Source organism: Tepidamorphus sp. 3E244, from assembly GCF_046159835.1.
Taxonomy (GTDB): Bacteria; Pseudomonadota; Alphaproteobacteria; order Rhizobiales; family Tepidamorphaceae; genus JACKJK01.
In genome coordinates, this window is record NZ_JBJXCY010000001.1 from 1,594,855 (window position 1) to 1,709,154 (window position 114,300).

The 114,300-nt window shown below is 64.2% G+C and carries 101 protein-coding genes (2 of these 101 cut by a window edge); 47 read left to right on the top strand and 54 right to left on the bottom strand.

Annotated elements, in window-relative coordinates; genetic code table 11:
- The 4 genes in view from ACKTEK_RS07580 to ACKTEK_RS07595 are tightly spaced (at most 36 nt apart) and all read right to left on the bottom strand, a layout consistent with a single transcriptional unit that may run on beyond the window.
- Positions 1–1,340: the 5' portion of a tetratricopeptide repeat protein gene (locus ACKTEK_RS07580; protein ID WP_409164619.1), read on the bottom strand. Its footprint begins 76 nt before the window's first position; only the first 1,340 of its 1,416 coding nucleotides appear in the window; the start codon lies at positions 1,338–1,340; its stop codon lies beyond the left edge, outside the window.
- A 36-nt stretch (positions 1,341–1,376) separates the two neighbouring features.
- Entirely contained in the window at positions 1,377–3,743 is a 2,367-nt protein-coding gene (locus ACKTEK_RS07585) for a xanthine dehydrogenase family protein molybdopterin-binding subunit (RefSeq protein WP_409164620.1), read from the bottom strand.
- Entirely contained in the window at positions 3,740–4,237 is a 498-nt protein-coding gene (locus tag ACKTEK_RS07590; protein ID WP_409164621.1) for a (2Fe-2S)-binding protein, read from the bottom strand. Before ACKTEK_RS07590 ends, ACKTEK_RS07585 begins: the two co-directional genes overlap by 4 nt.
- Entirely contained in the window at positions 4,237–5,118 is an 882-nt protein-coding gene (locus ACKTEK_RS07595; protein ID WP_409164622.1) for an FAD binding domain-containing protein, read from the bottom strand. The genes ACKTEK_RS07590 and ACKTEK_RS07595 overlap by 1 nt, the downstream gene beginning before the upstream one ends.
- Positions 5,119–5,353: 235 nt before the next feature.
- Here ACKTEK_RS07595 and ACKTEK_RS07600 point away from each other — a divergent pair, with 235 nt between their 5' ends.
- Genes ACKTEK_RS07600 through ACKTEK_RS07615 form a run of 4 tightly spaced genes read left to right on the top strand, consistent with a single transcriptional unit; the run spans position 5,354 to position 9,681 of the window.
- Positions 5,354–6,109 carry an N-acyl homoserine lactonase family protein gene (locus tag ACKTEK_RS07600; RefSeq protein WP_409164910.1) on the top strand — a complete coding sequence of 252 codons (756 nt, stop codon included), beginning with the start codon at positions 5,354–5,356 and terminating at the stop codon, positions 6,107–6,109.
- Between the two features lie 53 nt (positions 6,110–6,162).
- Positions 6,163–6,918, top strand: coding sequence for an SDR family NAD(P)-dependent oxidoreductase (locus ACKTEK_RS07605; protein ID WP_409164623.1), 756 nt, complete (start codon positions 6,163–6,165; stop codon positions 6,916–6,918).
- 34 nt (positions 6,919–6,952) lie between these two features.
- Entirely contained in the window at positions 6,953–8,509 is a 1,557-nt protein-coding gene (locus tag ACKTEK_RS07610) for a class I adenylate-forming enzyme family protein (protein WP_409164624.1), read from the top strand.
- 38 nt (positions 8,510–8,547) lie between these two features.
- Positions 8,548–9,681: an acyl-CoA dehydrogenase family protein gene (locus ACKTEK_RS07615; RefSeq protein ID WP_409164625.1), complete on the top strand. Its 1,134-nt coding sequence runs from the start codon at positions 8,548–8,550 to the stop codon at positions 9,679–9,681.
- Positions 9,682–9,697: 16 nt separating this feature from the next.
- Here the strand turns inward: ACKTEK_RS07615 and ACKTEK_RS07620 are convergent, their stop codons facing one another.
- The 3 genes from ACKTEK_RS07620 to ACKTEK_RS07630 are packed head-to-tail and all read right to left on the bottom strand — an operon-like array spanning position 9,698 to position 12,096.
- Positions 9,698–10,894 (bottom strand): amidohydrolase family protein, encoded by a 1,197-nt coding sequence (locus ACKTEK_RS07620; RefSeq protein WP_409164626.1) that lies wholly within the window; start codon positions 10,892–10,894, stop codon positions 9,698–9,700.
- An 8-nt stretch (positions 10,895–10,902) separates the two neighbouring features.
- Positions 10,903–11,475 carry an amino acid synthesis family protein gene (locus ACKTEK_RS07625; protein ID WP_409164627.1) on the bottom strand — a complete coding sequence of 191 codons (573 nt, stop codon included), beginning with the start codon at positions 11,473–11,475 and terminating at the stop codon, positions 10,903–10,905.
- Positions 11,476–11,505: 30 nt separating this feature from the next.
- Positions 11,506–12,096 carry a MarR family winged helix-turn-helix transcriptional regulator gene (locus tag ACKTEK_RS07630; protein WP_409164628.1) on the bottom strand — a complete coding sequence of 197 codons (591 nt, stop codon included), beginning with the start codon at positions 12,094–12,096 and terminating at the stop codon, positions 11,506–11,508.
- A gap of 152 nt (positions 12,097–12,248) precedes the next feature.
- Here ACKTEK_RS07630 and ACKTEK_RS07635 point away from each other — a divergent pair, with 152 nt between their 5' ends.
- Positions 12,249–13,721: a 4-hydroxyphenylacetate 3-hydroxylase family protein gene (locus ACKTEK_RS07635; protein ID WP_409164629.1), complete on the top strand. Its 1,473-nt coding sequence runs from the start codon at positions 12,249–12,251 to the stop codon at positions 13,719–13,721.
- 13 nt (positions 13,722–13,734) lie between these two features.
- Here the strand turns inward: ACKTEK_RS07635 and ACKTEK_RS07640 are convergent, their stop codons facing one another.
- From ACKTEK_RS07640 to choW, 7 genes are all read right to left on the bottom strand, one after another.
- Positions 13,735–15,801 carry a glycosyltransferase gene (locus ACKTEK_RS07640; RefSeq protein WP_409164630.1) on the bottom strand — a complete coding sequence of 689 codons (2,067 nt, stop codon included), beginning with the start codon at positions 15,799–15,801 and terminating at the stop codon, positions 13,735–13,737.
- Complete coding sequence (locus ACKTEK_RS07645; protein WP_409164631.1) at positions 15,788–16,093, bottom strand: lipid-A-disaccharide synthase N-terminal domain-containing protein; 306 nt, start codon at positions 16,091–16,093, stop codon at positions 15,788–15,790. Before ACKTEK_RS07645 ends, ACKTEK_RS07640 begins: the two co-directional genes overlap by 14 nt.
- A complete protein-coding gene (locus ACKTEK_RS07650) occupies positions 16,093–16,824 on the bottom strand; it encodes a glycosyltransferase family 2 protein (RefSeq protein WP_409164632.1) in 732 nt (243 codons plus the stop codon). The genes ACKTEK_RS07645 and ACKTEK_RS07650 overlap by 1 nt, the downstream gene beginning before the upstream one ends.
- A 91-nt stretch (positions 16,825–16,915) precedes the next feature.
- Positions 16,916–17,755 carry a phosphatase PAP2 family protein gene (locus ACKTEK_RS07655; protein WP_409164633.1) on the bottom strand — a complete coding sequence of 280 codons (840 nt, stop codon included), beginning with the start codon at positions 17,753–17,755 and terminating at the stop codon, positions 16,916–16,918.
- Positions 17,752–19,410 (bottom strand): ArnT family glycosyltransferase, encoded by a 1,659-nt coding sequence (locus ACKTEK_RS07660; protein ID WP_409164634.1) that lies wholly within the window; start codon positions 19,408–19,410, stop codon positions 17,752–17,754. The genes ACKTEK_RS07655 and ACKTEK_RS07660 overlap by 4 nt, the downstream gene beginning before the upstream one ends.
- Positions 19,411–19,490: 80 nt before the next feature.
- On the bottom strand, positions 19,491–20,528 hold the full coding sequence (choV, locus tag ACKTEK_RS07665; RefSeq protein WP_409164635.1) for a choline ABC transporter ATP-binding protein: 1,038 nt from the start codon (positions 20,526–20,528) through the stop codon (positions 19,491–19,493).
- Positions 20,529–20,530: 2 nt separating this feature from the next.
- Positions 20,531–21,367: a choline ABC transporter permease subunit gene (gene choW / locus ACKTEK_RS07670; RefSeq protein ID WP_409164636.1), complete on the bottom strand. Its 837-nt coding sequence runs from the start codon at positions 21,365–21,367 to the stop codon at positions 20,531–20,533.
- Between the two features lie 62 nt (positions 21,368–21,429).
- Here choW and ACKTEK_RS07675 point away from each other — a divergent pair, with 62 nt between their 5' ends.
- Complete coding sequence (locus ACKTEK_RS07675) at positions 21,430–22,062, top strand: glutathione S-transferase family protein (protein WP_409164637.1); 633 nt, start codon at positions 21,430–21,432, stop codon at positions 22,060–22,062.
- 43 nt (positions 22,063–22,105) lie between these two features.
- On the opposite strand, the gene ACKTEK_RS07680 is transcribed toward ACKTEK_RS07675, so the two are convergent.
- Complete coding sequence (locus tag ACKTEK_RS07680; RefSeq protein WP_409164638.1) at positions 22,106–23,041, bottom strand: choline ABC transporter substrate-binding protein; 936 nt, start codon at positions 23,039–23,041, stop codon at positions 22,106–22,108.
- A gap of 188 nt (positions 23,042–23,229) precedes the next feature.
- Between ACKTEK_RS07680 and betI the strand changes: the two genes are divergently transcribed.
- Genes betI through betB form a run of 3 tightly spaced genes read left to right on the top strand, consistent with a single transcriptional unit; the run spans position 23,230 to position 26,965 of the window.
- Positions 23,230–23,814, top strand: a complete 585-nt coding sequence (gene betI, locus ACKTEK_RS07685; RefSeq protein ID WP_409164639.1) for a transcriptional regulator BetI — start codon at positions 23,230–23,232, stop codon at positions 23,812–23,814.
- Positions 23,814–25,484 (top strand): choline dehydrogenase, encoded by a 1,671-nt coding sequence (gene betA, locus ACKTEK_RS07690; protein ID WP_409164640.1) that lies wholly within the window; start codon positions 23,814–23,816, stop codon positions 25,482–25,484. Before betI ends, betA begins: the two co-directional genes overlap by 1 nt.
- 5 nt (positions 25,485–25,489) lie before the next feature.
- Positions 25,490–26,965 (top strand): betaine-aldehyde dehydrogenase, encoded by a 1,476-nt coding sequence (betB, locus tag ACKTEK_RS07695; protein ID WP_409164641.1) that lies wholly within the window; start codon positions 25,490–25,492, stop codon positions 26,963–26,965.
- Between the two features lie 31 nt (positions 26,966–26,996).
- Here betB and ACKTEK_RS07700 read toward each other — a convergent pair whose 3' ends face one another.
- Positions 26,997–28,265: an MFS transporter gene (locus ACKTEK_RS07700; protein ID WP_409164642.1), complete on the bottom strand. Its 1,269-nt coding sequence runs from the start codon at positions 28,263–28,265 to the stop codon at positions 26,997–26,999.
- Positions 28,266–28,572: 307 nt separating this feature from the next.
- On the opposite strand from ACKTEK_RS07700, the gene ACKTEK_RS07705 reads away from it, so the two are divergent.
- Both ACKTEK_RS07705 and ACKTEK_RS07710 read left to right on the top strand, forming a co-directional pair.
- On the top strand, positions 28,573–28,935 hold the full coding sequence (locus tag ACKTEK_RS07705) for a TIR domain-containing protein (protein ID WP_409164643.1): 363 nt from the start codon (positions 28,573–28,575) through the stop codon (positions 28,933–28,935).
- 9 nt (positions 28,936–28,944) lie between these two features.
- Positions 28,945–29,919: a caspase domain-containing protein gene (locus tag ACKTEK_RS07710; protein WP_409164644.1), complete on the top strand. Its 975-nt coding sequence runs from the start codon at positions 28,945–28,947 to the stop codon at positions 29,917–29,919.
- A 356-nt stretch (positions 29,920–30,275) separates the two neighbouring features.
- Here the strand turns inward: ACKTEK_RS07710 and ACKTEK_RS07715 are convergent, their stop codons facing one another.
- The 3 genes from ACKTEK_RS07715 to ACKTEK_RS07725 form a co-directional block, all read right to left on the bottom strand.
- Positions 30,276–31,250, bottom strand: coding sequence for a quinone oxidoreductase family protein (locus tag ACKTEK_RS07715; RefSeq protein WP_409164645.1), 975 nt, complete (start codon positions 31,248–31,250; stop codon positions 30,276–30,278).
- 60 nt (positions 31,251–31,310) lie between these two features.
- Positions 31,311–32,036: a TerC family protein gene (locus ACKTEK_RS07720; RefSeq protein ID WP_409164646.1), complete on the bottom strand. Its 726-nt coding sequence runs from the start codon at positions 32,034–32,036 to the stop codon at positions 31,311–31,313.
- A 79-nt stretch (positions 32,037–32,115) separates the two neighbouring features.
- Positions 32,116–33,135, bottom strand: a complete 1,020-nt coding sequence (locus ACKTEK_RS07725) for a 1-aminocyclopropane-1-carboxylate deaminase (protein ID WP_409164647.1) — start codon at positions 33,133–33,135, stop codon at positions 32,116–32,118.
- A gap of 164 nt (positions 33,136–33,299) precedes the next feature.
- Here ACKTEK_RS07725 and ACKTEK_RS07730 point away from each other — a divergent pair, with 164 nt between their 5' ends.
- Both ACKTEK_RS07730 and ACKTEK_RS07735 read left to right on the top strand, forming a co-directional pair.
- Positions 33,300–33,764, top strand: coding sequence for an Lrp/AsnC family transcriptional regulator (locus ACKTEK_RS07730; RefSeq protein WP_409164648.1), 465 nt, complete (start codon positions 33,300–33,302; stop codon positions 33,762–33,764).
- An 85-nt stretch (positions 33,765–33,849) separates the two neighbouring features.
- Entirely contained in the window at positions 33,850–35,064 is a 1,215-nt protein-coding gene (locus ACKTEK_RS07735) for a UbiH/UbiF family hydroxylase (RefSeq protein ID WP_409164649.1), read from the top strand.
- Here ACKTEK_RS07735 and ACKTEK_RS07740 read toward each other — a convergent pair.
- The 3 genes from ACKTEK_RS07740 to ACKTEK_RS07750 are packed head-to-tail and all read right to left on the bottom strand — an operon-like array spanning position 35,061 to position 37,740.
- The gene (locus ACKTEK_RS07740; RefSeq protein ID WP_409164650.1) at positions 35,061–35,576 is read right to left on the bottom strand and encodes a GNAT family N-acetyltransferase; all 516 of its coding nucleotides are present in this window, start codon (positions 35,574–35,576) and stop codon (positions 35,061–35,063) included. The genes ACKTEK_RS07735 and ACKTEK_RS07740 overlap by 4 nt on opposite strands.
- Positions 35,573–36,718, bottom strand: coding sequence for a CaiB/BaiF CoA transferase family protein (locus tag ACKTEK_RS07745; protein WP_409164651.1), 1,146 nt, complete (start codon positions 36,716–36,718; stop codon positions 35,573–35,575). Before ACKTEK_RS07745 ends, ACKTEK_RS07740 begins: the two co-directional genes overlap by 4 nt.
- Positions 36,719–36,777: 59 nt before the next feature.
- Complete coding sequence (locus ACKTEK_RS07750) at positions 36,778–37,740, bottom strand: AEC family transporter (protein WP_409164652.1); 963 nt, start codon at positions 37,738–37,740, stop codon at positions 36,778–36,780.
- Between the two features lie 185 nt (positions 37,741–37,925).
- Here ACKTEK_RS07750 and ACKTEK_RS07755 point away from each other — a divergent pair, with 185 nt between their 5' ends.
- The gene (locus tag ACKTEK_RS07755) at positions 37,926–38,975 is read left to right on the top strand and encodes an HpcH/HpaI aldolase/citrate lyase family protein (RefSeq protein WP_409164653.1); all 1,050 of its coding nucleotides are present in this window, start codon (positions 37,926–37,928) and stop codon (positions 38,973–38,975) included.
- 124 nt (positions 38,976–39,099) lie between these two features.
- Positions 39,100–39,429: a heat shock protein HspQ gene (gene hspQ, locus ACKTEK_RS07760; RefSeq protein ID WP_409164911.1), complete on the top strand. Its 330-nt coding sequence runs from the start codon at positions 39,100–39,102 to the stop codon at positions 39,427–39,429.
- 95 nt (positions 39,430–39,524) lie between these two features.
- On the opposite strand, the gene ACKTEK_RS07765 is transcribed toward hspQ, so the two are convergent.
- Complete coding sequence (locus ACKTEK_RS07765) at positions 39,525–40,214, bottom strand: invasion associated locus B family protein (protein WP_409164654.1); 690 nt, start codon at positions 40,212–40,214, stop codon at positions 39,525–39,527.
- A gap of 264 nt (positions 40,215–40,478) precedes the next feature.
- Here ACKTEK_RS07765 and ACKTEK_RS07770 point away from each other — a divergent pair, with 264 nt between their 5' ends.
- The 5 genes from ACKTEK_RS07770 (at position 40,479) to ACKTEK_RS07790 (ending at position 47,591) form a co-directional block, all read left to right on the top strand.
- Positions 40,479–42,314 carry an extracellular solute-binding protein gene (locus ACKTEK_RS07770; RefSeq protein WP_409164655.1) on the top strand — a complete coding sequence of 612 codons (1,836 nt, stop codon included), beginning with the start codon at positions 40,479–40,481 and terminating at the stop codon, positions 42,312–42,314.
- A 24-nt stretch (positions 42,315–42,338) separates the two neighbouring features.
- Complete coding sequence (locus ACKTEK_RS07775) at positions 42,339–43,943, top strand: AMP-binding protein (protein ID WP_409164656.1); 1,605 nt, start codon at positions 42,339–42,341, stop codon at positions 43,941–43,943.
- The gene (locus tag ACKTEK_RS07780; protein ID WP_409164657.1) at positions 43,867–45,501 is read left to right on the top strand and encodes a class I adenylate-forming enzyme family protein; all 1,635 of its coding nucleotides are present in this window, start codon (positions 43,867–43,869) and stop codon (positions 45,499–45,501) included. Before ACKTEK_RS07775 ends, ACKTEK_RS07780 begins: the two co-directional genes overlap by 77 nt.
- A gap of 84 nt (positions 45,502–45,585) precedes the next feature.
- Positions 45,586–46,878, top strand: coding sequence for a diguanylate cyclase domain-containing protein (locus tag ACKTEK_RS07785; protein WP_409164658.1), 1,293 nt, complete (start codon positions 45,586–45,588; stop codon positions 46,876–46,878).
- A 62-nt stretch (positions 46,879–46,940) separates the two neighbouring features.
- Entirely contained in the window at positions 46,941–47,591 is a 651-nt protein-coding gene (locus ACKTEK_RS07790; protein WP_409164659.1) for a DsbA family oxidoreductase, read from the top strand.
- Between the two features lie 22 nt (positions 47,592–47,613).
- On the opposite strand, the gene ACKTEK_RS07795 is transcribed toward ACKTEK_RS07790, so the two are convergent.
- The 3 genes from ACKTEK_RS07795 to ACKTEK_RS07805 all read right to left on the bottom strand — a co-directional run bounded on the left by ACKTEK_RS07795 (position 47,614) and on the right by ACKTEK_RS07805 (position 52,464).
- Positions 47,614–48,402, bottom strand: coding sequence for a hypothetical protein (locus ACKTEK_RS07795; RefSeq protein ID WP_409164660.1), 789 nt, complete (start codon positions 48,400–48,402; stop codon positions 47,614–47,616).
- A gap of 226 nt (positions 48,403–48,628) precedes the next feature.
- Entirely contained in the window at positions 48,629–52,165 is a 3,537-nt protein-coding gene (mfd, locus tag ACKTEK_RS07800; protein WP_409164661.1) for a transcription-repair coupling factor, read from the bottom strand.
- On the bottom strand, positions 52,162–52,464 hold the full coding sequence (locus ACKTEK_RS07805; protein ID WP_409164662.1) for a succinate dehydrogenase assembly factor 2: 303 nt from the start codon (positions 52,462–52,464) through the stop codon (positions 52,162–52,164). The genes mfd and ACKTEK_RS07805 overlap by 4 nt, the downstream gene beginning before the upstream one ends.
- Before the next feature lie 134 nt (positions 52,465–52,598).
- On the opposite strand from ACKTEK_RS07805, the gene recG reads away from it, so the two are divergent.
- Positions 52,599–54,701, top strand: coding sequence for an ATP-dependent DNA helicase RecG (gene recG, locus ACKTEK_RS07810; RefSeq protein WP_409164663.1), 2,103 nt, complete (start codon positions 52,599–52,601; stop codon positions 54,699–54,701).
- Here recG and ACKTEK_RS07815 read toward each other — a convergent pair whose 3' ends face one another.
- Positions 54,702–55,496: a DUF502 domain-containing protein gene (locus tag ACKTEK_RS07815; protein WP_409164664.1), complete on the bottom strand. Its 795-nt coding sequence runs from the start codon at positions 55,494–55,496 to the stop codon at positions 54,702–54,704.
- Between the two features lie 139 nt (positions 55,497–55,635).
- Between ACKTEK_RS07815 and ACKTEK_RS07820 the strand changes: the two genes are divergently transcribed.
- Complete coding sequence (locus ACKTEK_RS07820; protein ID WP_409164665.1) at positions 55,636–56,046, top strand: YbaN family protein; 411 nt, start codon at positions 55,636–55,638, stop codon at positions 56,044–56,046.
- 17 nt (positions 56,047–56,063) lie between these two features.
- On the opposite strand, the gene msrB is transcribed toward ACKTEK_RS07820, so the two are convergent.
- The 3 genes from msrB to glmU all read right to left on the bottom strand — a co-directional run bounded on the left by msrB (position 56,064) and on the right by glmU (position 60,004).
- The gene (msrB, locus tag ACKTEK_RS07825) at positions 56,064–56,564 is read right to left on the bottom strand and encodes a peptide-methionine (R)-S-oxide reductase MsrB (RefSeq protein WP_409164666.1); all 501 of its coding nucleotides are present in this window, start codon (positions 56,562–56,564) and stop codon (positions 56,064–56,066) included.
- Positions 56,565–56,721: 157 nt separating this feature from the next.
- Positions 56,722–58,551 (bottom strand): glutamine--fructose-6-phosphate transaminase (isomerizing), encoded by a 1,830-nt coding sequence (gene glmS / locus ACKTEK_RS07830; RefSeq protein WP_409164667.1) that lies wholly within the window; start codon positions 58,549–58,551, stop codon positions 56,722–56,724.
- 115 nt (positions 58,552–58,666) lie between these two features.
- Positions 58,667–60,004, bottom strand: a complete 1,338-nt coding sequence (gene glmU / locus ACKTEK_RS07835; protein ID WP_409164668.1) for a bifunctional UDP-N-acetylglucosamine diphosphorylase/glucosamine-1-phosphate N-acetyltransferase GlmU — start codon at positions 60,002–60,004, stop codon at positions 58,667–58,669.
- 172 nt (positions 60,005–60,176) lie between these two features.
- Between glmU and ACKTEK_RS07840 the strand changes: the two genes are divergently transcribed.
- From ACKTEK_RS07840 to ACKTEK_RS07860, 5 genes are all read left to right on the top strand, one after another.
- Positions 60,177–60,983, top strand: coding sequence for a hypothetical protein (locus ACKTEK_RS07840; protein WP_409164669.1), 807 nt, complete (start codon positions 60,177–60,179; stop codon positions 60,981–60,983).
- Positions 60,984–61,065: 82 nt separating this feature from the next.
- Positions 61,066–62,040 (top strand): DMT family transporter, encoded by a 975-nt coding sequence (locus tag ACKTEK_RS07845; RefSeq protein WP_409164670.1) that lies wholly within the window; start codon positions 61,066–61,068, stop codon positions 62,038–62,040.
- 163 nt (positions 62,041–62,203) lie between these two features.
- Positions 62,204–63,463 carry a tetratricopeptide repeat protein gene (locus ACKTEK_RS07850; protein ID WP_409164671.1) on the top strand — a complete coding sequence of 420 codons (1,260 nt, stop codon included), beginning with the start codon at positions 62,204–62,206 and terminating at the stop codon, positions 63,461–63,463.
- Positions 63,464–63,481: 18 nt separating this feature from the next.
- Complete coding sequence (locus ACKTEK_RS07855) at positions 63,482–64,315, top strand: FecR domain-containing protein (protein WP_409164672.1); 834 nt, start codon at positions 63,482–63,484, stop codon at positions 64,313–64,315.
- A gap of 9 nt (positions 64,316–64,324) precedes the next feature.
- Positions 64,325–66,250, top strand: coding sequence for a CHASE2 domain-containing protein (locus ACKTEK_RS07860; RefSeq protein WP_409164673.1), 1,926 nt, complete (start codon positions 64,325–64,327; stop codon positions 66,248–66,250).
- Here ACKTEK_RS07860 and ACKTEK_RS07865 read toward each other — a convergent pair.
- Positions 66,247–66,594, bottom strand: a complete 348-nt coding sequence (locus ACKTEK_RS07865) for a hypothetical protein (protein WP_409164674.1) — start codon at positions 66,592–66,594, stop codon at positions 66,247–66,249. The two genes, ACKTEK_RS07860 and ACKTEK_RS07865, sit on opposite strands and share 4 nt — an antisense overlap.
- Positions 66,595–66,618: 24 nt before the next feature.
- On the opposite strand from ACKTEK_RS07865, the gene ACKTEK_RS07870 reads away from it, so the two are divergent.
- A complete protein-coding gene (locus ACKTEK_RS07870; protein WP_409164675.1) occupies positions 66,619–67,146 on the top strand; it encodes a hypothetical protein in 528 nt (175 codons plus the stop codon).
- Positions 67,147–67,191: 45 nt separating this feature from the next.
- Here the strand turns inward: ACKTEK_RS07870 and ACKTEK_RS07875 are convergent, their stop codons facing one another.
- Positions 67,192–70,410, bottom strand: coding sequence for a beta strand repeat-containing protein (locus ACKTEK_RS07875; protein ID WP_409164676.1), 3,219 nt, complete (start codon positions 70,408–70,410; stop codon positions 67,192–67,194).
- A gap of 497 nt (positions 70,411–70,907) precedes the next feature.
- On the opposite strand from ACKTEK_RS07875, the gene ACKTEK_RS07880 reads away from it, so the two are divergent.
- Complete coding sequence (locus tag ACKTEK_RS07880; RefSeq protein ID WP_409164677.1) at positions 70,908–71,252, top strand: hypothetical protein; 345 nt, start codon at positions 70,908–70,910, stop codon at positions 71,250–71,252.
- A 181-nt stretch (positions 71,253–71,433) separates the two neighbouring features.
- Here ACKTEK_RS07880 and ACKTEK_RS07885 read toward each other — a convergent pair whose 3' ends face one another.
- The 3 genes from ACKTEK_RS07885 to ACKTEK_RS07895 form a co-directional block, all read right to left on the bottom strand.
- Positions 71,434–72,339 (bottom strand): HpcH/HpaI aldolase/citrate lyase family protein, encoded by a 906-nt coding sequence (locus ACKTEK_RS07885; RefSeq protein ID WP_409164678.1) that lies wholly within the window; start codon positions 72,337–72,339, stop codon positions 71,434–71,436.
- Complete coding sequence (locus tag ACKTEK_RS07890; protein ID WP_409164679.1) at positions 72,336–73,133, bottom strand: Asp/Glu racemase; 798 nt, start codon at positions 73,131–73,133, stop codon at positions 72,336–72,338. The genes ACKTEK_RS07885 and ACKTEK_RS07890 overlap by 4 nt, the downstream gene beginning before the upstream one ends.
- A 118-nt stretch (positions 73,134–73,251) precedes the next feature.
- Positions 73,252–74,301, bottom strand: a complete 1,050-nt coding sequence (locus ACKTEK_RS07895; protein ID WP_409164680.1) for a glycosyltransferase — start codon at positions 74,299–74,301, stop codon at positions 73,252–73,254.
- A 121-nt stretch (positions 74,302–74,422) separates the two neighbouring features.
- Between ACKTEK_RS07895 and ACKTEK_RS07900 the strand changes: the two genes are divergently transcribed.
- The 6 genes from ACKTEK_RS07900 to ACKTEK_RS07925 all read left to right on the top strand — a co-directional run bounded on the left by ACKTEK_RS07900 (position 74,423) and on the right by ACKTEK_RS07925 (position 80,622).
- The gene (locus ACKTEK_RS07900) at positions 74,423–75,619 is read left to right on the top strand and encodes an acyl-CoA dehydrogenase family protein (protein ID WP_409164681.1); all 1,197 of its coding nucleotides are present in this window, start codon (positions 74,423–74,425) and stop codon (positions 75,617–75,619) included.
- Positions 75,616–76,260 carry a DapH/DapD/GlmU-related protein gene (locus tag ACKTEK_RS07905; protein WP_409164682.1) on the top strand — a complete coding sequence of 215 codons (645 nt, stop codon included), beginning with the start codon at positions 75,616–75,618 and terminating at the stop codon, positions 76,258–76,260. The genes ACKTEK_RS07900 and ACKTEK_RS07905 overlap by 4 nt, the downstream gene beginning before the upstream one ends.
- Positions 76,257–77,204 (top strand): hypothetical protein, encoded by a 948-nt coding sequence (locus tag ACKTEK_RS07910; RefSeq protein WP_409164683.1) that lies wholly within the window; start codon positions 76,257–76,259, stop codon positions 77,202–77,204. Before ACKTEK_RS07905 ends, ACKTEK_RS07910 begins: the two co-directional genes overlap by 4 nt.
- Positions 77,205–77,260: 56 nt before the next feature.
- Complete coding sequence (locus ACKTEK_RS07915) at positions 77,261–78,703, top strand: aldehyde dehydrogenase family protein (RefSeq protein ID WP_409164684.1); 1,443 nt, start codon at positions 77,261–77,263, stop codon at positions 78,701–78,703.
- A 125-nt stretch (positions 78,704–78,828) separates the two neighbouring features.
- A complete protein-coding gene (gene mbfA / locus ACKTEK_RS07920) occupies positions 78,829–79,812 on the top strand; it encodes an iron exporter MbfA (RefSeq protein WP_409164685.1) in 984 nt (327 codons plus the stop codon).
- A gap of 18 nt (positions 79,813–79,830) precedes the next feature.
- A complete protein-coding gene (locus ACKTEK_RS07925) occupies positions 79,831–80,622 on the top strand; it encodes a formate/nitrite transporter family protein (protein WP_409164686.1) in 792 nt (263 codons plus the stop codon).
- On the opposite strand, the gene ACKTEK_RS07930 is transcribed toward ACKTEK_RS07925, so the two are convergent.
- The 3 genes from ACKTEK_RS07930 to ACKTEK_RS07940 form a co-directional block, all read right to left on the bottom strand.
- Positions 80,619–83,300 carry a GNAT family N-acetyltransferase gene (locus ACKTEK_RS07930; RefSeq protein ID WP_409164687.1) on the bottom strand — a complete coding sequence of 894 codons (2,682 nt, stop codon included), beginning with the start codon at positions 83,298–83,300 and terminating at the stop codon, positions 80,619–80,621. The two genes, ACKTEK_RS07925 and ACKTEK_RS07930, sit on opposite strands and share 4 nt — an antisense overlap.
- A gap of 141 nt (positions 83,301–83,441) precedes the next feature.
- A complete protein-coding gene (locus ACKTEK_RS07935) occupies positions 83,442–84,800 on the bottom strand; it encodes an amidase (RefSeq protein ID WP_409164688.1) in 1,359 nt (452 codons plus the stop codon).
- Between the two features lie 16 nt (positions 84,801–84,816).
- Positions 84,817–86,139: a nucleotide sugar dehydrogenase gene (locus ACKTEK_RS07940; protein WP_409164689.1), complete on the bottom strand. Its 1,323-nt coding sequence runs from the start codon at positions 86,137–86,139 to the stop codon at positions 84,817–84,819.
- 163 nt (positions 86,140–86,302) lie between these two features.
- On the opposite strand from ACKTEK_RS07940, the gene ACKTEK_RS07945 reads away from it, so the two are divergent.
- Entirely contained in the window at positions 86,303–87,715 is a 1,413-nt protein-coding gene (locus ACKTEK_RS07945) for a mannose-1-phosphate guanylyltransferase/mannose-6-phosphate isomerase (protein ID WP_409164690.1), read from the top strand.
- On the opposite strand, the gene ACKTEK_RS07950 is transcribed toward ACKTEK_RS07945, so the two are convergent.
- A complete protein-coding gene (locus ACKTEK_RS07950; RefSeq protein ID WP_409164691.1) occupies positions 87,700–88,968 on the bottom strand; it encodes an O-antigen ligase family protein in 1,269 nt (422 codons plus the stop codon). The genes ACKTEK_RS07945 and ACKTEK_RS07950 overlap by 16 nt on opposite strands.
- Before the next feature lie 47 nt (positions 88,969–89,015).
- Positions 89,016–89,687, bottom strand: a complete 672-nt coding sequence (locus tag ACKTEK_RS07955) for a GDSL-type esterase/lipase family protein (RefSeq protein WP_409164692.1) — start codon at positions 89,685–89,687, stop codon at positions 89,016–89,018.
- A 179-nt stretch (positions 89,688–89,866) separates the two neighbouring features.
- Between ACKTEK_RS07955 and ACKTEK_RS07960 the strand changes: the two genes are divergently transcribed.
- From ACKTEK_RS07960 to ACKTEK_RS07970, 3 genes are all read left to right on the top strand, one after another.
- Positions 89,867–91,027 (top strand): glycosyltransferase family 4 protein, encoded by a 1,161-nt coding sequence (locus tag ACKTEK_RS07960; RefSeq protein WP_409164693.1) that lies wholly within the window; start codon positions 89,867–89,869, stop codon positions 91,025–91,027.
- Between the two features lie 127 nt (positions 91,028–91,154).
- Complete coding sequence (locus ACKTEK_RS07965; RefSeq protein ID WP_409164694.1) at positions 91,155–92,876, top strand: type I secretion system permease/ATPase; 1,722 nt, start codon at positions 91,155–91,157, stop codon at positions 92,874–92,876.
- Positions 92,877–92,892: 16 nt separating this feature from the next.
- Positions 92,893–94,236, top strand: a complete 1,344-nt coding sequence (locus ACKTEK_RS07970) for an HlyD family type I secretion periplasmic adaptor subunit (RefSeq protein WP_409164695.1) — start codon at positions 92,893–92,895, stop codon at positions 94,234–94,236.
- A 15-nt stretch (positions 94,237–94,251) separates the two neighbouring features.
- On the opposite strand, the gene ACKTEK_RS07975 is transcribed toward ACKTEK_RS07970, so the two are convergent.
- The gene (locus ACKTEK_RS07975) at positions 94,252–94,725 is read right to left on the bottom strand and encodes an MgtC/SapB family protein (RefSeq protein ID WP_409164696.1); all 474 of its coding nucleotides are present in this window, start codon (positions 94,723–94,725) and stop codon (positions 94,252–94,254) included.
- A 135-nt stretch (positions 94,726–94,860) separates the two neighbouring features.
- On the opposite strand from ACKTEK_RS07975, the gene rpe reads away from it, so the two are divergent.
- Both rpe and ACKTEK_RS07985 read left to right on the top strand, forming a co-directional pair.
- Positions 94,861–95,556 (top strand): ribulose-phosphate 3-epimerase, encoded by a 696-nt coding sequence (rpe, locus tag ACKTEK_RS07980; protein WP_409164697.1) that lies wholly within the window; start codon positions 94,861–94,863, stop codon positions 95,554–95,556.
- A gap of 105 nt (positions 95,557–95,661) precedes the next feature.
- The gene (locus ACKTEK_RS07985; RefSeq protein WP_409164698.1) at positions 95,662–95,838 is read left to right on the top strand and encodes a hypothetical protein; all 177 of its coding nucleotides are present in this window, start codon (positions 95,662–95,664) and stop codon (positions 95,836–95,838) included.
- Between the two features lie 69 nt (positions 95,839–95,907).
- Here ACKTEK_RS07985 and atzF read toward each other — a convergent pair whose 3' ends face one another.
- The 5 genes from atzF to ACKTEK_RS08010 are packed head-to-tail and all read right to left on the bottom strand — an operon-like array spanning position 95,908 to position 102,952.
- Entirely contained in the window at positions 95,908–97,734 is a 1,827-nt protein-coding gene (gene atzF / locus ACKTEK_RS07990) for an allophanate hydrolase (protein ID WP_409164699.1), read from the bottom strand.
- A 23-nt stretch (positions 97,735–97,757) separates the two neighbouring features.
- Positions 97,758–99,389 (bottom strand): dipeptide ABC transporter ATP-binding protein, encoded by a 1,632-nt coding sequence (locus ACKTEK_RS07995; RefSeq protein WP_409164700.1) that lies wholly within the window; start codon positions 99,387–99,389, stop codon positions 97,758–97,760.
- 11 nt (positions 99,390–99,400) lie between these two features.
- Positions 99,401–100,318 carry an ABC transporter permease gene (locus ACKTEK_RS08000; RefSeq protein ID WP_409164701.1) on the bottom strand — a complete coding sequence of 306 codons (918 nt, stop codon included), beginning with the start codon at positions 100,316–100,318 and terminating at the stop codon, positions 99,401–99,403.
- Positions 100,315–101,340: an ABC transporter permease gene (locus ACKTEK_RS08005; RefSeq protein ID WP_409164702.1), complete on the bottom strand. Its 1,026-nt coding sequence runs from the start codon at positions 101,338–101,340 to the stop codon at positions 100,315–100,317. Before ACKTEK_RS08005 ends, ACKTEK_RS08000 begins: the two co-directional genes overlap by 4 nt.
- A 4-nt stretch (positions 101,341–101,344) precedes the next feature.
- A complete protein-coding gene (locus ACKTEK_RS08010; protein WP_409164703.1) occupies positions 101,345–102,952 on the bottom strand; it encodes an ABC transporter substrate-binding protein in 1,608 nt (535 codons plus the stop codon).
- A gap of 126 nt (positions 102,953–103,078) precedes the next feature.
- On the opposite strand from ACKTEK_RS08010, the gene ACKTEK_RS08015 reads away from it, so the two are divergent.
- Both ACKTEK_RS08015 and ACKTEK_RS08020 read left to right on the top strand, forming a co-directional pair.
- Positions 103,079–103,975, top strand: a complete 897-nt coding sequence (locus tag ACKTEK_RS08015) for a LysR family transcriptional regulator (protein WP_409164704.1) — start codon at positions 103,079–103,081, stop codon at positions 103,973–103,975.
- Between the two features lie 108 nt (positions 103,976–104,083).
- Complete coding sequence (locus ACKTEK_RS08020; RefSeq protein WP_409164705.1) at positions 104,084–104,632, top strand: superoxide dismutase family protein; 549 nt, start codon at positions 104,084–104,086, stop codon at positions 104,630–104,632.
- A gap of 64 nt (positions 104,633–104,696) precedes the next feature.
- Here ACKTEK_RS08020 and ACKTEK_RS08025 read toward each other — a convergent pair whose 3' ends face one another.
- Complete coding sequence (locus tag ACKTEK_RS08025) at positions 104,697–105,515, bottom strand: tyrosine-type recombinase/integrase (RefSeq protein ID WP_409164706.1); 819 nt, start codon at positions 105,513–105,515, stop codon at positions 104,697–104,699.
- 199 nt (positions 105,516–105,714) lie between these two features.
- Entirely contained in the window at positions 105,715–106,959 is a 1,245-nt protein-coding gene (locus ACKTEK_RS08030) for a porin (protein WP_409164707.1), read from the bottom strand.
- A gap of 59 nt (positions 106,960–107,018) precedes the next feature.
- Between ACKTEK_RS08030 and ACKTEK_RS08035 the strand changes: the two genes are divergently transcribed.
- From ACKTEK_RS08035 to ACKTEK_RS08045, 3 genes are all read left to right on the top strand, one after another.
- Positions 107,019–107,879, top strand: a complete 861-nt coding sequence (locus ACKTEK_RS08035; RefSeq protein WP_409164708.1) for a tyrosine-type recombinase/integrase — start codon at positions 107,019–107,021, stop codon at positions 107,877–107,879.
- Positions 107,880–108,002: 123 nt separating this feature from the next.
- Complete coding sequence (locus ACKTEK_RS08040) at positions 108,003–108,467, top strand: Rrf2 family transcriptional regulator (protein WP_409164709.1); 465 nt, start codon at positions 108,003–108,005, stop codon at positions 108,465–108,467.
- The gene (locus ACKTEK_RS08045; protein WP_409164710.1) at positions 108,457–108,708 is read left to right on the top strand and encodes a YdeI/OmpD-associated family protein; all 252 of its coding nucleotides are present in this window, start codon (positions 108,457–108,459) and stop codon (positions 108,706–108,708) included. Before ACKTEK_RS08040 ends, ACKTEK_RS08045 begins: the two co-directional genes overlap by 11 nt.
- 61 nt (positions 108,709–108,769) lie before the next feature.
- Here ACKTEK_RS08045 and ACKTEK_RS08050 read toward each other — a convergent pair whose 3' ends face one another.
- The 3 genes from ACKTEK_RS08050 to ACKTEK_RS08060 all read right to left on the bottom strand — a co-directional run bounded on the left by ACKTEK_RS08050 (position 108,770) and on the right by ACKTEK_RS08060 (position 110,727).
- Entirely contained in the window at positions 108,770–109,201 is a 432-nt protein-coding gene (locus ACKTEK_RS08050; protein WP_409164711.1) for an organic hydroperoxide resistance protein, read from the bottom strand.
- 180 nt (positions 109,202–109,381) lie between these two features.
- Positions 109,382–109,648, bottom strand: coding sequence for an SEL1-like repeat protein (locus ACKTEK_RS08055; protein ID WP_409164712.1), 267 nt, complete (start codon positions 109,646–109,648; stop codon positions 109,382–109,384).
- 383 nt (positions 109,649–110,031) lie between these two features.
- Positions 110,032–110,727: a glutathione S-transferase N-terminal domain-containing protein gene (locus tag ACKTEK_RS08060; protein WP_409164713.1), complete on the bottom strand. Its 696-nt coding sequence runs from the start codon at positions 110,725–110,727 to the stop codon at positions 110,032–110,034.
- Between the two features lie 191 nt (positions 110,728–110,918).
- On the opposite strand from ACKTEK_RS08060, the gene ACKTEK_RS08065 reads away from it, so the two are divergent.
- Entirely contained in the window at positions 110,919–112,100 is a 1,182-nt protein-coding gene (locus ACKTEK_RS08065) for a glycosyltransferase family 9 protein (protein ID WP_409164714.1), read from the top strand.
- On the opposite strand, the gene ACKTEK_RS08070 is transcribed toward ACKTEK_RS08065, so the two are convergent.
- The 3 genes from ACKTEK_RS08070 to ACKTEK_RS08080 form a co-directional block, all read right to left on the bottom strand.
- Positions 112,091–112,552 carry a GNAT family N-acetyltransferase gene (locus ACKTEK_RS08070; RefSeq protein WP_409164715.1) on the bottom strand — a complete coding sequence of 154 codons (462 nt, stop codon included), beginning with the start codon at positions 112,550–112,552 and terminating at the stop codon, positions 112,091–112,093. The two genes, ACKTEK_RS08065 and ACKTEK_RS08070, sit on opposite strands and share 10 nt — an antisense overlap.
- On the bottom strand, positions 112,549–114,033 hold the full coding sequence (gene gatB / locus ACKTEK_RS08075) for an Asp-tRNA(Asn)/Glu-tRNA(Gln) amidotransferase subunit GatB (RefSeq protein ID WP_409164716.1): 1,485 nt from the start codon (positions 114,031–114,033) through the stop codon (positions 112,549–112,551). Before gatB ends, ACKTEK_RS08070 begins: the two co-directional genes overlap by 4 nt.
- 99 nt (positions 114,034–114,132) lie before the next feature.
- Positions 114,133–114,300: the 3' portion of a hypothetical protein gene (locus tag ACKTEK_RS08080; RefSeq protein ID WP_409164717.1), read on the bottom strand. It continues 72 nt past the right edge of the window; 168 of the gene's 240 nt are visible here — the last part of the coding sequence; its start codon lies off the right edge, out of view — the gene reads right to left on this strand; its stop codon occupies positions 114,133–114,135.

The window sequence follows — 114,300 nt, forward strand, 5'->3', positions numbered from 1 at the left end:
GCGCGGTCGGTTTCACCGAGGTCGGCCAGCACGCTTGCGTAGTCCGACCAGTTGCGACGGGCGCCGGGGAAACGGGCGACCCGCTCCGACAGCAGGCTGCGGGCCATGCCGAGGCGCTTGGCACGCACAGCGGAGTCGATCAGGATCTGGGTGAACAGGTCGCGCTGGGCGAGGCTGCCGCCAATGGGCGCCATCTCGTTGCGCAGCGGCCAAAGAATGTCGCAGGCCTTGCCGTACTCACCCGCCTCGTAGGCAATCATCGCCTCGCAGAGCGGGATGAGGATCTTTTCGGTCGTATCGGCGGTCCAGCCTTCGCCGCTGCGCGCGAACGTGAACAGCGAGTCGATCTGCTCGCGCGCCACGTCGAACTTGCCCCTGGCGGCCAGCGACAAGCAGAAATGCGCATCGCGGAACGGCAGGATGTGGTCGTTGATGCGCGTCTCGGAATGGGCGGCCAGGGCATCCCAGCGATCACCCACATTGACGCCCGCTATCTCCAGCCGCTTCAGCAACGCAGCCTGGTTGGAGACATCGACATACTTGTCGGAGTTCACCGAGGCCATTTCCTCGTCGAGGATGCGCAGCGCGTCGTCGTATTTCTCCTGCGCCAGCGCGAACAGCCCGTTGTGCCACCACACGTGAGCCTTGAAGAAATTCTTGTCGGCCCAATGCTCGGCCGGGTAGTCCAGCCATTTCGAGCCTTCCGCGTAGCGCCCCTGCATCTCCAGCACGTGGGCGACGGAATGGATGGCCCAAAGATCGCCGGGGTTGCGCTCGGTCGCCTCGCGGCCCCAGCGCTCGGCGTTCTCGTAGTCGCCGCATTCCTCCAGCGCGTAGGCGTACATGCCCTGCACGTTGGAATAACCGGGCGTCGTCTCGTCCCACTCGCCCAGCACGCCTTCCACCACGGAGCGCAGTACGTGGCTGCGCCCGGTGTAGAAGGCCATCGTGTGGTGCAGCTTGAGGGCCATCAGGTCGCGCGGCCATTCGGCAAGGATCGCCTCCCACGCCAGACAGGCCGATATCAGGTCGCCGTTGACCCAGGCCTGCAAGGCATCGGCATGCAGCTGCTCGCGCCGGGTCATGCTGTCACGCGCCGCGGCGAGTTGGTCGAGGGTTGCCTGGATCTTCGGGAAGACCGCGCGGTTTTCCAGCATCATCAGCAGGTAGCCGCGATAGCACTGGGCCAGCGCGAAGTTGGAATCCGCTTCCAGCGCGGCCTTGACGCGCGCGCCGGCCGTCTGGCCGTAATCGAGGTAGTCCGCCACGCCCAAATCGAGGTTGCGCACGGCCTCCTCGCTCTCGGTACCGACCTCAAGTCCACGAATGTCGCGTTGCATGGTCCCGCTCCTTTTCGCCTTGCGGCGTGTTGGTGCTCAGCCCCTGTCGAAGTCGTGCCCGAGCCCGCGCATCACGCGCTCGGGCGTCGCCGGGAAGGAATGGATATCTCCGCCACGCTGGGACAGTGCATCCGCCACGGCGCAGGCGATGCCGCTGAGAGCACCGATGATCGAACCCTCGCCGCAGCCCTTGAACCCGCCGAGCGCAGCCGACGGGGTATTCGCGTGGTGCAATTCGATCTTCGGTATTTCCAGCGCGGAGGGCACAAGGTAGTCGGCAAGCGTCACGGTCTGCGGCTGGCCCTGCTCGTCATAGATGAGCTCCTCCAGCAGCGCCTCGCCAACCCCCTGCGCGATCCCGCCGATGATCTGGCCTTCGACGACAGCCGGGTTGATCATCCGGCCAACGTCTTCCGCCGCAACGTATTTGACGATCTCGATATGTCCCGTTTCCGGGTCGACATCGACAACCACCACGTGCGCGCCTGCGGCAAAGCTGCCGAATTTCGGGTCGTAGAAGGCGGTGACCTCGAAACCCTGGTTCAGCTCGGACGGAATGTTCTTGGCGGAGAAGAAACTGCGCTCCGACATCTCCTTCAGCGAGATGGACTTTTCGCCATCCACGGTCTGGATCATCGAGTTGACGATGCCGAGGTCTTCTTCCGGCTCGTCCAGCATGAACGCGCCGAGCGCCAGCAGGCGCTTGCGAAGCTGGCTCGCGGCCTGAATGACCGCCCCCGACCCGAAGACCGCCGTGCGTGATGCGAACGTGCCGAAGCCGTAGGGCGCCATGCCAGTGTCGTGGGTCTGGCAGGCAATGTCTTCCAGCCGGATGCCGAGTTCGTCGGCTGCGACCTGACGCATGGCAGTGGCGATGCGCTGGCCCTGCGAGGGAAGCGCTGCAGCAATCGTCAGCCCGCCGGAGGTCTCCAGCCGCAGCGTCACGGCATCCCGACCCGGCTGCAACAGCGTGCCGGGGCCGACAGCGGTGCTGGTGCCAAGGCCCGTCAGTTCCGCAAAGCAGGCGACGCCGATGCCGCGCAGCTTTCCGTTCGCGCTCGCCTTCGCCTGGTCGGCGCGCAACTGTTCGTAACCGGATTTCTGCAAGGCCAACTGAAGGCATGGCAGGTAGCCGACATGGTCATGCACGAGGTTGTTGGAGTTGCGATACGGCATGTCCGTATCGGCGATCATGTTGCGGCGCCGGATCTCCGCGTAGTCGAGGTCCAGCTTGCGGGCCGCCTCGTCCAGCAGCAGTTCGAGCGAGGCGGACGCCGACGGGCGGCCGACGGCACGGTACGGACCAACCGGCGTCTTGTTGGTGGCGATACCACGCGTGTTGTACTGCAGCGCCGGCACCTTGTAGGGGCCAGGCATCAGGCCGCCGGTCTGCAACGGCTCCATGCCGGCGGACCATAGATAGGTGGAATAGGCGCCGACATCGACCCAGATTTCCGAGCGCAGCGCGAGAATATGGCCGTCCTTGTCGAAGGCGGCCTCGACCTCGATTTCCTGCTCGCGGGCGTGCGTCGAGGCGACCATGTTCTCCAGCCGGTCCTCGACCCACTTGATGGGGCGGCGCAGTTTGCGCGCGATGAACGCGCAGACGAATTCTTCCGGGTAGATCGAAGCTTTCTGGCCGAACCCACCGCCGGTCGACGGCGCGATGACGCGAATGTCGGTTTCCGGCATTTCCAGGTGCTTGGCGAGGAAGTGGCGCACCACGTAGGGCAACTGATGGCTCATCCACACGGAGAGCTGGAACCCGCCCTCGCGCCATGCGGCCACGCAGCCGCGGCCTTCCAGGCAGAGCGCCTGCTTGCGCGCAACCTTGAACTTGCGCTTCACGGCGAGATGGGCGGCTTCGAAGGCTTCATCGACTTCGCCGCGCTTGAATTCGCGCTTGATGAGATGGTTGTTGGCACATGTCTCGTGCACCAGTACAGCACCGTCCTTCTCGCCCTCGCGGGCGTTGACGATCGCTGGCAGCGGCTCGTAGTCCACCTCGATCTTCTCGATGGCGTCCTCGGCGGTTGCCCGGTCCTCGGCGACGACGACGCAGATCGCCTCGCCGACATAGCGAACCTTGTCCAGCGCCAGCCAGTTCTGAACGGACTCGCCGCCGGAAAACCGGTTCGGCATGGAGCGGAACGGCTCGACCTTTCCCTCCAGGTCGGCGCCGGTCAGGATCGTGATGACGCCGGGATGCTCCTTCGCCGCGCTGATGTCGATACCGCGCAAGTTGGCATGTGCGTGCTGGCTGCGCAGGAAAGCGACGTGATACATGCCGGGCAACGAGATATCGTTCAGGAAGCGCGCTTCGCCGTCCAGCAGCGGGCGGGCCTCGTCGGGCAGAACCGAGGTTCCGACCGACTTCTCGTTGGAAAGACGCAAGCCGCTCATGCTTCCACCTGCCCTTCGGCGCGCGCGGCGGCGGCTGCGGCCTTCACCGCTTCGACAATCGCCTGGTAGCCGCTGCAACGGCAGATGTTGCCGGACATGTGTTCGCGGATCTCGGCCTCGGTCGGGTCCGGGTTGTCGCGCAGCAGTTCAATGGCAGAGGACAGCATCCCCGGCGTGCAATAGCCGCACTGCAGGGCGAAGTTCTCGAAGAACGCCGTCTGGATCGTGCTCCATTCGCCGTCTTCCTTGCGCAGGCCCTCGATGGTTGTGATGTCGCAGCCATCGGCCTGCACGGCCAGCATCAGGCACGAGCGCACGCTCGCCCCGTCGATCGTCACGGTGCAGGCACCGCACACCCCGTGTTCGCAGCCAAGGTGCGTGCCCGTCAGGTGAAGGCTTTCGCGCAAGAAGTCCGCGAGCGAGACGCGCACGGACACCGTCTTCTTGTGATTGCGGCCGTTGACCTTCAATTCGATTTCGCGTTCGCGAGACATCACTGCCCTCCCCCGGCGCGTTCATGTGCTTTGGCGAGTGCGCGGCGCGCAACGACGCCGGCCAGGTGCCGGCGATAACCGGTTGAGGAGTGCACGTCCTCGGACGCCTCCACGTTGGCGCTGACGGTCTCGGCGACTTCGGCGAACAGGTCCGCCGTGCCGTTGGTCAGGTCCTTGCCGGTCAGCAACTCCTCGGCCTCGACGGCGCGCACCGGCCCGTCGCCCATGCCGACGATGGTCACGCGCGCGCGCGCGCAGACCCCGTTGTTCACGGTCAGCATGGCGGCGGCACCGGCGATGGCGAAGTCACCGAGACGGCGGGCGAATTCCACGAAGGCCGTCGACGTGCCTTCCGGCGGACGCTTGTAGCGCAGGCCGACGACCATCTCGCCGGATTCAAGATCCGTCGTCAGCATGCCGAGCGAGAACTCGTCTGCCGGAACTTCGCGCTCACCGTCCTTGCTGGCGATCAGCACCGTGCCGTCGTAGGTGGCGAGAATGCTCGGGTGCTCGGCGGCCGGATCATTGTGGGCGACCGAGCCGCACACCGTCCCGCGATTGCGGATGGCTGGATGGGCGACCTGCGTGGTCGCCTCGTGCAGCAGCGGCCAGCGCTGGCGGATGACGTCGCTCGACAGCAGGTCGGCATGGCGTACGAGCGCGCCGACCTTCAGCGTGTCGCCGTCTTCCTCGATGGCGTTCAGGCCGGGCAGCCGGTTGATGTCGACGAGAACCGCCGGATCGGCGATCCGCATGTTCAGCATCGGCATCAGGCTCTGCCCGCCCGCAAGGACGCGGCCGTCAAAGTCGGCGTCTTTCAGGATCGTCAGCGCTTCGTCGAGCGACGTGGGCGCGTGATAATCAAACCACGGTGCTTTCAAGGCTCGAGGTTTCCTCCGGGTCGGCGAGGCAGATGGCTTTGCCTCATATGTTAGTATTTACCTATTGATAGCGGCTGCAAATGTGGCGGTCAACACGGCACAAAGCCTTTGCTGCAGCGCACTATAGTGCATCGCGATCAACACGCTGGAGATGTTGACGATCCCCCCTTCACGACCATAACATAGTCAAGCTCTTACCTATCTACGAGCGGGAAGGACAGGCGACAGCGTGCAGATGCATTTCCTCGACGGCGGCCGGCTGCGCATGCGCAGAAAAATCTTCGTGCCGGGCGCGGAGAAGGACGAATCGATCGAGTTGCCTGTCATCTCGACACTGTTCCGGCATGGGCGCGGCAACGTGCTGTTCGACACGGGTTGCCACCCGAGCGTCAACACGGACGCGGAAGCGCGCTGGGGCGGAATGGCCAAGTTCATGACGCCCATCGCGCCGCCGAAGCAGGACGTGATCCACGCGCTGGACGAGGTCGGCCTCAAGCCCGAGGACATCGATATCGTCATCAACTCGCACCTGCACCCCGATCATTGCGGCTGCAACGAGTTCTTCACGCGCGCGCAGTTCTTCTGCCATGCCGACGAGGTCGTCGCCGCCAATGCCGATGGCGCGCAGAAGATGGGCTACATGAAGGCGGAATGGGAGCATCCCATGCGCCTCGACACCATCCACGACAGCCTCGACGTGATGGGCGATGGCCGCCTCGTGACGGTGAACTTGCCTGGCCACACACCCGGCCAAATCGGGCTTCACGCCGAGCTGGAGCGCGACGGCACCTTCTTCATCGTGTCGGACGCGGTCGCCCTGGAACGCAACCTCGACAACGACGAAGCCCCCTTGAACGCGTGGAACGCCGACCGGCTGCTCGGCACCTACGAGACGATCCGCGCGAGGCGCGACAAGGGCGCGACGATCATCTGCGGACATGACGATGAACAGTGGCAGCGCCTGCAAACCGGACAGCACGCCTACGCGTGACCCGGCAGGCAGCTGAGGCCAGACCAACGACAACAAGAGGCGAGACAGACGACATGGAAACGGGACTTCAAGGCAAGGTGGCGCTGGTCACGGGTGGCGGGCGCGATGTGGGGGCTGAAGTCTGCCGCATGCTGGCGCGGGACGGCGCGAAGATCGCCGTCAACTACCACTCCTCCAGCGCGGAGGCCGAAGCCCTGGTCGACGAGATCAAGAAGGTCGGTGGCGAAGCAATCGCGATCAAGGCCGACATTTCCGACTACGACGCGGTCGACGCGATGGTCGCCAAGGTCGTCGATACGTTTGGCAGCATCGATATCCTCGTGAACAACGCCGGCTACGTGAAGTACCAGCGCTTCGTGGAATCGACGCCTGCGGACTGGAAGAAGCAGATCGACGTCTGCCTGTACGGCGCGCTGAACTGTTCCCATGCCGCGGCAAAGCGCATGGTCGATCAGAAGAACGGCCGCATCATCAACGTGGTCGGTGACAGCTCGCGTATCGGCGAGGCCAACATCTCGCTGGCCGCGACCGCGCGCGGCGGCACCATTGCGCTCGGCAAATCCATGGCCAGAGAGCTTGGGCGCTTCGACATCACCGTCAACACCGTGTCGCTCGGGCTTGTGCGCTCCGGCCACCAGGACCCGGAATTCCTGACCAAGAACATGGACCGGATCCTCAAGGCCTACCCGATGAAGCGCATCGGCGAGGCCGGCGACGTCGCTCCCATGATCACCTTCCTCGCGTCTGAGGGCGCGTCGTGGGTGACGGGCCAGGTCATCAGCGTCAACGGCGGCTTCAGCATGGTCTGATGCCGCACGAACGGCGCAGGGAGGAATTGAAAACATGATCAGGACAGAACTGATCGCCCCGATCTCGGAACTGCTGGAACGGCAGGCCAAGCGCTTTCCCGACAAGGTCGCGTTTTCGGATGCGCGCCGCGAGATCACCTACGGCGAACTGAACGAGGCAACGCGCAACCTCGCGACCCAGCTGCGCGCCAATGGCCTGAAGGATGGCGGCTCTGTCGCAATCTGGCTGCCCAACTGCGTGGAATGGGCGATCATCTGCCTCGCGGCGGTGCGCGCACGCGGCAAGGCGGTGCCCGTCAGCTATGACGCCAAGCTGGGCGAGGTCTCCTACCGGCTGAAGGATTCCGAAAGCGTCGTCATCGTCACGCGGGACGAACGCGTCGGCGAGTTCGCGCAACTCGATGCCAACGGCCCCGTCGTTCCCAAGACCCGCGTTTTGCTGGGCGATGCGGGCGACAACGGTCTCGACTTCAACGCGCTGTGCGACAAGCCGACAGACGGCATCGAACTGGAGCCCGACGATATCGATGTCTGCTCCTACATCGTCTACACCTCCGGCACGACCGGCCAGCCGAAAGGCGTGATGCTGTCGTCACGTGCCATGCTGTGGGCGACGGCTGGGTGCTGGGCACCGATCCTCGGCTATGGCGAAAACGACCGCGTCCTCTCCCCGCTGCCGATGTTCCACGTCTTCTCGCTGTCCATCGCGGTGCTGAGCCCGGTCGCGACCGGTGCCTCCGTGCACGTCATGGACCGTTTCTCGGTCCACACCTGCATCGACCTGCTGAAGACCGGCAAGTTCAACTTCGTGCCCGCCGTGCCGACGATGTTCCACTACATCCTGCTGGAAGGCGGCAAGTACGGGAAGGACCTGTTCAAGAGCATCCGGCTGTGCACATCCGCGGGCGCCATCATGCCGGCTTCGCTGAACAAGCAGTTCGAGGAGACCTTCGGGGTCGAACTGATCGACGGCTACGGCATCACCGAAATGTCGACCATGGTGACGATGAACTGGCCGGAGACGACGCGCACCTACGGCTCGTGCGGACTTCCGGTCACCGGCCTTGCGGTCCGCATCATCAACCCGTCGACGGGAATAGATGTCGACTTCGGCGAGGAAGGCGAACTCATCTGTCGCGGGCCGACGCTGATGATGGGCTACAACAACAAGCCCGAGGAGAGCGGCAAGGTGCTGCGGCGCGGCTGGTATCACACCGGCGACCTTGCGCGCTCCGACAAGCACGGCTTCCTGACCATCACCGGACGGCTGAAGGAAATCATCATCCGAGGCGGGCAGAACATTGCGCCTGCCGAGGTCGAGGAAACCATCGTCGAGATGGACGAGGTCGAGGATTGTGCCGTTGTCGGCGTGCCGCACGAAACGCTCGGCGAAGTGCCCGACGCGTTCATCGTCGCAGCACCCGGAAAGAGCGTCGATGCCGATGCCGTGAAGGCCTACTGCGCGAACAAGCTCTCCAGCTACAAGGTGCCGGCGACCGTACACGTCATCGAGCAGATCCCGCGCACCGGGTCGGGCAAGATCATGCGCTTCAAGCTGCGCGAACAGGTGGAGAAGGCGCAGGGCAAGTAGCGCTTCGCCCTCCCCGCCCCAATCACAGGACGCGCGACATGATCTTCGATGAAAACGCGAAGATGATCCGCGAGGTGGCGCGAAAGTTCGCGCAAGCGGAACTGGCGCCGGGTGCAGCCGAACGCGACAGCACCATGCGGTTTCCGCTGAAGGAGTTGAAGCAGCTCGGCGAACTGGGTCTGCTCGGCATCGTCGTGCCCGAGAAACTGGGCGGCGTCGGCGCGACCTACACGGCCCTGACTGCGGCAGTCGAGGAAGTGTCTCGGGCCGATGCGTCCATCGGCGTCGTCATGTCGACCCACCATTCGCTGGCCTGCATGCCGATCGTCAATCACGGCACGCCCGAGCAGCAGGCCAGGTATCTGCCAAAGCTGCTGTCCGGCGAGATCATCGGCGCTATCGCGATCACCGAGACGCAGGCAGGCTCCAACGCGGCCGACATCCGCACCCGCGCCGAGCGCAAGGGCGACAATTACGTTCTCACCGGCCGAAAGCAGCTGATCACCGGCGGCGCGTTTGCCGGTCTTGCCGTGCTGCTGGCGACCACGAACCCCGATGCGGGTCCGCGCGGCATCACCTGCTTCCTCGTTCCGACCGATGCGCCGGGCTTCTCCGTCGGAAAGGTGGAGGAGAAACTCGGCATCAACTCATCCGGCACGGCGGAACTGGTGCTCGACGGCGTCGAACTGGGAGCGGATCATGTGCTGGGCAAGCCGGGCGAAGGCTACAAGATCATCCTTGCGGCGCTTGCCCGCAGCCGTCTCGGCATCGCCGCGCAGGCGGTCGGCATCGCGCAGGCCGCGCTCGATCACGCAACGGCTTACGCGAAGGAGCGCACGTCCTTCGGCAAGCCGATCATCGAGCATCAAGCCGTGGGGTTTCGTCTTGCCTCAATGGCAACCGAGATCGAAGCCGCAAGGCAATTGACCTTCCACGCAGCCGCCCTTCTGGACGCGGGCAAACCCTTCCAGAAGGAATCCTCGATGGCAAAACTCTTTGCCGGGGAGATGGCCGAACGGGTCTGCAGCCAGGGGATCCAGGTGCTCGGCGGATACGGGTACCTGAAGGACTATCCGCTGGAGCGGCTCTACCGCGATGCGCGCATCTGCCAGATCTACGAGGGCACCGGAGATATCCAGCGCATGGTCATCGCCCGGATGCTGGCGGCCTGACCGCGCCTACTGATTGCTAGTGCGCGGCGCCGGAGAAGTCGTTCATCACGCGGCTCTGCGCCACGCGGATGGACTTGATCGCCGCAGGGGTGTTGCGGCTGCGGCCGACAAAACGCGGCACGCCCGCTGTCACCACAGCGCCGACGGCTGGAATGTCGCCATTTGCGATGGCGCTGATGGCATCGGATTTCGACCCGCCCGCGCAGGCATCGAGAAGGATCACGTCCGCTGCCTTGCCCTTCGCGAGAAGGCCGGTATCGAGGCCGTAGACCTTGGCATTGTTGCCGGTTGCCGTCGCGATGGCGATCTCCGGCTCCATGCCGCCGAGCGCGCACAAATGTGTGATGGTGTAGAGCATCCCGAGCGGCATGATGCCGCTGCCGGTCGGCGTGTCGGTCGCCGTCAACAAGCGGTCGAGACGTCCGGCCTTCTTCAGCAGATCCGCCACCAGCAGCGTCGTGCGCAGGTTGCCCGCCGTGCAGATTTGCAGTGCGATCTCGCTTTCATCGACGAGGCGCGGGAAATCTTCGTCCGGTATCGCGACCGGTCCGCCGTTCACGTGGAATGAGACGTGCGGGTCCGCCTCAAGCACGTGTTTTGCCCAGATGCCCGATGAGCCGGGAATGGAGGAACCGCCGGTGTGCATGGTCGTGACCATGCCGTGGCGCCGTGCCATCTGGACATAGGGCGCGTATTCAATTGGATTGTCGAACGCACCGAACCCGGCCTTGGCGAGCCAGACGCCCTTGGCCGCGAGTTCTGCGAAGTCATCGTCCGTCAGCCCGGGTTCGAGGATGACCGAACCGGCATGAACGCGCATGCCACCGGGGCGGTATTCGGCGAAGCAGCGTTGCGCCGCGACCGCAAGAGCCTTCACGCCCTCGACGTCCTTCGGGCGGCCCGGCACATGGACCTCGGATGCTGTGATCGAGGTTGTGACCCCGCCATGCAGGTAGCTTTCGAGAAAGCCGACCGTGCGCTGGCGCGGCGTGTAGTCGCCAAAGGTGATGTGGACGTGGGAATCGATCAGGCCGGGCGCCGCTGTCGCGCCGCCGGCATCGATCACCACATCGCAGGCCTCAATCTCGCCTGCCGACGCCGTGCCAACCGAAACGATCACGCCTTCGTCCATGACGATGCTGTCGCCGGAAGTGGCGGGCGCTTCAAGATCGCCGCTGACTATGTGCCCGATATTGACGATGCCTGTGCGCATGACAGCCCTCAGCCAAGCTTCGACATGGCGTCGCCATGGGTCATGCCGCCGACGCGCGCATTGATGCGGCCACGGCTGGCGACGCAGAAGATGATGGCGATTTCATCCGGCAGCGGCGCGCCGGGCAGCATCATCGACATGCCGTCATAGTGCGAGCGGACGTAAACGTCGTGCTTGTGGTTCATCGGGATGTCGATGGGCGTTCCGGGCGCTGCGACCTTCGTCATGGACGAAATCCAGGCGTTGCCGCCGCCGATGGCGTCGCGGAACGGGTTGGCGAAGGCCGTGGTCAGCAGGGCGTTGGCGTGTTCCTGCTCGCCGTTCAGGCCGACAATGCCGCCCTTCCCGTAGCTCTGGACTTCTTCGTCGCCAATTGCGCCGGGAATGCGCTGCGCCATGCGCTCGCCAAGCGGCACGCTGGCCGCGATCATTTCCGACAGGTCCGCGACATACTTGCCCGGATAGGGGTTCTCGACGACGGTCACGATTGCCGCCTTGCGCAGGCGCGGCGATGCGGGCTGGCCGCAATCCTCCAGCATGTCGTCAATCAGTGTGAATTCGCGGCGAATCTTCAAGTCCATTTGCGTCCCCCTCCTCTGCCGTGTCGTGGTTCAGTTGCCCGACCGGCTGAGATATTTCTGCAAGGCAACGGCCTGCCCGCTGCTATCGACGAGCTTGCGCACCAGCCCCAGCAGCGTCTCGAACTCGTCCCGGTCGAGGCTGCCGAATTCAACGTCGTTCACCTGTGTCTGAACCGGCGCGAGCTTTTCCAGCAGTGCGTGGCCATCGTCGGTGATCTCCAGCGTGACACGGCGGGCATCCGCCTTGTCCGATGTCTTGCGAACCAGCCCCGCACCATTCAGCCGGTTCGTCACCGTGGTGATGAAGGCGCCCGACAGGTGCAGGTGATCGGCGACCGTCTTCACGTTGACGTCGCCGTAATGCCCGAGATGCGCAATGGAGATCAGCACCGTGTACTCGATGCCACGCAGGCCGATGTAGTGGCCGTGGCCCGCGCGAATCTCGTCATGCCGTGCGAACAGCGCGAACAGTTCATGGACCAGTTCGCGGAAGCGCTGGTCGCTGTCACCGTCGAGCAGTTGCGGGCGCGAGACGGTGAGCGGCAACCGGCGTGCGGACGCTGAAGCCGTTTTGGGCTTCTTGGGCCGGGTCTTTGCCTTGCCGGTTTCGACGTCGCTCATGCCACATCCTCGTATCTGACTTGTCCATCATTGGTACCAATCAATAGCCTCCTTGAAAAGCTTCTTCTGTTAGGTAAATATGCTTGGCAATAATCTTGGTTGGCCCAAGCGGCGCGGTGCAGCGCCGGAACGAAGGCACGGAGGACGCATCCATGAGCGAGACACGCACCGGCGCAGAGCACATCAAGTCGCTGCAGGACGGGCGCACGGTCTATCTCGACGGCAAGCAGATCGAAGACGTCACTACGCATCCCGCGTTCCGCAACGCGGTGCATTCGGCGGCTTCGTTCTATGATTTCCAGAGCCAGCCGGAGAATATCGAGCTGATGACGTTCGCGCCGAATGGCGGGAACCGGCGCGTCAGCCGCGCCTGGCAGCGTTCGCGCAACTACGAGGAACTCGTCCAGCGCCGCAAGGCACTGCAGCAGCTTGCGCGGCTGTCCTACGGGTTCATGGGCCGCTCGCCGGACCATGTCGCCTCTGCCGTGACCGGGCAGATCATGGGGATCGACGTCTTCGAGGCCTACGACGAAAAGCGCGCGAAGGCCTACATGGACTACTACCACTACGCCAGCCGCGAGGACCTGTTCCTCACCTACGTCATCATCAATCCGCAGGCGAACCGCTCCAAGGACTGGGGCGAGCAGGACGCCGAACTCGTCGCAAAGATCGTCGACGAGGATTCAACCGGTATCACCATTCGCGGCGCAAAGATGCTCGGCACCAGCTCGATCATGGCCAACGAGGTGTTCGTCGCAAACCTCCAGCCGCTCAAGCCCGGCGAGGAAGATCTGGCCTTCTCCTGCGCCGTGCCGATGAACGCCAAGGGCCTGCAGGTGCTGTCGCGCAAGTCCTACGAGGCGTCCGCCGTCTCGACCTTCGACAACCCGCTGTCGTCACGCTACGACGAGAACGACGCACTGATGTATTTCGAGGACGTGAAGGTGCCGTGGGACCGCGTCTTCGTGCACCGCAACGTGGACATGTGCCGCAAGCAGTTCCACGACACGCCGGGCCACATTTTCCAGAATTACCAGGCGCAGATCCGGCTCTCGATCAAGCTCAAGTTCCTGATCGGCATGGCCCGCAAGCTGGCCGACACGATCGGCACCACGGCCATCCCCTCAGTCATGGAGCAGCTTGGCCACCTCGCCGCCCAGGCCAACATGATCGACGCGATGCTGGCGGGCATGGAAGCCAGCGGCACCATGCGCGGCGACTACTACCTGCCGAACAAGTCGCACATCTATTCAGCCCAGGTGCTGAGCCAGGAACTGTACCCGAAAATCGTCGAGAAGATCCGCGAACTGGCCGGCGGCTCGCTCATCATGCTGCCGTCCTCGGTCGACGATTTTGCCAATGCCGACCTCGCCCGCATCATCCGCACCACGCAGAGTTCGCCGGTGGCGTCACCCGATGACCGCACCAAGTTCATGAAGGCGTGTTGGGATGCCATCGGTTCGGAATTCGGCTCGCGCCACACCCAGTACGAGATGTTCTATGCCGGCGCGCAGTTCGTGACCCGTGGCCACAGCTTCCGCACCTATGACTGGGACAGCGCGACCGCCATGGTCGATGACCTGATGTCGGGCTACGACATGAACGGACCCGTCGCCGCGAATTGAGCGATCTGCGACCCTAGAGGCCAAGCCCCCGGCGCACCGCGTGAGCGAGCGCCTCGGGGCCAAAGGCCCGCGTGGCAGTCTCGTGCGCATTGTCGGTAAGCGTGCGGAAGCGCGCTTCATCGCCCCACAGGGCTGCGACGGCCTGCGCGAAATCCGCGTCGCTGTCGGCCTTGATGTAGTCGTGGCCGGGTTCCAGTCCGAGGCCCTCGACCGCCAGCGCCGTCGCGATGACGGGCACCCGCCACGCCATGGCTTCCAGCACTTTCAGGCGCGTCCCGCCGCCAAGCGTCAGCGGGATGAGCGTCACGTCGCTCGCAGCCAGCAGGTCGGCGGCATTTGGCGGATCACCGATCACGTCGACGCCGTCCATTTCGCCGAGCGCACGCACGTGGCGATGCGGGTTACGGCCCGCAACCGTCAGGCGCGCATTCGGCAGCAGGTCACGGATCAACGGGAACGTGCGATGCGCGAGCCTGTCCGCCGCCTGCATGTTCGGCTGGTAGTTGAGATGGCCGAAATAGAGCAGGTTCGGCCCCTCGCCGTGCCTTGGTCCGACGTCGCGGGCCGGCGGAATCTCATCGGCACGTGGTATGCCGTTCGGCACCACGTCGATAGGCCGCGCCACCCGGTGCGCCTCGTAGATTCGCACGGCGTCTTCCGGCGAGCAGACCCAGACACGGTCCGCCAGCTGGATCGTGGCGCGCTCGTCTGCCTCCACCTGTCGAAGTTCGCGACCGATCATTCGGCGCAGGGACCGACGCCGCGCGTTGCTCAGCTTTCGGCGCAATACGGATTCGACATCCGGGAAATCCGCGACCAGCAGCGGCACGTGGGGCCGCAGCACACGGGCGAAATCCAGCAGGTGGACCCCGGTTGTCACCAGCACATCCGGTTTGAGATGTTCCACGAGCTTCACGGCATCGTCGGGCGCTCCGAGGCGACCACCGCCTGTCAGCGAGATCACCTCGACGCCTTCAGGCGGTTCGGCAACACCAGCCAGCGGCTCGACGCTTGCCAGCATCACCGGCCCGAGCCGAGCCAGCGCCTGCGCCTTCTGGCTGTGCCGCAGGTCAGCACCGGATACCGGCGGCCAGGCCGGGTCCTGCGAGAGGATGAGCGTGCGAACCGGTTCGCCGGGTGCGGCAGCGGAAGGAACGGATGCCGATGATTTGGCGAGCGACGCGCGAAGCTGGTAGCGGCGCGTGCGTAGGTCTCGTGCATAGAACGGATCGGCGACCGCGAGACGCAGCATGTCGCGGGCTTCCGCAAAGCGCCCCTGTTGCACAAATGATCGCCCCATGCCGCGCGCGATCCATGCCTTGCGCCGCGAGATGATCGCCTTGGAGACGCCAAGCCGCAGCAGCGGCGCGTACCCCCGCGCAAAGGCGAGATACGACTCGCGTGCCGGTGGAAGCGTCTGGCGCAACACGGCGCGGGCCTGGTTGCGCTCATAGACCAGCACCGGCTGATCGATGCCAACCGGATCGCAATGCCCGATGGCTTCCGCCCAGAAGCACGTGTCCTCGTCGATCATCATCCTGTCGCGAAACCGGACCTTCGAGAGCAGGTCGCGGTGCACCAGCGCGCTGCCCATGGCGATCGGGACGGTCCCGTCAACCAGGTAGCGGTCGCGGTTTGCGGCACGGTCCGGCGTGAAGCCGGACGGGAACCGGCGCTTCTCGTCCCGGTCGACGCCGTGCTCGAGATAGGCCCCGAAGGCGAACCCTGCTTGCGGATTCCCGGCCAATGCAGCGTGCAGAGCACGCAGGCCCTCGGCGACGACGAGATCATCGGCATCAAGGAAAAAGACGTGCGCAAACCGCGCCATGTCCGCCCCGACATTACGTGCCTTGCCCTGCCCCGAAGGCGCGATGCGCTGGAGGACAACGGGAAGTCCGAGCCGTTGCGCGACGTCGACAGCGATTTCGCCGGTGCCGTCGCACGAGGCATCGTCCACCACGATGATTTCGCCGATGATATCGGCTGCTGGCTGAAGCGAACGGAGGGTGCGGGCGATGGTCGCGCGGGCGTCGCGCGCGGGGATGACGACGCTGATCAGCGGCGGATCATTCGGCGCCAAGCGGGCCGTCCTTCGCAAGTCTGCGCTCGCGCAGGATGAAATAGATGTTGCGAGAGTAGATCAGCAGTCCTGCTGCCTGGCCCGTGATGAAGACCGGGTCCTGCTTGTAGATCGCGTAGGCCAGAAGCGTGGCGCCACCGGCGACGGAAAAGATCCAGAACGCATGCGGGATGATGCTCTTGCGCGCCTTCTCGCTGGCGATCCATTGCACCAGGAAGCGTCCGGAAAAGAGCGCCTGACCGACGAAGCCGATGGCAAGCCAGATCTTGTCTGCGCCGATTGCTGCGAACATCACGATTTGTCCTTCAGGTTCAACGGGTGCGAGGCACGCCTGCGGATCAGCCACCAGACGCCGAACAGATCAAGCAGGCCGGCGCGCAACCTGTCCAGCACGCCGTAGTTCGATGCGCCGTGGCGGCGCGGCCGGTCGCGCACATCGTGGTGCGCCACCTTCCAGCCATCGCCGGCAAACAGCGCCGGCAGGTAACGGTGCAGCCCCTTGAAATAGGGCAGCTCGGCGAAGGCCGCGCGGCGGAATACCTTCAGCCCGCAGCCGGTATCGCGCGTTCCGTCCTGCAGGATCGCGCCGCGCACCTTGTTGGCGATGCGCGACTGGAACTGCTTGAAGGGCGTGTCCTTGCGGCCCGTGCGCTGGCCCGCGACGATGCCGATGGACGGATCGTCAAGCTTCGCCATCATCTGCGGAATGAAGGCCGGGTCGTTCTGGCCATCACCGTCGAGCGTCGCGATTAGCGTGCCGCGCGCGGCCCTGACGCCGCTCCACAGCCCTGCGCTTTGCCCGCACGAGCGATGATGGCGCAACGAGCGCACCCGCGCGTCGCTGTCAGCAAGCTCGGCCAGCACCTGTGCCGTTGCATCGTCGGAGCCATCGTCCACCACGATGACCTCGAAGGCCTGGCCTTCGAGCGCAGCGACGATTTCAGCGACGAGGTCCGGCAGATTACCGGCTTCGTTCTTTGCGGGTATGACGACCGAAAGCTCGGGGATGACCTGTTGGTTCATGGAGACGGGACCGGACATGATCTTGCGGCACGGAACGCCGCCGCGAAGGCGGCATAGCCCTCGCAGCGATCCAAGTCAAAACCGAAGCGGATCAAGCGGTTCCCGGACGGCGCAGCACACGGTAGCCGCGCGGGCGCAATTTTCCGTCCACAATGTTGAAGACGTGGCGGCGGCGCGCGCACCACAACGCCACCCAGTATGCCCCGGCCATGCCGAGGATCGCTCCGAGCATCACGTCGGTGAAGTAGTGTCGGTCGCCTGCCATGCGCCCCACCGCGACAATCGCGGCATAGGGAAACATCACGAACCGCGTCTTCGGGAACAGCAAGCCGAACGCGGTGGCCAGCGCGAAGGCGTTGCAGGCATCTCCCGACGGCAGGCTGGCGTAGGAGAAACCGCCCAGAGGCTGGAAATCCCAGTAGCCGGTCTGGGGGGACATGAACGGGCGCGCGCGACCGATGATCTGCTTCAAGGCTGCTGCCATGCCGCCCGGCGCGGCGATGGCGAAGAACAGGAATCCGAAGGTCGAGGCCAACTGCGCGATCTGGACGCGACGCCGTTCAACGACCGTGACAAGCGACGTCAGCATCAACAACAGTGCGACGCTGCCGGTGACGTAGAGCGGCATGTTTGCCTTGCCGATCCACGCCCACTCAAGCAGGCGGACCTTCGATTGCGCATCTATGCCGGAGAACAGCCCGAAGAAGAGCGGATCGAGGAAGACGAAGCTCAGTCCACTCGCGACAACGAGGACAACAAATGCACCGCCAAGCCCAAGCCCGCCAAACTTCGGCACAGCCGTGCCGACCACCTCCGGCGGGACGCGGTGGCGGAAGAAGCGCCAGAACCATCGCACGAACGCGTTCCACACGCGGCCGGCGACACCGTCGCGGTCTGCACCCGCATGCAGGACGTCTGTCCGCTCGCTCACTGAGGGACGCTCCGAAACAGTACGATTCTCACGATACGGCCGTTCCCGATATTGAAGCCGTCCACGACGCCGAGTTCCTCGACCTTCACGTCCGCGGCGATGGCCGCGGTGCGAAAAGCCGGGACATACCTGCCTTCGATTGCCGCCGCATGACAACCCGGCGCAGCAATATGCCGCACGGCTTCATCGGGGCTCGCCCAGCGGGTTTCGGTTCCCGCGAGAAAGACAAGGCTGGCCTCCTCGTAGCCAGTCGCCACGAGCCGGATAGGCTCACACGGCATGGCAAAGGATGCCATCTCGACAATGCGTTCAGAGACCTTCGGCATCTGCATGCGGGCCAACGCGCCTTCATAGATCGACACGTAGAAGAACGGTGCGGCCAAGGCCGTCAGGATCACCACGTCGCGGATGCGTTCGCCCCATGCCGCGCGGACAGCGAATACCCCGATAACGAGTGAGACGAGCGATGCAGCGATGGCCAGCAGCGGCAAGGTGCCTTCAGCGAAGATGTACAGGCCGATGGCAACGGCCGGCCCGTAGATCAGCGCGGCTGCGCCCAGCGCCGCCAGCAGGCGCGTCCACCAGCGCCCGGTGAGGAGCCCGCCCGACATGATGGCGGCGGCTGCCAGCAGCGCCATCGCCGGATAAATCGGCAGCACGTAGTGCGGCAGCTTCGTCGCCACGAGTTCAAAGACGGTCCAGGACGGAACGATCCAGCACAGCAGGAAGGTGACCGGCGGCGTCGCGTTGTTTTTCCAGATCCACCCAAGCGCCAGCAGGAACGGCGCAGCCATGGGCCAGGACGTGACGAGGAAGGCGGCGACATAGGTTCCGGGCGGTGCGCCGTGGGATTCCTGCCCTGTCGCGACTTTGCCGAGCAGGTCCTGCCCCAGCGCCATTCGCAGGAACTGTCCGTCCGACACGATGTTGATGGCGATCAGCCACGGCGCGACAACCGCGACGAGGACTGCAATGCCAGAAACCGGACGGATGGGCTTCAGCCAGTCGAGGGACCGGCGCGTCAGCGAGCGGGCGAGCGCGGCCAGCCCAACGACCATCAGCCAGATTGGCCCCTTGACCATGATGCCCAGCGCGGCTGCGCCCCAGAAGATGACGGGTAGCCGGGTTGGAACGCCGCCGCCACGCCACTGGTCGAGACGCGCCAGTACGCCCATGGACGCAATGATCGTCGCGGTCAGCACCGCGTCGGTCTTGGCAAGCCGCGCCTCGACGCCAAGCAGGAGGATCATTGCCATGAGCATCGCTCCGAGGACGCTGGTGCGCGCGTCGAACAGGCCCAGCCCGGCCCAGTACGTCAGCAGCACGATCGCTACAGCGCCCAGCAACGAGGGTACCCGATATGCCCAGATCGGGGCATCCGCGCCCTGCCCGCTTGCAAAAACCGCTGCCGCCTGCATCCAGTGGATGCCCGCCGGCTTCTTGTAGCGCGGCTCATCCTGCAGGCGGATGTCGATGAAGTCGCCGGTTTCCACCATCTGTTTGGTGGCTTGGGCAAACCGCGCTTCGTCGCGGTCCATTGGCTGCAAGGTGAAGAAGCCCGGCAGCGAGCAGGCGAGCGTCAGCCCCACGAGAAACAGCACGGCGCGCACCGGCGTACGCGTCGCCGCGTCATAAGCCTGAACGATGAACTGCACCCTGGCCAACCCCTGCCGGTCACCGCGCGCCCCCGCGCCCGGTCGATTCCGCCCTTCTATGACAGGTTTGCTTCCCCGCGTCAGGCCAGCGCCTGCACCAACGCGGCCCGGTCGATTTCACCCAGCACGGCACCGTTCTCGGTCACCGCGATGGCGCCCTCGCTCTGCCCCGCCAGCGCAAACGCCTCGCGCAGCGTTGCATCGGCCCCGATCGACGGCCCGGCATCTGCCGACCGTCCGTTCGCTGCTGGGCGCATGACATCGCGCGCGCGAAGCACGCTCAGCGGGTTCATGTGGGCGACGAAGTCCGCGACGTAGTCATCCGCCGGTTTGAGGATGATCTCCTGTGGCGTGCCGATCTGCACGATGCGCCCGCCTTCCATGATCGCGATGCGCGAGCCGAGCTTCACGGCCTCATCAAGGTCGTGGCTGACGAAGACGATGGTGCGGTTGAGGCTGCGCTGAAGGTCGAGCAACTCGTCCTGCAGGCGGTTGCGGATCAGCGGATCGAGGGCCGAGAACGGCTCATCCATGAGCAGGATCGGCGCGTCGGTCGCAAAGGCGCGGGCCAGCCCGACGCGCTGCTGCATGCCGCCGGAAAGTTCATGCACCTTGCGCTCGCCCCAGGCTTGCAGGTTCACCAACTCTAGCTGCGTTTGCGCCTGTTCACGGCGCTTGGCTTCGGGAACGCCCGCCAGTTCCAGCCCGAAGGCGACATTTTCCAGAACTGTGCGCCAAGGCAGCAGGCCGAATTGCTGGAACACCATGGACACGCATTCGCGACGCAGCTTGCGCAGATCGGCCGCGTTGCAGGCCGCCGGATCGCACGACCAGTCCCCGTCACGGACGATGACGTTGCCGCGCACGACCGGGTTCAACCCGTTGACGGCGCGCAGCAGGGTGGATTTGCCGGAACCGGACAGCCCCATCAGCACGACGATTTCGCCCTCGCCCACATCGAGCGAACAATCGTGGACGCCGAGCACCTGCCCCGTCGCTTCCTGGATGTCCTCGCGGGTCTTGCCCTCATCCATCAGCGGCAGCGCCGCTTGCGGCTTGTTGCCGAAGACGATGGAGACATTGTCGAAGCTGACGACGGGTTTGGAGATATCGCTCATGGTCATGCCCCGTCCTTCGCGCGGAAGAGCCGGTCGAGCAGGATCGCGAGGATGACGATCACGAAGCCCGCCTCGAACCCCAGCGCAGTGTTGACCGAGTTCAGCGCGCGCACGACCGGCACGCCGAGACCGTCGGCCCCGACAAGTGCGGCGATCACCACCATGGAGAGCGACAGCATGATCGTCTGCGTCAACCCGGCCATGATCTGTGGCAGCGCGTAGGGCAGTTCGACCTTCCAAAGAAGCTGGCTGCCCGTCGCGCCAAACGCTTCGCCCGCTTCGATCAGCGATTTCGGCGTCGAGGAGATACCAAGATGCGTCAGACGGATCGGCGCAGGGACGACGAAGATCGTCGTCGCGATCAGACCCGGCACCATGCCGATGCCGAAGAAGACGATGGCCGGGATCAGGTATACGAAGGTCGGCAATGTCTGCATCAGGTCCAGGATCGGCCGCAGCACCGCGTAGAGTTTTGGCCGGTGTGCTGCCGCGATGCCGACGGGCACACCGACTGCCATGCACACGACACAGGCTGAGAGTACAAGCGTCAGCGTCTCGGTCGTCTCTTCCCAGTAGCCCTGGTTGATGATGAAGAGAAAGCAGGCGACGGTGAGCGCAACCGCCGAGAGCGAGCGGCGCAGCAACCATGCGAGACCGGCGAAGGCACCGACGATGACCAACGGGTGCGGGGTCTGGAGAACCCACAGGAACGCGTCGATCATCAGTTCCAGCGCGTTGGCGAGACCATCGAAGAACCACGCGGCATTGTCGATCAGCCACTCGACCACGTCGCGCGACCATCGCCCGATCGGAATCTTGTTGTCCGTCAGCCAGTCCATCCGGTACCCCCTGCCCAGCTTCGCGCCATATCCCACCCCAGGCCCCTCACCCGGAGATTTCCATGAGCGATCTCGTTTTCTACACCAATCCCATGTCGCGCGGTCGCATCGTCCGCTGGATGCTCGAGGAACTCGGCGAGTCCTACGAGACCAGAATCGTCACCTACGGCGCGGAGATGAAGGGCACCGGCTATCTCGCCATCAACCCGATGGGCAAGGTGCCGGCGGTGGTCCACAAGGACGCCGTCATCACCGAATGCGCCGCCATCTGCGCCTATCTTGCCGACGCGTTTCCCGATGCAAAGCTTGCGCCTGCCCCCGGAAGCCTTGAGCGCGCGCCCTATTACCGCTGGCTGTTCTTCGCCGCAGGCCCAATCGAACAGGCCGTGACCATGAACGCACTGGAATTCGAGGTCCCGCCGGAGAAACAAGGCACTGTCGGCTTCGGCAGCATGGACACGCTGCTCCAGACGTTGGAAGACCGGCTGAAACAGAGCGACTACATCGCCGGCGATGAATTCACTGCAGCCGACGTCTATGTCGGCGCGCAGATCGGCTGGGGGATGCAGTTCGGCACCATCGAGAAGCGCCCGGCCTTCGAGACCTATTTCGGCCGTCTGGCGAGCCGCGATGCTGCGAAACGCGCCGCCGAGATCGACGACAAGCTGACCGCCGAGATGCAGGCCGCATCCTGACGCGAAAAGACCGCTGCGGAGTTGCCGCAGCGGTCCTTGTTCATCACAGCCCGAGTTCTTCCTTCACCGCGGCCATCGCGTCGCCACCGTCCTTGGTGGTCACGCCGTCCAGCCACTTGGCCAGGATGTCCGGGTTTTCCTTGAGCCAGGCTTCGGCAGCCTTGTTCGGGTCCTCGTTGTCGTTGAGGATCGCGCCCATGATCTCGTTCTCCATTTCCAGCGTGAAGACGAGATTGTTGAGGAACTTGCCGACATTCTCGCATTCGTCGACGTAGCCTGCGCGGGTGTTGGTGTAGACCGTCGCGCCGCCGAAGTTGGGGCCGAAATATTCGTCGCCACCAGAGAGATAGGTCAGGTCGAAATTGGCGTTCATCGGGTGCGGTGCCCAGCCGAGGAAGACGATCGGCTCTTCCTTCTTCGCTGCGCGCGCGACCTGCGCAAGCATGCCCTGCTCCGAGGATTCCGCGACCTCGAAGCCTTCCAGGTCGAAGGCGTTCTTGGAAATCATGTCGAGGATCAGGCGGTTGCCGTCATTGCCCGGCTCGATGCCGTAGATCTTGCCTTCCAGCTCGTCCTTGAACTTGGCGATGTCGGCGAAATCCTTCAGGCCCTTCTCGGCGGCATAGGACGGCACGGCAAGCGTGTACTTCGCGCCTTCCAGGTTCACGCCGACGCTGTCGACGGTGCCCTTGTCGAGATAGGGGCGGATATCGGCTTCCATGGTCGGCATCCAGTTGCCGAGGAAAACGTCAATGTCCTTCTTCTCCATGGATGCGTAGGTGACCGGCACGGAGAGGACCTTTACGTCCGTCTCGTAGCCGAGCGCATCGAGCACCGTGGTCGTGGCGGCGGTCGTCGCGGTGATGTCCGTCCAGCCGACATCGGAGAAGCGCACCGTGTCGCAGGACTGGGCCGAAGCCTGCCCCGCGGCGAGCACGAGCGCGGCGGCGGCCAGCGCGGATTTGAACTGGAATTTCATGACTGTCTCCCTTCAAGACCGCAGGATGCGGTCGCAATTCGAAATGCAGAAGTTCCCTTGGAAAGCACGGAACTGACGCCCGTTGCGCGAGAGACAAGCACCAATGGCAAACCGGTGCAACATTTATATTGATTGATCAGTCAATCAAAAATAGGTTGCGCCGACATGCGAACCCGGAGTGCGTCGCGATGCCCAAGCTCGGCATGGAGCCAATTCGCCGCCAGGCGCTGATCGACGCGGCCATCGCCACCATCGGCGAGCGCGGATCGCTGGACGTGACCGTGAGCCAGATCGCGCGCCGCGCCGGCGTCTCGTCCGCTCTGGCGCACCACTATTTCGGCAACAAGGAAGCGCTCATCATCGCGACAATGCGGCACCTGCTGCAGGAATTGTCGCGCGGCGTCCGGCAGGAACTGGCGCGCGCAAGCGACCCGCGCGAACGCATATCGGCCATCGTGCGCGCCAATTTTGCAGCCGAGCAGTTCGCGCCCTCGACCGTCGCCGCGTGGCTCGTCTTCTACGTGCTGGCGCAGGAATCGCCCGAGGCGCGGCGGCTGTGGCGGGTCTACTCGCGCCGCCTTGCCAGCAACCTGCGCCACGCCCTGCGCGCGCTGACGAACGACGCGCACGCCGCCCACATCGCGGCAGGCACCGCGGCACTGGTCGACGGTCTCTATATCCGCAGCGCGCTTGGCCAGTCCGGCGGTGATGCCAGCGACGAGATCCGCATCGTCGAGGATTATGTCGACCTGCAACTGAAGAAGGCGCACTGATGAGCACCCGTTCCGCCGATTTCGTCATCATCGGCGCCGGCAGCGCCGGTTGTGCCATGGCCGCGCGCCTGAGCGAGGACGGCAGGCACACCGTGCTGGTGCTCGAACACGGCGGCACGGATGCCGGCCCCTTCATCCAGATGCCGGCCGCCCTCTCCTACCCGATGAACATGTCGCGTTACGACTGGGGCTATGTCAGCGAACCGGAACCCGGTCTTGCCGGACGCCGCCTCGTGACGCCGCGAGGCAAGGTCGTCGGCGGCTCGTCCTCCATCAACGGCATGGTCTTCGTGCGCGGCCACGCAAAGGACTTCGACCACTGGCGCGAACAGGGCGCGGACGGCTGGGGCTTTGCCGACGTGCTTCCCTACTTCAAGCGCATGGAAACCTGGAACGAGCGCGGCCACGGCGGTGACCCGGACTGGCGCGGCAAGGACGGTCCGCTGCATGTCACGCGCGGGCGCATGTGGAGCCCGTTGTTCAAGGCGTTCATCGAAGCCGGCAAGCAGGCTGGCTACCCCGTCTCGGGAGACTACAACGGCGAGCAGCAGGAAGGCTTCGCGCCGATGGAAATGACGGTGAAGGACGGCGTGCGCTGGTCCGCCTTCAGCGCCTACCTTAAGCCTGCCCTGAAGCGCCCGAACTGCGAGCTGCTGCGCTGCCTCGCGCGCCGCATCGTCATCGAGAACGGCAAGGCCGTCGGCGTCGAAATCTCGCGCGGCGGCAGCATCGAGACGGTCCGCGCCAACCGTGAGGTCATCATCGCAGCCTCGTCCATCAACTCGCCCGCGATCCTCAAGCGATCCGGCATCGGCCCGGCGGCGGAACTGAAATCCCACGGCATCGACGTGATGGCCGACAGGCCCGGCGTCGGCGAAAACCTGCAAGACCACCTGGAACTCTATCTCCAGAAGGAGTGCCTGCAGCCGATCACGCTCTACAAGCATCTGAACTGGATTTCCAAGCTCGCCATCGGTGCGCAATGGCTGTTCCTGAAACAGGGCCACGGCACCACCAACCATTTCGAGGCGGCGGGCTTCATCCGCTCTGCAGCGGGCGTCGAATATCCGGATATCCAGTACCACTTCCTGCCCGTCGCCATCCGCTACGACGGCAAATCACCGGCCAAGGCGCACGGCTTCCAGGTTCATGTCGGGCCGATGCGCTCCAAGTCGCGCGGCAACGTCACCTTGCGCTCCGCCGACCCAGAGGACGCGCCCGTCATCCGCTTCAACTACATGAGCCACGAGGACGACTGGCGCGACTTCCGCACCTGCATCCGCCTGACGCGCGAAATCTTCGAGCAGGATGCGTTGGAGCCATATGCGGGCCGCGAGATCACGCCGGGCGCCGACGTCACCAGCGACGAGGCGCTGGACGCCCACATCGCCGAGCACGCCGAAAGCGCCTACCACCCTTGCGGCACCTGCCGGATGGGCCGCGCCGACGACATAAACGCGGTCGTCGACCCGCAGTGCCGCGTCATCGGCGTTGAGAACCTTCGGCTGGCGGACAGCTCGATCTTCCCACGCATCACCAACGGCAACCTGAACGGCCCCTCCATCATGGTGGGCGAGAAGGCCGCCGACCACATTCTCGGCAAGGAGCCGCTGCCAGCGGACAATGCCGAACCCTGGATCAACCCCAACTGGCGCACCAGCCAGAGGTGAGTTTCATGCGCGCACAGCCCAAAGCCTCGCACTTCATCGGCGGGGAGTATGTTGACGACACCGCCGGTGCGGCTTTCGAGAGCATCTATTCCGCCACCGGAGAGGTGATCGCGAAGCTGCATTCGGCGACCCCCGCCATCATCGAGCGCGCGGTCGAAGCCGCCCGCGCGGCGCAAATCCAGTGGGCGCAGCTTTCCGGCGCGGAGCGCGGGCGCGTGCTGCGGCGCGCCGCCGACATCATGCGGCAGAAAAACCGTGAGCTGTCTGAACTCGAAACCCTCGACACCGGCAAGCCGCTACAGGAAACGCTGGTGGCCGACGCCGCATCGGGCGCGGACTGCCTGGAATATTTCGGCTGCATGGCGGCCGATATCGGCGGCAGCCAGATGGACCTCGGCGCGTCCGCCAACGGATCGTTCTTCTACACCCGCCGCGAGCCGCTCGGCGTTTGTGCCGGCATCGGCGCTTGGAACTACCCCGTGCAGATCGCCTCCTGGAAGGCAGCGCCCGCGCTCGCCTGCGGCAACGCGATGATCTTCAAGCCCTCGGAGACGACGCCGCTCACCGCGCTGAAGCTTGCCGAAATCCTCATGGAAGCCGGCGCGCCCGCCGGCCTGTTCAACGTGGTGCAGGGCATGGGCGATGTTGGCGCGGCGCTGTCGTCCCACGCCGGCATCGCCAAGGTCTCCGTCACAGGCTCGGTGCCGACCGGGGTCAAGGTCATGTCGGGCGCGGCCGAAACGCTGAAAAAAGTCACGCTGGAGCTTGGCGGCAAGTCGCCGCTCATCGTCTTCTCCGATGCCGACATCACCAACGCCGTCTCGGCGGCCATGCTCGGCAACTTCTATTCCACCGGCCAGATCTGCTCCAACGGCACCCGCGTCTTCGTGCACCGCGACGTGCTGGACGCCTTCCTGGTGGAAGTGTCGCGCCGCGCGGCCAAGATCACCCTCGGCGACCCGCTGGACGAGGCAACCCAGATGGGACCACTCGTCTCGGGCACGCAATACGACAAGGTCCTCGCCTACATGGAACAGGGCAAGGCGGAGGGCGCGCGGCTCGTCACCGGCGGCGAGGCCGCCCATGTCCGCGCCCTGCCCCACGGGTACTTCGTGCAGCCGACGGTCTTCGCCGACGTCACCGACGAGATGACAATCGCGCGCGAGGAAATCTTCGGACCCGTGATGTGCGTGCTGACCTTCGACGACGAGGCCGAGGTGCTGGAACGCGCCAATGCCACGCAGTTCGGGCTGGCCGCCGGCGTCTTCACCCGCGACATCGCCCGCGCCCACCGCGTCATCGCGGGGCTGAAGGCCGGAACCTGCTGGATCAACACCTACAACCTCACCCCGGTCGAAATGCCCTTCGGCGGCTCCAAGCGCTCCGGAATCGGGCGGGAAAATTCCCGCGCCGCGCTGGAGCACTACAGCGAGCTGAAGTCGGTCTACGTGGAGATGGGGGACGTGGACAGCCCGTATTGAGGCTGCCGCTTCGAATAGTATCCAGCCAGCCCTACTCGTCGCCCGCCCCGGCATCCGTTTCGGATTCGGTCTGTTCCGCGGCCCACACGCCCGCGGCCTCCACCGTGTATGGCGAGGCTGTCGGCAGCACGCCGAGATAGGACTCGGTGTCGGCGGCGGCGGGTGCCGGGCGCTGCGTCATGCGATACAGCGCGTAAAGCCCCAGCGCCGCGAAAGTCACCCCGAGCACGATCCAGAACGCGAACGGGCCGACGCTTTCCATCGCCCAGCCGACGAGCAGCGGGCCCATGATCGCACCCATCCCGAAGGTGAAGACCAGCCCGCCGGAGGCGGCCGGCATTTCATCCGTCGACAGGAAGTCGTTGGTATAGGCCAGCAGCAGCGCGTAGAGCGGCGCGGTCACCCCGCCGGCGATGAAGGCCGCCGCCATCAGCGGCCACAAGCCGTCGCCGGCCACCCAGCCAAGCGCACAGGCCACCAGCCCGATCGTGGACGCGCCGAAGATCAGCCTGCGGCGGTCCATCCGGTCGGACAGCCAGCCGATGGGGAATTGCAGCACCAGCGCACCGGCAAACAGCATGGCGACGAACAGCGCGATCTGCGCCGGAGGCAGGCCGATCTGCGCGCCGAACACCGCACCCATGCCGAGCTGGATCGCATAGGTGCCGCCCAGCACGAAGACGCCGACGGTGCCGAGCGGCGAGTTCTCGAACAGCTTTCGGATGGACATGGGCGGCGCGACCTCGATGGCCGGCGCCGGGCTGACGGACAGCAGGATCGGCGCAAACGACACCGACACGAGGATCGACGCCCCGATGAACAGCGCGGAGTTTGCCGCGTCACCGAGCGTCAGCAGGCCCTGCGCGCCGATCAGCCCCAGCGTCTGCGCGATCATGTAGGCCGACAGCACCTTGCCGCGCGTCTCGTTGGTGGCGGAGTTGTTGAGCCAGCTTTCCGACGCGACGTAGATGCCGGACATGCAGAAGCCCACCAGCAGGCGGAATATCGTCCAGGCCCAGGGTTCGGTCACCAGCGGAAACGCGATCAGCCCCGCCGACATGAAGCTGCCGAGCGCCGCGAAGACGCGCACATGACCGACGCGCCGGATCATCACCGGGGCCAGCCGCGCACCGGACAGGAAGCCCGCGAAATATCCCGACGCAACCACGGCGAGCGAAGCAGCGGAAAACCCCTCGAGATCGCCGCGCAGGCCGATCAGCGTGGAGTGCATGCCGTTGCCCAGCATGATGAGCACGATACCGAGAAGCAGCGCCCAGACGCTGTACAGGACCTGAAACATGGTGGTTTTTAGCACGCTCTTGCGGCTGAGTTTAGCTGAGGAGTGCTGAAATAGCTCTGATGCTCCGCAAGATCAAAATCCTAAACGACCAACGAGTGAACCCGCCGGTTCATAGCATAAAGACTGGCCAAATTCGCGACGCTTCCAAACGCAGCCCCAAGACGAGTCCCAAGGCTTTGCAATCTGGTTCTCAATCCGAATGCGTTCAAATTGTGCAAAAGTCGATCTTGATACTCAACAATTCAATGTACTCTTGCTATTCGTCGTACCAATATCGAGAATCACACGAGGCACAACGAGGGCGGGAATGAAAACTATTTTTGTCGCATTCTCAATCGAGGATGAAAAAATCCGAGACATGATTAAAGGCCAATCCCTCAATACGCAGAGCGATTTTGAATACATAGATATGTCCGTGAAAGAGGCATACAGCGAAGAGTGGAAAAAGAAAGTTCGCGCCCGGATATTGCGATCTGATGGCGTACTCGCGATTGTCAGCAAACATTCACTGCAATCCTCAGGCCAGAAATGGGAAATTCAATGCGCTAAGTCCGAAAAGAAACCCGTTCGCGGCATTTGGGCATATAAAGATGATCGGACCGATTTGGCCGGCGTGAATACAATGGTTTGGACGTGGAATAATATAAGCCAATGGATTGACTCGCTTTAGGGCCTAAATATGCGAAAATCTTTAGTTGTTGGAATTAACTATTATCAACACAGCACAGACCTGCATGGATGTGTTGATGATGCTCAATCGATCAGTGAACGACTAGAGCGAAACGGCGATAGATCGCGCAATTTCGACGTTAAGAAGATTACGTCAACATCTTCTTCCTGTCCCATCACTAGAGACGATTTGCGTTCCTCAGTTGAGGAATTGTTCTCCGGAGATGGCGAGGTCGCAATGTTTTATTTTGCTGGGCATGGCCATATTGAAGCTACCGGCGGTTATCTCTGCGCTAGTGACAGCAGGAATGGTAATGATGGTGTTGCACTGTCAGATATAATGACGTTCGCCAATCAATCCGGCTTTAGGAATAAAATCATTGTTCTTGATAGTTGCCATTCTGGAATTGCCGCAACTCGACCGTCGCCTAGCGCAATGTCAGAACTTCAAGACGGTGTAACGATCCTGACCGCGTCCACTGCAGAGCAATACGCGAATGAACAAAATGGCTCGGGCGTATTTACGACGCTTTTTGTTGACGCTCTCGACGGGGGGGCCGCCAATCTAGTTGGTGATGTAACTCCGGGCAGTGTTTATGCTCACATCGATCAGTCTCTTTGGTCATGGGCTCAGCGCCCAGTGTTCAAAACCAACGTTCAGTCGTTCATTTCGCTTAGAAAAGTCACCCCACCAATTTCGCTCTCGGACCTGCAACGAATTGCCGAATTATTTCCGACGCCAGGCTTCGTATTTCAGCTTGATCCCGAATTCGAGCCGGAACGACCTACCGCAACCGAAGACCTCCCGGCACCCGTAAAACATAAGACCGAAGTCTTCGCTGTCTTGCAGAAATACAATCGATTGAATTTAGTTGTACCAGTGGACGCACCCCATATGTATCATGCAGCCATTAACAGCAAAGCAGCTCGCCTAACGTCACTCGGCGAACATTATCGCCGCCTCGTCTCCGACAAGCTAATCTGATGAACCTTGACGCCAAATTAGACGGTCTAATCGAGTCATTAGCTAGCATTGAGCATCAGAGATGGGCCAAGTGGCAGAGTTACTTACATAGTCAGGCTGAGAAGCAGTCGGACGGATCGCTGCTCATTCCAGCCGATCTAGTCCGGCACTGGGAGCGACAAATCAATACACCATATGCGCATTTGACCGAAAAAGAAAAAGAAAGTGATAGAGAGCAAGTGAGGATGTACCTCCCTGTAATAATTGGCGCGCTACGTGAATAGTTTTTGATACGTTCATCATATTCATTTTGTTGGTATGTAAGTAGCTTTCAGCACCGAACCCATTTTTCTTTCGCTCCCCTATTCGTCTCTTCTTCAAATCACAAACACACTCGCGCCGGTCGTCTTGCGGCCTTCGAGGTCAGTGTGGGCCTGGGCGGCGTCGGCGAGCTTGTAGGTCTGGTTGACCTCAATCTTCACCTGCCCCGATGAGACGGCGGCGAAGAGGCCGTCAGCGGCTTCCGTCATCAGGTCGCGGGACGCCGTGTGGGTGGCGAGCGTCGGGCGCGTGACGAAGAGCGAGCCCTTCTGTGACAGCAGCAGAAGGTTGAGCGGATCGACCGGGCCGGACGCATTGCCGAAGGTGACCATCATCCCGAACGGCTGGAGACAGTCGAGCGAGCCGGTGAAGGTATCCTTGCCGACACCGTCATAGACCACGGCGCACTTCTTGCCGTCGGTGATCTCGGCGACACGCTCGACGAAATCCTCGGTGCGGTAGTTGATGACGTGATGCGCCCCGTGGGCCTTCGCCAGCTCGCATTTCTCGTCCGAACCCGCCGTGCCGATGACGGTTGCACCCAGCGCATTGGCCCACTGGCACACGATGAGGCCGACGCCGCCGGCCGCGGCATGCATCAGGATCGTGTCGCCCTTCTGCACCTTGTAGGTGCGGTGCAGGAGGTAATAGGCGGTCAGGCCCTTGAGCATCATGGAGGCGGCCTGCTCGTCGGTGACGCCCTCGGGGATCTTCACTAGCTTCGCGGCAGGGACGTTGCGCATTTCGGCATAGGCGCCGAGCACCATGGCATAGGCGACCCGGTCGCCCTCCTTCAGGCCGGAGACGCCGGGGCCGACCTTCTCCACAACGCCCGCGCCTTCCATGCCCGGCGTGAAGGGCAGCTGCGGCGCCGGGTAGAGGCCGGAGCGGAAATAGACGTCGATATAGTTGAGGCCGATCGCCGTGTGGCGGATGCGCACCTCGCCCTCGCCCGGTTCGCCCACGCTGACCTGCTCGAACTTCATGACTTCGGGGCCGCCGGCCTCGTGGATCTGGATGGCGTTGGGCATGGGTGTCTCTCCGTGTTGGGCTTGTCTGTTTGCGTGGTCTTGTCCGGCTGATGCCGGTTTTCAGGCCTTGGCGCGCCGCCGCCTGCGTGCGGCGAGGTTCACGCCCTCCACAATGGCGGAAAACGCCATCGCGAAATAGATGTAACCGCGCGGGATGTGGAAACCCAGCCCGTCGGCCACCAGCGCGACGCCGATGAGCAGCAGGAAGGCGAGCGCCAGCATCTTCGTCGTCGGGTGTTCCTCGATGAAGTGCGCGATGGGTTCCGACGCGACGTACATCACCGCAATCGCCACGATGACGGCGGCGACCATGACCTCGATATCGTCGGCCATGCCGACGGCGGTGAGGATGGAATCCACCGAAAACACCGCGTCGATGACGATGATCTGCAAAATGATGAGCGTGAAGGCGGCGTTGGCCGCGCCGCTTGGCCTCTTCTCTTCCTCGGTGCCCTCAATCTCCGTGTGCATCTCCAGCGTGCCCTTGCCGATGAGGAACAGGCCGCCGGCGATGAGGATGACGTCGCGCCAGGTGATGGAGAAGTCGAAGACGGTGAAGAGCGGCGCCGTCAGCCCGATGATCCAGGTGATCGCGAAGAGCAGCGCGATGCGCATGATGAGCGCCAGCGCCAGGCCGATCTGGCGGGCGCGCCGCCCGGTTTCCTTCTCCAGCGGCGCGGTGAGCAGCGACAGGAAGACGATGTTGTCGATGCCGAGGATGATCTCCATCGCCGTCAGCGTGAGGAAGGCGGCCCAGATGGCGGGATCGGTCAGCAGTTCGAGCATGGGTTCCCTGTCTCACGCGCGTTCGCTGCGCCCACCGCCCGGACGGGGACAAATGTGGGCGCAGCGGCGCGGCGCGGTATCAGCCCTCCCGGTAGTAGTAGCTGTAGCCGTTGAGGGCCGGTGCGCCGCCGAGGTGAGCATATAGAATGCGCGAACCCTTGGGAAAGAAGCCCTTGCCCGCGAGGTCGATCATGCCCTGCATCGATTTCCCCTCGTAGACCGGGTCTGTCATCATCGCCTCGGTGCGCGCGGCAAGGCGGATCGCCGCGTTGGTTTCCTCCGACGGCACACCGTATGCCGGATAGGCGTAGTCCGGGTTGATGACGATCTCCTCGTCGCGGATCTTGCGCCCAAGGGCAACAAGCTCCGCAGTATTGTCGACGATCTCGCGCACCTGCGCGCGGGTCTGTTCCAGCGTGCCGGACGCGTCGATGCCGATGACGCGCTCGGCGCGGTCCTGCGCGGCGAAGCCGACGATCATGCCGCCCTGGGTGGAGCCGGTGACGACGCAGACGACGATGTAGTCGAACTGGAAGCCGAGTTCCGCCTCCTGCGCGGCGACTTCTTCCGCAAAGCCCACGTAGCCGAGGCCGCCATACTTGTGGACCGATGCGCCGGCGGGGATCGCGTAGGGCTTGCCGCCCGCATCCTTCACCGACTGGATGGCGTCCTCCCAGCTCTTGCGGATGCCGATGTCGAAGCCGTCTTCCACCAGCCGGCTGTCGGCCCCCATCAGCCGCGTCATCAGGATGTTGCCGACGCGGTCGTAGACAGCGTCGTAATGCGGCACCCACTTTTCCTGGATCACGACGCAGTCCATGCCGATCTTGGCTGCGGTCGCAGCCACCATGCGGGTGTGGTTGGACTGCACGCCGCCGATGGAGACAAGCGTGTCGGCGCCCGACGCAATCGCGTCCGGCACGATGTATTCGAGCTTGCGCAGCTTGTTGCCGCCCATGGCGAGACCGGAATTGCAGTCGTCCCGCTTGGCCCAGATTTCCACATCGCCGCCGATGGCCGCGCTCAGGCGCGGCAGATGCTCGATGGGCGTGGGGCCGAAAGTGAGCGGGTAGCGTTCGAATTTGTCCAGCAGCGACATGGGGCGGGCCTTTCTCGAAGGGAGGAATGTTGGGAGAAAGGCTATACGAGCACCCGCGATATGTGCTTCCGTAATGGGGCGTTCAAATACGACAGAACAATGCGTTTTCCGATTTTTCTGATGCGCTCTTTGCAAACTGCTCACCAAATACGGAACAATCTTCCATGGCATCCGAAATCGACCGCACCGACCTGCGCATCCTTCGCCTGCTGCAAGGCGACGGGCGGCTTTCCAATGCCGAGATCGCCAAGCGCACCAACACCTCGCCCGCAACCTGCCATCGCCGCACGCAGCGGCTGTTCGCGGAAGGCTACGTCACGGGCGTGCGCGCGCATGTCGACCCGCAGAAGGTGGAACGCGGCGCGCTGACAATCGTCGGCGTGGTGCTGGACCGCTCGACGCCGGAAAGCTTCGCCGCCTTCGAGGAGGCGATCTCCGCCCTGCCCTTCGTGCTGGATTGCCACCTGGTGGCGGGCGATTTCGACTACTTCCTGAAAGTTCGCGTGCGCGACATGGCCGATTTCAACAAGCTGCACGGCGAAAAGCTGATCGGCCTGCCCGGCGTACGCCAGACGCGGACCTTCTTCGTGATGAAGGAAGTCGTGGACAACGCCCCGCTCGATTTCTGACCCCGCGCGGCAATCGGCGCGGTTGCCGGATGCCCCGTGCCGCGACATCTTGCGGGCGACACGAACGATGCAGGGATGCGCAGAGTTGGCGAACAGCAACCAGACCTTCGATCTTGGCGTGGCCGGTGGCGGCCCGGCCGGGCTTGCCACGGCGCTTCTGGCCGCGCGCGCCGGGCTGGACGTGGCGCTGGTCGCGCCCAAGGCGCAGGAGGATCACCGCACCTTCGCGCTGATGGCGGGCGCGGTACGCATGCTCCAGCGCATCGGCGTGTGGGAGCGTGTGGCCAGCAGCACCGCACCACTGCGCACGCTGCGCATCATCGATGACACGGGACGGCTGCTGCGCGCGCCGACCGTCGAATTTCACGCCGACGAGATCGACCTCGATGCCTTCGCCTGGAACTTCCCGGCCGGCCCGCTGGTGCGCGCGCTGGAGGAAGCCGTCGCCGACGAGCCGCGCATCACGCGGTTCGAGACGAATGTTTCCGGCGTCACACCGAGCGAAGCCGGCCCGATCCTCGGCCTTGGTGACGGGACCAGCGTTGCCGCGCGCGCCATTGCCGCAGCGGACGGGCGCGGCTCCATCTGCCGCGAGGCCGCCGGTATCGCCGTGGATCGCTGGAGCTACCCGCAGACGGCTTTGGTCACCACCATCGAGCATGACAGGCCGCACGGCTTCGTTTCGACCGAGTTTCACCGGCGCACGGGACCTTACACGCTGGTGCCACTGCCCGGTCAGCGCTCCAGTGTCGTTCTGGTGGAAACCGCCAAGGGTGCCGAAGACCTCATGGCGCTGGATGATGATGCGCTCGGCGCGGAACTGTCGCGGCGCAGCCATCGCCTGCTCGGGCAGGTGCGCATCGCTGGCCCGCGCGCCGCTTTCCCGCTATCCGGCCTTCTGCCGCGCAGCTTCGCGCAAAACGGTATCGCGCTCATCGGCGAGGCCGCGCATGTCGTGCCGCCCATCGGGGCGCAGGGGCTGAACCTCGGCCTGCGCGATGCCGCCATGCTGGCGGAATGCCTGACCGGCGCACCCGACCCGGCAGCAGCCCTGCAAGACTATGACCGCCGCCGGCGAACGGATGTGGTCAGCCGCTCCGCCGCCATCGACCTGCTCAACCGTTCGCTGCTGTCCGATCTCGTCCCCGCGCAGGCGGCGCGCTCGCTCGGCCTTTTTGCCATGTCGCGGATCGAGCCGCTACGCCAGCGCATGATGCGCGAAGGCGTCGCGCCGGCTGACGCCACGCTGCCGGCGATCATGCGCGCCGACGACGACACGCCGTCGGCACGTTTCGCTTAGGCCCAGAGTTCCGGCCTGGCCCAAGGCTCTGGCACGATGAGCTTGCCGTTCAAATCCATCACGCCGGCACCGAATGGCTTCGACTGCCACGCCTCGGACCATTCTTCCGGCAAGGGGTACGGCGGCATCACGCCGCTCTCGCGCGAAAAGCCGAGCCGCCCGTAATAGGCCGGATCCCCGAGAACGAGCGCCTTCCGCGCACCGAGCTTGCCGGCGGCCTCCAGCACGGTGGCGACGAGGCCACGGCCAACGCCGATACGCTGCGCGTCCGGTGCGACGGCAAGCGGCCCGACCAGGAAGACCTTCCCCGCCGCCCCCTCGACACCGCAGAAAGTCCCCGCCACGTGTCCGGCGATGACCCCCTCGCGTTCAGCGACAAGCGACGTGGCGACCTGAAGGCTCGCCAGTTCATCCAGCAGAGGAGTCAGGTCTTCGTCGGGGAACGCAGCGCGATAGAGTCGCGCCAGGTCAGCCCGGTCAGCAGAACCGGCATCGCGAAATGTGACGGTCATCCATCGATCCGCTGCGGCCAGCCATCAAGCGGCCCGCTCAGCATATCGGGCTCAATGGGGGCGGCGCGCGCGATATCGCCCCGACCGCCAAGGGCGGGGCTGATCGGCACCGGCAATGCACCGAGCGTCCGGCCTGCGCCCTCGACAGTGCCCGCAAAGAGACCGCGCCCGGCGAAATGCGGATCGCCAACGGCCTGATCGAGCGTGCGCACGACATTGGCGCAGCAGTCCTGACCATCGAAAACACCAGCCCAATGCCCTGAGGATTTCGCCGTCAGCAATGCCGCAACGGCAGCTTCAGTTGCCTCAGGGTCAACAGCATCCTCGCGCAACGCCTCGGGCAAATCGATCAACTCACAGAACCTGTTCCAGAACTTCTGCTCTAGCGCCCCTACGGCAATCAGCGCCCCGTCGCTTGCAGGATAGAGCCGGTAGCGCGGCGACCCGCCGCTCAAGAGTTCACAACCCGGCGCCGGTGCGGCCCCCGACAACTGGAGTTGTGCGTAGCCCCAGAAGGCCAGCGTGAAGAGTGCATCCGTCATGGCGATGTCGATGCGGCATCCCTCGCCGGTGCGGTCGCGCTGGCGCAGGGCCAGCAGGATATTGATGACGGCGGGGAACGACCCGCCCGCGATATCGGCGATCAGTGCCGGCGGCACGACCGGCGCGTCCGGTGAACCCGGCGAGACCGCCAGCAGGCCGGAGGCTGCCATGTAGTTCAGGTCGTGGCCCGGCTCGTCACGGCGCGGGCCGTCCTGTCCGTAGCCAGTGATGGAGCACACGATCAGCTTCGGGTTGAGATCGGCCAGCCTGTCGCGGCCGAACCCCAGCCGATGGAGCACGCCGGGGCGGAACTGTTCGACCAGCACGTCCGCGTCCCGGATCAGTGTGGCCAGCGCGTCCTTGCCGGTGTCGGACTTTAGGTCGAGCGTCAGGCTGCGCTTGCCGCGATTGAGCAGGCTGTAGGCTGCCGACACGCCACCTTGGATGGGCGGAAACCGCCGCATGTCGTCGCCGCCGGGCGGCTCGATCTTGAGGACATCGGCCCCGGCTTCGGCCAGGAAAAGCGTCGCCAAAGGCCCCGGCAGCAGGGTGGTGAGATCGAGAACACGAATATCGGATAATGGCTTTATTTCAGTCACTTATCCAATTCCTCTAATGTTACATTTCCACATTAGATATTGCCGCCAAACACTTGATATTAAGGGAATAAGTCCGCTGGAAGAATTTCGTGTGTCGTCAGGTACAACGCGGTGGTCAACGTGAAGACCGAGACCACCGTTCCGACCAGCACGGCACTCGATGCGCGCTGCACATAGGTATCGTATTGCTGGGCCAGCACGAAGACGTTGAGCGCCGGCGGAAGCGCGGCCATCAGCACGGCAGCGTAGACCCAGACGGGGTCGAAGTTACCCATGATCGAGAGCATCACCAGCGCGATGGCCGGGTGGATCACCAGCTTGATGAGCGTCAGGAAGGGCAGCTCCCACGGCACCCTCTTGAGCGGACGCAATGCCACCGAGATGCCCATGACGAACAGCGCGCAGGGCGCGGCCGCGTTCGACAGGAAGTTCATCATGTTGTCGACCGGCTCGGGAAAGTCGATCTGGAAGTAGGCGACCACCACCCCGATGAGCGTCGCAACGATGAAGGGGTGCAGGAACACCTTCTTGGCAACCGCCAGCATCAGCGGCCCGATCCTCAACCGCTCGTTGCCCGCAAAGGCCATCAGCAGCGGCACGCAGGTGAAGAGCAGCGCGTTGTCGAAGCAGAAGATCAGCGCCGTCGGCACTGCAGCCGCTGGTCCGAGTGCGGCCAGCGTGATCCCCGGCCCCATGTAGCCGACGTTCGAGTAGGACCCCGCGACCGCCTGGATCGTCGCCTCGTCGATGCGCCCGCGCGTGACGATGAAGCCGACGATGAAGGCAAGCGTGAACGCGGCGTAGGTCGCGAACGTGGTGGAGAACACGAAGGACCAGCGGCTCAACTCCTCGAACGGCGTCTGGCCCACCAGCTTGATGAACAGCGCGGGCAGCGCGAAATAGACGATGAAGATATTGAGCCAGGCCAGCCCCGCTTCCGGGCGTTTGAAGATCCGCGCGGCTATGTAGCCGAGCAGGATCAACCCGAAGAAGGGTGTGGCGAGGGCGATGATATCCTGCACTTGCCAATTCCCCGGCGCATGGATGAAGTGGATGGCGATTTGTCCGCGCAGCCGTATCGGCGCGCCGGAACCTGCCCTAGACTGCCGCGAAATGGCGCCCGAGCCAATGTCCTTCCTTCGTCCGATTGCGTTGCAGCGCGATCTGCGCTGAAACCGCAACACCTCAGTTGACCGGAGTCCCTCCCATGCCCGCTGGCCGCACACCCCGCAATTTCTTTCGCCCGCTCGCAATCGGCGCACCTGCCCCGATGCGCGAGCAGCCCGTGCGGCTGGAACGGATGATCCACTTCGTGCCGCCCCATATCGAGAAGGTGCGCGCCAAGGTGCCGAGCCTGATCGACAGCGTCGACGTGGTCCTCGGCAACCTGGAGGACGCGATTCCCGCCGACCAGAAGAAGGCGGCGCGCGACGGCTTCATCGCCATGGCGAAGGAAAACGATTTCGGCGCGACGGGCCTGTGGACGCGCATCAACTGTCTCAACAGCCCGTGGGCGCTCGATGACATCGTCGAGGTCGTGGGCGCGGTCGGCAACAAGCTGGACGTCATCATGCTGCCGAAGGTCGATGGCGCGTGGGACATTCACTATCTCGACCAGCTTCTGGCGCAGCTCGAAGCACAGCACGGCATTTCAAAGCCCATCGGCATTCACGCGATTCTGGAGACTGCGGAAGGCGTGATGAATGTGGAGGACATCGCAGCTGCCAGCCCGCGCATGCACGGCATGAGCCTTGGCCCTGCGGACCTGGCCGCCTTCCGCGGCATGAAGACAACGCGCGTCGGCGGCGGGCACCCGGACTACCGCGTGCTGGCCGATGCGGACGGTGACAACCCGCGCGCCGGCTACCAGCAGGACCTGTGGCACTACACGGTGGGCAAGATGGTGGATGCATGCCAGAGCTTCGGCATCAAGGCGTTCTACGGCCCCTTCGGCGATTTCTCGGACCCGGAAGCCTGCGAGGCGCAGTTCCTGAACGCCTTCCTGCAAGGCTGCCATGGCGCATGGTCGCTGCACCCCACCCAGATCGACATTGCCAAGAAGGTCTACAGCCCCGACCCGGATGAGGTATCCTTCGCGCGACGGATTCTCGAATCCATGCCGGATGGCACCGGTGCCGTCATGATCGACGGCAAGATGCAGGACGACGCGACCTGGAAGCAGGCGAAGGTCATCGTGGACCTGGCCAGGCTGGTTGCGGAAAAGGACCCGGAACTGGCGAAGGTCTATGGCCTTTGAGGTGGTTGCCGGGGCGCGTTGTGCACCACACTTGATTTAGCAGGGTCAAAGCGCGATTCTTGACAGCGAGATGACGCGCGAGGGCGTGAAGGCGGACAACCGCTTCCACCAAGCAGACGGTACGATGGTCAACCGAGCAGCAAAATTCCAGATCGGCCAAGTGGTTCGCCACCGGATCTATCCCTTCCGGGGGGTGATTTTCGACGTCGACCCGACCTTCAGCAACACCGAGGAATGGTGGCAGTCGATTCCCGAAGACGTGCGCCCGAACAAGGAGCAGCCGTTCTACCACCTGTACGCGGAGAACGACGAGACCGAGTACGTGGCCTACGTTTCCGAACAGAACCTCGTGATGGACGAAAGCGGTGATCCGCTGCGCCACCCGATGGTCAACGAGCAGTTCGAGATGATGGGCGAAGGCCAGTACAGGCCGCTGGAGCAGGTGTTCCACTAGGCCGTCTGGCCGCGCATCTCACTGTCAGAAACGAAAAAAGCCGGCCCGAAGGCCGGCTTTTGCGTGTCTGGGGCTCAGCGAGGAGCGCGCGAAGCTTACTGGTTGGCTTCGGCGTTGCCGCCGTTCTGCTCGCGCTGCTGCTGGAAGCGCTGCTTGTTCGTCTCGGCGCGCTGCTTCAGCATCTCGTTGAACGCCTTGCGCTGTTCCTTGTACTTGGCAACGTCAAGCGCCTCGCCGTCGAAGGCCGCGGTGAAGCCCGACAGCGTCATGGCAACGCCCTGCCCCTTGCCGTCCGGCAGGGTCGCGACGGCAACCACGAGATTGCTGCCCGCCTTCATCTGGGCGATAAACTTGTCGTCGATCTTGGCTTCAGCCTGGCAGGTGCTGGCCGCGCAGGTGATGTACTGGCCTGGTACCGGCTCGTTCTTGTCGACCTGCAGGCGGATGCCCGGCGGCAGCAGGAAGCCCTGCGGCACGACGATGAGCATGCGCTTGTTGCCGTCCGGCTCGATCATGATCGTCACTTCGGCAATCGGCACGTTGTTCTTGTCGCGTGCTTCCTGCGTGATGAGCTGGACCGGCTTGGACTGGTCCTGCGGGTTCGGCACGGAAACTTTGCGCCACCCACCGGCGAAGAGATCGGCATTGCCACCGGCAGCCGGGGGCGGTGCCTCGCCGGAAGACTGGGCGAATGCAGGCGCACCGAATGCCGCCACGCCGGCGACGAGGGCCGCGGACACGGTGAGGCGGAGGCGTGCTGCCATGGAGACGGATTTGGATGTCATCGAGACCTGTCCTTTTTCGTAACTTTGCGCCACGTCAGGCGCCGTTGCCGGTGAGGTGCCAAACTCGGCGCGAAAACTCAACCGCGTTCGACCAAAAAACCGGCGGAAGCGTTAAGGCGAGCGGAGAGAACCGGGCGGCCCTGCACCAAATCGATGGTTGGCTGGATGAAGTTCAAATACGGCGATTCAGTGTCGCCTAGGTCGGTGAAAACACGGAACTTCTGCGGTCCTGACCTCAAGCGCGAATGCCGCTAAGCTGGCGCGATGAAGAATCACCCTCTCAACCTCGTTGGCTTTGCTGCCGGTCCCATCCTCCGCGCGCTGCTGGTGGTGCTCGCTGTCGTGCTCGTGCTGGCCGTCATGCCGCGCCTCAGCCACGCCGAGCCCGCCCACGGTATCGCCATGCATGGCGAGCCGGCCTACGAGGACGGCTTCGCGCATTTCTCCTATGTGAACCCGGACGCCCCCAAGGGCGGCGAATTCAACATGGGGATCATCGGCAGCTTCGACAGCCTGAACCCGCTGATCGTCCGCGGCGTCGCGCCGCGCGGCATCCGCGAGCACACCCTCGAACCGCTTATGATGCGCGCCTTCGACGAGCCGTTCTCGCTCTATGGCCTGCTGGCGGAAAAGGTCGAAACGGACGAGGCGCGCAGCTTCGTGGAATTCACGCTGAACCCGAAGGCGCGGTTCTCCGACGGCGAGCCGGTGAAGCCGAGCGACGTGCTGTTCACGTGGGAGCTGCTGAAGACCAAAGGCCGCCCCAACCACCGCACCTACTATTCCAAGGTCGCCAAGGCCGAACAGGTCGGCGAACACGGCGTGCGGTTCACCTTCGCCGGCGAGCCGGACCGCGAAATGCCACTCATCATGGGGCTGATGCCGATCCTCGCCGAACACGCGACCGACCCGGAAACCTTCGAGCAGACCGGCCTGGAGCCGCTGCTTGGCAGCGGGCCTTACGTGGTCGACGGCGTCGATCCGGGCGGATCGATCACGCTCAAGCGCAATCCGGACTACTGGGCGCGCGATCTCGCCGTGAAGCGGGGCCAGGACAATTTCGACGTCATCCGCTTCGAATATTTCCGCGACAACAACACGATGTTCGAGGCCTTCAAGAAGGGGCTCTACGACGCGCGCCCCGAGGATGACCCGACACGCTGGGCAACCGGCTATGACTTTCCCGCGGTCAGCGACGGGCGCATCGTTCTCGACACCTTCGAAACCGGCGTGCCGAAGGGCATGTCCGCGCTCGTCTTCAACACGCGTCGCCCGCCGTTCGACGACATTCGCGTGCGCCAGGCGATGATCCGGCTGTTCGACTTTGAGTGGATCAACCGCTCGCTCTATCACGACCTCTATTCGCGCACGGAAAGCTACTACCAGGGCTCGGAACTCTCCGCGATCGGCAAGCCTGCAAGCGACCACGAGCGCGAACTTCTGGCACCGTTCGCTGACCAGGTGCGCGACGACGTCATGGACGGCACGTTCAACCTGCCCAAGACCGACGGATCGGGACGCGACCGTGACGGCCTGCGCGCGGCGCTGAAGCTGTTCAGGGAGGCCGGATTCAGCGCCAAGGGCGGCGTGCTGACGCGCGACGGCGAACCGCTGACATTCGAAATCCTCGTCGCCAACAAGGAGCAGGAGCGCCTCGCCCTCACCTATGCGCGCACGCTCAAGCGCGCCGGTGTCGCGGCAAGCGTCCGGCTGGTGGATTCCGCGCAACTGGAGCGCCGTCGCCTGAACTACGACTACGACATGATCCAGAACTTCTGGTTCGCGTCCCTGTCGCCGGGCAACGAGCAGCTCTTCTACTGGGGTAGCGATGCGGCGGCTGTAGAAGGCACCCGCAACTATCCCGGCATTGCCAACCCCGCGGTTGACGCGATGATCGCGGCACTGCTGGAAGCACGCGAGCGAGAGGATTTCGTCGATGCCGTGCGCGCGCTCGACCGCGTGCTGATTTCCGGCTCCTACGTCATCCCGCTGTTCCACCTGCCGAAACAGTGGGTCGCGCGACAGACGAATCTTGGTATTCCCGAAACCACTTCACTCTACGGTTATCTGCTGGAGACGTGGTGGAAACAGACGAACTGATCCGTCGAAACAGGTGAGGCAACCATGATACTCGGCGATCCGAAACGGTGGGACGAACTGGCCGAAGCCGGTATCTACGGAACGGTCACGCTCGACGAGATGTTGCGCCGTGCCGCGCGCGCCCGCGGCGAGGATATCGCCGTCAGCGACCACGCGGGCAATGCCGCGACATGGAGCGAACTCGACCGCAAGGCGGATCGGCTCGCCGACTTCCTGCTCGACCTCGGCCTGAAGCAGGATGATGTCGTCGTCGTGCTGAGCGGAGCAAACCTGCGCAGCATCGTCTCGCTCATGGGCATTTCGCGCGCCGGGATGATCGCCATGCCGCTATCGCCGCTGGTCGGCGCGCTGGAAGCCGGCGCAATCGCCGAGAGCGCCAATGCCCGCGCGATCATCGCCGACGAACAGGTCGGCCCGTGCAAGACCGCCGACACGGCGGCCATTGCCGCGTTTGCCGCCTTCAACGTGCGCTTCCTTCTCGGCTTCGGCGACATGCTGCCGGATGGGGTGATCGGCCTCGACGAGATGCTCGAAGGTAGCATCGATGCAGCTGGCGAAACATCGGGCGCATTGCGCGGCGGGCGCGCCAGCGACCATGTCTTCGTGCTGACCGCCGATGGCGACGACAGCAACCGCTTCCTTGCCCCGCGCAACCACGGCCAGTTGGCGGCAACCGCAATGCCGCTGGCGCTGCAGGGCCGCATTTCTTCTGCAAGCGTGCTGGCAACGCCGATCCTGCCAACCTCCCTCAACGGGCTCTCGCTGCTTGCCTGCTGGCTGATCTCCAGCGCGCGGCTGCATTTCCTTGCGCCGTGGGAACCAGGCGACATGGTGTCCGGTGCCACGGAGGCCGAAGCCACCCACATCGCCCTGCCCGGCCGGCTCATGGCGACCGTTGGCGAAATCCCCGACGACGTGACGCTCATCCGGATGTGGCGCGACACCGTCGATAGCAATGCCGCCGGTGATGCCCACGCGCTCGACACGGCCTCGCTCGGCGAAGCCGGCCTGATGGTGTGGAGCGGCGAGACCCAGCGCAATCACATTCCGCTCGGCGGACTGTGCCTCGACGGCGAAACGCCTCCCGCAATCCTGACCCCGCGCATACAAGGCGTCGTCCACAAGGCGGAGAATGCCGTCGAACCGGGCAGCCTCATGCGGGGTCCCCTGTGCGTGCGCGGCGCGGGCACCCCCGTCATGGGCTTCCCGAAGGACCCGACGGGCCAGGACCGCTTCGTCGACAACGGCTTCATGCTGACGGCGCTGCGCGGCGAACTGGTGGAAGCGGACGGGCCGAAGGTTCGCGTTCTCGGCAGTGCCGGGCGCACGCTCAAGCTCGGCTCCATGGCCTTCGATCCGGAAGCCGTGGATGCGCTCTATTCCCAAATCGAGGGTGTCGAGGACGCCGCCGCGATCCCTGTGAAGCATCCTGTTCTCGGGCACGTCCTGACAATGGCCTATACCGGCGACACGACGCTGTCCCTGAAAGACGTCGTGGCGCAACTGGAAGCCTCCGGCATCAGCGCCCACAAGATCCCCGCCAGCATTGCCCATGTCGAAGCGATCCTGCGCGATGGCGATGGACGGCCCGCGCGCGACAAGCGGGCGCTGGCGCAGATGGCCGGGTGAGCCGCACCGCGTGACCGGCAACGAGACGCTCTCCATAAGTGCGCGCCGGTATGTCGGCGCGCTGCCGCCGCAGCGCTTCAACATGGCGGCATACGCGCTCGCCAGGGGCGCCGACGACAAGCCCGCCATCCGCATTTTCTCAGGTGATTCACCGGACGCCCCGCCAGAGACGCTGACCTATGGCGCATTGCGGGCGCGCGTCCGCACGCTGATCGCCGGGTTGAACACGCTCGACCTGCCGCCATTCAGCGTGGTCGCGATCCGCCAGAAGACAGGCATCGACTACGCCGCCAGCTATCTCGCCGTTGCCGGTGCCGGTCACGTGGCACTTGCCATGTCGCCGATGCTGACCGCGCGGGAGACCGACACCATTTCTGCCACCGCGAACGTGCGCGCCTTCATACGCGATGAAGGCCTGCCACTGCACGATACGCATGAAGTGGTGGCCTCCACGACCGAGTTGGAAGCACGCGGCGCGCAATCGGGACCGGCGGACTTCGCCGACACCGCCGCAGATGATCCCGCCTATCTCGTCTTCACATCGGGCACGGGTGCCGCACCCAAAGGCGTGCTGCATGCTCACCGCGCCGCGTTCGGTCGCCAGCCGATGTATGCGGACTGGTACGGCGCGAACGAGAACGACGTCTTTTTTCACACCGGCGCGATGAACTGGACCTATTCGCTGGGCACCGGGCTGGTGGACCCGCTGGTGCTTGGCGCGACCGCGACCTTCGTCGACAAGGCACCGGACGCGTCCGCGTGGGGCGATCTGCTGGCGCGCAGCGAAGCGACCGTCCTTGCCACAGTGCCCGGTCTCTACCGCCAGATGCTGCGCGCCGGGCTGAAACTTGGGGTCAACTCTGCCCTGCGGCATGGGCTGACAGCGGGCGAAGCCCTGCGCGCCGGCCTCCACGCCGACTGGCAGGCAGCAACAGGCCGGCGGCTGTGCGAAGCTTTCGGCATGAGCGAGATCTCGACATACCTCTCGACCGGACCGCATCTGGACTGGCGCGAAGGCTCGCCCGGCCGCCCGCAAACAGGCCGCGCGGTCGCGGTGCTGCCCGTCGAAGGCGACAGTGACGCGCCTGTCGCGCGCGGTGAAACCGGCGTGCTCTGCGTTCATCGCTCCGACCCGGGCATGATGCTCGGTTACCTCGGCGACAGCGCAGAACTGGCCTCGTGGCGCGGCGACTGGTTCCTGACCGGCGATCTCGCGGTGATGGACGCGAACGGCTACATCTTCCCACAGGGCCGCGCCGATGACGTGATGAACGTGATGGGCTACCGGGTATCCCCGGCGGAGGTTGAAGCGCAACTGCTGGCTATCCCCGGCGTTCTGGAAGTCGCCGTCACGGCACAGGAACCGCGCGAGGGCGTTTCCATCATCGTCGCCTATCTCGTCGCCGCGCCGCAGGTTCGCGAAGCCGGTGCGGAACCGATTCTCAAGGCTGCTTCCGAGCGGCTCGCCCGCTACAAGCAGCCGCGTGAGGTTGTCTTTGTCGAGGCTCTGCCCCGCACGCCCAATGGAAAGGTGCAGCGCTCGCGCCTCGGCGCCTGATCGGCCCCCGCATTCGAAAGACCTGCGACCCACGGACGAATCGTCCATAAGTCTCGTTGGGGCAACGAAAACAGGAAAAGCGCGATGCGGGCTGCGCGGGTTCTCGTGGTGGGTGAGACCATCGCCGGTGCGGAGGAAACCGCAGCGGTTCTGCGCGCACGCGGGTTCGATACGGCTGCATCCAGCAGCGAAACGGCGATTGCCGAATTGCTGGCCTCGCGCCGACCGGACGTGGTGCTGTTCGAGAACCCGGCCGGGGAAAAGCCCGCGAACGACAACTACGAGGCATTTGCCTCGGCCATCCGCGACACCAAGCTCTGGGCCGACCTGCCGTTCATCATACTCGGCGATGAAGCGTGCGAACTGCTGCCCGGAGACGCGGCCTTGCTGGTGGACCGGCTTGGCGACGATGCGCTGCCGGCCGAACTCGATTTCCGCATCAAGTCGGTGGCCCGGCTCGCGGTCATGCGCAGCGAACTCAGCCGCCGCTCGCGCACGCTGGAACGGATGGGCCTGCCTGTGCCGCGCAGCGTCAGCCCGCCTGCCTTCGTGCCGGAACCCAACATCCTCATCATCGGTGCCGGTCGCGGCGCGCTGAAGGTGCAGAACGCCCACGGCGACGGGCCGAAATATTTTGGTGCGCCAACGGTCAACCTCGCGCTCGACGCGCTGGAAAAGAACCAGATCGACGCGGTCGCCATCGACGCCACCAACGACACCGAGCAGGCGGTGGAAGCCCTGTCGGCCCTGCGCCGCATCGCGACGTGGACGACCATCCCGGCCATCGCGATCACCAGCGACAATTCTTCCGGCCTGGAATTGCACGAGGCCGGTGCGAGCGACGTGCTGCCGCTTTCTTGCGAGGACGAGCGAATCGTCACGCGGATGCACCTGCTGGTGCGCGAGCAGCGCTACGCCTCAGCCATTCAGGCCGTCTTCCGCGACACGCGCAACCTGCCTCGCGACCCCGATTGCCCGCTTGCCTCGCGCGAGTTCGCACTGGCTCACCTAATCGATCTCGTTGACGGGTGCGACCGCCACGGCGACGCGCTCTCCATCGTCGCGGTCTCGGTCGCCGGGGCCGGCGCATCGAAGGTAGCCAGCGCCTTCGGCGGTGCGCTCGCCAAGATGGTGCGCGGCGAGGATCTTGCCGCCCGCGTTGGCGAAGGCTTCTTCATCATCATGCTTCCGTCTACTGACCTGATGATGGCGGAACGGGTGCGCGACCGCATTTCGCGGGTGGTGTCGGCAACCGATTTCGGACGCGACGACGATGGCAAACTGGTCATCAGTGACGTCTCCTACTCGGTGCAGAGCTACAAGCCCGGCGACACGTCCGACAGCCTGCTGGCGCGCACGCTCGACCGTCTCGGTTGACGCGGGCAGGCGTTTTCGCGTTCGCTATGGGCTGAAAACCCGGCAAACGCGGAGTAGCGGCCATGGAAAAGCTCACAATCGACGTCGTGTCCGATGTCATGTGCCCGTGGTGCTATATCGGCAAGAAGCGCCTCGATGCGGCGCTGGCGCAGCGCCCGGACGTGCCGGTCGATATCCGCTGGCGGGCGTACAAGCTGGACCCGACGATCCCCGAGGGCGGCGTCGACCGCGACCAGTACCTGTCCAACAAGTTCGGCGACCGGGCCAAGGCAATCTACGCGCAGATCGAGGACGCCGGCCGCGCCGAAGGCATCGACTTCAACTTCGCAGGCATTGAGCGCTCGCCAAACACCACCAATGCACACCGCCTGATCCGCTGGGCCTATGGGCAGGACGCGCAAGGCGAGGTGGTGGAAGGTCTGTTTCGCGCCTACTTCGTCGAGGGCGGCGACGTGGAAAAACCCGAGAGCCTCTCGAAGATCGCAACCGATGCGGGCATGGACGCCGCTCTGGTCAGCGACCTACTGAACTCGGACGCGGACAAGCAGGCGGTGGACGAGGAAGTCGCACAGGCGCACCAGATCGGCATCCAGGGCGTGCCCTGCTTCATCTTCGGGGCACGGCTCGCGGTGATGGGTGCGCAGGCACCGGAAATCCTCGTCGACACCATCGACAAGGCCCTGTCGGGCGAGATGCCCGAACCTTCTGCCTGAAACCCTTCCGCACTGAGGTGCGCTAGACAACTTCCGTTATGTTTGCCGCGAAGGATTCCAGCAGCTTCGTGCGCTCGATATAGAGCGGATCGATGGCCTCCATCGACCGGCTGCCTTCGATCATGTCAGCCAGCATTTCTGTCCATTCCGCGCTGGTCGTGCCGAAGACGTTCTTGTAGCCCGCCTCACCCGGCTCATGGACGCCGACAACCTTGCCGCTGTCATCCAGCTCGATATTGGCCCCGATTGAGAGCGACAGGAACGGTGCGACAGCCATCATCCGTTCGCTGCCGCTCATGTCGGCGGTCGCTGCCTCCCACGCATCCTTCACACCTTGTGGTGAATTGGGCGGCGGGAAAACGAAACCCTTCGCCATGCCGCGCTCGACGATGGCGTCGTTGTTGGTATCCACCTGCTGGCTTTGCGGCAGCAGCAGGTTGAACGCGCCCTCCTCTGACTTCACGCCAGTGACACCGCGCGGCTCCGCCAGGCTGTGGACCCGCTGCAGCACGCCAATGTCTGCCTTGGAGAGCGACCCGACATAGCCGAGCGGATCGTCATAACCGCCATTCTTCGCAGCATCCTGAACGATCTCGGCAAAGCGCTGCCGGTCCTGCTCCGAAACGCCGCGGATGTGCATCAGCCGGGTGTCGTCGCGATTGAAGGCGCTGCCGGTCTCCTGGATCTGCAGCAGTGCGGCACTGACGGCGGCGGAAACGCCCGGTGCCTTGGAATAGGCCGGCGGCGGCGTTGCGCCGGTTGCTGACGGCTGGGCACTGTTGGCCGATGCATCAGCCGTCGGAGTGGTCACACTGGATTGGCGGAGGACCGATCCGGCTTGTTGGTGGCTGGTAATCTGCATGGGCGCGTCGGCTCCGGCTGTTGGCGAATACAAAGCCGGGTTTGCAAGTTGCGCGCCAGACGAACCGAGTGGGAAACGCTGGGTTTTTTTTGTCGCCGACGAGGCGGCAACACGCCACCTCGGCAAGATGTGCAGGGCAAACGGGAAGAATTTTCCGTCCTACCGGCCGAACCGCTCAGCTAGCTTCAGCCAGCTTCGCCAGGTCGCTCAACAGGCGGCGTGTGCCGGTCAGCCGATCGCTGGCGGCTGGCCAGTCGCGCTTGAGCAGGATCGAGTGATCCGGACGCACCTTGGCGCGGCGGCCCTCGTTGGCGACGAACTCCACCAGCCCGCGCGGATTGGCGAAGCGATTGTCGCGGAAGGACACGACGACGCCCATCGGCCCGGCCTCGACCTTCTCCACGCCCGCGCGCAGGCACAGCAGCTTGATGCGCACGACTTCCAGCAGGTCCTCGACCTCGTCGGGCAAGCGCCCGAACCGGTCAGCCAGTTCCCCGCCGAAGGCCTCGACCTCGGCATCGCTGGAGACCTGCGACAGGCGGCGATAGAGCTGCATGCGTACGTCGAGATCGGGCACGAAGTGGTCCGGGAGCAGGACCGGCGCGCCGACAGAAATCTGCGGCGACCACTGGTCCTCCGCAAGGCCCGTGTCGCCCGAGCGCAGCGCGGCAACCGCCTCTTCCAGCATGGCCTGGTACAGCTCGTAGCCGACTTCCCGGATATGACCCGACTGCTCCTCGCCGAGCAGGTTGCCCGCGCCGCGCAGATCGAGGTCATGGCTCGCCAGCATGAAGCCCGCACCGAGGCTGTCGAGCGATTGCAGGACCTTGAGGCGCTTTTCGGCCTGAGGCGTCAGCATCCGGTTGGCTGGCGTGGTGAAATAGGCGTAGGCGCGCACCTTGGAGCGGCCGACGCGGCCGCGAAGCTGGTAGAGCTGCGCCAGCCCGAACATGTCCGCGCGGTAGACGATCAGGGTGTTTGCGGTCGGCACGTCGAGGCCGGATTCCACGATCGCCGTGGACAGCAGCACGTCGTACTTGCCCTCGTAGAAGGCCGACATGAGTTCGTCGAGGTCGCCGGGGGCAAGCTGGCCGTGGGCAACCGCCATCTTCAGTTCCGGCACGCTGTCGCGCAGGAACGCCGCGCAGTCTTCAAGGTCGGCGATACGCGGGCACACGAAGAAGGTCTGACCGCCTCGATAGCGCTCGCGCAGCAGCGCCTCGCGCAGGATGACAGGGTCGAACGGGCTGACATAGGTTCGCACCGCGAGACGGTCGACCGGCGGCGTCGCGATCATCGAGAGTTCGCGCAGGCCCGTCATCGCCAGTTGCAGCGTGCGCGGTATCGGCGTTGCCGACAGCGTCAACACGTGGACGTCAGCGCGAAGCTGCTTCAGCTTTTCCTTGTGGGCGACGCCGAAATGCTGCTCCTCGTCGATGATGAGCAGGCCGAGATTCTTGAACTGGATCGACTTGCCGAGCAGCGCGTGCGTGCCGACCACGATGTCGACCGAGCCGTCCTTGATGCCGGCCTTGGTCGCGGCAAGCTCCTTTGGCCCGGCCAGGCGCGAGGCGTGCGCCACGTTGAGCGCAAAGCCCGACATGCGTTCGCGAAAGGTCTTGTAGTGCTGACGCGACAGCAGCGTCGTCGGCACGACGACAGCAACCTGGAAGCCCGCCGCAGCAGCCACGAAGGCCGCCCGCAGGGCGACTTCCGTCTTGCCGAAACCGACGTCGCCGCAGACCAGGCGGTCCATCGGCCGCCCGCTGGCGAGATCGTCCAGAACCGAGTCGATCGCCTGTAGCTGGTCGTCGGTTTCCGCGTAAGGGAACCGCGCGGCGAATTCGTCGTAGAGACCGTCCGGCTTCTCGATCTTCGGTGCGGTGCGCATGGCGCGGGCGGCTGCGACCTCGATCAACTTCGCCGCCATCTCGCGGATGCGTTCTTTGAGCTTCGACTTGCGCGCCTGCCAGCCGATGCTGCCCAGCCGGTCCAGCGTGACGCTCGCCTCTTCCGCACCGTAGCGACTGAGAAGCTCGATGTTCTCGACCGGCAGGAACAGCTTGTCGTCATTGGCATAGTGCAACTCGACGCAGTCATGCGGCGCGCCGGTGACGGTGATCGTCTTCAACCCGATGAACCGACCGATACCGTGGTCGACGTGAACGACGTAGTCACCCGGCGTCAGGCTAGCCGCCTCGGTGAGTATGTCCGCGCCCGACCGCGACTTCTTGCGGGGCCGCGCGTAGCGGTCGCCCAGCACGTCCTGCTCGCCGATGATGGCGAAATCATCCGTCTCGAACCCTGCTTCCAGCCCAAGTACGGCCAGCCCGGCCTCGCGCGGCTCCAGCGTGGCGATCTCCGCGAAGCTGTTGACCTCGCGCACGTTGTCCCAGCCGTGCCCCTGCAGCATGTCGGCAAGACGCGCCCGCGAGCCATCGCTCCAGCAGGCGAGCGCCAGCTTCTTGCCTTGGCCTGCCAGCTTGCGCAGATGCGTCACCAGCGCATTGAAGACGTTGGCCTGCTCGTCCTGCCGCTCTGGCGCGAAATCGCGACCCTTGGTTGCCCCGGCATCGACCACTTCGCGCGACCCGGTTTCCGGCACCTGGTAGGGATTGAGCGAGACGGCGCGGCGGTCCTCCAGACCGTCCGCCCAGCGCTCCAGAGGCATGTAGAGCGTATCAGGGTCAAGCGGCCTGTAAGACGAGGTTTCGTGGCGGCTGCCCTCTTCGAGCGCGGCCTTGCGGGCGAGGTAATGATCGCGCACCTGCGCGTGGCGCTCGCCATAGGCCTCGCGCGACAGCGCATCGAGGAGGAAGGGCGCCTGCGGGCAATAATCGAAGATCGTCTCCAGCTCGCCGTAGAACAGCAGCAGGTAGTGCTCCATGCCCTGGTGCCGGTGACCGGCGGAAATCGCCTCGTAGACCGGGTCGCTGGAAGACGTCGCACCGAATGCGGACCGGTAGCCCGCGCGGAACGTGCGGATCGTTTCCTCGTCCAGCAGGACTTCGCTCAGCGGCACCAGATCGAGGCCCGGTGCCTGAGAAATGGTGCGCTGGGTCTCGGGATCGAACGCGCGAATCGTTTCCAGTGTGTCGCCGAAGAAATCTAGCCGGACGGGCGACTCTTCACCCGGCGAGAACAGGTCGAGAATGCCGCCGCGCACCGCGTATTCGCCGCTTTCGCGCACGGTGCCGGTGCGCATGAAGCCGTTCGCTTCCAGCCAGGTGACGATGGCCGACAGTTCCACGATCTGGCCAGGCCGCAGCGAAAGCGCTGCACCCTGAACGCGTGCACGCGGCACCATGCGCTGCATGATGGCGCCGACGGTGGTCGCCAGCACGACCGGGCGCTTGCCCGCACGCGGCACGACGAGCCGCGCCATGGTCGCAAGCCGCTGGGAGAGGACGCCGGGCGTCGGCGACACGCGGTCAAACGGCAGGCAATCCCAGCCGGGCAGCGTCAGGATTTCGACATCGGGTGTGAAAAAAGCGGCGGCCTCGGCGTATGCGGACATGCGCGGCACGTCGCGCGCAACGAAGATCGCGTCCACCGCGCTGCCCTGCCCTGCCTCGGCAAACTGGCGCGCGACATCAGCAACGATGAACGCGTCATAGCCTTCCGGCACGCCCGCAACGACCGTCTCGCCGGGGGTGGTGGAAACCTTGAGTGGACCTGTCGCCTGCCGCAGGTTGCGCGCCGTCGCCGTCATCTGGCTAAGGTACCCGGCTCGGTCGCCAGGCTGAATTCACGCAGAGCGGCAAAGACCGGCGTATCGTAGGCCTCCGGCACCGGCTGCGCACCGGTCACCCAGTCGAACAGTTCCACGTCCGGGGCGTCGATCAGCTCCTCGAAGACCGCCAGATCGTCGTCGCTCATGGTCTCGAGCCGGTCATCGGCGAAGCGGCCCACCATCAGGTCCATTTCGCGCGTGCCGCGACGCCACGCCCGGAACAGCGCGCGGCGGCGGCGCGGATCGAGTTTCTCGCTCGAAAGCGTGGTTCCGGTCATGTGTCGTCCGATCTCGTGATGGTTGCCGCCACAGATAGCGCTGCGCCGCGCGATCCGCCACCCATGAGCTTGCCGCGCGACCAATTTTCGCGCCGGGTGCTGTCCTTCGCGGCGAGCCGGGTTACAACCGGCTCATGCGGCCCGACATCCTCAACCCGCTGTTTGCGCCCGCGACCGGCCTTGCCGGTATCGGCGACAAGACCGCGACGCTCCTGACCCGTCTCCTGCCCTTGCCGGAGGGCGTGCAGCCGCGCGTCATCGACCTGCTGCTGACGGCGCCGACCGGCACCGTGGACCGCCGCAACCGACCGACGCTGTCGCAGGCGCTGCCGGGGCAACTCGTGACGCTGGAAGTGGTCGTCGATCAGCACAAGCCGGTGCCGCGCCATTCCCGCGCGCCCTACCGCGTCCACTGCCACGACGAGACCGGCGCGCTGACGCTGGTGTTCTTCCATCCGCGTACCGATTACCTTGATCGTGCGCTGCCCGTCGGCGAAACACGATACGTCAGCGGCACCGTGGAGGCGTGGGGCGACCGGCTGCAGATGGTTCACCCGGACCGGATCGTGGATGCGGAAGGGCTGGCCAAGCTGCCGCCCGTGGAAACGATCTATCCGCTGACCGCGGGCCTGAAGCGCGCGACCGTCGCGCGCGCCGTCGAGGACGCGCTATCCAAACTGCCGCAGCTCGCCGAGTGGCAGCACAAGGGCGTGACGGACCAGATGCGCTGGCCGTCTTTCGCCGATGCGCTGCGCCTGCTGCATCGCCCGGAAGTGCCCGAGGATGCCGCCCCGGAAGGGCTGGCGTGGCGGCGCATCGCTTATGACGAACTGCTCGCGGGCCAGCTCGCACTGATGCTCGTGCGCAAGCGCACGGTGAAGGTTTCCGGCATCTCGCGCCCCGGAACGGGCGAGAAGCAATCCGCCATCCGCTCTGCGCTGCCCTTCGGGCTGACGGGCGCGCAGGGGCGCTCGGTTGCCGAAATCGGTGAAGACCTCGCTTCGCCCGAACGCATGGTTCGGCTGCTGCAGGGCGATGTGGGCAGCGGCAAGACCGTCGTCGCGCTCATGGCGATGGCTCAGGTCGCGGAAGCCGGCCAGCAATCGGCGCTGATGGCTCCGACCGAGATCCTTGCGCGCCAGCACTTTGCGACGCTCAGCGCCTTCGCAGGAGCCGCCGGGCTGACGGTCGCGCTGCTGACAGGCAAGGACAAGCAGGCCGAGCGCCGCGCGGTGCGCGAGAAACTGGAACGCGGCGAGATCAACATCGTGGTCGGCACCCACGCGCTGTTCCAGCAGGAGGTCGGCTTCAAGTCGCTCGGCCTCGTTGTGGTGGATGAACAGCACCGCTTCGGCGTCCATCAGCGGCTGGCCCTTTCGGCCAAGGGCGAGAAGCCGGATTTCCTCGTCATGTCGGCAACGCCGATCCCGCGCACGCTTCTGCTCACGCTCTACGGCGACATGGACGTCTCGCGGCTCGATGAGAAGCCGCCCGGACGCAAGCCTATTGCCACGCGGGCACTGTCCGACGACCGGCTGGAGGACGTCATTTCAGGCGTCGGACGGGCGATAGAAGCCGGCAACCGCGTGTACTGGGTGTGTCCGCTGGTGGAGGAAAGCGAGCAGGTGGATGCATCCGCCGCCGAGGACCGGTTTGCGGCGCTCGCGCTGGTCTTCCCCGGCAAGGTCGCGCTCGTCCACGGCCGGCAGGACCAGGCATCCAAGCAGGCTGCCCTTGCCGGGTTCCAGTCCGGGCAGACGCCGGTTCTCGTCGCAACAACAGTTGTCGAAGTCGGCGTCGACGTGCCGGAAGCAACCGTGATGGTCATCGAGCACGCCGAGCGCTTCGGCCTTGCACAGCTGCACCAGTTGCGCGGGCGCGTGGGACGCAGCGAGCGCGCCTCGTCCTGCCTGCTGGTCTACAAGCCGCCGCTGGGCGAAACCGCGCGGGCGCGGCTGGAAGTCATGCGCGAGACCGAGGACGGATTCCGCATCGCCGAGGAAGACCTCAAGCTGCGCGGCGGCGGCGATGTGCTGGGCACCCGGCAATCGGGCATGCCGGGTTTCCGCCTTGCCCGGCCCGACGTCCATCTCGACATGCTGGAAATGGCGCGCGACGACGCACGCCTCGTCATGGAGACCGATCCCGACTTGAAGGGCGAGCGCGGCGATGCCCTGCGCGCCCTGCTCTACCTGTTCGACAGGGACCACGCGGTGCGGCTGCTGGGGTCGGGATGATCAGACCGGCTCGGTGCGCTTCTTCTGCGCGACCTGCTCCTCGACATAGGCCTTGGCTTCCTGGCTGTCCTTGAAGGGCGGAATGACGAGACCGGCGGAAATCGCCAGTTTTGCGGCCTCTTCCACGGACATGTCGAGAATGACCACGTCCTTCTGCGGCACGAACATCAGGAAACCGCTGGTGGGGTTCGGCACCGTCGGCATGAACAGCGACCACATCGGCTCGCCCTCGCCCACCCGGTGCAGCACCTCGCCGCGCGTGGCCGTCGATATGAAGACGATCACCCATGAACCACGCCGGGGAAACTCGACAAGCCCGACCTTCTCGAAACTGCCCTGCGACTGGCTCAGCACAGTCTCGAATATCTGCTTCAGCGCCTTGTAGAGCGAGCGTACAAGCGGCATCTGATCGAGCATGTTCTCGCCGAAGCGCAGCACCGTGCGCCCGAACAGGTTTGCCGTCAGCGCGCCGAGCAGCGTGATGAAGATGATCGCCAGCACGAGGCCGACGCCGGGTATCGTGAAGGGGAGATAGTTGTCCGGATTGTACTGGCGCGGGATCAGCGGCTTGATCCACGTATCGACCCAGGAGACGAAAGCCCATGTCAGATAGACGGTGATGCTGATCGGCGCAGCGATGACGAGGCCGGTCAGGAAATAGTTGCGCAGGCGCATGCCGAACCCGCCCTTGCGTGGCGGCGGCGCGCTGAGCTGGTCGAGTTGCAACGCCTCGGTGAGGGTTGTCTCGGTATGGGGTGTGTCACTCCCCTTGTCGGGAGGCACTTTGCTGATCATCTGGAATCCTTCGGGAGCAGCGAACGCTTGTGCGAATCTATCATGATTGGGAACACGCAAGCAGCTATTCCGTTTCCTTCTGTATCCAGTTTCGAGCAAATTTTCTGAAAAAGCGGTTGCGCGCGGGAAGGATCCGCCGATGGACGAGTGCGAGAACGGCCGTGTCGCCCCGGCTGCACCCCTGCCCGGACGCATGAAGCGGCTCGCGTACCTGTGCGCGGGCTTCTTCCTCGTCGCGCTGGGGCTGATCGGTGTGGTGCTGCCGCTGATGCCGACGACGATCTTCATGATCCTCGCAGCGGCCTGTTTCGCGCGCTCCTCGCCCCGGTTTGATGCCTACCTGACAAACCACCCGAAATTCGGTCCGCATATCCTGCGCTGGCGCGAACGCGGGGCGATTTCCCGGCGCGGGAAAATCGCTGCCGTGCTCGGCATTTCGCTTGGCTGCGCGCTCTTCTGGTTCAGCGCAACGCCGCTTGTCTCGCGCGTCTCTACGACGATCATCCTTGCAGGGGTCGCCGCGTGGTTATGGTCGCGACCGGAGGACTGATCCTTCAGGTCAGCCGGTCACGCGTCGCGCGGACGGAAATCGAGCGCGACACCGTTCAGGCAGTGGCGCTTGCCAGTGGGCGGCGGCCCGTCATCAAAGATGTGGCCAAAGTGCCCGCCGCAGCGGCGGCAATGGACCTCGGTGCGCTCGACCAGCAGGCTCCGATCGGCCTTCGTCTCGACCGCATCCTGCAGGCTTTCATAGAAGCTCGGCCAACCCGTGCCGCTGTTGAATTTTGCCTGCGAGGAATAGACGTCGAGGCCGCAGCCCGCACAGGTGAAGGTGCCGTCGCGCGTTTCATCGTTCAGCGGGCTGGAAAACGGCCGTTCGGTGGCTTCCTCGCGCAGCACGGCGTACTCGTCCTCGCTCAGCATCGCGCGCCACTCGTCCTCGCTGCGTGAAATCTCGAAACTGGCGTCGCGCACGTCGCCGGACTGGCGCCAGTACAATAGTCCGCCTGCCGCAGCCAGCGCGCCAACGGCTGCGCCGGACAGCAGAAATGCTCGTCTGTTGGTCATGGGTTCGCTCCCGTTGTTTCTCGTGCCGGATCGTTCGGCTTGAAGAAGAAACGGGTTCGGAGGCCGTGAAGTTGCAGACAGGACGCGCGAAAAGCCGCCAGGCACCGCGCTTCAGGTGCCAAATCGCGCGAGTCGGGGCCCAAAAGCGACCCGCGACCTACTCGACGGTGACCGACTTCGCCAGGTTGCGCGGCTGGTCCACGTCCGTCCCCATCACGACAGCCGTGTGATAGGCCAGCAGTTGCACCGGAATGGCATAGATCAGCGGCTGCACGAACGGGTCAACTTTTGGCATGGTGACGACCTCGGCGGCGTAGTCGCCCGCCATGTCGGCCCCTTCGCCATCCGTGATGAGGATGATGCGGCCACCGCGCGCGGCGACCTCCTGCATGTTGGAAACGGTCTTTTCAAACAGCCTGTCGCTCGGTGCGACGACGACCACGGGCGTCTGTTCGTCGATCAGCGCGATCGGGCCGTGCTTGAGTTCACCGGCGGCATAGCCTTCTGCGTGAATATAGGAGATCTCCTTGAGCTTCAGCGCGCCTTCCAGCGCCAGCGGGAAGCTGAGGCCGCGCCCGAGATAGAGCACGTCGCTCGCCTTCGCGAGGTCCTTGGCTATCACCTCGATGGCGTTCTCGGCGTGGAGCGCGACGGATGTCTGGCGCGGCACCTCGATGAGGCAGCGCGACAGGCGATTGATCTCCTCGGTAGACAGTGTGCCGCGAACGCGCGCCGCTTCAAGCGCCAGCGCGGCAAGGACCGCCAGTTGGCAGGTGAAGGCCTTGGTCGACGCGACGCCGATTTCCGGCCCGGCGCTGGTCGGCAGGATCGCCTCGGACTCGCGCGCAATGGTGGATTCGCGCACGTTCACGATGGACAGCGTGTGCTGCTTCTCTGCTGTGCAGTAGCGTAGGCTAGCCAGCGTATCGGCGGTTTCGCCCGACTGGGAGATGAAGATCGCCAGCCCGCCGGCCTTGAGCGGCGTTTCGCGGTAGCGGAACTCGGACGCAACGTCGATATCGACGGGAATGCGCGCGTATTGTTCGAACCAGTACTTCGCAACGAGGCCGGCATAATAGGCCGTGCCGCAGGCCGTGATGGTGATGCGGTCGAGGTTCGCGAAGTCGAACTTCAGGTCCTCGGGCATCTTCGGCTGCTGTCGCGACATATCGAGATAGTTCGCCAGCGTGTGGCCGATCACTTCCGGCTGCTCGTAGATTTCCTTGAGCATGAAGTGGCGGTGGTTGCCCTTGTCGACCATCAGGGCGGAGGCCAGCGACGTCTGCACCGGGCGTTCGATCTCCGCTCCCGTTGCGTCGTGGATCGTGAGCGTGTCCGGCGTCACGACAACCCAGTCACCGTCTTCCAGGTAGGTCACCCGGTTGGTGAAGGGCGACAGCGCGATGGCATCGGACCCGAGGAACATCTCGCCGTCCCCGTGGCCCACCGCGAGCGGGCTGCCGCGGCGCGCGCCGATCAGCAACCGGTCGTGCCCCTCGAAGATGAAAACCAGTGCGAAGGCACCCTTGAGCCGTTCGAGCGCGCTGGCGACAGCGTCCTGTGGGTTCGCGCCCTTCGACATCAGATGCGCGACAAGCTGCGCGATGACTTCGGAATCGGTCTCTGTCTCGAAATGCGCGCCGGCGGCCTTCAATTCGTCCTTCAGCTCGCGGAAATTCTCGATGATGCCGTTGTGGACCACCCCCACCGACGCGGTGACATGCGGGTGCGCGTTGTTCTCGGTCGGCGCGCCGTGGGTCGCCCAGCGGGTGTGACCGATGCCGATGGTGCCCTGGAGCGGCATTTCCGACAGCCGGGTTTCCAGGTTGCGCAGCTTGCCCTCGGCGCGGCGGCGCGCCAGGTGCCCGTCGCTTTCCAGCGTCGCGATGCCGGCTGAATCATAACCGCGATATTCCAGCCGCTTCAGCGCGTCGACGAGTCCCGCCGCCACCGGCTCCTTGCCAATGATTCCGACAATTCCGCACATGCGTTTGATCTGTCCCCGTGGAGAGTGGCCACGTCAGCTATGTGAACTGCGCCGCCCACACCTGCCAACTGACGATTTGTTGCCGAATTTTACGCGAAAACGCGACGAACGTCGCTCAGCTATCGGATTTATCCTTACTGCCGCGCATTGCAACCCAGCCCGGCATCTCCACCTGCCGACCGCGCCCGATGGCGAGCGCACCGGGCGGCACGTCCTTGGTGATGACGCTGCCGGAGCCGACATAGGCCCCGTCGCTGATCGTGACCGGTGCAACCAGCGAGGAATTCGACCCGATGAAGGCGTTCGCGCCGATGCTGGTGCGGTGCTTCGAATGGCCATCGTAGTTGCAGGTGATGGTGCCCGCGCCGACATTGGCGTTCTCACCCACCGTGGCATCGCCCACATAGGACAGGTGATTGACTTTCGCGCCGGCGGCGAGGTCGGCGTTCTTGATCTCAACGAAGTTGCCGATCTTGGTGCACTCGCCAAGGTGCGCGCCGGGGCGCAGCCGCGCGAACGGACCGATGCGCGCGCCAGATGAAACGTGGCAGCCTTCCAGGTGGCAGAACGCCTCGATCCGCACGCCACCATCGATCCGGACACCGGGCCCGAAGACAACGTTGGGACCAAGGATCACGTCCTGCCCCAACACCGTGTCATGGCACAGGGTGACACTTGCGGGGTCCGTCATGGTCACGCCGCCTGCCATGGCGGCATGACGCAACCGCTGCTGCATCAGGCTTTCGGTCGCGGCCAGCTGGATACGGTCGTTGACGCCGCCGACTTCTGCCTCGTCAGCCAGTTCGGAGACGGTCTTGCCGCCGTCGGCACGCGCGATCTCCACGGCCTCGGTCAGGTAGTACTCGCCCTTGGCATTGTCGTTGCCGATCCGCTCCAGCAGCGACAGCATCTTCGGGCCATTGAAGGCCATGACGCCGGAATTGCAGCGCGTGATGACGAGTTCGTCGGCACTGGCATCCTTGTGTTCGCGGATCGCGACGAGGTTATCACCGCGCATGACGAGCCGACCGTAGCCGGTCGGATCTTCCGCCTCGAAACCCAGCACGGCGACGCTCGCCCCGGAATCGACCGCAGCGCACATCTTCTCAAGCGTCTGCGAGGTCATCAGCGGCGTGTCGCCAAAGAGCACGACAACGCGCTTGTGGTCAGGCTTCACCGCATTGCGCGCGGCCAGCACCGCATGCGCCGTGCCGAGGCGCTCCGCCTGCACATGGACTGAGCAGCCCGGCGCGGTGCGTCGCGCGCAATCGGCAACGTCCTCGCGGTCCGGCCCGACGACCACCGCGATATCGGCTTCACCGGCACCGCTGGCAGCAGCGATCACATGGGCGACCATCTCGCGACCGGCTATCCTGTGCAGCACCTTCGACAGGGAAGAACGCATACGTGTCCCCTCGCCCGCAGCTAGAACGATGAAAAGCGTATCGGCCATGTGGAACCCGTCTCCAAGCGGCAAGTGATTCAAGTCGCGCCACACCTAGCGCAAGCTCGCGGGCTTGTCGCGGGTGCGGGGTCACGCAGGCGCTTATCGTTACCGCTTCGTTAACCGCAAGCGGTCATGCTCGCGACGAGTCGAAATCCCAGCCGTTCAGGATGACGGACCCATGAGCGTCGATACCCTAGAAGACCGCCTGCCCCCGCGCCTCGTTTATACCAAGCCGCGCAAGGGCGCGACATGGCGCAAGCGCGCGGTGATGACATGGGCGGCGCTCGCCGGGCTGGCGGCCGCTTTTGCGGTTTCGTCCGCACTGAAGGCCGAACTGGGAGACCAGTCTCTTCTTGCGTGGCTCGACCGCTCCCGCACCCACGTGGCAATCCGCATGGCGCCGGATCAGGATGAAGCGCCCATGGTCACCGGCTCCATCGGCAAGGATGCCGTGCCAATGACGGATGCCGCGGCGCTTGGCGAGCAGATTGCGAGACTGGAAACCGAAGTCCGGCGCAGCGAGATCGAAAAGAAGGCGCTGTTGAAGCGCGTGGCCCAGTTGAGCCGGTCCGGTGATGCGTCGGGCGATATGATCACCGGAAGCCTTCCGTCGCGCAGCGATGCGACCGCGCCCGTGGAGATGCAGGATACGGTCATGCGCGATGCCATGACCAACGCCATGAATGCCGACTTGCGCCACGCGCAGGTGAAGGTCACGACGACCAGCTTTGCCGTGGAAATAGCCTCCGCCCGCAACATCAAGGACCTGCGCACCCTGTGGGATGCCATGAACATGCGCCACGCGCGCTTGCTGGACCCGTACGAGGCCCGCGTGAACGTGCGAGAAACCGATCGCGGACTGACGGTCCACCTGATTGCAGGCCCCATGGCGAATGCAGCCGATGCCGTGAACCTGTGCGCCCGCCTGCGCACCAACGGCACCATGTGCTCCGCCGTGCCGTTTGACGGGCAGGCCCTGAATTGAGGCGATCCGGCCCGCGCCGGCGCGCAGGCCCCATGCGCTGTTGCCGATTGCGCAATCTGATCGCGCAACCTAAGCCGTGCGCATGACCAGCCAGACCGATACCGCAGCGCAATCCGATACCGCCGTTAATCCGTCGCGGGGCCTGGGCTTTCTCGCGCTCACCATCTCGCCGCTGTTCTTTTCCACCAATCTCATCATCGGGCGGGCGGCAACCGGGGCCGTGGAACCGGCGACGCTCGCATTCTGGCGCTGGGCCATCGCGTTCGCGATCCTGCTCCCCTTCGCGCTGCGCGGGCTCCGCGCGAACTGGCCAGCGCTCAAGCAAAGCGCGGCTGAAATCTTCGCCATGGCGTTTCTTGCCATCGTGATCTGCGGCGCGCTGATCTACCTCTCCCTGCGCTACACCACCGCCACCAACGCGACCCTCATCTACACCACCTCCCCCGTTCTCATCGTGCTGCTGGAATGGGCGTTCCGCGGTATCCGCCCAAAGCTGCGCCAGATGGCCGGCATCGCGCTGGCCTTTGCCGGTGTTGCGGTCATCATCTTCAAGGGCGACATGGCGCGGCTTGCCACCTTCGAGTTCAACGGCGGAGACATCGGTGTTGCGCTCTCCGCGCTCGCCTGGGCGCTTTATTCAGTGATCCTGCGGCGCAAGCACTTCCGGGCGCTGCCGACCATCACCCTCTTCTGCGCCATTGCGGGCGCCGGCATCATCCTGATGTTCCCGTTGATGCTGTGGGAAACGGTCACGCTCGGTGCCTTCCCGCGCTCACCGACAGCCTGGTTCAGCATTCTCGGCGTGGCGTTGTTGGCCTCGGTGCTTGCCTTCTCGACCTTCCAGTACGGGGTGAAGACCCTGGGGCCGAGCATTGCAGGCGTCTTCATGTACTTGCTGCCGGTTTTCGGCATTGCGCAAGCAATCGTCTTTCTCGGCGAAACGCTCAAGGGCTTTCACCTTGCGGGCATCGCCGGGGTGGCAGCCGGCGTGTTGCTGGCAACGCTCCCGCAGAAACGGCCTGCGGCCCCGCCTCCGACACCACCTTCCGCACGGTGATGCATTGCGGCGACACCTCGCCGTAAACATCCCCATACGTCAGCGATTACTTGCGGGCCAACAAGGTCCGGGGCATTCTTCGCGCAAATTCGACAGATTGAGGCGACCGACGGGCAAGATTCGAAACATTCTAATCGTCCGGTCGAATGAACTGGAAAAGATGATGCGCGCACTCGCCCTGATTGCCGGTCTTGCGAGCATTGCAGTCCTTGGGGCAGGCAATGCGCAGGCACAGAGCCTGGACACGAGCTACGCCGCCGCCTTCGAGGCGCGGGTGGCCGCACCCAACGACACCACCATTCTTGGCACTTTCATCGACGTTGCCGTGCGCGAAGGTCAGTACGACCAAGCGCTCTCCACCGTCGAGCAGCATCTCATCGCCCATCCGCGCGATGCAAAGGCCCGCCTGATTGCCGGGCGGCTCTACAACCACCTCTCGTCTTATGAACTCGCACGCCGTCAGGTGCAGCACGCGCTCGATATCGGCACGCTGAGCGATGCCGAAACGCGGGAGGCCGAAGATCTCCTGCGCCGCATCGAGAAGGCCATTGCGGGCTGGAGCGGGTCCCTGACGCTGACGGCGGGTGTGCGCAGCGAGTGGATCGAGTTCGACAACGGCGCTGACCGCGATGATGTCGCGCCGTTTGCCCGCGCGGTCGCGATTCTGCGGCAGGACCTGAAGACCGCCACCCGCGATGCGATCATCTATTCGGGCTATGTCGAGGCGAGCCACCGCTACTTCGACGTTGACCTGACCAGCACCAGCGGCGATCAGGACTACCTGCGCGGCCGGGCTGCCGTGACCTGGGACAAGGGCCTGCCGAATTTCGGCATCGAAACCCTGCGCATGCTGCTCAGCGGCTACTACCAGGGCGAAACCTTCGAATCCGACGAGGAAGAAACCGAGACCGGCATTTCGCTGCGTTTTACCGCGCGCCCGACCGTGGACAGCTTCGTCTTCGCCGGCGTCAGCTACGGCTGGGTCGACGGCGATGCCACGGTTCTGACCGAAGAGCGTTTCTCGTGGGAAGCCGGCCTGAGCCATCGCCTGACGGGCAGTTGGTCAGCCGGTCTCGCCATCAAGGGCAGCGAGGACTACCGCGGCAGCACCACCATCGGTGATGCGTGGTTCGCCGAAGCCTCCGTCGGCGGCGTGGTCTACACGATACCGCAGCGGCTGATCTGGACGCACCAGCTTGGTCTCGGCGTCGGCGAGCGCACATCTCCCGATCAGGGAATTTTCGCACCGCCGCAGATCAACACCGACTACTGGCAGATCAGCTCCGAGCACGATTTCCAGATCGGGGAGAAGCAATTCGTCAGCTTCGACCTTACATACACGGAAACCGAGTACGACAATCCGCTGGCGCTCGACCGCGAGACGATCACCGCGATCCTCAGCTACAGCTACATCCTGGAGTGATTGGCGCGGGAGCCTGACATGACGTTCAAGACATTCACCGCCGCACTGCTTTCAGCCTTCGTTTCCGTGGGCCTGACCGTGCCATCGGCGCTCGCCGCCCCGGTCGGTACCACGACGGCCTACCAGACCAACATCGTGCGCAACAACGCCGGCACGCTGGGCGTTGGCGCGCCGGTCTATCTCGGTGACAACCTGAACAGCAACCAGACCGGCCTCGGCATGATCGTGTTCGAGGATGAATCCAGCGCCAAGATCGGGCCGAACTCGAGCCTGACCATCGACGAATTCGTCTATTCGCCCGGCTCCCGGCAGGGCCAGATCGGCATCTCGCTCGACAGCGGGCTGGCCCGCTTCTACGGCGGCAAGATCTCCAAGGGCGGCACGATGCAGGTCACGACCCCGCACATGGTGCTGGGCGCGCGCGGCGGGATCATCGAGATCGTGGTCATCGGCAGCACGACAATCGCCATCCTGCGCGCCGGTCGGATGGTCTGTGAGGTGAACGGCAAGCGCCAGGTGGTGACCAACCCCGGCTATGGCTGCACCGCGGAAAACGGCCAATTGAATGTCGGCTATGGCGGGCTGGACCCGTTCCCGATCCTCGACAGCCTCGACGAAATCGCCGGCACCGGCGTGCCCGGCTCGCCCGGTGGCGGCATTGACGTGTCGACATTTTGCGCGTCCGATATCGGCAACACGGTATCGGCCTGCAAGTCCGTCGATGGCGGACTTCCCGGCTACACGATCGAGTTCCCGGATCAGGGAGGTTCCAACCCGCCCGCAGATTCCGGTAATTACGACGATGATGACGTGGTCATAACGGGCCCCGGTTTTTCAGTCGACGATAAGTAGTTCCGCCGAATGCTCGCCTTTCTGCGGCACAATCTCCGTCACTGGCTGACCGGCCTGATGGTGATGGCGGTGCTGCTGGCAGCGCACGTCGTCTTCGACCCGCAACTTGATAATGCCCGCGCGCGCATCTACGACCAGTTCCAGATCCTCTCGCCGCGCCCGCCCGCCCCCAACCCGACCATCATCGTGCGTATCGACGACCAGAGCCTCGCGGGCTACGGGCGCTGGCCCTGGAGCCGCGACAAGGTCGCGACACTCGTGCGCGCCATCGCGGACCAGGGCGCAGCGGTCATCGGTGTCGACGTCCTGTTCCCCGAGGCCGAAGGCGGCGACGGGGCCGGCGATGACGAACTGGCGCGCGCCCTGCAGGAAACCAACTCCGTTCTCGCAGTCAGCCTTGGCGCTGCCGCTACGCCCCACGAGGCCGAACCGAAAGCTGGCTGGTCGGTGGTCGGCAACGTGCCGGAAACCTTTCCCGGCTTCACCGGACTCACGGCGTCCCTGCCAAAACTGAACGAGGCCGCCAAGGGTCTCGGCGTGATCCGTGCGATCCCCGATGCCGACGGCGTGCTTCGCCATCTGCCCGTCGTGTGGCTCAGGACACCTTATGGCGACACGCAATCCGCGGACACGCGCAGCGTGCAGGTCTGGCCGTCCTTTGCACTGGAACTTGTGCGCCTGTTCGCCCAGCAACCGGGCTTCGTGGTGCGCATGGGGGCGGACGGGTTCGACGCGCTGCGAATTGCAGGCACCACCATCGAGCTTGAGGCTCCCGGCACGGTCATGCTGTGGGAATCCGACGACGTACCGCTATCGGTGTCCGCCGCCGACCTGATGCGCGGCGAAGTGCGCGCCGACCTCACCGGCACCATCGCCATCATCACGCTGGATGCCGTTGGCGTGACGGACTACCGCGTGACCCCGCGCAGCGCCGCGCGCCCCGGCGCGCTGATCCATGCCTCGCTCATCGAGCAGATGCTGGCCGGCCAGTACCTGCAGGAGATGGGGAACGCACGAACAGTCGAGCGCGGCTGGTTCCTCGTCAGTGCACTTGCCGTCATCTTTGGCTCAGCGTTCCTGACCCGCTACATGATCGCCGGTTTCGTCTTCATCTCGGCCCTGATCGCCCTGCCGTTCGCCGCAGCGTGGTTCGGTTACATCCACCAGGGCGAGCTTGTCGATCCGGTGCTGCCCGCCTTCGGCATCTTTCTCGTCTCGGCGGCGGAGGGCTACACCCAGTACCGGCGCTCGGAAGCCCGGCGCAGCACGCTTGCGCGCCAGTTCGGGCAGTTCCTGTCACCTGCCGTCGTCGAGCGGCTGATGCAGTCCAACACCGATGCGCTGCTGGGCGGTGAGAAACGCGAAATCTCCATCCTGATGACGGACATTCGCGGCTTCACGTCGCTTTCGGAAAGCCTCGAGGCCGACAAGCTGATCGCGATCGTGAACCATTTCCTCGGCATCGCGACGGAGGAAATCCTCAACCGCGACGGGACCATCGACAAGTTCATGGGGGACGCGGTGCTGGCGTTCTGGAATGCGCCGCTCGACCAGGAGGACCACCGGGCGCGCGCGCTTTCGGCCGCACAGGCGCTCATCGCGCGTGTTGCCTGGGAGAATGACCAGCTCGTCGCGCGCGGCCTGGAGCCGATCCGCATCGGGGTCGCGGTCGAAACCGGCGTCTGCTCGGTGGGCAATTTCGGCTCGTCCCGGCGCTTCGATTACACCGCAGTCGGCTCACCGGTGAACCGTGCCGCCCGGCTTGAGTCCGTCACCAAGAAACTCGGCATCCCGCTCGTGCTGGGGCCGGAATTTGCAGCCAATCCACCCGTGGACGTGTTTCAGGCCGGGGCCTTCGAACTGCAGGGCATCGACGGGGAAACGCCGGTTTTCACAACCGCCGACTACAGCCAGCGCGAGGTTGACGAAACCTAGGCGGCAAGCGAGGCGAAGACACGGTGAAGATCGGGACGTGCCTGGTCGCTTGCGACCTCAATCCGGACTATCTCGGCTTCTTCCCGCTCGTGCGCAGGGCCTAGCGCGAGGTCTGCGGCATCGAGACCCGGATGGTCCTCATTGCCGACAGCATTCCCGGTTCCTTGCAGACACACGCTGACGCGATCGACCTGTTCCAACCGCTCAACGACGCTCATACGGCCTTTCAGGCGCAGTGCATCCGCCTGCTCTACCCTGCTGTTCTCGGCGGGCAGACAGACGATGCCGTCATTGTCAGCGACATCAACATGCTTCCCTTGAGCGCCGAATATTTCAACGGCCATGCGCGGGACGTGCCGCCAGACAAGTTGCTCATCTACCGCTCCGGCGTTCTGGAAGCCGGCGGCGAGATCCCGATCTGCTACAACGCCGCTGCGCCATCGACTTGGAGCGAATGCAATGGTGGCATCCGTGACGCGGCCGATATTCGAGACTTGCTGTCCGATTGGTGGGGTCAGACGGCAAATTACGATATCAATGGCCCTTGCCACGACTGGCATTTCGACCAGCGCGAATGGTTTCGTCGGCTGTCGCTTTGGGAATCCGGATCAGGTGCCGGGCGCGTCCATCGGCTGACCGACCGCCAGGCCGGCTTTCGCCGTCTCGACCGGACCGACGAGAACGCCTTCCGAAGCCTCGTGCAGCGCAAGGCGGGACTTGTGCGGGCGGGTCATTTTTCCGATTTCCACGCCATGCGCCTGGCAGGCCGCCACGACGCACTTAATGCCGAGGTTCTAGAGCTGGCGCTGGCGCCACCGCGCTTGCCGGACCGGATCGGTACAGCTCTTCGCCAACTCAAGTCCCGCACCCGGCACCTGTGGCCGGGAACGGAATAAGGGCGCGACGGAGTTCTTCCGCCGCGCCCTTGGATGGCCTGGTCGTCAGGAGAGGAGGAAGTCTCCGCCCACCAGGTCCAGCAGGTCGACGTTCTGAAGGGTCAGGGAATCGCCGCCGCCAAGGTCGATCAGTGTGTCCGCACCATCCTGAACCGAACTCAGCACAAGGCTCAGGAAGCTGCCGATCCCGAAATCGCTCAGGTCGATCTGGTCGCCGGAGAGAAGCCCGGCGGTGAAGTCGGTGATGATGTCGTTGCCGCAACCGGCACCGAAGATGAACATGTCATCGCCGCCGCCGCCGGTCATGGTGTCGTCCCCCTCCCCACCATCGAGGATGTTGTCGCCGATGTTGCCTTCCAGGATGTTGTCGAGCGCATTGCCGACACCGTTGATGGCATTGCTGCCGAGCAGCTTCAGGCGCTCGACATTGGCTGACAGGGTGTAGGAGACCGTGCTCTGGATCTCATCCGTCCCTTCCAGCGCGTTCTCGATCACGACGTCCGAGATGTTGTCGACGATATAGGTGTCGTTGCCATCCCCACCGATCATCACGTCCGCACCCTCGGCACCGTCGAGCAGGTTGGAGCCGGTGTTGCCGGTGATCTCGTTGTCAAGTTCGTTGCCGGTGCCGCTGGTATCGGCGCTGCCCATCAGTTCGAGGTTCTCGACGTTGCCCGAGAGTGTAAAGGAGATGGATGCCCGGGCGAGGTCCGTGCCCGCGGACATGGACTCCACGATGCTGTCACCAAGATTGTCGATGTAATACAGATCGTTTCCCAGGCCGCCGATCATCGTGTCGGCGCCTTCCTGGCCATCGAGTACGTCGTCGCCACCTCCCGCGATCAGGGTGTTGACGCCGGTATTGCCCATGAGTGTGTTGTCGAGCTCGTTGCCGGTCCCGTCGATGTTGCCGCCACCCGTCAATGTCAGGTTCTCGACGTTGTCGCCAAGGGTGTAGGTGACGCTGGCAAGCAGGAGGTCGGTGCCTTCGCCCGTGCCCTCGATGATCACGTCGCCTGCGTCATCCACGAAGAACGTGTCGTTGCCGCCGCCGCCAATCAGCGTATCGGCGCCGCTGCCGCCATCCAGGATGTTGTCGCCGATATTTCCCGTGATGGTGTTGTCGAGCGCGTTGCCTGTGGCGTCGATATTGTCGGTGCCGGTCAGCGTCAGAAGTTCGACATGCTCGGGCAGCGTGTAGGTGACCGAAGAACGGATTTCATCGGTGCCTTCATTGAAGTTCTCGACGACCGTGTCGCCGGTATTGTCGACTATGAAGGTGTCGTTGCCGCCGCCGCCCATCATGAGGTCGGCTGCCGCTCCACCGTCGATGGTGTTGTCGCCGGCATTGCCGGTGATCTCGTTGATCGCGGCATTGCCTGTGGCATCGACATTGTCGGTGCCCGTCAGCGTCAGGTTCTCGACATCGCTGCCCAGCGTATAGCTGATCGAGGAGCGAACTTCGTCCGTGCCCTCGCCCGTCTGTTCCAAGATACTGTCGCCGGCGTCATCGACCACGTAGGTGTCGTCGCCGGTGCCACCGATCATCGTGTCGGCACCGCCCTGGCCATCGAGCGTGTCGTTGCCGCCAAGACCAGTCAGCACGTTGCCCGCGCTGTTGCCGGTGATGACGTTGTCGAGCGTGTTGCCGGTCCCGTCGATCGTGTCCGTACCCGTCAGGGTCAGGTTCTCGACATTGGGGGTGAGCGTGTAGGTGATGGACGACCGAACGAGATCGGTGCCTTCGCCAGCGCCTTCACCGACGAAATCGCCCGCATCATCCACGACATACGTGTCGTCCCCCTGCCCGCCGATCATGACGTCTGCGCCCGCGCCGCCGTCCAGCACGTTGTCACCGGAATTGCCAAGCAGCACGTTGGTCAGGCCATTGCCGGTCGCGTTGATGTCGTCGGTGCCCAGCAGCGACAGGTTCTCGACATTGGCCATCAGCGCGTAGCTGACATAGCTGTTCACCTGGTCGATGCCTTCGTCGAAGCCCTCGTTGACGGTGTCGCCGGCATTGTCGAGCACATAGGTGTCATCGCCATCGCCACCGAACATGGTGTCCGCGCCGCTCAGGCCGTCCAGGACGTTGTTGCCGCTGTTGCCGATAAGAATGTTGTTGAGATCATTGCCGACCGCCGAATTGTCGTCGGTTCCGAGCAGGGACAGGTTCTCCAGATGTGAGAATAGCGCGAATGAAACCCAGGAATTGACTTGGTCGATACCGCCGCTCGCGCCGGGATTGTCGGCAACGATGTCACCGGCGTCATCGACGACGAAGACATCGTTTCCATCGCCGCCGACCATCGTGTCAGCACCTGTCAGGCCATCGATGATGTTGTCGCCCGAGTTTCCGAGCAGGATATTGTCGCCCGCATTGCCGATCGCGTTGGTGTTGTCGTTGCCGATCAGGGACAGGTTTTCCAGCCCGCTGAACAGCACGAATGACACGTAGCTGTTCACCTGATCGTTGCCGCCCAGCAGATCGGTGACGTTGTCGCCAGCATTGTCCACGACGAAGATGTCGTCGCCGGAACTGCCGATCATGTTGTCGGCACCTTCCATCCCGTCGATATAGACGCCGTTTCCGGCCCCGTTTACGGGAGAGGCATCAATGATGTCGTCACCGCTTGAACCCACCACTGCCAGACGATTGGCGTCTGAGGCGGACACCACATCGTCGGACAGGGTCAGGTTGGTGGGCGCCTGAAGTACGATGGCATCGATGCCCGAAACCTGGGCGAAGTGCCACGGGCTCAGCGTTCCGCCGCTCTGGAAAACGAGTGTGTCATGTCCAGCGCCCGTGGCGATGACATCCATCCCGTCGAAGTTGGAAATGCTGATATTGACGAAGTCGCTCGCCGCACCGCCCATATAAGTATCGATGCCGCCACCAAGGCCGACGCTGACGACGTCGCTCGCACCCGACGCCGAAGCATCGATGGTGTCATCGCCCGAGCCACCCGTGATGCCGAAGACGCCGGTGCTGCTGTTTGACAGGAGACCGGACGTCAGCGTGATGGCGTTGGTGCCGCCGTCGAACAGCTGGACCGACTCGAATTCAGAAAATCCAAACAGGTCTGCCGCGGTGATCGTGCCGGCAGTCGTGATGTATAGGTTGTCGCTGACGGACATACCCGAACCCGCACCGGTGACGATGTCGGCGCTCGTCAGATTTAGCGCTGTGAAATAGTAGTTGTTGTTCTCGGTCGGCAAGCCGGTGAACTCGTCTGCACCAGCTGTTCCAATGAAATCCGCCACGACTGCCATCCTCTGTTGCAACGGCGGATCGCAGGTCATTTTTCGGTCGCCTGCAGGTCCCGCCCGTATTTCTACTTACGCTTGGTTGCTCGAAATCTAGGGGCACGGCTTCTTCAAAGTGTCGCCAGCCCAAAAGAGAATGTTTTGCTCTATCCATCCGTTTTCTTGTTGGTCGGCGGTCAGGCATATTTGCTGTCGCAGGAGCAATGTATACGTTGAGTTTTATGATTGGACGATCTCTGACCCGGGTTTAACGGAGGATTCATCGTCATGCGTGCGCAACCGCGTTCGCGGCGAGCGTGGCGTGGCGTGGCGTGGCGTGCGACGTCGCGAAATGCCAACGGCACAGGCTTGATCGGGAACAAATTTACGTTCGCGTGGTTGTGATATCTTATCTCATTGTCTCGCCGTGGACGGCTCGCTAGCCTTGGGGCTGTCTGCAAGGGGGGCGGACATCATCGGCAATCGGAGGTGATTGCCACAATCAGGAGCTAGCAATGAAAAAGCTTTTCATCCTCGCTGCCGCCCTCGTCATGGCATTCTCGCTGGACCTGGCACCGGCACAGGCGCGGTCCGGTGACCATCCGCATCTCGATGGCGGATCGCGCTACTACGGCAACAGCCATTACCGTGGCGGCCACCGGTCCTACCGTCACCGCCGCCGCGGTTCGGGCTTGAGCTTTTACTATTATGCGCCGCGTTACTCGTATCCGCGTCGCCGCACGTACCGTTCGCGCCCGGCGCGCAACTCGTGCAGCTACTGGAGCCGCCGTTGCACGGCCAACTGGGGCTATGGCAACAACGACTACCGAGGTTGCATGCGGTATTACGGCTGCCGCTGATCCGGCAGTGATGACCTGAAGCATTCGCGCCTCCCGGCAGACCGCCGGGGGGCGTTTTTCGTGCCGCGCCCCGGGTCTCTCCGGTGATCGGCACCATCCGCAACCAGTTTTCGATCTTTATTCAAATTGTTCCGGAAACCGGAATGGCACGCCACCCATTCGCTAACCAAATCGAATCGGATCAGCGCGCGTAAGCAGCCAGCAGGTCGGCCCGCGCGATCAGCGCCTGGGCGTTGCGGAAGGTCGGCACTTCGAGGATGTGTCCGTCGAGGCGCGCCCGGTCCTGCCCCTTTTCCCGCGCCTGCGTGAACGCGCCTACGATGCGCTGCGCAGCAGCCAATTCGCTCTCACCGGGCGTGAACGCATCGTTGACACGTTCGGCATGTTCCGGCGCGACGAGCGACTTGGCGCGGTAGCCGAGCGCCAGCGCATCGGCACATGAGCGTTCGAGACCGTCTTCATCTGCGAACGTGTAGGGATAGTCGATGGACAGAACGCCGGCCGCCACGCAGGCGGCATGGAAGTATTGCCGCGCGAAGGCAAGTTCGTGACCATCACGCGTGCGCGGCGCGCCGAGATCCGCCGTGAGGTCCTCGCTGGCGAGCAGGCATCCGACGAGGCGTGCGCTCGCGGCCGCAATGTCACGGGTCTGGAAAAGCGCGGATGCGCTTTCGATGTTCGGGACAATTTTCGTCGAACCGGGTTCGATGCCGAGACTCGTCTCATGCGCGCCGATTGCATCAGCAAGCGCAGCAATGTCATCCGGCCCCGCGACCTTGGGCAACATCACGACATCCGGCCGACCTGCCATGCAGCCTTCGAGATCGTCACGCCCGTCCCCGTCGAGCGGGTTGACCCGCACAGCCACCAGCGCACCGACGTCCCGCCAGCGGGCGAAGAGCTCAGGCGCGGCTGCCCACGCGTCGCCGCGCGCGGCGGGGACGGTGAAGTCTTCAAGTTCGAGAATGATCGCGTCCGCGCCACAGATCGCGATATCGCCCCCGGCGGCCTGCGGAAAGCCGGTGAATAGCCAGGATCGGCAGGCTTCAAGCGGCCTGCGCTGCTGGCCCGCGTCGCTTGCCGTCACGCGTCCTGCAGGCCCAGCGTGAAGAGCTTGCCGAACTCCGGCAGGCGGTCATTGATCCCCGCAAGCCGCAGCGTGTGCCAGGCAATCGCGTGGTTCGACGAGGTGACCGGCAGGCCGGTCAGCTGCTCCAGCTGCGCCACGTCGCGCACGAGGCGGACGCTGGTGCACGAAACAAAAACTGCGTCGACGCCCGGCGTCTTGGCGAGTTCCGCCGTGGCATTGGCAACCGAGCGCGGCGAGATGCGCGCGACCACGTTGTCATTGGGCTCCTTGAAAGACCCCATGATCGGGACCTCGAACCCGGCACCTTCGAAATAGCTGCGAATGCCCTCGTTCACGTCGTCGGAATACGGCGTCAGCACCGCGATGCGCTTGGCGCCCAGCGCGTGAAACGCGGCGAATGCTGCGCTGACGGGATTGGTGGGCGCGGCCTCGCTGCGCGCTTCGTTGATGAGCGAACAGACACGGTCGCGACCGATCACCATGGAGGCCGACGTGCAGCCGAAGCCGATCGCGTCGAACGGCATGCCCGGCAGCAGCAGGTCGGTCGTCGGCACGATCCGCGCTTCCATCGCCTTCAGGGTTTCCGGCGTGATGTTCGGCTCGTTCTCGATTCGCGCCTGGTAGAGCGCGACGCCCGGCACCTTTTCAAGGATCAGCCGGAACTCGTGCTCAATGGTGTGGTCGCTTGCCAGAACCACCATGCCGATGCGGGCACGCTCCGCGATGCCTTCATCCGTCTCGTAGTCGAACTTCCGGATTTCCCGCTGCACGGGCAATTCATGGACGTTCATGGCGCTTCCCTTCCGCACGAGTGCGAATGATTTGCACAAAGCTTAAGCCTGTGCGGCTTGCTGTGCAATTGAAGGAAAACATCCCCGCCATGCATGTCCCGCGGTCCTGCGGCGGTGGTCAGCCCCTGGCGCGGGCTTCGACGAGCGCGTGTTCGCGCCGCCAGCGCAAGCTGTTGCCGAGCCTTCTGGCTGGCCAGTCGGCAAGGAATGCCGCGAACTCGTCGCGCTCATCCGCGCTGCCCACCGGGGGCGCGGCCAGTGCGCTTTCATAGAGGGCTTCGTAGCGATCGACGCACAGTTCGATATCGCTCTCGACGCGCACCCTGTCACGCACGACACGCGCAGCCTGCTGATCGTAGGACGCGATTGCCGAATCCACGGCATCGCGCGTGATCGGGCCTGAAAACGCGCCGCGCCCGAAGTTCTGGTCGCGCATCGCGGTGTAGTTGTCCGGCGTCACCACGCCGGCAAAGCCGCGCCCATCAGCCACCACGACCGCCGCGCCGCAGCTCATGGCCTCGATGGCGGACCGGCCGGTCGCGAACACGATGTCGCTTGCCGCAAGCCGCCACTTCGGGTCATCGGTGCGTTTGCCCGGTCCGCGCCCGAACGCCGAAAACGAAAGGCCGCGCTCACGACACACGGACCGCACCAGTGAGACTTCGTTGTGCGTCTTGCTGAAGACGCAGACGCTCCGGGGGCTTTGCGGACGCTCGGTCTTTGAAAGCGGAAAGCGCTTGAGGTCGATGCCGTTGTGAACAAGGTCCACGCGGCCCCCGTCGATCCCATGATCGTCGACAAGAAAATTACGGCGCAGTTCGTCGACCACGACATACTTGCGAATCCGAGAGAAGAGCGGTGGCCTGTCGAACCAATTGCGCGTGTCGCGGCTCGTCCAGACCATCGGAACGCCCGGAAAATGCGCCAGCGCCGCAACGGCTGGAATGTTATGATGACCGTGGATGACGTCTGGCGGCTCGCTGAGGTCTTCAAGCCGGTCGACGACTTCGATTTCCAGCCCGCGCATCTTGCGGGCGATGCGGCCGAGCCGCTTGGCGAAAATGCTCACCTTGGCGTTGCGTTCAACCAGCGACAAGGCGATGTCGCGCGTCGCCGTTTCGGTGCCCGTATGACCGCGCAGCGTCAAGTTTGTAATCAGAACATGCATTCGGACGCCCCGGAGCCCTTCTTCGTATCGAAGTTTGTATGTGGCTATGGCATATCGTCGGCACAATCCCAATCTTGCGGAGCGGGAAACTGCAATTTGTCGTGCAACGGGGGATAAGCACGTGACAATCGACACCGGCCCATTCGCCGGCGAGGCGGCGGATAGGACCGCGCACGCAGACGAACTCGTCGGGCGCGTGCAACACCACCTCAAGACAGAGCAGCATTTCGATCCCGTCGGCTGGCGGGCCAGCGAGCTACTTCGCGGCCTCGCGGGCCTGGACCTGCCCACGCGCGTCGGTGGTGCCGGGGCGTCCGCCGCTGACATGACAGACACCTTCCGCCGGCTGGGACGCATCGACCTTGAATTGCGCGACATCGCAGGCGCCGGCCATGCCCGCCTGCTGACACACGCGCGGACACGGCGTTTCGATCCCCTCCTGAAGGATGTCGCCAGCGGCGCGGCTTTCTGCGCCGTGGCCATCACCGAACCGGGCACCGGATCCGACCTGCATGCGCTGGAAACGGTGGCGCGTGGCGGTGATGACGGATTCGTTCTCAATGGCACCAAGCAGCATGTCTCCCGGATCGAGGAATGCACGCATCTCATCGTGCTCGCCTCCGTCTTCCGTCCACATGCGCGGATCACAGCCTTCCTCGTGCCAAGTGATGCGCCTGGCGTCAGCATCGAGGCCATGTCGCCGATGGGCATGTCGTCGGTCTCGTGGGGGCGGGTGCGCCTCGAAGAAGTTTCCATCCCCCGTGAAAACCGAATCGGCGGCGAAGGCGAAGGCATTTCGCTGTTTCTGAGGCACTTCAGTTATTGGCGCGTGATGATGGCAGCCACCGCCATCGGTTCGGCTCAGGCCGCGGTCGACGCGGCGATGGAGCGGATGAAGACCCGCGAAGCCTTCGGTGGACCGATCGGGCGTTTTTCCCATCTCCAGCTTGCGCTCGCCGAGCATGTCGCGAGCCTGCGGATGGCATGGTTGCTGGTGTTCGATGCCGCTGGTCGCCTGGACGGTCGCGACACCGCCATCACCGAGGCGGCCATGGCGAAAGCCGAAGCCGTCGAGCGCGCCATCCATGCTGTCGAATGGGCAATGACCGTCTTCGGCGCGGCGGGTTACGACCGTGAAACGGGGCTTGAGAAGCGCTACCGCGACCTTGCCGGCATGCGCATGGCTGATGGCACAACCGACGTGTTGCGCGGACAGGTTGCGCGCTCCCTGCTGGGTGACCGGCTCTACGAAGCGGGCCTTGGCCGCGATGGCGACCACGAAGCGCTCAACGATATTCCGAGAAGGCTGTTCTGGTGATCGAGGAAGAACTTTCCCTGTCCCGCGACGAGGCACTCGCCGCGGGCGTGCTGATACTTGCGCCCGGCGCGCGGGTTTCGCCCTCCATTCGCGTCGTCCCGCGCGAGGATGACGGCACCGACCACGGCCCGGTCGAGATCGGCGAAGACACGATCGTGCGCGAAGGCGTCGTGCTGTCCACCGGCACGAGGCTCGGCCGCAACGTCATGGTCGGGCACAACTGCGTCATCCGCCGCTGCTTCACGATCGGCGACAATTCCATGCTCTCGCATCTCGTCAGCGTGCAGCATGACGTCACCGTCGGTTCGCTCTCACGCATATCTTCGCTGACGCACCTTGCAGGCGGGACGCTGATCGAGGATCGCGTCCAGATCGGCGCGAATGTCGCCACGGTTGATTCCAACGCCATGCGCTGGCCGGAAAAGGACAAGCAGAAGACGTTGCTGCGCGGCCCCATCTTCCGGCGCGGCTGCCGCGTCGGCAGCGGCACGACGATCCTGTCCGGCGTGGAGATCGGCCGCAACACGATGATCGGCGCGGGCTCCACCGTGACGCGCGACATGCCCGAAGGCGTGGTCGCCTACGGCAATCCGGCCTACGTGCAGCGCGACCGCCACGACATTCCCGACCACCTGAAGTGACGGGTTCGCTCGCGTTCTTCTTCTGCGTCGAGCCGGGCTGGCTGGAACCGCAGGCACGGTTGCTGGCGCGCTCGATCCGGCGGTCCGCGGGGCGCTACGCGGACACCGAAGTCCACGCGGTGCAGCCGCGCGGAACCGACCCGCTGACCCCGGAAACGACCGACTGCTTCGCGGCCTGTGACGTCACGCACCACGCCGGCAGATGGAACACGCGCCAGGCCAACCTTGGCACCGCGAACAAGGTTCATGCGGCTGCATTGATCGAAACGCGGAGCGAAGCGGAAATCCTCGTCTTCCTCGACACGGACACCGTCGTCCTGGGCGAACCTTCCGAACTGGACCTGCATGACGACGAAGATATCGCTGTGCAACTCACGACCCGGGGTCTGGGCGGCACGACCGGCCCGAGCGACCCGCTGGAGCCCTACTGGGCGGCGTGCGCGCAGGCTTGTGGTGTCGAACTGCCGGCCATGGTGGACACGCTCATCAGCCGAAAGCGGGTGCGGGGCTACTACAATGGCGGGCTGGTCGCCATGCGCCGCAGCGCCGGCATCGGCACGCAATGGCGCGACGTCCTCAACCGCATCGACCCGCTGACGCACGAGCGCCGCCGCTATATGGACCAGGTCTCGCTGTCGCTGGTTGCTGCCGCAAGACCGGAACGGGTGCGGATCCTGCCCCCGACCTACAACTACAACATTCGCGAGCGCGGACAGTTCGGCAGCGAACTCGACACTTTGCCCTTGGACGAGATCGTCATCGCGCACTACCACAAGGCATTCTCTCGCCCGGACTTTCTTCCGCGCGTGCGCCCTGCCCTTGATCCGCAGAGCGACGCCTTCCGCTGGCTCGCTCCGCAACTTCCCTTGCCGCCGGTGATGAAGCGCTGGCGTCACCCTGTCCGCGACCGGCTGGAGAAACTGGCCGGGCTCCGGCGCGGTTGACAGGGATCGCCCGCTGCTGACTTGCTCGCATCTCATCAAGCCACAGCGGAGCGACGATGACCCACACCACCAACATGCGGAACTTCTATATCGACCGTGCTTGGGTTGCCCCCTCCCCGGAAGCTCGCGTTCTCGACGTGATCGATCCATCGACCGAGGAAGCCTTCACGCAGGTCGCAGTCGGCACGAAGGCCGATGCGCAGCGTGCGATATCCGCAGCGCGCGCTGCGTTTCCCGCCTTTTCGCGCACCACCCGGCAAGAGCGCATCGACCTGCTGACCGCGATCCGCGCCGCCTACAAGGCGCGCGTCGAGGACATCGCGCAGGCGATCAGCGCCGAAATGGGCGCACCCATCGCTTTCGCCCGTTCTTCGCAAGCGCTGGCCGGTCTCGGTCACCTGAAAGCTGCCATCGAGGCGCTGAAGACGTACGAATTCGAAATCCAGCGAGGCACCACGCGCATCGTCCATGAGCCCATCGGCGTTGCCGGGCTCATCACGCCGTGGAACTGGCCGATGAACCAGATCACCTGCAAGGTGGCTCCGGCCATCGCCGCTGGCTGCACCATGGTTCTGAAGCCGAGCGAGGTCGCCCCTGTCAGCGGCATCATCATTGCCGAAATCATGCACGAGGCGGGCGTTCCCGCAGGTGTCTTCAACCTCGTCAGCGGCGACGGGACGGGCGTCGGCCAGGAACTGTCTTCGCACCCGGAAATCGACGTGGTGTCCTTCACCGGCTCGACGCGCGCCGGCATCCTCGTGGCCAAGTCCGCCGCCGACACGGTGAAGCGCGTGGCGCAGGAACTGGGCGGCAAGTCGCCCAACATCATCCTGCCCGATGCCGACCTCGAAGCCGCCGTCACCAGTGGCGTGGAGAATTGCTTCGAAAATTCCGGCCAGTCCTGCGACAGCCCGACCCGAATGCTGGTCTCGCGCGACCAGCACGCCGCAGCGCTGGAAATCGCCAGGGCTGCCGCAGAGGCCCACGTGACCGGCGATCCGCGCGACGAGGCAACCGGGCTCGGCCCCGTCGTCAGCGAGGTGCAGTTCGAGAAGATCCAGAACCTCATCCAGGCGGGAATCGACGGGAACGCCACCCTCGTCACCGGCGGCACGGGCCGCCCGGACGGCATGAACCGGGGCTACTTCGTCAAGCCGACCGTTTTCGGCGATGTCCGCAACGACATGCGCATCGCGCGCGAGGAAATCTTCGGGCCGGTCCTGTCGATCCTGCCCTACGATAGCGAGGAACAGGCGATCGAGATCGCCAACGACACGCCCTACGGCCTCGCGGCCTACGTCCAGTCCGGCGACCTTGAGCGCGCTCGCCATGTCGCGCGGCAGTTGCGCGCCGGACAGGTCAGCATCAACGGACCGGACTGGGACCTTTTCGCCCCCTTCGGCGGATACAAGCAGTCCGGCAACGGGCGCGAATATGCCGACTGGGGCATTCATGATTTCGTGGAGACCAAGGCCATCGTCGGCTACGGCGACGCCTGATCCGGCAACCGCTCGATCCGGCGCCATTGATCGGCATCAATGTCCGTGTTTGCCCTGCGTTGGCTGGTCGGACGGGCACCCTTATCTTGATGACACGTCCTCAAACGAACGTGCAGGATGCGACCATGCTCAACCGCCTCTTCAGTTTCGGAAAGCGTGACTTCTCCTCGCTCAGCGAGCAGGAGATTCTCGCGCTCGCGATCTCATCGGAAGAGGACGATGCGCGCATCTACGCGGCCTACGCAGACGGGTTGCGCGATCAGTATCCGGCGTCCGCCAAGGTTTTCGAGGAGATGGCAGAGGAGGAAAACACCCACCGCCGCCGCCTGATCGACCTGCACAAGGCGCGCTTCGGCGACACCATCCCCCTTATCCGCCGCGAGCACGTGCGCGGCTACTACGAGCGCAAGCCGGATTGGCTCGTGCGCCCCCTCGGGCTGGAGAAGGTGCGCGACATGGCCGAGCAGATGGAGCGGCAGGCGCACCGCTTCTATCTCGAAGCAGCCAAGCGCGCCGGCGATGCCGACACCCGCAAGCTGCTGGGTGACCTCGCCGAAGCAGAGCAAAGCCACGAGTCGCTGGCGCGCCGGCTTGGGATGGAGCACACGCCAACAGACGTGAAGGACGAGGAAGAGGCAAGCGAGCGCCGCCAGTTCATCCTCACCTATGTCCAGCCGGGCTTGGCCGGACTGATGGACGGTTCGGTTTCCACGCTGGCCCCGATCTTTGCCGCAGCCTTCGCAACGGGCGACACGTGGCAGACCTTCCTCGTCGGCCTGTCGGCATCCGTTGGCGCGGGCATCTCCATGGGCTTCACCGAAGCCGCCCACGATGACGGCGTGTTGTCCGGGCGCGGGTCACCGGTCAAGCGCGGCCTAGCTTCCGGCATCATGACGGCGGTGGGCGGGCTCGGCCACGCCCTGCCCTACCTCATCCCCGATTTCTGGACGGCGACTTCCATCGCGGTGCTGGTCGTCTTCATCGAGCTTTGGGCCATTGCTTGGATCCAGAACCGCTACATGGACACGCCGTTCTTCCGGGCGACCTTCCAGGTGGTGCTGGGCGGCGCGCTGGTCTTCGCCGCAGGCGTGTTGATCGGCAACGCCTGAGCGCGGGGGCGCAGCACGATGGCAACGAACAACCCGACCGGGCTGGATGCCTACAAGCCCGCCCAGATCGCGGACCTTGTCGAAAGCGCGGGCGTCGCCAAGGCTGCCCTGCCGCTGACGCAGATGTTCACGCTCGCAGTGCTGGCTGGTGCTTTCATCGCGATTGGCGGTGCGGCCTACACGATGGTGATGACCGGGGTGGATGCGGGGTTCGGCCCGGCGCGGTTCCTTGGCGGTGTCGTCTTCTCGCTGGGACTGATACTCGTCGTGGTGGGCGGCGCGGAACTCTTCACCGGCAACGCCCTAATGGTGATGGCCGCAGTCGACAGGCGGATCACGCTGGCCAGCCTCCTGCGAAGCTGGAGCATTGTTTACCTCGGCAATTTTACCGGCAGCGTCGCGCTGGCCGTTGCCTTCGCCTTCACCGGGCTGCTCGACGGCACAATGGGCGAAACGGCCGCCTCAATCGCGCAAGGCAAGGTGTCCCTCGGCGCAGTGGAAGCCTTCATGCGCGGCGCGCTGTGCAACATGCTGGTCTGCCTGGCCGTGTGGCTGACGATCGCCGCGCGCACGGTGGCGGGCAAGATTCTCGCGATCATCTGGCCGATCGCAGGCTTCGTCCTGCTCGGCCTCGAACACTCCATCGCCAACATGTACCTGATCCCGCAGGGCATGTTCGCCGGGGCGGACGCGGACTTGGCCGGAATGTGCTTCAACCTCGCCTTCGTGACGCTTGGAAACATTGTCGGCGGCGCGGGCGGCGTGGCACTGGCCTATCGTCTCGCATACGGCCCGCGCGCAAGCACCTAAAGCGCCCGCTCGACGATCATCACGTCCGGGTCGTCAGGGTCGTGTCGCGTGGCGAAACCAAGGCCTTCCATCAGCTGCATCATGCCGCCGTTCTTGGCGAGCACGGTTCCCTCGATCGCGCGCAGTCCCTGGTCACGCGCGGCATCCATCAGCGCAATCATCAACCGGGTGCCCAATCCCCGGTTTTGCATGTCGTCGGAGACGACGATGGCGAACTCGCAGCTTTCCCGGTCCTGGTTGATCGTGTAGCGCGCGACACCGCGCTGCGCCGGGCCGTCGTCCTCCTCGACCAATGCGATCAGCGCCATCTCGCGGCTGTAGTCGATTTGCGTGAAGCGGGCGAGCATCTCCGGCGTCAGTTCGGTGACCGCGTGCATGAAGCGCATCTGCCGGGCTTCGCTGGAGAGACCGCGCACGAATGCCTGCTCGCTGTCGGCATCCTCCGGGCGGATCGGACGGATGGTGACGGGCGTGCCATCGGACAGGAAGTCCTCGCGCACCAGGTGCCCGGGATAGGGCACGATGGCGACATGGTCGAACCGGCCGGCGCGCGCGTTCGGCCGCGCGATGCGGATGCGCGCATCGACCGCCAGCACACCGTCCGGCCCCGCAAAGAGCGGGTTGATATCCAGTTCCACGATCTGCGGAAACTGGCAGGCGAGATCGGACACGCGCAGCAGCACTTCGACGATGGCTTGCCGGTCCACCGCCGGCCTGTCGCGGAACGCCTGCAGCAGCCGTGCAACCCGCGTCCGGTCGATCTGGCGATTGGCAAGCACCGTGTTGAGCGGCGGCAGGGAGACGCTTGAATCCTTGAGGATTTCCACCATTGTGCCGCCGGCCCCGAACAGGATCGATGGACCGAAGACGGGATCGCGGCTGACGCCGATGACGAGTTCGCGCGCATCGTCGGCGCGGGCCATCGGCTCAACCGTTACCCCCAGAATGTCCGCATCCGGGTTGGCAGCCTTCGCCGCCTCGGTGATGTCGCGGAAGGCTGTCTGCACGTCGGCGGCGTTCATGATGTTGACCCGCACGCCGCCCGCATCGGACTTGTGGACGATCTGCGGCGAGTTGATCTTCATCGCGATAGGAAAGCCGACGGTTTCCGCCGCGATCAGCGCCTTCTGGCGCGTGGTCGCCTCGATCGTCGTGCTGACGGGAACGCCGAAGGCGCGCAGCACGGCCTTGGATTCCATATCGGAAAGCATCTTGCGGCGCTCCGACAGCGCCTGCTCGATGATCATCCGCACGCCCTGAACATCGGGCGCCTTCAGGTCGGACATCGGCCCCGGCGTCTCCAGCGCAAGCTCGCGGTTGCGGTGGTGGCGCGCGAGATAGGAGAAGGCTTCCACGGCGCGCTCCGGCAGCGTGAAGTCGGGGATGCCCGCCTCGCCAAGGAGTTCGCGCGCCTCGGCGACGGAGGCTTCGCCCATCCAGCAGGCCAGCACCGGTTTCTTCGCGCTCGGCCCCACCGCCTCGATCAGCGCACGGGCGGCGTCGCTGGCCGCCGTCATGGCCTGCGGCGTCAGCATGACGAGCACACCGTCGAACGCCTTGTCGGCCATGCAGGCAGTAACCGCTGCCTTGAACACCTCGGGGCGCGCGTCGCCGAGAATGTCCACCGGGTTGCGGCGCGACCAGTAGGGCGGCAGCAACGCATCCAGCGTTTCGACCGTCTGCGACGATGGCGGCGGAAGTTCGATGCGCACGTCCCCGGCGCGGTCGGCGGCGAGAACCCCTGCCCCGCCGCCATTGGTGACGATGCCGAGGCGGTTGCCGTGCGCGCGCTTTCCCGACGACAGGATTTCAGCTGCCGCGAAAAGCTCGCCGAAGGTGTGGACGCGCACCGCGCCGACACGCTCGAGTGCAGCATCGAAGACGGCATCCGAACCGATGAGTGCGCCGGTATGGGTGTGGGCCGCCTCCGAACTCTGATTGTGACGCCCGGCCTTGAGCACGATGACGGGCTTGATGCGGGCTGCAACGCGCAGCGCGCTGATGAAGCCGCGCGAGTCCTGCACGCCCTCGACGTAGAGCAGGATCGCATCCGTTTTCGGGTCGGCGGCAAGGAAGTCCACCACGTCGCCGAAGTCGGTATCGGCCGAGTTTCCAAGTGAAACGATGGCCGAGAATCCGAGGTGATGCGGTCCCGCCCAATCGACGATGGCCGAGCACAGCGCACCGGACTGCGAGACGAGCGCAAGCCGCCCCGCAGGTGCGGCGGATTTCAGGAAGGTTGCGTTCAGTCCGAGATGCGGTCGCACCAACCCGACGCAGTTCGGTCCGATGAAGCGGACGCCGGCCTTGCGCGCGATGGCCTTCAATTCGGCCTCGACGGCGCGCCCCTGCTCGCCGATCTCACCGAAGCCAGCCGACAGCACGATCACACTGCCGATGCCCGCTTCGCCGCACGACTTGATGATGCCCGGAACTGTGGAGGCAGGTGTCGCGATGATGGCGAGGTCGACCGGCTCGGCGATGTCCGAGACGCTTTTCGCGCAAGCCTTGCCGCGCACGCTCTCGTGGTGCGGATTGACCGGAATGACCGGGCCGGCAAAGCCTGCGTTCAGGATATTGGCAAAGACCTGCCCGCCGACCGACCCGGCATCCTCGCTCGCCCCGACGACCGCGACGGACCGTGGATTGAACATCGTCTCGAACCGGCTCGGACCCATGCGTTTCGCCTCCGCTCAGGCGCGCGGCCCCGCGCCTTGCAGGGCCGGTTCGCGCCTCGACAGAGAAGATAATCGCGATGTGTGCAGCGCAACATCAGTGAGACTGCGCAGATTGTGTCGGTTTGGCGACGATTTCAGCTGCTAGGTGCGCAGCGGCGCGAACGCCTGTTCCGCGGCGAATGCGCAGGCGAAAAGCGCCTCGTCATTGCCCGGTACGCCCATCAGCATGAAGCCGACAGGTGCAGACAGATCCGGCGTCACAGGTAGCGAGATGGCGCAACGGTCGAGCCAGTTGCCGACCGACGGGTTGCGCAGCAGAAGCAGGTTGTTGCGCGTATAGCCGTCGTCGCTCGCCACGTCCTCGAACTTCGGCGGGACGATGGGGATGGTTGGCATGACGATGGCGTCGTACCCGGCAAAGACCTGCTCGGCCTGGTCGATCATCTCGCGGCGCGCCAGCAGGATGCGGTCATACTCGCCCTCTTCCTGCGTCTCGGCGCGGCGGATGCGCTTTGACACGCGCTGGTCGAACTCCGCTTCATGTTGTGCCAGCCGACCCTTGTGGAAGCGCAGCGCCTCCGCCGTGACCAAACCGCCACGCGCGTTGATCTCCGGCATCCGGTCGAGCGGATCGAACGTCACGTCTTCCAACGTCGCGCCAGCCTTGGCGAGCGCGTCCAGCGCGGCCTCGTAGGCGGCGGCGACCGTCTGGTCCATGTTTTCCAGCACGTAGTTTTTCAGCACGCCGAGGCGCAGCGACGACACATCGCGCGGCTCCGGCGCGGTCGGCGGACCACCTGCCAGCACGCCGAAGGCGCGCGCGCAGCAATCGACCGAGTTGCCGAGCGGGCCAATGGAATCAAGGCTCGTGGCAAGCTCCACAGTGCCGTCCTGCGGCACGCGGACCGCCGTCGGCTTGTAGCCGACGATGCCACAGCAGGCAGCGGGAATGCGGCACGAGCCGCCGGTATCCGTACCAAGCGTCAGAGGCACGATGCCTTCGGCGACCGAAACCGCACCACCCGAAGATGACCCACCAGCCACACGGCCCACGCCGCGCTGCCACGGCGAGGCCGGATCGCCGTAATGGGCGTTCATGCCGAGGCCGGAGAACGCGAACTCGGTCATGTTGGCGCGGCCGAACGGGATGAAGCCCGCAGCACGCAGCCGCGCCACCGGCTCGGCGTCCTTCGCCGCCGGCGGGTTGCTCGCGAGGATTGTCGACCCCGCCGCCGTGACCTGCCCCTTCACGTCGAAGAGGTCCTTGATGGAGACCGGGATGCCGGCGTAGGGCGACGGCGCGTTGCCTTCAGCGCGCGCCTTGTCAATGGACTCGGCCTCGGCGCGGATTGTGTCGGCGTCGATTGAAATGAACGCGACATCGCCCTGGTTGGCAGAACCTTGCGCGCGCTCGAGCGCCTCGTCGACAAGGGCGCGGGCGGTCAGCTTGCCGGATTCCAGTTCGCCGGACAGCTGCGACAGTGTCTTGTGGTCGGTCATACTCGGTTACTCTCTCTCAGGCCTTCAGCAGGATGCCGCTGACGTCGCGGCGGGCAAAGGCGTTGCGTGTATCGACGATCAGCGGGGCGTAGCTCGCGATCATGTCGTAGTCGAATGCATCGTGGTCGGTCGCGAGCAGCACGACATCGCGGCTGGCGACATAATCGGGCGCAATCTCGACGCTGCGGCGGCCCGAAAGGCCGGGGTGGTTGCGGGTCGGCTTGATCTCGGGGATGAACGGGTCGGCATAGTCGACCTCGCAGCCCAGCCCTTCCAGCTTTTCCATCAATTCCAGTGCCGGGCTTTCGCGCAGGTCATCCACGTTCTTCTTGTAGGCGGCACCGAGCACCAGCACCCGCGCGCCCTTGTAGGGTTTGCCGGCATGCTTGGAGAGCGCAAGGCCCACTTCCGTGACCACGTGGTCCGGCATTGCGCGGTTGATCTCGCCGGAAAGCTCGATGAAGCGCGTGTGCATGCCGAATGCGCGCGCCCGCCACGTCAGGTAGAATGGATCGACCGGGATGCAATGCCCGCCCAGGCCAGGGCCGGGATAGAACGGCATGAAGCCGAAGGGCTTCGTCTTGGCCGCGTCGATCACCTCCCAGGCATCGATCCCCATGCGCGCGTAGATGACCTTGAGTTCGTTGACCAACGCGATGTTGACCGCGCGAAACACGTTCTCGGTGATCTTCACCGCTTCCGCCGTCTTCATGTCGCTGACTTCAACGACCCGGTCCACAATTTGGGCGTAGAGCGCCGAGGCGCGCGCCAATCCGCCCGGCGTCGATGCGCCGACAACCTTGGGGATCGAGCGCGTGTCGAAATCCGGGTTGGCCGGGTCTTCGCGCTCCGGCGAATAGACCAGGTCGAAATCCGCGCCAGCCTTCAGCCCGGAGGTTTCGAGGATCGGGACGAGCACCTCATCGCAGGTGCCTGGATAGGTGGTCGATTCCAAAGACACGAGTTGCCCCGACTTCAGCACCTTCGCGATCATCCGCGCGGTGTCCTCGACATAGGTCAGGTCAGGATCGCGGTGGGCGCCAAGCGGCGTCGGAACGCAGATGATGATGGCATCAGCGGCACGCAGTTCAGCCGAATCCGTCGTGCCCGTGAAGCGCTCGGACTGCGCCAGCTCGCCGATCAGGTCATTCGCGATATGGCTGATATAGCTGCGCCCCGCGCCGATGGCGTCGATCTTGGCCGCATCGACGTCGAAGCCGATGACGTGGTGCCCGGCTTCGTGGAACGCCAGCACGATGGGAAGACCGACATAGCCGAGACCGATCACCGCGATGCGGGCTTCGCGATTGTCCAGCCGGGAGATGAACGCGTCCGTCATGCGACCCTTCCTGTTTCTGCCGCGCCGGTCATATCACGCAGGCGCAGCAAGTCCACGCGGATCGGGCGCACCACACGCGGTTTTCATCGCCGTCCCGATTGGCTATACGGGCTGAACGATTCAAAGCGGCTTACAGAACGCAAGCGCAAGCATCCAGAAGGTCATGGCTTCCATCGTACCCGTTATCCTGTGCGGCGGCACCGGCCAGCGTCTCTGGCCTGTCTCGCGCGCGGCCCATCCAAAGCAGTTCCACCCGCTGTTCGACGACATGTCGCCGTTCCAGGCCACTGTCGAGCGCGTGCAGGGCGAGCTGTTCGCCGACCCCATCGTGGTCACGGGCAATGACCACCGGTTCCTCGTCGCCGACCAGCTTCGCCACATGAATCGCAGCGCGACCGTGGTGCTGGAGCCGCTGCGGCGCGATTCCTGCGCGGCCATCGCAGCAGCAGCCGAAGTCGCCGTCCGCAATGATCCCGACAGCCTGATCCTCATTCTCGCAGCCGACCACGCGATTCCTGATACCGCAGGCTTCCACCGCTTCGTGGAACGCGGGGCGAAGGCCGCCGAAGCCGGGCGCATCGTGACCTTTGGTATCCGCCCGTCCGAACCGGCAACCGGCTATGGCTACATCCTGCCCGGCGAGACCATCGACGGACTGGATGGGGTCAATGCGATCTCGGCCTTCGTGGAAAAGCCCGACCGGGAGACCGCCGAGCGTTACGTGGAAGACGGCTATTTGTGGAATTCCGGCAACTTCCTGTTCCGCGCCCGCGTTTTCCTCGAAGAGCTGGCTGAACTTGCCCCCGACATCGCCAAGCCGGTGAAGCAATCGGTCGACAAGGCGCAGACGGACCTCGATTTCCTGCGCCTCGACCCGGCCGGCTTCGCGCTGGCGCGCGCCACCTCCGTCGATTACGCAGTGATGGAGAAGACCTCGCGCGCAGCCGTCGTGCCATCGGACTTCTCTTGGTCCGACATCGGATCATGGGGCGCGGTCTGGGCGCTGGCCCAGAAGGACGATGAAGGTAACGCGGCGGTGGGACGCGCCATGTTCCACAAGTCCTCCAATGCCTTCGTGCATTCGCCCGACACGCTGACGGCGGTCCTCGGCCTCGACGACGTGGTGGTTGTGACCCTGCGGGATACGGTCCTGGTGGCCGCTCGCGACAAATCCGAAGACGTGAAGGCGCTGGTCAACCGGCTGGCGGAAGCCGGTCACGTGGAGGTCAGCGAGCACACCCGCGTCTACCGCCCCTGGGGCGACTACGAGCAGATCGACCGCGGTTCGCGCTACCAGGTAAAGCGCATCACGGTGAAGCCCGGCGGGCGGCTTTCGCTGCAAAGCCATCGCCACCGCGCGGAACACTGGGTGGTCGTTTCCGGTACGGCGCGCGTGACGGTGAACGGCGAGGAATTCGAGCTCACCGAAAACCAGTCGACCTATATCCCGCTGGGCGCGGTGCACCGGCTGGAGAACCCCGGCCAGACACCACTGGAACTGATCGAGGTCCAGTCGGGCGAATATCTCGGCGAGGACGATATCGTCCGCTACGAGGACATCTATGGGCGCGACTGAACCGCTGCCCCGGCCTCGCCACCGCGGCACTCGTCGCGCCACACGGCGGCCAGCAACGTGCCCAGCACCACGCAGAAGAACCAGCCGACGCCGAAGATCTGGATCGGGCTGTTGAACGCCGACATGACCAGCATCTCGACCAATGCCGCTTGCCCGATAGCAGCCCACGGGCCTGCCGCCCAGAACGCGGATGCCAGCGCCCACCAGAGCCAAAGCAGCACCGCGACACCCAGCAGCCCGAAGGGAATGGCGAAAGCCAGCACCTGGTTGTGCGGATCACGCGGGCCGATGTCGTCGACCCGCTCGGTACCCGCGGAGTTTTCACGGTAGAGCTGTGCGATCGCCCCGGTACCGCCGCCAATCAGCGGATTTTCGGCGACGTATCCCAGCCCCTTGCGCCACAGAAACATGCGGATGCCGGAACTCGTCGGAAGGCCGGTCCTTTCGGAAAACGCGATCTCGGTTTCGATCGCATCGAATTTCTGGCGCACCTTCGGTGACGCGAAATAGAGGAGCGGCGCGGCGACCGCGACCGCCACCACGGCAGCGACAACCCCGCGCCACCGAAAGGCCTGCACGCAACCAAGCGCCGCCAGCGCCAGAAGCATCAGGATGCCCGTACGAGACGGCGCGATGAAGACCACGTGCAGCACCAGCAGGACAGCTATGCCCGCCAACCCGGCCGCCAGCTCACGCTTCGCCGACCGCAACTGCAAAGCAAAGAGCGAAAAACCGTATGCAGCCAGCGCCGCACCGGTGTTCATCAGCGTGTAGGTGCGCAGCGGAACCCCGGCGATCTCCGCGCTCTCTGGCCAGAATGGTGCGTCCGGCCAGACCGCGTGCAGGGTGGACAGCGCCAACAGGACGAGCAGGCCGGCCAGCGCTGACAGAAGCACGCGTTCCGGCCAGCGCCCGCGCGACAATGCCAGCGTCAGCGCCGGAATGAAAAGCAGCTTGAGATGCCCGGAGACATGCTTGCTCATATCGGGAAGCGTTGCGTCGCTCCAAAGCGTGCCCAGGGCAAACAGCGCAGCGAGAGCAGCCAGCGAGAGCACCAGCGGCTTGCGCCAGTGGAAGCGAAGTTTCTGGAAATCGCCGCGGAAACCGAACAGCAGCATGAAGACACCGGCGGCCAGCCCGGTTGCCGTCACCGAAAGCCACATGGCCGCCGCGAGCACCACCGCCACCCACTGGGTGGCGTTCCATTCCTGGGTGATGCGGCGCAGCCGCAAGGTGAGATTCAGGATCGACAAGCTGGCCTCGTTTCGATGGGTGGACCGGACGTTTCCGCGCCGCCGTGTCAGGGCCTCGCGCCATATAGCAGCGGACGAAGCGTGTCGATCCAAACCCGGTATCCGTCGGCGTTCAGGTGCAATCCGTCGTCGGTGTAGGCGGCTTTCAACGCGCCGCTCTCGTTCGCCATCACCGGCAGGAGATCGATCACCCGGTAGCCATACGATTGCGCCTGCATGACGATGAAGTCATTGAGCGGGGTCAATGTCTCCACCGTGAAGCTTCGCGGCCACGGGTCGGTGGTCGGCAGCACCTTGTGAACGTAGACCTCCGCGCCCGGCACCTCGCGGTGAATGCGCTCAAGCATCTTGGCGTAGAAAGCTTTCGCCTCATCGAAGTCGAGCGTCAGGTCGGAGAAATTCAAGTCATTGATCCCGACCATGATGAAGATCTTCTGGGGCTGGGCATGAAAAAGCTGGTGCACCCGGTAATAGATATCCTGCGCCTGCGAGGCATCGACGCCGAAATTGGCAATGTCCAGGTCCTGAAACCAGTAGGGCCAGTGGCCTTCCGCGATCAGCGAATCGCCGATGAAGATGATGTCGGAATGATGCCGGTCCATGCCCTCGATCTGGCGCTGGACGCGGAACTTATGTTCCTTCACCTCGGTTTTCTCACGGTGCCAGAAATAGCCGAACGTGTAGACCACCCCCAGTCCGAGAAGGAGGTTCAACAGCACGGAAAACGCGAAGATTCGGCGAAATATTTTCAAAGACACCTTAAATCGACCGTAACGGAAGAATGATTTGAACCGGAGCGAGCCTTTCCGAACCGCCTCGCTAACGCGCCACTGAAGGCTTTGCGCGCAGATTATTCAAGGGGTATGCCGGACTTGAGGAAGGCGACAGGGCGGACCGGATGCGGGTTGGTTTCGACACGGCAATACTGGGTGGACAGGTGACCGGTGTCGGCACCTATACCCGCAACCTGTTGTTGGCGATGGCACAAGCCGACCCGAAGATGCGTTTCCGCGCCTTCGCAGGTTTGGGCTGGCGCGACTTCGACCCTTCAGGGTTGAAAGATGATCCCGCCTCCGCCCCCACAGGTGGCGGAACGCGCTCCCACCTGCGCCGCAACACCGTCCTGCGCAATGTCTGGCGGTCTGCGCGCGGCCTCACCTTCTCAAAAAGCTATGCGCGCCAGACGATCGATCTCTACCACGCCTTCGCCGCCGTGCCCCCGGCGACCATTCATGGGGGCAATGGCGCACCATCGATCCTGCTGATCCATGATGTCTCGCATATCCGTTGCCCGCAGCATCACCCGGCGGAACGGGTGAAGTGGCTGGAGCGCCTGCCTCGCGACATTTCCGAAGCCGCCTGCATCAACACGGTTTCGGAGTTCTCCCGCCGCGAGATCGCTGATGTCTATGACGTGGCAGCAGAGAAGATCGTCGTGACCCATCCCGGCGTGTCACAGGTCTACCGACCGGTGCCCCGCGCGAACTCCGCCGCCACGCTCGAGGCCTACGACCTCAAGCCGGGGCAGTTTTTCCTCAGCGTCGGCAGCCGGGAATCGCGCAAGAACCTGCCCGCGATCCTCAAGGCCTATGCAAGTCTGCCGGAAGCTCTGCGCCGCACGCACCCTCTGGTGATCTGCGGGCCTATCGGCCCTGTCGGCTACAAGCTTCCCAAAGGCACGCAGGAACTAGAGCGCAGCGGACAGGTTCGCGTCACTGGATATGCTACTGCCCGCGACCTGAGCTGTCTCTACAGCCAGGCCGCACTGTTCCTGTTCCCCTCCGTCTACGAGGGGTTCGGGATGCCACTTGCCGAGGCGCTGGCATGCGGCGCGCGCGTCGCCTGCTCCGATATCGAGCCGTTTCATGAGGTCGCCGGCGCGCATGCGAATTTCATCGCGCCTGACGACATCGACGGCTGGAGCGAAGCCATGCGCGACGCGGCGGAAACGGCGGTGGACAGCGTGCCCGTTCGCGCCGAGCGCGCAGCCCGAGGCCAGGGCTTCACCTGGGACAAGACCGCTTTCGCCACAATTGGAATGTACCGCAACGTTTCCTAGGACATCCGTGGCCGACCGCTTCAACCAGACCGCGCTGCTTTTGCACGCATGGGTTGATTAATCCGGTGTTAGTCGTGTCATGGTAGTCTGAATTTCAATATCAAGGATTCGGGAAGACCTCGGGACAATGAACCTGCCGCGCACATTGTGGGATTCGCTGGGCGTTACGGGAAAGCTGCTGTCGGGACTGGCGGCTGTGTTTTTCTTCAGCTTCTTCGTGAACCTGCTCATCCTCGTCTCGCCGATCTACATGATGCAGGTCTTCGACCGCGTGCTGACAACCCAGCACCTCGAGACGCTCATCTATCTCAGCATGTTCGCGGGCATCGCCCTCATCGTGCTCGGCCTGCTGGACGGCGTGCGCGGTTACCTTCTCTCGCGCATCGGCGTGTTCTGGGACCAGACGCTGCGTTCCGACCTGCTTCGGTTGTCCATCGACGGGGCGCGGATGCCCGGTCGCGCGGTCGCAAACGTGCTGCAGGACCTGCAAACGGTTCGCCAGTTCGTCGCCTCCCCCGCAATCCTGCCGTTTCTGGATGCCCCGTGGACCCCGGCCTTCCTCTTCGTGATCTTCCTGCTGCACTGGTGGCTGGGGCTGCTGGCAACCGCTGCCGCGGTGCTGCTGTTCTCGCTTGCGCTTGCCAATGACAGGCTTTCGCGCCCCACTCTGGTGGAGGCCATGAAACAGCAGGGACACGTCAACCAGATGTCTGCCGCCTCGATCCGCAACGCGGACGTGGTCCATGCCATGGGCATGTTCGGCGCGCTGTCGCAGCGCCTGGAATTGGCCAATTCGCAGGCCTCCGCACTCCACGGCAAGGCAGCCGAGCGCAGTGCGCTCATCACCGCTTCGTCCAAGGCAATCCGCATCGGCGTGCAGGTCGCGATCCTCGGGCTTGGCGCATATCTCGTCGTGCTTGGTGAACTCTCCGCCGGCGGCATGATCGGCTCGTCCATCATCCTCGGCCGCGCGCTGGCGCCCATCGAGCAATCCATCAGCGGCTGGCGCAACTTCGTCGGCGCGCGCACCGCCTATCTCCGTATCCGCGAGCTGTGCCGGGCAGCCCCGGCCCCGCGCGAGGCCGTGCGCCTCCCCGCGCCGGACGGCAAGGTCAGCATCGAGAATGCCGGCTACCGCGTCCCCGGCCGCGACAAGCCCGTTGTGCAGGGCGTGAAGATGGATATCGAGCCCGGCACGGTGGTCGCCATCGTCGGGCCCTCGGCCTCGGGAAAGAGCAGCCTGTGCCGCATGATCGTCGGTTCGTGGACGCCGATGGTCGGCAATATCCGTCTGGACGGCGCGGACATTTCGCAATGGAACCAGGCCGATATCGGCCAGCATGTCGGCTACCTGCCGCAGTCGGTCGAACTGTTTGCCGGCAGCGTGAAGGACAACATCGCCCGCATGGGAAACCCGGACGACGCCACCGTCGTCGAGGCCGCGCAGCTTGCCGGATGCCATGACCTGATCCTGCAGCTTCCCAATGGCTACGAGACTGATATCGGCGAAGCCGGTGCATTTCTGTCCGGCGGCCAGCGCCAGCGCATCGGGCTTGCCCGCGCGCTCTACGGCAAGCCGAAGCTGATCGTACTGGATGAACCCAACTCCAATCTCGACCATCTTGGCGAGCAGGCACTCGTCAACGCCATGAGCGAGATGAAGAAGATCGGATCGACGATCATCCTCGTCAGCCACCGCCTGACCATCTTCGGGCCGGTCGACAAGATCGCCGTGATGCAGGACGGGATGCTCGATCGCTACGACGACCGCGACGTCGTCATGCGCCAGCTTGCGCCGGGCCGAAACATCGAGAGCGCGAGGCCCGTCGTCCAGTCGGGCGTTGCGTGAGCGGAGAGACAGGCCAATGAGCATGATGTCGCTTGCCGCCGCCGATGCTGCGGCCCCAGCCAGCAACCGCCCTGCCCTGAGCACGCTCATCCGTGGCCCGTTCGGCTTCGGCCTGATCGTGGTGCTGTTGTTCTTTGTCGGCCTCGGCGGCTGGCTGATGATCGCGCCGCTTTCCAGCGCCGCCATCGCGCCTGGCATCGTCAGCCCTGAATCGGCACGCCAGACCGTCCAGCACCTTGAAGGTGGCATTGTGCGTGAAATGAATGTCACGGAGGGCGACCTTGTCGAACCCGGCCAGTTGCTCGCCACGCTGGAGCCGACGCGCGCACGCGCTGAATTTGGTGCCCGCGAGCGACAGTGGGTGCGGCTGTCGGCCATCCGCCAGCGGCTGGAGGCCCATCAGGCCGGCGCGGAGGCACTCAGCTATTCCGGAGAAATCGCCGCGGTCGACGATCCGGACCTCGCCGCGTTCCGCGACAACCAGCTAAGTCTTTTCAGGACCCACCTGGAATCGCTCGACCAGCAGGAAAACATCTACGAATTGCAGATCATCCAGCTTGGCCAGGAAGCGGCCGCGCTCGACCGAGAAAACGCCGGTCGCAAGCGCCAGCTGGAGATCCTCGAAGAAGAGCTTGCCGACAAGGACGTACTGATGAAGCAGTCGCTGGTCCGCAAGCCCGAGATCTTCGCGCTCCAGCGCGCAGCCGCCGAGATCGATGCCGAAATCGCGGCGAACGACGCGGAAGCCGCGCAGGCCCGCGCCAAGATCGAGGAAACGAAGCTCGCCATCCTCCAGCTTCACAGCCAGTTTCTTGACCGCACCGCCGACCAGCTGATGCGGATCAATTCCGAGATCGCCCAGCTCGAACAGGGCATGATCGCCTCGCGCGACGTGCTCACACGCACGCAGATCATGAGTCCGGTCGCAGGTATCGTTCTCAACGTCCGCTTCAAGACGCCGGGTGCGGTGGTGAAGCCGGGCGAAGCGATCCTCGATATCGTGCCGGTGGGCGAGGAACTCGTCATCAACGCCGAACTTGCCCCGACCGATATCGACGTGGTGCATCCGGGGCTTGGCGCGCGCGTCCACCTCCTGCCGTATGTCAGCCGCTACACGCCCAATATCGAGGGCAAGGTGACGAAGGTCAGCGCCGACACGAAGGTCGATGAAAAGAGCGGCCGCCGCTTCTACGAGGTGCGCGTCGAGGTGCCCAAGGAAGAGATCGCCAAGATTCCGAACATCGAGCTGACGCCCGGCATGCCGGCGGAAGTGCTGATCCTCACCGGCCAGCGCACGGCATTCGAATACATCACCGAACCGATCGTCCGCTCGTTCCGCCGCGCCTTCCGCGAGGACTGACCGGCCCTGTGACGGTCACAAGAAGCGCTTCTCGACGCCGCGCACCACGATCATGATGATCAGCACGATGACCGTCGCGATACCGGCAAGCACGTAGAACCCCGTGCCGCAGGCAACGCCGATGGCACCGGCCATCCACATGTTCGCGCCCGACGTCAGCCCGCGAATGCGTTCCTTTTCGCGGATGATCGCGCCGGCTGCCAGAAACGCGACACCTGCCGTCACCGCCTCTATGAGGCGGATGGGGTCGGCGTTCGCGCCATTCTCGTCGCTGACGGCATGGAACAGACTGATCGCGATGATGGCGAAGGCTGCCGAGGCAACCGAGATCAGCATGTGGGTCCTCAGCCCGGCACTGCGGTCGCGCATTTCGCGCTCGAAACCGACAACCGCCCCGGTCAATGCGGCAAGCCCAAGCCGAACCGTGACGACACCGGCGGTCGAAAGGCTGTTCATTTCGGTCAGTTCGGAAAAACTCGAAACCGGCATCGCGTCGTCCCTCTCGGCTGAGTTGGCCACGCTGCGGGTTGCGCCGATAGGCGATGCGGCGTAAGCCCTCACGCATAATCGATAACCCACGAAAACGCACCTTGCGCGCGTTTGAACCTCAACGCGGAAGCAGCCATGTCGTTCGACAGAACCATCAAGATTGCCCCCTCAATCCTGTCTGCCGACTTCGCCGATTTCGGTCGCGAGATCGAGGCAATCGAGGCGCAGGGCGCCGACTGGGTGCACGTCGACGTGATGGATGGTCATTTCGTGCCGAACCTCACCTTTGGCCCGCCCGCCGTGAAGGCTTTCCGCCGCCATGTGAAGACGGTGATGGACGTGCACCTGATGATCGCGCCCGTTGACCCGTATATCGACGCCTATGCCGAGGCCGGCGCGGACATCCTCACCGCCCATGTCGAAGCCGGTCCACACATCCACCGCACGCTGCAGGCAATCCGCGCTGCGGGCATGAAGGCAGGCGTCGCGATCAATCCCGGCACCCCGGCGCAGGCACTTGAGCATGTTCTTGACCTTGCCGACCTCGTCTGCGTGATGACGGTGAACCCGGGCTTCGGCGGACAGAAATTCATCGACATGTCGGAGAAGGTCCGCACGCTTCGCGAAATGATTGGCGACCGTCCGGTGCACATCGAGATCGATGGCGGCATGGACCCGCAGACCGCGCCGAAGATGGTCGATGCCGGGGCCGACGTGCTCGTTGCGGGGTCTGCCGTGTTCCAAGGCGGGTCGGTCGAGAAGGCTTCGGTCTATGGCGACAACATCCGCGCCATCCGCTCTGCCGCTGAAGGTGCCGCAAAAGCCGCATGACAAACACACTTCGGGGCAATTGAACATTATTCGACGCGGAATCCGCCGAAAAATGCCCTGAAGGTCTTGGTCTGATGTTCTGATTTGGTCGCTAGGCTCAAGGCCATGAAGTACCTAGCTGCCCTATCCCTGCTGGTCGGCCTTCTGTCCGCGATCGACGTCGTCGCCTTCAACGGCGATATCGCCCGCGACCTGCTTCGTGACGCGAAATACCAGGGGAACAAGTTCAGTGGTTCCGTTCGCCGCTACACGAAGCAGATCGAGGTGTCGCACGCCGGCTGAGCGAAGAACGCATTGCGTCGCTGAAACCGCAGCGATTGCGCGCTGCCGCATTGCTTGGCGCTGCGCGCTCTACTCCGCTGCAGTTCCCATCATCGCCGCCGGTTCTGTCGGCTTCATCTGGTTGAGATAGGTCCGCCATCCGCGCAGATGTGTGATGTCTGTCGCACCGTCTGCGGCACCGGCCTCGCACAGGAAGCCCTTGACGCTGGAGCCGTCATCGAGATGCACGGTCCCGATGCACAACGGCTCGGGAATACCCGCCATGAAGCTGCCGAACGCAGGCTTGGGGATGGCCCACACTTCCACCCCGATGGATGCGCCCTCGCCCGCTTGCGCACGCACGAGGCCCGGCCGGAAGGGCGGCCCGCCCGGCAGGGCATAGAAGCGATAGTAGGGCGACGTGGCGCAGGCCTTCAGGAAGCGCCCACCGCGCGAGGTGATCTGGCTGTTGAGCGGCAGGCCCGACATGTGTGCCCCGCAGACGGCAACGGCAATCTCGTCATCGCGCACCGCGCCCGCAGACGCTGAAGCATCCCTGGGCCGCGGCCAGCCCGTTGCGCCCATGGCACCGGCCTCGATCTCGGCTGCGAGCGACGCGGGGCGCGCATCTTCACCGCACCGTGCAAGGATCGTCAGGCTCGCGGGACGGCCATCGCTGCGTTCGCCGGCTGGAACCGCGATACCACACAGGTCGAGCAGGTTCACGAAGTTGGTGTAGGTGCCAAGCCGCGAATTGGGGGTGATCGGATCGGCCTCGATCTCCGCCATGCTCACGAAGGTCGGGATTGTCGGCACGACGATGAGGTCGATACCCTCCATCACGGCCTCGCAAACCGCGCGCAATTTCTTGAGCCGGTAGATGCCCTCGAACACGTCCACGGCGGACAGAGCCAGCCCCGGCGTCACGATGGCCCGCGTCGTGGGGTGCAGCGTGTCGGGTTCTTCCACGATGCGCTTGCCCACCGCGGCGGTGCGCTCCGCGACCCACGCGCCTTCGTAGAGCATGTTTGCCACGTCGTAGAATGGCGTGAAATCGATTTCGTCGACATTAGCCCCGCGCGTGCGCAGGTCGGCGATGGCGCTGCGGAAATGGTCGGCCTGCACCTTGTCGCCGAAAGTTTCCAGTGTCGCTGCATCCGGCACGGCGATCCGCGGCGCGGGCGGCAAGGCTGAACGCACCATCGGTGCGAACTCGCGCGACCAGACATCCGCCGGGTCATGTGCGGCGCTAGCCTGCAACACCTCCCACGCGTCCGAAACCGTGAATGCAAAGATCGATATCGTGTCGAGCGTGCGACAGGCTGGAACCATGCCGGAAGACGACAGCAGCCCGAGGGTCGGCTTCAGCCCGACGATCGAATTGAGCGCAGCGGGCACGCGGCCGGAGCCTGCGGTGTCCGTCCCCAGCGAAAAGCACGCTACGCCATGGGCCACAGCGACCGCCGAGCCGGATGACGACCCACCCGGCACGATGTCTGGATCGACCGCGTTGCGCGGCACCGGGTACGGGGTGCGCACGCCCACAAGGCCTGTTGCGAACTGATCGAGATTGGCCTTGCCGAGACAGATCGCACCGGCTGCGCGAAGGCGGGCAACGGCGAAGGCATCCCTTTGCGCCATGTACTCGAAATCCGGACAGGCCGCCGTCGTCGGCATGGCTTCAACGTCGATATTGTCCTTCACCACGAAAGGCACGCCCCAGAGCGGACGGCCATCGGGCGCGCCCAGCGCGTCCGCTTCGACCAGCGCGGCCTCGCGTGCCTCGTGGATGAAGATGCCGGGATCGGCAACGGCGTCGAGCCGGCGAAACGCTTCTTCGATGACGGTGCGGGGGGCGACACCCTCGCCATAGGCCTGCCGCAGGGCGGCAAGCGTGAAAGGCAGTAGGGAAAGCATGCGAGGCCTCGTTCTCAAAGTCTTCAGGCGGCGGTTTTGCGGGCCGGTGGGTGCGGGGCCGCCGAGAGCAGCTCGCGCGTATAGGGGGCTTGCGGGTTGTCCATGAGGCTCTCCGCCGGTCCGGCCTCGACGATCTCGCCGCCCTTCATGACGATGACGTGGTCGCAGAGCAGCCGCACCACGTTGAGGTCGTGGCTGACGAAGAGGTAGGTCATGCAGAGGCGTGACCTGAGGTCCGCCAGCAGGTTCAGCACCACGGCCTGGATCGACACGTCGAGCGCCGCTGTCGGCTCATCGAGGATGAGGAAGTCCGGGTCCGGCGCGATGGCCCGCGCGATGCCGACGCGCGCCTTCTGGCCACCGGAAAGCTGGTGCGGAAAGCGGTCCAGCAGGTGATCCGGCAGCCCGGTCAGATGCGCGAGTTCCTCAACACGGGCATCCAGCACCTTGCCCTTCAGCCCAACCATGCGCTTCAGCGGCTCGGCGATCGACTGCCGTGCGCTGTGGCGCGGGTTCAGGCTGTCTGTCGCATCCTGAAACACCATCTGGATCTTGGTCCGCAGCGGATTGCGCGCGAACCCGGCAGCCGGGATTGTGGCGAGGTCTTCGCCGCGAAACAGGATCTGGCCGGACGTCACATCGAGCAGGCGCACCAACATCGATGACGTTGTGGACTTACCGCAGCCGGATTCACCCACGAGCCCGACGCTCTGTCCCTCGAAGATGTCGAACGAGATGTCCTTCACCGCGTGAACCGGACCGGACTTGCCCTGGAAGGTCTTCACGAGTTTTTTCACCTCGATCAGCGGCGTTTCCGAAACCTTGTGCGGCTCGAGCGGCGTGCGCATGTCATGCGGCAGCAGCGAGCGGATGGACGCACCGCGCCGGGGCGTCGCGTCGACAAGCTTGCGCGTGTAGGGGTGATCGGGACTGGTGAAGAGCTTCTCCGGCTTCCCCTCCTCGACGATCAACCCGTCCTTCATGACCACGATCCGGTCGCAGTACTGGGACGCCAACCCCAGGTCATGAGTGATGAGAATCGCGGACATTTCGCGCGCCCGCACCAAGTCGTCGACAAGATCCATCACCGCCTTCTGGGTGGTGATGTCGAGGCCGGTCGTCGGCTCATCGGAAATCAGTAGCTTGGGGTCGCAGGCGAGCGCGATGGCAATGACGACGCGCTGGCACATCCCCCCCGAAAGCTCGAATGGATAGGCCTCGTAGCGGGCCTCAGCATCGCGGATCTTCACCGCTTTCAGCGCTTGAATCGCCTTGACCTTCGCGTTGTGGCGCGTGGCGCGCCCATGCTGGCGCAGCACGTCTTCAATCTGGCGGCCGATCTTGCGGATCGGGTTCAGGGCGGCGCGCGGATTCTGGAAGATCATCGAGATCTCGCGGCCGCGAATGTCACGCATGCTGCGTTCGCTGGCACGGCGCAGGTCCACGCCACCATAGACCACCTCGCCGGCCTTGATGGTGCCGCCGGCATCGAGAATGCGCATCAGCGCATAGGACGTCACCGACTTGCCTGACCCGCTTTCGCCGACAATGCCGAGGCGCTCGCCCTTGGCCAGATCGAAGCTGATCCCCTTCACCGCGTTGACCTCGCCGCGGCGCGTCTTGAAGGCGACGTTCAGATCGTTGATCGACAGCATCTCTCAGGCCCTCACGTTCTGCGGCGCGGGTCGACGATGTCGCGCAGACCGTCACCCATGAGGTTGAAGGTGAAGACGGCGAGCATCAACCAGAGGCCGGGAAACAGCGCGATCCACCACTCTCCGGAGACGATGAAGTTCGCGCCTTCGGCGACCATGATCCCCCATTCCGGCGTTGGCGGGCGCACGCCAAGGCCGATGAAGGAGAGGCCCGCCGCGTTGAGGATCGCCCAGCCGAGATTGAGCGAGATCTGCACCATCATCGGCGGCAACGCGTTCGGGAAGATGTGGAAGGCGAGCACCCGCGCGTCGGAATTGCCTGACAGCTTGGCGGCCTGCGTGAAGCCTGCCTCGCGGCGGATGTTCACCTCGGCGCGCACGAGGCGCGCATAGAAGGGAATGTTGATGATCGCCGTTGCGTAGATGATGTTGGCGATGGAATTGCCGAGTGCTGCGACGATGCCCATGGCCAGCACGAAGAGCGGAAACGCCATGATCGTATCGAGTATGCGGTTGAGGATGATGTCCGTCCAACCGCCACGATAGCCAGCAATGGCGCCAAGGAACGAACCGATCACGAAGGACATGGCAACCGCCAGGACCGAGATGATGAGGTCGGTCCGCGTCGCGACGATGACGCGCGAGAAGATGTCGCGGCCGACCTGGTCCGTGCCAAACCAGTGCGCCAGCGACGGGGCCTGCAGCGCGTTGGCCGTATCGGTCGCCAGCGGGTCGTAGGGTACCACGTAAGGACCGATCACCGCCGATGAGATGAGGAACGCGAACATGGCGAAGGCGAAGGCCGTGACCGGGTTCTCCTGAAGCACGTAGGCGATGTGGGAAAGCGTGCCAGCAGATTTTCGCGGCGCAGCCTTCGGTGTGTCTTCACAAGGGGCCACGGTGGCGCTCGGCAGGGATGCGTCGGTCATTGTGAGGATGTCCCGAAGCGGGGATCAATCACCGAGTAAGTGAGATCAATGATGAGGTTAAGGAGAACGTAGAGCAGCGCCATCGCGAGCACGAAGCCCTGCACGGCGGCGTAGTCCGACGCTATGAGCGCCTCCACCGCGTAGGTCCCGATACCGGGCCAGGCGAAGACCTTCTCGACAAGCACGTTGGCCCCAAGAACAAACGAGAAGACCATTCCGAGCGTGGTGACGACGGGCAGCAGCGCGTTTCGGAAGGCATAGACGTACAGCACCTTGCCCGGCCCGAGACCAGCCGCGCGGGCGGTGCGCACGAAGTCCGCCGACAGGGCCGACAGCATCGCCGCGCGGGTCATCCGGGCGATGGGTGCCAACGTGAACAGGGCGAGCGTCGTGGCCGGCATGACGAGCTGCTTCAGCGCGCCGAACCAGGTTTTCCAGTCACCGGCAAGAGCCGCATCGATGAGGAAAAAGCCTGTTACGCGCGGCGGATCGAGATAGATGAAATCCAGCCGCCCCAGTGGCGATGGCGCGATTCCGAGCTGGTAGTAGAAGACATAGATCAGCACGATGCCGGTGAAGAAGGTCGGCAGCGAAACGCCAGCCGTCACGAGTATGCGGCAGAGCTGGTCCACCCATGTCCCAGGCCTCGTCGCGGCCAGCACCCCGAGCGGGATCGCGATGAGGCACGAAAGGATCAGAGCGGTGAGCGTCAGTTCCAGCGATGCCGGCAGGCTTGCTGCAAGGTCGGTGGTGACCGGCTGGCCTGTCGTTAAAGACTGACCAAGGTCGCCGCGGGCCAATTGCCCGACATAGATCAGGAATTGCTGCGGCAGCGGCTTGTCGAGACCGAGCTTCTGGCGAACCTGCTCGATCGATTCTTCCGTCGCCGCCACGCCGGCAAACTGGACGGCGGGGTCGCCGGGCAAGGCGCGGGTGAGGAGGAAGCTGATGACCACCACCCCGATGACGACCGGTACCGCCTGGAGAATGCGGTTGCCGATGGCTGCGCCGCGCCCGGCCATGACCTCAGGCCCCCGGCGTCTTGAGGGTGCGGACGTCGAGCTGGCGATGGAACCAGAACTCGTAGTTGTCGGCACCGTTGAGAGCGACGTTCAGGGCCGGCTGGTAGAGCGGAATGCGCGGCAGGTCCTCGAACGCGATCTCGAACAGGCGCTTGATCTTCGGCGCGTAGTCGGGGTCGTCCATCGGCATGTGCAGTGCCTCGCCGACCAGCGCCTGAACCTCCGGGTTGGAATAGTTTGACGAGTTGAACAGGTGCCCTTCCAGGTAGGCCCAGAAGAAGTAGTAGTCGGGCGTGTTCAGCCAGCCGCCGAAGTTTTCCAGATGGAACGGCAATGACTTCTCGACCAATGCGGCAGTTCGCCAGTTGGCACCGGGGATCTTGTCGATCTCCGTCTTGATGCCAATCTTGCCGACGGCTTCCTGAATGAGGAGCGCAGTTGGCTCCATCCATGATGCCAGATCGGTGGAGATGGAGAGCGTCGTCTCGAACCCGTCCGCGTAGCCGGACTTGGCCATGTGCTCCTTGGCCTTCTCGAGATTGGTCGCGTAAGGCGACTTGCGCGGCCAGGCAGTGTCGGTGATCTCCGCCTCCCCGCCCCAGAGCGGCGCGCCCCGCCCATAGGCGGCATTGTCGAAGATCGCCTCGTACGGCACGGCGAATGCCACGGCCTTGCGCACGTCAGGGTCCTGGAAAGGCTCGAAATTGGTGTTCAGGCACAGGGCGTGGATGCAGTTCTCGATGGGCGTCGAGCGGACGGTGACCTTGTCGGCCAGTTCAGCGGCGTCCTTGTCGGGAATGTCGAAGGAAACCTGAACGTCGCCACGCTCGATGAGCGCGCGCCGGGTAGAGGCAGACGGCACCTCGCGCATGATGATGCGCTGCACCTGCGGCAGCGGGCCGCCAACCCAGCCGTCGTGGCGTTCATAGATGACCTGCTGGCCCTGATCCCAGCGGGTGACCATGTAGGCGCCTGAACCGGCAGTGTTCTTGTGCAGGTATTCCATCGCCCACGGATCGTCGGAGGTTGCGTGCTCCTTGGCGACCTTGGCATTGATGATGAACGGCACCGGCACCGCGAGATCAGGCAGCGACAGCTTGGAGGGGCGTTCGAGCTTGATGACGAAGGTTTCCTCGTCGACGGCCTCGAACTGCTCCGGCTTGGTGTAGCCGCCGGCCTTCATCTGCACGGTCGGGAAGCCGCCAACGCTGACGGCGCGGTCAAACGACCACTTCACGTCTTCCGCCGTCACCTTCGAGCCGTCGGTGAAGACCGCGTCGGGCTTCAGCTTGAATGTCATGGTGAGACCGTCTTCGGACGTTTCCCAGCTCTCGGCAAGCTCCGGCTCGATGGTGGAATAATCGTAGGACAGCCCGCCGCCCGGCGCTTCCTTCGTGCCGAAGGTGACGAGGCGGTCGTAGCAATTCACCGCGACCTGGTAACTCGCGCGGTTCGTGCCCGTGCGGTGCAGGTCGAGGCTGTTGATGGTCTGGCCGCTAACCGCAACCAGGGTATCGCTGGATGCGGCATAAGCGTCGATAACACGCGCAAATGGCAGGGTTCCGGCGAGCGCGGCGCTGGCTTTGAGGAAATTGCGTCTGTTGAACGACATTTTCGCAACCTTTCGGGCAGGCGGTGAGGACTGGCCGGAGCTTGCGACTGTTTTGCGTTTCCAAAAATTGCTATGTTTTCATCAAAGCGGTTCATTTTTTTCATCGCCTTGGAGAACCTCAATCATATGAGGCACTTGTACACGTTCCACCTCATCGAAGCAGTCGCCCGGACTGGCTCAATGCGCAGGGCGGCAGAAGACCTGAGCCTCACGGCATCGGCGCTGACGCGTCGAATCCAGCGTTTCGAGCAGGAGTTCGGCGCGCGGCTATTCGAGCGTTTGCCCAATGGCGTGCGCCTGAACCCGGCTGGCGAACTCCTGCTGCACCACTACCGCGCGACTCTCTCGGACCTCGCCCGCGTTCAGGGCCAGGTCGCCGATCTCGCCGGCGTCCGGCGCGGACATGTCTCGATCGCCTGTTCGCAGGCCATGCTGCCCTATTTCCTGCCCGAACAGATCGCGCGCTACCGCACCGAACACACCGGCGTCTCGTTTTCGGTGAACGTGCGGGACCGCACTGAGGCAGAGGACGAACTGCGCACGTTCGCCAGTGACCTCGCCCTCGTCTTCGAGCCGGTCTACCTGGTGGATTTCGAGGTGATCCATGTGGTCCCGCAGGAAGTCCACGTCATCATGGCGCCGGACCACCCGCTGGCCAGCAAGCCGGAAATCCGCCTGCGCGACTGTCTCGACACACCGCACGTCGCGCCGTCCGCCCAGTATGGCGTGCGCTATCTGCTGGATCTTGCCGCGCGGCGCGGGTCACGCGAGGTCTCCCCCGTGGTCGAAACCGAGAGCTTCGAATTGATCCGCCACTACGTGCTGCACGAAAAGCTGGTCGGCTTCCAGATCCCCATCGGGCTGAAGGCGACGCCAGACCTCGTCTACCGACCGATTTCCAGCCGCGACCTGCCGCCAGGCAGCCTCATCCTCGGCCAGATGCGCGGCCGCACGCTGCCCGTCGCGTCGGCGAGGTTTGCCATGCAACTGGCAACCGCGCTCAAGGACTATGAAATCAGTTGATCGGCGGATCAGGCCTCCGGAGCCGATCAACTCGCCGCGAACAAGGAACTGCTGGTTCCGCCATTCGTTCTTGAGGGTGAGACGACTGGAACCTTCGGAGGATGAACGATGCTCAAACGCTTTTCCCTCGGCCTGTCCGCCGCCGCACTGGCAGCGACCGCGGCGCTGACGACCGCCTACGCCGACAACCACACCATGAAGGGAATGGAAAACATGCCGTCCGCCACGGCCGAACTGAAGACGGCCGACGGCAAGAGTGCCGGATCGGTTCAATTCGTCCAGACGCCGAATGGCGTGCTGATCATGGGTGAACTTCAGAATGCTTCGCCCGGCGTTCATGGTGTCCACATCCATGAAACAGGCAAATGCGAGCCGGACTTCAAGGCCGCCGGCGACCATTTCGCACCGAATGGCAACAAGCACGGCTTCGCGAGCGAAGAAGGCTATCACGCGGGCGACCTGCCGAACGTGACCGTCGGCGAAGACGGGACCGCCACGTTCCATGTGTTCAACGAGAACGTGTCACTGGGCGAAGACGAGGCATCGCTGATGGATGACGATGGCTCGGCTGTCATCGTCCACGCCAAGGCAGACAGCTACATGGCCGAAGCCGGTGCCGGCGACCGCGACGCCTGCGGCGTCGTCACCATGCAGTAATCGGCGAGCGAAATATCGGAAGATCGAGACGGCCCGGGTATCCCCCGGGCCGTTCGCGTTTGGGCTATCGCTCAAGCGCGCGGGCGCACTGGTCGAGATGCGACGGCGCCAGATGTGCGTAGCGCAACGTCATAGTCATCGTCCGGTGCCCGAGGAATTCCTGTATGCGCTTGATGTCGACACCCGCCTGGGCCAGCCGCGAGGCACATGTGTGGCGCAGGATATGCGGCACAACCTGCGTATCATCAGCCAATCCGACGCGGGATTTGGCCCGAACCCACGCATTGCGGAAATTGCAGTAGCGCACGGAGGCGAATGGTCCGCCCGGTTCGGTGCCGCGTTGGGATTCAATCGCAGCCATGGCCGCGCTGGTCAGCGGCACCGTGCGCGGGCTGTTGGTCTTGGTTTCCCAAAAGATGCATTGGTGATCGCTGACATCGGTCCACTTGAGGCCGATCGCCTCGCCCACGCGCGCACCGCTGTCCACGAGGAACCGGCACAACTGGCCATATTGAGGGTTCTGCCAGTCCATGACCTCGAACAGCGCAGCCTCTTCCTCCGGCGAGAGATAGCGCACGCGGGCGTTGCGCTCCGGATATTTCGTCAGGTCCGGCAGACGATCCAGCTGGCCGCGCTTGTGGTGCTTACGCAGCAGCTTTCCAACGCAGGCCAGTTTCCGATTGATGGTGCTGTTCTTGTTACCGCGCTTGCGGAATTCCGCGCGGATCACGTCGACGAAATAGTCGTCGAACTTCTTCAGCTGCTTCTGGAAGCAGATCTTCTCGATTTCGTGGACATAGGCCTCGCAGGTCGTCTTGTGGACGCCCTCCTCCCAGAGGATATCGCCGTACATGTCCCATAGCTCGATCACGCTCACACGCATCACGCATACTCCATACCTTACATATGGAGACTCTACGCAACCGAAGTTCTCGTTCTAGCAATCGTACGTTGAATCACGTTTTCTCAATGCATCTGAGCCATGCATTACTGCATATACATTACTTATATACTAAACGCGCGAAAGCACCCCGGCAGCATATCCTACCGAGGTGCAATATTTTTGCAGTTACGTCGTCTTGTTAGAACGATGCAGCTGCCTGGAAGACACCAATGACTTCGTCGGTGTCAGGACCAACGGCCGGCGAGGTGTTGCGATAGAGCAGCTCACCCATGAACTCGAAGCCGGAAGCCGGACGGTAGGAGACGAGCAGGCTGCCGCCCCACACATCTTGATCGACCGCGCAAGCACCGTCGGCTTCGACCGCCTGAAGACGCGAGCAGTTCGCAGCCGCAGTCGCCAGTGATGCCGAGTTACCGTTGTTGTCCTCGTTGCCCCAGAAACCAGCCGCCTGGAAGGTGACCATGTCTGTTGCTTCGTAGGACAGGCCACCCATGATGCCGAACTGGTTGTGGTCGTCACCCGTGTTGTTGCCGGCGTTGAACCAGTCGAACTGGTAGGACGGATTGGCGTGGGTGTAGTTGACCTTACCGAAGATGTTCAGCTGGTCGGTCAGTTCACCGGCAATGGAGAACATGATGCCGTAGCCGAGTTCGTCAGTGCCAGCCGGGTCGGCATATTCGTTCTGGTGAAGCACACCAGAAAGTTGAGCATCCCAAGATCCCACAGCATAATTGATGTTGGCGACGAAGTTCGGAACGTTGTTCTCGCCGGAGCCACCGTTGCCGTAGTTGACGAAGGTCACGGGCGTCGGCACACCGCCGGAAAGGCGACGGGTCCGCCCATCGTTTTCATAGGCCTGATCTTCAATTGCGATGGCAACACTCAAACCGTTCCCAACCGACTGCGTGTAGCGAATCTGGTTGATACGGATCGAATGTGCCGCGAACGAGATGTCGGTCCCGTTCGGATCAGACGCACCGTGCAGATAGGTCGACCAGGTCTTACCGAAGACCCAATTTCCCATCTGCGCAAATGCATGGCGCAGTTGCAGGGGGCCTCCGGTGTTGCCGTTGTTGTCCGAAGCCTGGACTTCAACGAATGCGCGGACAGTGCCGTGATCAGTCGAGCGGCGAGCGTCGAAGTTGAGACGACCCTGAGCGTACATACCGAAGCGATCATCGCCGACGTTCTCTTCAATGTTACCTTCGTTGACATCGACGTAATCGTCGTTGACGCCCCAGACGACCAGTCGGGCGAAGCCGCCGACCTTGAAGCAGACATCGGTGCCGGGCAGCTCGATGAAGCCACGCGCATCGCAACGGTAGACAGGCTCGCGCATCGGCGCGTCGGCAGCCTGGGCCAGACCGACGCAAGCGAAGGTCGCGGCGGCAGTGCCAATGAGAATAGTTTTAAGGTTTTTCATCTTGACCTCCAGTCAAAATGCTTCTTCAATAAGACGAACAAGCAGACTGGAGTGCAATAATGACTATCAATCTTGTATCTATTTGGCACTTATACAAAGATATTGCATGGGAAAATACGCCTCACAAGACGACTTGCGAAGCATACATTTTGGAAATGCAAAATATTATTGACCAGAGAAAGCTGACAGAAATCGACACACAACTTGTCGATCACTTCCGCGCGGAGTTTCGCAGTCGCGGGAATCGCAATAGCACTATCAACCGGAAGTTGAGTTGCCTTGGTAAACTCCTGCGGCGGCACCAGCGCGCGGGGCAGCTTTCACACCTTCCGGACATGTCGAAATTCCCCGAACGCAACGGTCGGGTGCGGTTTCTTTCCTCAGCGGAAGAAAAACACCTGTTCTCGAAGATCGGCTTGTTCGATCCGCGCTACGAAGACCTGTGCATCTTCCTGGTGAATACAGCAGCGCGGATTGGTGAAGCCGTTCAAGTCCGGTGGAGTGACGTCACCGATACCACGGTCACCTTCTGGGAAACCAAGGCTGGCTTGCCTCGCACCATCCCGCTCACGGACGCCGCAGCAGAGGCCTTGTCGCGACAGACATCGCGAAATGCCATCGGGCCTTTCGCCAGCATCAAGTATCCGAAGTTCCGCTACGCCTGGAACAAGGCCAAGCAGGAAGCCGGTCTCGGGGCCGACCCGCAGGTCGTCCCACACATCCTCCGCCACACCTGCGCGTCACGGCTCGTCCAGTCCGGTATAGACATCAAGCGTGTGCAGGATTTTCTCGGCCACAAGACCATATCGATGACCTTGCGGTACGCCCACCTCGCGCCAAGCCACCTGAACGAATGCGCGGCAGTTCTCAACAAGCTTGGCGAGGACACGCGCCGCACGATTGGCTCCGAAACGGATTGAGCTTCAAAGCTTCTCGTCTGGAGCATGCGGCTGGCCACCGGGCGCACGGACACCGCCTGCCACCCGGTCACAATTGGATGAGACCCGTGGACGCGCATTGCCAATTCACCGTACAAGACTGCCATGCGCCTGACCGAGCAAACCCGATATGCCGTCCGCGTGGTGGCCTACTGCGCCGCCCACCATCCCGAGCGTGTCCGCGCGCATGAAATCGCGGATGCCCTGGGCCTGACGGAATTCACGGTCTTCAAACTGCTGAAGACGGCGCGCGATGCGAACCTGCTTGACACGACGCGCGGTCGGCAGGGCGGCATCCGTCTGGGTTTCGATCCCGCGCTGATGAGCGTCGGCCAGATCGTGCGCGCCTTCGAGCCGCGCTTCCAGCAGTGCGGCCCGGCCGCGCTGTTCGGCACCGATGATGGCGGGCTCGAGCCTTACGACTTCTCAACGAGCGAAGCCTTCGGCCGCGGCGTCAACGCGTTCCTTGGCGAACTCGACACGATCCGCATCACCGACCTGCTGGCGCGCGAGGAAATGCGCGGCGGCACGCCGCCTGCTACCGAAAGCCATGCCGGGGATGACAGGTAGCGTTCTCCCCGGCGGTGTGGTTCACGACCTGCCGGACGACCTGCGTTCAGCCCTTGAAGCCAGCGATGCCGCGCGCGAGACGTGGCTCGACATCACGCCGCTCGCGCGCAACGAATGGATCTGCTGGATCGAAACGGCCAAGAAGGCCGAGACCCGCACAAAACGGATCAACTGGGGCTGCGAGAATCTCGAAGAGGGAAAGCGCCGCCCCTGCTGCTGGCCGGGCTGCAAGCACCGGTAGGCCGGGCGGCCAGGCGTTGCCGGGGAAAGACCTGCCCTCCCCGGCGAACATGATATTGCAGTCAGACGACTTCCGTCGTGACCTCGATATTGCCCTTGGTCGCATGGGAATACGGGCAGATGCCATGACCGGCATCGGCGATCTTCTGCGCGTCTGCCTTGTCGATGCCCGGCATGTCGACCTTGAGGTTGACCTTCAGGCCGAAACCCTTGTCGGAGCGCGGACCGATGCCGACGGTCGCCGTCACCTTCGCGTCTTCCGGAATCTTGGGGAGCGACTTGTCCTGGCTGGCGGCAAAGCGCATCGCGCCGAGGTAGCAGGCGGCATAACCGGTCGCGAAGAGCTGCTCCGGGTTGTGGCCATCACCGGCACCGCCCAGCGCCTTCGGCGGGACCATCTTCAGGTCGAGCGCACCGTCTTCGGTCTTCACGTTGCCTTCGCGGCCGCCGCCGGTCGCGGTGGCCGAAACTTCGTATTTGATATCCACGGACATGTCGCCGCTCCTTGTGTAGGCGCAAAATTCGCACGCGCTTGAACTTAGGGCACGCTGGCGAAAAATCCGCTACCGGAGCAAACAAACTGTTCCGCTCTGCCGCGCATGGTGCGCAGCGGGTCTCTTGTACTGGTCAGCCGGCTGACCGCCGGCCGTCAACTTCGTGATGTCGGGCGTTGTTCAGTGAACGCTCAGCCATTCGCGCGCGGCGCGCTGGGCAGCGGCAATCTGGTCGCTTGTCATTTCTTCCGACAGTTCGCGGCGCAGTGCCACCGCACGCTGCTCACCGCGCATGGCGGCGATGTTGAACCACTTGTGCGCTTCCACGAAATCGGGCACCGCGCCGCGTCCGTTGGCGTGCATCAGCCCCATGCGGAAATACATCTCTCCGTCGGCCTGTCCGGAAACGATCGCGGCGTCTTCACAGATATGTTCGATACGAGCCATTGTCCTGCTCCCCGTTTGTGTATGCCCGCCTCGTTCCCCCGAGGCACGAGCGGTGTCCCTGTTGATGCGCCACGGACCTTCTGAAGTGTTCGTCGAAGTATCGCGGCGACACCCAAAGAATGGGGCCAGCACTTGAATCCGGCGTTAAGCGGGAGACTTAACGGGGAGCTTCCAAAGCTTGAATCCTTCGTGAATCCGAAATCCGGCTATCCGTCAAACGTCTGAAAAACCAGCGAGAATCCCGCACGGTGAATCGATTGCGAACTTTCGCGTTTACGCTTTGCTGACTCTGGATCGCGACAGCGCACGCAATTTGTCCGAATGCGGAAACGAAAAAGGGGCGCCGAAGCGCCCCTTGATGCAGGTCGAATATTTCCGCGTTGCTAGCGGCTGCGCTGCCCGAACAGCACCTTCTTGGCGTTGTCGTCCTGGGAGATGTTGGAGCGGCGATCCTTGGCCAGCGCCAGCCCCTTTTCGACCGCCGGGCGCGCCAGCATCGTCTCGAGCCAGCGCATCACGTTCGGAAATTCGGCCTTGTCCATCTGCTGGCGCTCCCAAAGTGTCGCCCAGCCCACCATGGCCATGTCCGCGATGGAATACTCGTCGCAGACGAACTCGCGCCCCTCGAGGCGCTTGTTCAGCACGCCGTACAGCCGATGCGTCTCGTCGGTGTAGCGCTTCTTGGCGTATGGCAGGTCTTCCGGCGCATACTGGTTGAAATGGTGGTTCTGGCCGAGCATCGGGCCGAACCCGCCCATCTGCCACATCAGCCATTCTTCCACCGCCACGCGCTTGCGCTCGTCGCTTGGATAGAACTTGCCCGTCTTGCGGCCGAGATATTGCAGGATCGCGCCGGACTCGAAGACCGAGATCGGCTTGCCGTCCGGGCCGTCCGGATCGACGATCGCCGGCATCCGGTTGTTCGGGGAGATTTCCAGAAACTCCGGCTTGAACTGGTCGCCAGCCCCGATGTTCACCAGATGCAGGTCGTAGGGCAGACCGCATTCCTCCAGCATGATCGAGACCTTCCACCCGTTGGGCGTGGGCCAGTAGTGAAGTTCGATGGGCTTCTGGGTCATTCGTGTTGCCTTCGTTGGTCGTGTTGCACCTGCGCTTGCCAGATAGCGCGCAAGCTTTGTGTTGGCGAGCAGCGCGGCTCTGCACGTGCCTCATGGCGCGACAGGCGTGTGGAAAGTCGCGCAGGTGGCTTGTTGCTCGGCCTGTTCCCGCGCCATGGTCGCACATCTTTTCGTTACGTGAGGACTGGCGGATGAAGCAGCGCCTGCGGGCACTTTACAGGGCGCGCCGCCGTGGCTTTGGTGCACATGCGCCCGCCCGCACTGTGACTGTGCATGCGGACGCGCTCAGCCTTGCCGGCACAATCGAGCCCAAGCGCATACTCGTGGTGCGCATGGACGGCCTCGGTGATTTCCTGCTTAGCCTGCGGGCCTTCGCCCATCTTCGCACGAGCTTTCCCGACAGCTTTCTGGAATTGCTGGTTGACCCGGCCAATGCCGACCTGGCCGCCGCCACAAGGCTGTTCGACGCAGTCCACCCGTTTGCTTACTTTCCATCCGAACCCGGAGGACGCCGTGCGAGCGACGCCGACTTGCAGCGCGTCGTCACCACATTGAACCTCGGCGAATTCGACGTCGCCATCGACATGCGCCACTACGGTTCGACCCGCCGCTTCGTCGCCGTGATCCCCGCTTGCTTTCGCGCCGGCTTCCGCGCTCGCAAGAAGGACGCGACCTTCGACCTGCTCCTGCCGGATTTCGACCAGCTTCCCGACGGCAAGCGCGTGCACGTCTCGACCCGGCACATGCTGCTGGCGGCTGCAGTCGTCGATTCCTTCGGCCGGTCGGCGGGTACTCATCCAGTGCGAAACACGCTGCCGGACCTTGCCTGGCGCGGGTCGGGGCAAGGCACGCAGCCGAAGATCGTCATCAATCCCTACAGCGGCCGGGCCATCAAGAATTGGCCCGAGGCTCACTACGCCGAGCTGATCCGCGACCTTCAGTCGACCATTCAGGCCGACGTCGCCATCTTCGGCGAGACCCCGGACGTCAGGAACGGGACCCGGGAAACATTCACGATAATTCCCGGCGTCACCGATCTGGGAACGAGGCTGCCGTTCGGCGAACTGGCAGGCGTGCTCTGCGGCGCGGACCTATATATCGGGAACGACAGCGGCACGACCCACCTTGCCGCGATGCTCGGCGTGCCGACACTTGCCGTCATGTCCGGTGACGTGGATGCCGAGGTCTGGCGACCGATTGGCGAGCGCGCAACCGTGCTGGTGGGCGACGCGCCCTGTGCGCCCTGCTTCCTCAACGCGCTGAAGCGCTGCCCGAACGCTCACGCCTGCATGACGAGCGTGACGCCGCAAGTGATGGCGCAGGCCGCTCGCGACCTGCTGGACAGGGCACGGGCCGAGCCAAGTCAGGGATAGAGCTTGAAGCCCTCGTGGCTGGCGACGAAGCCGAGGCTTTCATAGAAGCGGTGGGATTCGGTGCGAGACTTGTTCATGGTGAGTTGCACCATGCCCGCCCCCATGCGCCGTGCCTCGTCGATGGCCCAGCCGATCATCTGCCGGCCCAGCCCCTCGCCGCGATGCGACGAGGCGATCCGCACCTGCTCGATTTCCACGCGCAGCATGCCTTTCAGCGCGAGGCCGGGAATGACGATGAACAGGAACGTGCCGACGATCTCGCTCTCCTGTTCCGCGACCTTCAGGAAGACCGTTTCGCAGTCCTCGATCCGCGCAAACGCATCTTCGTATATGGTACGTCCGGCCTCGCTCGCGTCCTCGCGGGTCGAACCGAGGTCATCATCCACCAGCATGGCGATGATCGCGGGCAAGTCTGCCCGCGTCGCGTCCCGAACGGTGAGGCTCGCGCTCACTCGACGCCGAGCTTGGACTTCACCAGCGCGTTGACCGCCTGCGGGTTGGCCTTGCCCTGGCTCGCCTTCATCACCTGACCGACGAACCAGCCCGCCAGCGTCGGCTTTTCCCTGGCCTGCGCGACCTTGTCCGGGTTGGCGGCGATGATCTCGTCGACGATGGCCTCGATGGCGCCGGTATCGGTCACCTGCTTCATGCCGCGCTCTTCGACGATTTTCTCCGGGTCGCCACCCTCGGACCAGACGATCTCGTACAGGTCCTTGGCGATCTTGCCGGAGATGTCGCCCTTGGCGATCATCTTGACGATGGCCGCGTTCGCCTTGGCGTCCACCGGGGCGGTCGCAAGCGTCAGGCCTTCCTTGTTCACCCGGCCCAGATGCTCGTTGATGAGCCAGTTGGCGCAGGCCTTGGCGTCGGCGCCTTCCGCGATCATCTTCTCGAACTCGTCGGCACGCTCGCGCTCGGCAACCAGCACGCTGGCGTCATAGGGCGTGATGCCGAAGGCCTCGATGAGGCGGTGGCGCTTGTCGTCGGGCAATTCCGGCAGGCTGAGCCGGATCGTCTCGACGAATTCGTCGTCAAATTCCAGCGGCAGCAGGTCCGGGTCGGGGAAGTAGCGGTAGTCATGCGCCTCTTCCTTGGAGCGCATGGAGCGTGTCTTGCCGGCGCGCGCATCGAACAGCCGCGTTTCCTGGTCCACCTTGCCGCCATCCTCGATCAGGTCGATCTGGCGGCGCGCCTCGTAGTCGATGGCCTGCCCCATGAAGCGGATCGAGTTGACGTTCTTGATCTCGCAGCGCGTGCCGAAGTCACCACCCGGCTTGCGCACCGACACGTTCACGTCGGCGCGCATGGAGCCTTCGTCCATGTTGCCGTCGCAGGTGCCGAGATAACGAAGGATCGTGCGCAGCTTGGTGATGTAGGCCTTGGCCTCGTCCGCCGAGCGCAGGTCCGGCTTGGAGACGATCTCCATCAGCGCCACGCCCGAGCGGTTCAGGTCCACGAAGCTCATGTTCGGGTGCTGGTCGTGCAGGCTCTTGCCGGCGTCCTGCTCCAGGTGGATGCGCTCCACGCCGATCTCGATTTCTTCGCCATCAACCTCGATGAGGATGATGCCTTCGCCAACGACCGGCTGCTTGAACTGCGAAATCTGGTAGCCCTGCGGCAGGTCCGGGTAGAAGTAGTTCTTCCGGTCGAACACCGAGACGTTGTTGATCGCGGCCTTCAGGCCAAGCCCGGTGCGCACCGCCTGCTCCACGCAGAACTTGTTGATGACCGGCAGCATGCCAGGCATCGCCGCATCCACGAGGCTGACGTGATCGTTCGGCTCGCCCCCATATTCCGCCGATGCGCCGGAGAACAGCTTGGAATTGGACGAAACCTGCGCGTGCACCTCCATGCCGATGACGATCTCCCAGTCGCCGGTGGCGCCTGGGACGAAGCTCTTCTGGTTTGGCGTGCGGGTATCGATCAGTGTCATGGGACTTCCGGTCTCGAAAAGGCTGGAGGGTTGTCGTGCGCTGTTATTCCCGAATTCGGGTGACGAGCGCAAGAACGCCGGGCGCAGACGCGCGCTGAATCAGCCGTTTTTCTTGAGTTCGCGCCGCACGATGAAGGCGAGAATGAAGGCGATCAGCGCAAGCCCGGCGAGAACGAAAAAGCCCGTCTCAGGATTTGCTCCTGCTGAAACGCCACCGCTGGAGCCGTTGCCATTCTGAATTGCGAACCAGACGGCGGCGCTCAGCCC

Excerpts from the sequence above, each read along its gene's own strand:
- glmS (WP_409164667.1), bottom strand. The coding sequence starts at position 58,551 with ATGTGCGGAATTGTCGGAATCATTGGCAAGGAGCCGGTGGCGGCGGGA.
- ACKTEK_RS07715 (WP_409164645.1), bottom strand. The coding sequence starts at position 31,250 with ATGCCCAACGCCATCCAGATCCACGAGGCCGGCGGCCCCGAAGTCATG.
- ACKTEK_RS07995 (WP_409164700.1), bottom strand. The coding sequence starts at position 99,389 with ATGCTGTCGATCAACGATCTGAACGTCGCCTTCAAGACGCGCCGCGGC.
- ACKTEK_RS07840 (WP_409164669.1), top strand. The coding sequence starts at position 60,177 with ATGAGCGTCGATACCCTAGAAGACCGCCTGCCCCCGCGCCTCGTTTAT.
- ACKTEK_RS07775 (WP_409164656.1), top strand. The coding sequence starts at position 42,339 with ATGATACTCGGCGATCCGAAACGGTGGGACGAACTGGCCGAAGCCGGT.
- choV (WP_409164635.1), bottom strand. The coding sequence starts at position 20,528 with ATGAGCGATATCTCCAAACCCGTCGTCAGCTTCGACAATGTCTCCATC.
- ACKTEK_RS07710 (WP_409164644.1), top strand. The coding sequence starts at position 28,945 with ATGCGAAAATCTTTAGTTGTTGGAATTAACTATTATCAACACAGCACA.
- ACKTEK_RS07705 (WP_409164643.1), top strand. The coding sequence starts at position 28,573 with ATGAAAACTATTTTTGTCGCATTCTCAATCGAGGATGAAAAAATCCGA.
- ACKTEK_RS07805 (WP_409164662.1), bottom strand. The coding sequence starts at position 52,464 with ATGACCGGAACCACGCTTTCGAGCGAGAAACTCGATCCGCGCCGCCGC.
- ACKTEK_RS07615 (WP_409164625.1), top strand. The coding sequence starts at position 8,548 with ATGATCTTCGATGAAAACGCGAAGATGATCCGCGAGGTGGCGCGAAAG.
- ACKTEK_RS07790 (WP_409164659.1), top strand. The coding sequence starts at position 46,941 with ATGGAAAAGCTCACAATCGACGTCGTGTCCGATGTCATGTGCCCGTGG.
- ACKTEK_RS07960 (WP_409164693.1), top strand. The coding sequence starts at position 89,867 with ATGCGGGTTGGTTTCGACACGGCAATACTGGGTGGACAGGTGACCGGT.
- ACKTEK_RS07820 (WP_409164665.1), top strand. The coding sequence starts at position 55,636 with ATGGACGAGTGCGAGAACGGCCGTGTCGCCCCGGCTGCACCCCTGCCC.
- betB (WP_409164641.1), top strand. The coding sequence starts at position 25,490 with ATGCGCGCACAGCCCAAAGCCTCGCACTTCATCGGCGGGGAGTATGTT.
- ACKTEK_RS07680 (WP_409164638.1), bottom strand. The coding sequence starts at position 23,041 with ATGAAATTCCAGTTCAAATCCGCGCTGGCCGCCGCCGCGCTCGTGCTC.
- ACKTEK_RS07625 (WP_409164627.1), bottom strand. The coding sequence starts at position 11,475 with ATGGACTTGAAGATTCGCCGCGAATTCACACTGATTGACGACATGCTG.
- ACKTEK_RS07850 (WP_409164671.1), top strand. The coding sequence starts at position 62,204 with ATGCGCGCACTCGCCCTGATTGCCGGTCTTGCGAGCATTGCAGTCCTT.
- ACKTEK_RS07785 (WP_409164658.1), top strand. The coding sequence starts at position 45,586 with ATGCGGGCTGCGCGGGTTCTCGTGGTGGGTGAGACCATCGCCGGTGCG.
- ACKTEK_RS08015 (WP_409164704.1), top strand. The coding sequence starts at position 103,079 with ATGAGGCACTTGTACACGTTCCACCTCATCGAAGCAGTCGCCCGGACT.
- ACKTEK_RS07755 (WP_409164653.1), top strand. The coding sequence starts at position 37,926 with ATGCCCGCTGGCCGCACACCCCGCAATTTCTTTCGCCCGCTCGCAATC.
- ACKTEK_RS07600 (WP_409164910.1), top strand. The coding sequence starts at position 5,354 with ATGCATTTCCTCGACGGCGGCCGGCTGCGCATGCGCAGAAAAATCTTC.
- ACKTEK_RS07780 (WP_409164657.1), top strand. The coding sequence starts at position 43,867 with ATGTCGAAGCGATCCTGCGCGATGGCGATGGACGGCCCGCGCGCGACA.
- ACKTEK_RS08010 (WP_409164703.1), bottom strand. The coding sequence starts at position 102,952 with ATGTCGTTCAACAGACGCAATTTCCTCAAAGCCAGCGCCGCGCTCGCC.
- ACKTEK_RS07860 (WP_409164673.1), top strand. The coding sequence starts at position 64,325 with ATGCTCGCCTTTCTGCGGCACAATCTCCGTCACTGGCTGACCGGCCTG.
- ACKTEK_RS07765 (WP_409164654.1), bottom strand. The coding sequence starts at position 40,214 with ATGACATCCAAATCCGTCTCCATGGCAGCACGCCTCCGCCTCACCGTG.
- ACKTEK_RS07815 (WP_409164664.1), bottom strand. The coding sequence starts at position 55,496 with ATGATCAGCAAAGTGCCTCCCGACAAGGGGAGTGACACACCCCATACC.
- betA (WP_409164640.1), top strand. The coding sequence starts at position 23,814 with ATGAGCACCCGTTCCGCCGATTTCGTCATCATCGGCGCCGGCAGCGCC.
- ACKTEK_RS07890 (WP_409164679.1), bottom strand. The coding sequence starts at position 73,133 with ATGAACGTCCATGAATTGCCCGTGCAGCGGGAAATCCGGAAGTTCGAC.
- choW (WP_409164636.1), bottom strand. The coding sequence starts at position 21,367 with ATGGACTGGCTGACGGACAACAAGATTCCGATCGGGCGATGGTCGCGC.
- ACKTEK_RS07620 (WP_409164626.1), bottom strand. The coding sequence starts at position 10,894 with ATGCGCACAGGCATCGTCAATATCGGGCACATAGTCAGCGGCGATCTT.
- mfd (WP_409164661.1), bottom strand. The coding sequence starts at position 52,165 with ATGACGGCGACGGCGCGCAACCTGCGGCAGGCGACAGGTCCACTCAAG.
- ACKTEK_RS08050 (WP_409164711.1), bottom strand. The coding sequence starts at position 109,201 with ATGTCCGTGGATATCAAATACGAAGTTTCGGCCACCGCGACCGGCGGC.
- ACKTEK_RS07590 (WP_409164621.1), bottom strand. The coding sequence starts at position 4,237 with ATGTCTCGCGAACGCGAAATCGAATTGAAGGTCAACGGCCGCAATCAC.
- ACKTEK_RS07675 (WP_409164637.1), top strand. The coding sequence starts at position 21,430 with ATGAGCGATCTCGTTTTCTACACCAATCCCATGTCGCGCGGTCGCATC.
- ACKTEK_RS08035 (WP_409164708.1), top strand. The coding sequence starts at position 107,019 with ATGACTATCAATCTTGTATCTATTTGGCACTTATACAAAGATATTGCA.
- ACKTEK_RS07720 (WP_409164646.1), bottom strand. The coding sequence starts at position 32,036 with ATGCTCGAACTGCTGACCGATCCCGCCATCTGGGCCGCCTTCCTCACG.
- ACKTEK_RS07935 (WP_409164688.1), bottom strand. The coding sequence starts at position 84,800 with ATGACCGACCACAAGACACTGTCGCAGCTGTCCGGCGAACTGGAATCC.
- betI (WP_409164639.1), top strand. The coding sequence starts at position 23,230 with ATGCCCAAGCTCGGCATGGAGCCAATTCGCCGCCAGGCGCTGATCGAC.
- ACKTEK_RS07965 (WP_409164694.1), top strand. The coding sequence starts at position 91,155 with ATGAACCTGCCGCGCACATTGTGGGATTCGCTGGGCGTTACGGGAAAG.
- ACKTEK_RS07930 (WP_409164687.1), bottom strand. The coding sequence starts at position 83,300 with ATGGGTCCGAGCCGGTTCGAGACGATGTTCAATCCACGGTCCGTCGCG.
- ACKTEK_RS08040 (WP_409164709.1), top strand. The coding sequence starts at position 108,003 with ATGCGCCTGACCGAGCAAACCCGATATGCCGTCCGCGTGGTGGCCTAC.
- ACKTEK_RS07585 (WP_409164620.1), bottom strand. The coding sequence starts at position 3,743 with ATGAGCGGCTTGCGTCTTTCCAACGAGAAGTCGGTCGGAACCTCGGTT.
- ACKTEK_RS07945 (WP_409164690.1), top strand. The coding sequence starts at position 86,303 with ATGGCTTCCATCGTACCCGTTATCCTGTGCGGCGGCACCGGCCAGCGT.
- ACKTEK_RS07730 (WP_409164648.1), top strand. The coding sequence starts at position 33,300 with ATGGCATCCGAAATCGACCGCACCGACCTGCGCATCCTTCGCCTGCTG.
- glmU (WP_409164668.1), bottom strand. The coding sequence starts at position 60,004 with ATGGCCGATACGCTTTTCATCGTTCTAGCTGCGGGCGAGGGGACACGT.
- ACKTEK_RS07880 (WP_409164677.1), top strand. The coding sequence starts at position 70,908 with ATGAAAAAGCTTTTCATCCTCGCTGCCGCCCTCGTCATGGCATTCTCG.
- ACKTEK_RS07845 (WP_409164670.1), top strand. The coding sequence starts at position 61,066 with ATGACCAGCCAGACCGATACCGCAGCGCAATCCGATACCGCCGTTAAT.
- ACKTEK_RS07925 (WP_409164686.1), top strand. The coding sequence starts at position 79,831 with ATGGCAACGAACAACCCGACCGGGCTGGATGCCTACAAGCCCGCCCAG.
- ACKTEK_RS07855 (WP_409164672.1), top strand. The coding sequence starts at position 63,482 with ATGACGTTCAAGACATTCACCGCCGCACTGCTTTCAGCCTTCGTTTCC.
- ACKTEK_RS07740 (WP_409164650.1), bottom strand. The coding sequence starts at position 35,576 with ATGACCGTCACATTTCGCGATGCCGGTTCTGCTGACCGGGCTGACCTG.
- msrB (WP_409164666.1), bottom strand. The coding sequence starts at position 56,564 with ATGACCAACAGACGAGCATTTCTGCTGTCCGGCGCAGCCGTTGGCGCG.
- rpe (WP_409164697.1), top strand. The coding sequence starts at position 94,861 with ATGTCGTTCGACAGAACCATCAAGATTGCCCCCTCAATCCTGTCTGCC.
- hspQ (WP_409164911.1), top strand. The coding sequence starts at position 39,100 with ATGGTCAACCGAGCAGCAAAATTCCAGATCGGCCAAGTGGTTCGCCAC.
- ACKTEK_RS07635 (WP_409164629.1), top strand. The coding sequence starts at position 12,249 with ATGAGCGAGACACGCACCGGCGCAGAGCACATCAAGTCGCTGCAGGAC.
- ACKTEK_RS07940 (WP_409164689.1), bottom strand. The coding sequence starts at position 86,139 with ATGACGGACGCGTTCATCTCCCGGCTGGACAATCGCGAAGCCCGCATC.
- ACKTEK_RS08065 (WP_409164714.1), top strand. The coding sequence starts at position 110,919 with ATGAAGCAGCGCCTGCGGGCACTTTACAGGGCGCGCCGCCGTGGCTTT.
- ACKTEK_RS08000 (WP_409164701.1), bottom strand. The coding sequence starts at position 100,318 with ATGACCGACGCATCCCTGCCGAGCGCCACCGTGGCCCCTTGTGAAGAC.
- ACKTEK_RS08045 (WP_409164710.1), top strand. The coding sequence starts at position 108,457 with ATGACAGGTAGCGTTCTCCCCGGCGGTGTGGTTCACGACCTGCCGGAC.
- ACKTEK_RS08025 (WP_409164706.1), bottom strand. The coding sequence starts at position 105,515 with ATGCGTGTGAGCGTGATCGAGCTATGGGACATGTACGGCGATATCCTC.
- ACKTEK_RS07970 (WP_409164695.1), top strand. The coding sequence starts at position 92,893 with ATGAGCATGATGTCGCTTGCCGCCGCCGATGCTGCGGCCCCAGCCAGC.
- ACKTEK_RS08060 (WP_409164713.1), bottom strand. The coding sequence starts at position 110,727 with ATGACCCAGAAGCCCATCGAACTTCACTACTGGCCCACGCCCAACGGG.
- ACKTEK_RS07700 (WP_409164642.1), bottom strand. The coding sequence starts at position 28,265 with ATGTTTCAGGTCCTGTACAGCGTCTGGGCGCTGCTTCTCGGTATCGTG.
- ACKTEK_RS07770 (WP_409164655.1), top strand. The coding sequence starts at position 40,479 with ATGAAGAATCACCCTCTCAACCTCGTTGGCTTTGCTGCCGGTCCCATC.
- atzF (WP_409164699.1), bottom strand. The coding sequence starts at position 97,734 with ATGCTTTCCCTACTGCCTTTCACGCTTGCCGCCCTGCGGCAGGCCTAT.
- ACKTEK_RS08005 (WP_409164702.1), bottom strand. The coding sequence starts at position 101,340 with ATGGCCGGGCGCGGCGCAGCCATCGGCAACCGCATTCTCCAGGCGGTA.
- gatB (WP_409164716.1), bottom strand. The coding sequence starts at position 114,033 with ATGACACTGATCGATACCCGCACGCCAAACCAGAAGAGCTTCGTCCCA.
- ACKTEK_RS07630 (WP_409164628.1), bottom strand. The coding sequence starts at position 12,096 with ATGAGCGACGTCGAAACCGGCAAGGCAAAGACCCGGCCCAAGAAGCCC.
- ACKTEK_RS08055 (WP_409164712.1), bottom strand. The coding sequence starts at position 109,648 with ATGGCTCGTATCGAACATATCTGTGAAGACGCCGCGATCGTTTCCGGA.
- ACKTEK_RS07915 (WP_409164684.1), top strand. The coding sequence starts at position 77,261 with ATGACCCACACCACCAACATGCGGAACTTCTATATCGACCGTGCTTGG.
- ACKTEK_RS07985 (WP_409164698.1), top strand. The coding sequence starts at position 95,662 with ATGAAGTACCTAGCTGCCCTATCCCTGCTGGTCGGCCTTCTGTCCGCG.
- ACKTEK_RS08030 (WP_409164707.1), bottom strand. The coding sequence starts at position 106,959 with ATGAAAAACCTTAAAACTATTCTCATTGGCACTGCCGCCGCGACCTTC.
- ACKTEK_RS08020 (WP_409164705.1), top strand. The coding sequence starts at position 104,084 with ATGCTCAAACGCTTTTCCCTCGGCCTGTCCGCCGCCGCACTGGCAGCG.
- ACKTEK_RS07725 (WP_409164647.1), bottom strand. The coding sequence starts at position 33,135 with ATGTCGCTGCTGGACAAATTCGAACGCTACCCGCTCACTTTCGGCCCC.
- ACKTEK_RS07865 (WP_409164674.1), bottom strand. The coding sequence starts at position 66,594 with ATGGCCGTTGAAATATTCGGCGCTCAAGGGAAGCATGTTGATGTCGCT.
- ACKTEK_RS07895 (WP_409164680.1), bottom strand. The coding sequence starts at position 74,301 with ATGCATGTTCTGATTACAAACTTGACGCTGCGCGGTCATACGGGCACC.
- mbfA (WP_409164685.1), top strand. The coding sequence starts at position 78,829 with ATGCTCAACCGCCTCTTCAGTTTCGGAAAGCGTGACTTCTCCTCGCTC.
- ACKTEK_RS07975 (WP_409164696.1), bottom strand. The coding sequence starts at position 94,725 with ATGCCGGTTTCGAGTTTTTCCGAACTGACCGAAATGAACAGCCTTTCG.
- ACKTEK_RS07645 (WP_409164631.1), bottom strand. The coding sequence starts at position 16,093 with ATGTTCGCAGCAATCGGCGCAGACAAGATCTGGCTTGCCATCGGCTTC.
- ACKTEK_RS07605 (WP_409164623.1), top strand. The coding sequence starts at position 6,163 with ATGGAAACGGGACTTCAAGGCAAGGTGGCGCTGGTCACGGGTGGCGGG.
- recG (WP_409164663.1), top strand. The coding sequence starts at position 52,599 with ATGCGGCCCGACATCCTCAACCCGCTGTTTGCGCCCGCGACCGGCCTT.
- ACKTEK_RS07610 (WP_409164624.1), top strand. The coding sequence starts at position 6,953 with ATGATCAGGACAGAACTGATCGCCCCGATCTCGGAACTGCTGGAACGG.
- ACKTEK_RS07650 (WP_409164632.1), bottom strand. The coding sequence starts at position 16,824 with ATGAACCAACAGGTCATCCCCGAGCTTTCGGTCGTCATACCCGCAAAG.